Origin of the sequence: Tamlana sp. I1 (genome assembly GCF_015355625.1) — a bacterium.
Taxonomy (GTDB): Bacteria; Bacteroidota; Bacteroidia; order Flavobacteriales; family Flavobacteriaceae; genus Pseudotamlana.
On record NZ_JACLAF010000005.1, the window covers coordinates 115,344 to 230,686 of the forward strand.

Below are 115,343 nucleotides of genomic sequence, written 5' to 3' on the forward strand. Positions count from 1 at the left end.
AATAAAAATGTAAAAATTTAAGATTGAAAATCATAAATTCATAATGTCGTTGAGGTCTTTTTGATTTTGATTAGGGCAGACCGTTTTATCTGCTGTAATAATTCATATATCTGTAGAAATCGTATGTTTTTTCTGTGAACTTTATAAAAATAATTTTTAAGTTTATTTTACTCTTTATTTTTATGCCTGTTTATTGGCAATAATTCTTATTTTTGCTACTCGAATAAAAACAAACTTTAATGAAGACAATTCAATTTAGAGAAGCTATTTGCGAAGCCATGAGTGAAGAAATGCGCAGAGATGAGAGCGTTTACTTAATGGGCGAAGAGGTAGCAGAATATAATGGTGCGTATAAAGCATCAAAAGGCATGTTAGCTGAATTTGGTGCAAAACGTGTTATAGACACGCCAATTGCCGAACTTGGTTTTGCCGGAATCGCTATTGGTTCTACAATGACAGGAAATAGACCTATTGTAGAATATATGACTTTTAACTTCTCGTTAGTTGGGATTGATCAAATTATAAATAATGCAGCAAAAATCAGACAAATGTCTGGTGGACAATTCAAATGTCCTATTGTATTTCGTGGTCCTACAGCTTCTGCTGGTCAATTAGGAGCAACGCACTCACAAGCTTTTGAAAACTGGTTTGCTAATACGCCAGGTTTAAAAGTAGTTGTGCCATCTAATCCTTACGATGCAAAAGGGTTATTAAAGGCATCTATTCGCGATGACGATCCGGTTATTTTTATGGAGAGTGAGCAAATGTATGGTGATAAAGGAGAAGTGCCAGAAGGAGAATACATTATCCCAATTGGTGTTGCCGATATTAAACGTGAAGGTACCGATGTAACTATTGTTTCTTTCGGAAAAATCATCAAAGAAGCTTACAAAGCTGCCGACGAATTAGAAAAAGAAGGTATTTCTTGTGAAATTATCGACTTACGTACGGTACGCCCAATGGATAGAAAAGCGATTGTAGAATCGGTTAAGAAAACCAATAGATTAGTAATTTTAGAAGAAGCATGGCCTTTTGGAAGTGTTGCAACCGAAATTACATACTTAGTACAGTCTGAAGCATTTGATTACTTAGATGCACCAATTATTAAAATTAATACCGCAGATACTCCTGCGCCATATTCGCCAGTTTTACTAGAAGAATGGTTACCTAACAAAGATGAGGTTATCAAAGCAGTAAAAAAGGTGATGTATAAATAAACCGTATTTTTTTACGTTATATAAACTTCATCAGCATTTCATGTTGATGAAGTTTTTTTTTAAATATGAACTTAAAGTTTTTAGTAGCCCTTTTTCTATTTATATATTCTGCAGCTTTTGCACAAACAAAAGTGAGTGGCTATGTTTTTGATGAAGCTAATCAGCCTATTTCCTTTGCAAATGTTATTTTTAAAGGCTCTACTCAAGGCACCATTACCAATGAAGATGGTAAATTTTATTTAGAGTCCGATGAAACTTGGTCGGGATTAACCGTATCTTTTTTAGGTTATGAAACTTTAAATATTTCATTAGAAAAAAAAATAAACTACAATTTAAAATTTACCCTTAAAGAAGAAACCGCGCAATTAAATGAGGTTTTCATTGTTTCGGGGAAGCAGCCTAAAAAAAATAATCCTGCCATAGATTTATTGCGGAAAATTTGGGAGCATAAACGCAGTAATGGGCTAAAACAATTTAAGCAATACCAATATGATAAATATGAAAAGCTTGAATTTGACATCAATACCATTGATAGTGCACTTATAAAAAGCAAACTGTTTAAAGGGATGGAATTTGTTTTTGATGCGGTTGACACCTCTAAAGTCACCGGGAAAACCTATTTGCCCATTTTTATAAATGAAGCAGCTTCTAAAGTTTATGGCGACAATGTTATTAAGAAATACAAAGAAATTGTAGAAGGCAATAAAAATTCGGGATTTAGTGATAATGAAATCGTTATCGATTTTGTGAAAGATTTGTATTCCGATGTTAATGTTTACGACAATTTCTTGAAGCTTTTCGATAAAAGTTTTGTGAGTCCACTGTCAAGAACGGGCATTAACACCTATAATTATGTATTGGCCGATAGTACTTTTATAGATAATAAATGGTGTTACAATATTATTTATTATCCAAGACGTAAAAACGAACTCACTTTTAAAGGTGATTTTTGGGTTGCCGATACCACTTATGCGATTAAAGAAATTAATTTACAAGCTTCAAAAAGTGCCAATATAAACTGGATTAAAGAAATTTATATCGAGCAGGAATTTGAAGTGCTAAATGATTCTTTATTCCTTGTGAAACGCGATTATATGATGTCGGATTTCGCACCAAACAAAAAGGAAAAATCGCGAGGACTTTACGGAAAACGAACAACTCTTTACAATAATTATCAGTTTGATATTGAAAAGGAAAAGAAGTTTTACGAGAAACATGTAAATTTTCACGACGAGGCTGTTTTTAACCGCGATGATGCTTTTTGGGAAGCCAACCGTTTAGAGAAATTAAGTAAAGACGAAAAAGGGGTTTACACTATGCTAGACACCTTAAAAACCGTAAAAAAGTTTAAAAATCTCTATACCGCGGGAAGTGTTTTAGCTTCTGGTTATTATGAATTTGATAAATTACCTTTAGATTATGGACCTATTTTTTCAACATGGGGTTATAATACGGTTGAAGGTATTCGTGCACGTGTTGGCGGGCGTACCTATTTTGGCAGAAATGATATGTGGCGTATTGAAGGGTTTCTGGCCTACGGATTGCGTGATGATAAATTTAAATATGGGATCTCTGGAAAGTGGTTAATCGATAAGAAAAACCGCTTGATTATCTCTGGCGGTAACCGTAGAGACATCGAGCAAATTGGAGCAAGTTTAACAAACTCTACCGATGTTTTAGGTCGGAATTTTGCATCTTCAGGTCTTTTTACAACAGCTCCAAACGACAAGCTTACTAATATAAATTTAACCACTCTTGCATTAGAATTTGAGCCTGTAAAGAATTTAACCTTCAGATTGGGCGGAAGTTATCGTACCCTAGAATCGGCTTCTCCTACTTTTAGTTTAGATTATTACGACCCTAATTCACCAACGGGAGTTTCTTCAGAAATAAAACAATATGAAACCGAGGTTTTAGTGTCCTTTTTTCCGAATAGAAAAATGACAGGTTATGGGGTGGAGCGTTTAACGACTAACGATGATTATGCCCAGCTTTTTGCGCTTTTTAGTAAAGGTTTAAAGGGTAAATTAGGTGATAATTTTGATTATACGAAGATCCAATTAAGGTATGTGCAACCTTGGCAATTAGGTGGTTTTGGGCGCTTGCAAACTATGATTGAAGCGGGAAAAACTTTTGGAGTTGTGCCTTTAGGTCTATTAAGTGTTATTCCTGGGAACCAAAGTTACTTCTCTATTTATAATACTTTTTCTCAAATTGATTTTTATGAGTTTGTTACCGATACTTACACTTCGGTGCATCTAGAACATAATTTTAATGGCCGTGTTTTCTCGAGAATTCCAGTGATTAAAAAGTTTAATTTAAGAGCTATTGTGGGATTAAGAGGGGTTATTGGCGATGTGTCTCAAGAAAATAAAGACATTAATGCTTCAGGCTTAGTTTATCGAGCACCATCAAAAAATCCTTACTACGAATATAGTTTTGGAATTGGAAACATTTTCAAGGTGTTTAGGATAGATTTTAATTTCAGAGGGAATTATTTAAATGAAGTTGAAAATCCTAATGCTCGAAAATTTGGGGTTACAGGGGCTTTTGGTTTTCATTTTTAACAGTGTTAAGTGTCTGATAACCTATGTGTTGTCTGTTTTTGTAATTTTTTTATTAAAAATAGTTTGTTTAGCTTTTTAAGTTGATATAATTTTATCGCCCAAATGAAAAAGCCCTTTTTTAAATATTTTATTTTTCTATTTGCTCTCTTAATCGTTGGGCAGGGGCAATCTTTCACTGTTTTAAATCAGGATGCGCATAGTGCTCCTGCTACAGTTTCTCATTTAGATTTTCATAATTATTCAATTCATACTCAAGTTTCTTCAAGTCCATCTCCAGCTTCAAAAATGTTGGATATTAAGGTTGATGAAACCGAAATTGAAGAGTTTAGAAATGGTTTTCGTAAAAAAATAGAGTTTCAAAATAATGTTTTAGCATTTTTAGAAACCCTAGAATTATTTTCTTCAATTAGTGATAAAACTTCAGTAATAACTGAGTTTGTTACGCCCTTCATACCCAATAAGCGGTATATTTTATTCGAGGTTTTTAGAATTTAGAATGTCTACATCATCATTATGTCTTGAATTATATAAGGCATAATTCGACTTATTTGTATTCTTAGCATTTTGCTTCAAGAATACGAGGAACGGCGTGCGCATTTCCGAAAATATTACCAAACAATTTTTATAAATACAGAACCATGATTAAAAAGAGTCTTCTTTTGGCAGGCTTGGCTATGCTATTAATGCATACAAGTTGTCAATCTAAAAAAGAAAAGAAAGAGAAGGAAGTTGAGTTTTTAGTAACAAATCCCGTTAAAATAGACACCACAATTACCAAAGATTATGTGTGTCAAATCCATTCCATTAGAAATATTGAAGTACGCGCTTTAGAAAAAGGCTACTTAAAACAAATTCATGTTGATGAAGGCCAGTCCATTAAAAAAGGCCAAAAAATGTTCGACATCATGCCCAATGTCTATCAAGCCGATTTACAAAAAGCAAAAGCCGAAGCCGATGTGGCAGAAATAGAATACCAAAACACAAAAATGTTAGCCGATGAGGATGTTATTTCTCAAAACGAGTTAAATATGGTAAAAGCAAAGCTTGAAAAAGCAAAAGCTGAAGTGTCTTTAGCCCAAACCCACTTAAGTTTTACAAATATTAAAGCACCATTTGATGGTATAATGGGGCATTTACATGTTAGAGGCGGCAGTCTTTTAGATGAAGGTGAATTGCTTACAACCTTATCCGATAACAGTAAAATGTGGGTGTATTACAATGTTTCGGAGGCTGAATATTTAGATTTCATGACCAATACCGACCGAAATAAAGATCAAGAAGTGAGTTTGTTAATGGCTAATAACAGGGTTTTTCCTCATAAAGGTGTTGTTGAAACCATTGAGGGCGAATTTGATAATCAAACCGGAAACATTGCATTTAGAGCTGTTTTTCCTAATGAAGAAGGCATTCTACGTCATGGTGAAACAGGAAGTATTCTTATGAAAGTGCCTTTTAAAGACGCCATCATTATTCCGCAAAAAGCAACATTTGAAGTTTTAGACAAAAAATTTGTTTTCGTAATTGATGAAAACGGAGCTGTAAATCAGCGAGAAATAACGCTTCGTGGCGAACTGCCTCAGCTTTTTGTTGTTGATAAAGGTTTGTCTGTAAACGATAAGGTTTTATTAGAAGGCATTCGTATGGTTAAAAATGGCGAAAAAATTCATTATAAAGTTGAAAATGGGCATGACGTTATAAAGAATTTAGAAATGTATGCTGAGTAATAACCCCTTATAATTTTCAATTATGTTTAGTAAATTTATAAAAAGACCCGTGTTGGCTATTGTCATATCGGTAATCATCGTATTTACGGGGTTGTTAGCCATAAAACAATTGCCTATTTCTCAGTTCCCTCAAATCGCCCCAACCACGGTTAATATCTTTATCGCTTATCCGGGTGCGAGTGCCGATGTACTAGTTAAATCCACATTAATTCCTTTAGAAACCGCTATAAACGGTGTGCAAGACATGCGTTACATTGCTTCGGATGCAACCAGTGCTGGAGAAGGAACTTTACGTATAATTTTTGAACCAGGAACAGATCCCAATCAGGCCGTAGTCAGGGTGAAAACAAGGGTCGATCAAGTGATGCCGCTGTTACCAGATTTGGTTCAGCGTGAAGGTGTTGTGATCACTCCTGTACAACCCAGTATGTTAATGTATGTGAACTTATACAGTAAGAAAAAGGATAATGATGAGAAATTCCTTTACAATTACGCCTACACCAAAATAGTTCCAGAAATTCAACGAATTAAAGGGATTGCAAGTGCCAAAATATTAGGAAGTCGAAAGTACGCTATGCGTGTTTGGTTAAAACCAGATCGCATGCGAGCTTACAAAGTCTCGGCCGAAGAAGTTCTAGAAGCCATGGCCGAGCAAAGTATTATTGCTAGACCAGGGCGTTTAGGGCGAAGCTCAGGAAAAAGGGCTCAGTCTTTAGAATATGTGTTAACCTACGAAGGTCGCTATAACGAGCCTGAGCAGTATAAAAATATTATTATTAAAGCTTCTGAAGAAGGCGAAATTTTAAAACTTGGCGATATTGCCGATGTCGAATTAGGAAGTGAGTTTTTCGATATTTATTCCAATCTCGACGGACAACCATCGGCCTCAATCGTTTTAAAACAAACGTTTGGAAGTAATGGTAGCGATGTTATTGAAGCTGTAAAAGAAAAATTAAAAGAACTAAAAGAAGATTTACCTCCAGATGTAGATTATAAAATAAGTTATGATGTTTCTAACTTCTTAGATGCCTCTATCGAGCAAGTTATCGATACCTTACGCGATGCATTTATATTGGTAGCCATTGTGGTATTCTTGTTTTTGGGTGATTTCAGATCGACCCTTATTCCAATTATTGCTGTGCCTGTTTCGCTTATCGGGACCTTTTTTATCATGCAGATTTTCGGATTGTCTATAAACCTGATAACCCTTTTCGCCTTAGTATTGGCTATTGGTATCGTGGTTGATGATGCGATTGTCGTCGTTGAAGCCGTCCATGTTAAAATGGAAGAAGAACACCTCACGCCATATAAAGCCGCTTACGCAGTATTAGGCGAAATTGGAGGCGCAATTCTTGCTATAACCATGGTAATGGTTTCGGTATTTATTCCTATAGCGTTCATGTCTGGACCCGTTGGAGTTTTTTATCGTCAATTCTCGATAACTATGGCGGGGGCTATCGTGCTTTCTGCAGTAGTGGCGCTTACTTTAACGCCTGTACTTTGTGCGATGATGTTGAAGAACAATCATGGTAAAGCAAGAAAAAAATCGCCTGTTAATCGATTTATCGATTGGTTTAATTCGAAATTCGATAAGCTTACAGGGGTTTACGTTAAAATATTAAAAGTTATTGTAAACCGTCGTGTGGTAACTTTCGGATTGCTTATAGCATTCTGTGTTGGTATCTTTTTCACTAATAAAGTGCTTCCTGCAGGATTTATTCCAAATGAAGATCAAGGGATGATTTATGCCATTATTCAAACCCCTCCAGGGGCAACTTTGGAACGTACGAATGAAGTGGCTCATAAACTTCAAAAAATTTGTGAAGAAACTGAAGGTGTGCAATCTGTATCTTCATTAGCAGGTTATGAAATTATGACTGAAGGTCGTGGTTCTAACGCCGGAACTTGTTTGATTAACTTGAAACCTTGGTCGGAGCGTCATCATTCTGTTCATGAAATCATGGAAGAATTAGAGGAAGAAACCAAAGATTTGGGAGCTGTTATCGAATATTTCGAGCCACCTGCTGTTCCTGGTTTTGGGTCTTCGGGCGGTTTTGCAATGCGATTGCTTGATAAAACAAACTCAACCGATTATCATGAGTTTGAAAGATTGAACAATCAATTTATGGATGCTTTAAGAGCGCGTAAAGAATTAGCAGGTTTATTTACTTTTTATGCTGCTAATTTTCCGCAATACGAATTGAAAATCAACAATAAAGCGGCCATGCAAAAAGGGGTTTCTATTGGAAAAGCCATGGAAAACCTAAATATTTTAATTGGTAGTACTTACGAACAAGGTTTTATTAAATACGGTAGGTTTTTTAAAGTGTACACACAAGCTGCTCCAGAATACAGGGGCATGCCATCGGATTTAGAAAAACTTTTTGTTAAAAATGAAGCGGGTGAAATGGTGCCGTATTCGTCATTCATGGCCATGGAAAAAACATTAGGTCCTAATGAAATTACACGGTATAACTTGTACAATTCGGCGGCCATTCGAGGACTTCCTGCAGCTGGTTATACCAGTGGAGACGCGATTAAAGCCATTCAAGAAGTGGCAGAACAAACCCTGCCAAGAGGTTATGATATTGCTTGGGAAGGGCTGTCTTACGACGAAGCTTCAAGAGGTAATGAATCGTTGTATATTTTCATTGTGGTTTTAGTTTTTGTATACCTTGTTTTAGCAGCACAATATGAAAGTTTCTTATTGCCATTGGTGGTTATTTTATCACTACCCGTCGGGATTTTTGGCTCTTTTTTACTGCTGAAGTTTATGGGGCTTGCTAACGATGTTTACGCGCAAATTGGTGTCATCATGCTGGTTGGTTTACTCGGTAAAAATGCCGTGTTAATTGTAGAGTTCGCCGTTCAAAAACGTATTGAAGGCGCTACAATTCTAGACGCAGCTATTGAAGGTGCTAAAGTAAGATTCCGACCTATTTTAATGACTTCCTTTGCATTCGTAGCAGGGTTAATTCCCTTGGTAATTGCTACAGGAGCAGGCGCTATTGGAAACAGAACCATTGGTGGTTCGGCCATGGGAGGGATGCTTATCGGAACCCTTTTAGGGGTGCTTGTTATCCCCGGATTGTACTACATTTTTGCAAGATTAGCAGATGGACGTACACTTATTAAAGATGAAAAAGCAGAAACTGTTTCGGAAGAATTTATGCGTGTGAGTGAAGACAATTCGAGGGTTAAAACAGAGCTTTCTAAAATTAAAAAGCTTTTGAAAAAATTATCTAAAAAAACAGAAGATGAATAAGATAAAAGCAACTGTAAAACAGTTTAAAAATATAGGTCTGCTTAGTATTATTCTGCTAACCACCCTGTATTCTTGCGTACCAACTTTAGAGGTAATGCAAGAAAATAAGGAAGTACCAGAGCAGTTTAAAAACCAAGCTACCGACACCGTAAATACCGCGAAGGTTAAGTGGAATGATTATTTTACCGATGTGTATTTAAGTGCGTTAATTGAAGAAGCTCTTAAAAATAATCAGGAGTTAAATATTACTTTGCAAGAAGTTGAAATAGCAAGAAACGAAGTGCGTGCCAAAAAAGGGGAATATTTACCTTTTGTTGATGTACGTGGTGGTGCCGAAGTTGAAAAAGTGGGGCGTTATACTAGCCAAGGTGCTAGCGACGCTAATAATGATATTAGGCCTGGGGAAGAATTCCCTGAACCATTAGGAAATTATGGTATCGGACTAGAAGCCAGATGGGAATTAGACATTTGGAAGAAGTTACGCAACGCTAAAAAAGCTGCTTACAAACGTTATATTTCTTCAGTTGAAGGTAAAAACTTTTTGGTTACAAATCTTATTGCTGAAATCGCGAATTCTTATTATGAATTGTTAACGCTAGACAATCAATTAAGTATTGTTCAGGAGAATATAAAAATTCAAAGTAATGCTTTGGAAATTGTAAGACTTCAAAAAGTAGCAGCACGCGTTACTCAATTGGCGGTTACACGCTTTGAAGCCGAAGTATTGCATACCAAAAGTCTTCAATTTGATATTCAACAAAAGATTACTGAAACAGAGAATAAAATCAACTTTTTGGTAGGGCGTTATCCGCAGCCTATCGAACGCAGTTCAGAATCCTTTTACGATTTAATACCAGATCAACTTTTGGTTGGTGTTCCAGCACAATTGTTAGATAATCGTCCTGATATTAGAGAAGCAGAACTGGAATTGGAAGCTGCTAAATTGGATATAAAAGTTGCTAAAGCTCGGTTTTATCCATCAGTAGGAATTTCAGCAGGCGTTGGTTTTGATGCATTCAAGCCTTCATTATTATTAAAAACGCCAGAATCGATATTTTACTCTTTAGTAGGAGATATTGCAGGGCCATTAATTAACAGAAACGAAATAAAAGCTTTGTATTTTAACGCGAGTGCAAAACAAATTCAAGCCGTTTATAATTATGAGCGTACTGTTTTAAACGCCTATTTGGAAGTTGCAAACCAACTTTCTAATATTAGTAATTTGGAGCAAAGTTTTAATTTGAAATCTAAAAAAGTAGATGCTTTAACGCAGTCTATAAATATTTCAAACATACTTTTTAAATCGGCAAGAGCAGATTATATGGAAGTGTTATTAACCCAACGTGATGCTTTAGAATCTAAATTCGAATTGGTTGAAACCAAAAAAGAGCAAATGAATGCCATGGTTAACATGTACCGTGCTTTAGGTGGTGGTTGGAATTAAAACTTGCAAAAATTAGAGTTAGTCAATTAATTTTTCTATGAAGAATCCTCTTAAGTGTAATGCTTAAGAGGATTTTTTTGGTTCAAAGGTTGGTTTGGTAAATAGGTGCTGTACTTAATCGTAATTGGTTATTTTAATAATTAATAGGCTTTTAATTCTAAATACGTATATGGGTTTTTAGTTACTAATTTTAGGGTGTACGATTTTTATGAAAAAACCAAGCGAAGTCGTGAACATTTGCATTAAAATGTCTGTTATTTTTCCACCCAAACAACTTGTTTACCTAGTCTATTCACGAAAGCATAAAATATAACTTCTCGACTGCGAAATCGAAGACCCTATTAACTGCCTAAATCATTCATGCTATTGGAATTTATAAAAGATATCAATACAAGATTTTATAAAAAATGGATTTAGTTTAGATTTTTCGAAAACATTAATAAAACTTGCTCCTCCTTTCATTTTGAAGGGAGGAAAATTTCGATTTAATCGAAATTAGGAGGGTTAAAAACATAAGAGCTTTCATCTTCCTAACAATAGTGTTTAAAAACCTGAAGGGTCTCGAAAAAAAAAGTCTTGCAACTCAAATTGCAAGACTTTTATATAGGTTAAGTGTATTTTGGTTTACAATCCAAAAACACTTTTTACTTGGTCAACATAATCCAATTTTTCCCATGTAAATAATTCTACATCAAGGGTAATGGTTTCACCATGTGGTTGTGTAAATGTTTTAGAAACTGTTTCGTTTTTACGTCCCATGTGTCCGTAAGCTGCAGTTTCACTATAAATAGGAGCACGTAGCTTCAAACGTTCTTCAATAGCAAAAGGACGCATATCAAAAATTTCGGTTACTTTTTCAGCAATTTCACCATCGGTCATATTAAACGGGCATGTTCCGTAAGTATCAATAAAAATTCCCATAGGTTCAACCACACCAATCGCGTAACTTACTTGTACTAAAACTTCATCGGCAACACCTGCAGCAACAAGGTTTTTAGCAATATGTCTCGTCGCATAAGCAGCGCTTCTATCAACTTTACTTGGGTCTTTACCAGAGAATGCACCGCCACCGTGGGCACCTTTTCCGCCGTAAGTATCAACAATAATTTTTCGTCCAGTTAAACCAGTATCACCATGAGGACCTCCAATTACGAATTTCCCTGTTGGGTTAATATGGTATTTAATATCGTTGTTAAATAACTTTTGAAGGGATTCTGGAAGTTTGGCAATAACACGCGGAATTAATATCTCAACAATATCTTTTCTAATTTTTGCTAACATGGTTTCATCATCAGCAAAATCGTCATGCTGCGTTGAAACAACGATGGCATCAATACGTTGCGGGATATTATCATCGCTATATTCAATAGTAACCTGACTTTTAGAATCTGGTCTTAAATAGGTGATCTCTTTATTTTCGCGTCTTAAATCAGCTAATTCTCTTAAAATTAAGTGCGATAAATCTAAAGCTAAAGGCATGAAATTCTCAGTTTCATTGGTGGCATAGCCAAACATCATGCCTTGGTCGCCAGCACCTTGTTGTTCTTTGCTACCGCGATCTACACCTTGATTAATGTCTTCCGATTGCTCATGAATAGCCGATAAAACACCACATGAGTTACCATCGAACATGTATTCGCCTTTGGTGTAGCCAATTTTATTTATGGTATCTCTTGCAATTTTTTGAACATCTAAATAGGTTGTCGATTTTACTTCTCCAGCAAGCACAACTTGGCCTGTTGTTACAAGAGTTTCACAAGCTACTTTCGATTCGGTATCGAATGCTAAAAAGTTATCAATTAAAGCGTCGCTAATTTGATCTGCTACTTTGTCTGGATGCCCTTCAGAAACACTTTCTGAAGTGAATAAATAAGCCATAGTAATTTTAAATTATAGTAAGATTTGACGATAACGTCGAAGGAAGTTTGCACTGCCTTTAGCATTTTTGATTATGTTGAAAATTGTTCAGCATAAAGAGGTTGCAATCAGTCAAATCTTTCCTCTGTTGTTTTGTGCTGCAAAAGTAAAAAAATAAAAGAAAATGAACATCTATTTTTTATTTTTTAAGATATAATTGGTAATTAAGATTTTTTTGCGAATATTTGTCTCGTCTAAAATGAAAAATCAAATTATTTATATCATTTCTGTTGGTGTCAATGTGATAATCTCACAAGGCTAGGGAATGCTATAATTTAATCAAAATAAATTTTTAAAAGCTTTCCCGGAATGGAAGGCTTTTTTTATGCATTATTTTTCATTTTTGAACATCATAAAAAAACGGGTTTAAACAGTTGTTGTTCAGTGTGTTGAATTATTTTTGTTGGTTGTGAATTTAACTAGAAAAAATAAAGATTAACCCGTATAATAGACTAATAAATTATTTTCGAAACTTATTTTGAAGTTTTTTGAATAATTGTCATCAAAAAGTTTAAAACACTTAGAAAAATAATAAAAATTAAGATAAAGCATAAAATTATTAGCAGTCATATGAAAGAACTTAATAAACATAGTAAAAGGCTAACTCAGGATGAATCTCAGCCAGCATCTCAAGCCATGTTATATGCAGTAGGATTAACCGATGAAGATATGAGCAAAGCTCAAATTGGAATTGCTAGTACTGGTTACGATGGAAATCCTTGTAATATGCATTTAAATAATTTAGCTGCTGAAGTTAAAATTGAGTGTAATATAGCTGGTTTAGTAGGTTTAGGTTTTAATACAATTGGTGTTAGTGATGGTATTTCTATGGGGACTTCTGGAATGAATTATTCCTTAGCGTCTCGTGATATCATTGCCGATTCTATTGAAACGGTTATGAATGCTCAAAGTTACGATGCCTTGGTGTCTATCGTAGGTTGCGATAAAAATATGCCAGGTGCCGTAATTGCGATGTTACGTTTAAACCGTCCGTCTATCATGATGTATGGTGGTACCATTGCTTCTGGAAAATACAAAGGAAGAAAATTAAATATTGTTTCGGCTTTCGAGGCTTTAGGACAAAAAGTAGCGGGCGAAATTGAAGAAGAAGAATACAGAGAAATTATAAAACGTGCCATTCCAGGAGCAGGAGCTTGTGGTGGGATGTATACAGCAAATACCATGGCTTCGGCTATAGAATGTATGGGCTTTGCGTTACCTTATAACTCATCTATTCCTGCTGAAAATCCGAATAAATTATCGGAAAGTGAAAGAACCGCGAGAGCGATTAAAAATCTTTTAGAATTAGATTTAAAACCATTAGATATTATTTCTAAAAAATCGATTGAAAATGCCATTGCTTTGGTAAATGCTTTAGGAGGTTCTACAAATGCCGTACTACACTTTTTAGCCATTGCACATGCTGCAGATATCGATTTTACATTAGAAGATTTTCAACGTGTTAGTGACAATACGCCGTTAATAGCCGATTTAAAACCTAGTGGAAAATACCTTATGGAAGATGTTCATGGTATTGGAGGAACGCCTGCGGTTATGAAATATTTATTAGATAATGGCTATTTACATGGCGATTGTATGACGGTTACTGGTAAAACTTTAGCTGAAAACTTAAAAGATGTTGAGCCACTCGTTTTTGAAAACGATCAAGATGTTATTTTTCCAAAAGATAAAGCATTAAAATCTTCAGGAAACTTACAAATCCTTTACGGAAACTTAGCTGAAGAAGGAGCTGTTGCAAAAATATCTGGAAACGAAGGTTTATTATTTGAAGGAAAAGCTGTGGTTTATGATGGCGAACAAGCTGCAAACACAGGAATTTCTAATGGCGAAGTAGAGCGAGGTGATGTCGTCGTCATCCGTTATGTTGGTCCTAAAGGTGGCCCAGGGATGCCAGAAATGTTAAAACCAACCTCTTTAATTATGGGTGCTGGTTTAGGAAAATCTGTAGCTTTAATTACAGATGGTCGTTTTTCTGGAGGAACACACGGGTTTGTAGTAGGTCACATAACGCCAGAAGCACAAGAAGGTGGAGCTATTGGTCTTTTAAAAACAGGCGATAAAATTAGAATTAGTGCCGAAGATAATTCAATCAACGTATTACTTTCTGATGAAGAATTAGCCGAAAGAAAAGCGCAATGGGTGCAACCACCATTAAAACACAAAAAAGGAATATTATATAAATATGCAAAATCTGTAGCATCTGCTTCTAAAGGATGTGTTACCGATGCATAAATAGTGAATCTTTTCATTTCCGTGAAAACGGGAATCTCAATAAATGGGAATTATGAAAACACAAACATTAAAAACAAAAAAAGTGGCAAATAAAATAGAGCGAATTACTGGTTGCGAAGCCGTTGTTAGGTCTTTAATAGCTGAGGGTGTTGATATTCTTTATGGATATCCAGGAGGTGCTATTATGCCTGTTTATGATGAATTATTTAAATTTCAAGATCAAATTCATCATGTATTAACGCGTCATGAGCAAGGGGCAGCACATGCTGCTCAAGGTTATGCACGTATATCTGGAAAAGTTGGTGTAGCCATAGCGACTTCGGGTCCTGGTGCTACTAACCTTATTACAGGAATTGCCGATGCTCAAATAGATTCTACACCTTTAGTATGCATTACAGGGCAAGTAGCGTCACATTTGTTAGGTAGCGATGCCTTTCAAGAAACCGATATCGTTGGTATTTCTACGCCTGTAACCAAATGGAATTGTCAAGTCACTAAATCTGAAGATATTCCTGCAGCCATTGCCAAAGCGTTTTATATCGCTAGAAGCGGTCGCCCAGGACCTGTGTTAGTCGATATTACTAAAGATGCACAGTTTGGCGAATTAGATTTTAACTACGAAAAATGTAAAGGAGTAAGAAGTTATAATCCTATCCCAAAAACAAGTCAGGAAGCGGTTAACGCTGCCGCGGAATTAATTAACGCCGCTAAAAAACCAATGATTGTTTGGGGACAAGGTGTTATTTTAGGTCAGGCTGAAGCCGAATTAAAAACGGTTATCGAAAAAGCTGGAATTCCTTCTGCTTGGACAATTTTAGGTGCTTCTGCATTACCATCAACACACCCATTAAATATCGGTATGGTTGGTATGCACGGTAATTATGCGCCAAATAAATTAACTAACGAATGTGATGTGTTAATCGCCATCGGGATGCGTTTTGACGACCGTGTTACTGGCGATTTATCAACTTATGCAAAGCAAGCTAAAGTGGTTCATTTTGATATTGATCCTGCAGAGATTGATAAAAATGTAAAAACGGATGTAGCTGTTTTAGGAAATTCAAAAGAAAGCTTAGCCATGTTAGCTGAAGCTTTAAACGAGAATTCTCATGAAGCTTGGTTAAAAGAATTTAAAGACCTTTATACTATAGAATACGATGCCGTAATTAATGGAGATCTTAATCCAACGAAAGAAGGATTAACCATGGGCGAGGTTATCAAGCAAATTAATATTCAATCTAAAGGTAATGCAGCTATTGTTTCAGATGTGGGACAACATCAAATGATTGCTTGTCGTTATGCCGATTTTAATGTGTCTAAAAGTAATATTACTTCTGGCGGATTAGGCACCATGGGCTTTGCACTTCCAGCAGCGATTGGCGCTAAAATGGCAGCACCAGAACGTGAAGTTGTAGCTATAATTGGCGATGGAGGTTTTCAAATGAATATTCAAGAATTAGGAACTATTTTTCAGCAAAAAGTGCCTGTAAAAATTGTCATTTTAAACAACGAATTTTTAGGTATGGTACGTCAATGGCAACAGTTGTTTTTCGATAAGCGCTATGCGTCTACCGAAATGACAAATCCAGATTTTGTTACCATTGCAAAAGGCTATCATATTGAAGGAAAACGCGTTTCAAATCGTAAGGATATGGAAGCAGCTGTTAAGGAAATGATTGAGTCGAAAGAGTCGTATTTCTTAGAAGTTTGTGTAGAAAAAGAAGATAATGTATTTCCAATGATTCCTTCGGGGGCATCGGTTTCAGATGTACGATTAAGCTAAATAAAGAAAAGACATGAATGAAGATATAAAAACATTTACGATTTCTATTTACACCGAAAATAACATCGGTTTATTAAATCGTATTTCAGCAATTTTTCAACGCAGACATATTAATATTGAAAGTTTAACCACATCGCAGTCTGAAATCGATGGGGTAAATCGTTTTGTTATTGTTGTGAATATGACAGAAACAAACGCGATAAAAATTGTGAAGCAAATTGAAAAACAAGTTGAAACAATTAGAGCCTATTATCATACAGAAGAAGAGACTATCTTTACCGAATCTTGTATGTTTAAAATCAAGTCTGATTTGTTGTTCAATGAGCCTCAAATTCAAAACATCATAAAAGAAAGTAATACACGAATTGTAACGGTAAATAAAGAGTTTTTTGTACTTGAAAAATCAGGAAGAAGAAACGAAATAGAGTCTTTACGTCGCGATTTAAATGTTTTTGGTATCATGCAATTTGTGCGTTCAGGACGTATTGCAGTAACCAAAGATGAAATGAAAATAACCGAATTGCTTACAGCATTCAATAATCAATAATAACAATTAATTAAAAATGGGAAATTATTTTAACACACTATCGTTAAGAGATAAATTAGATCAATTATCGAAGTGTAGATTCATGGACACTTCAGAGTTTGCTGATGGGGTGAATGCATTAAAAGGAAAGAAAATAGTTATCGTAGGATGCGGTGCTCAAGGTTTAAACCAAGGGTTAAACATGAGAGATTCTGGATTAGATATTTCTTATGCTTTACGTGGTGCTGCAATTTCTGAAAAACGTCAGTCTTTCTTAAATGCTTCCGAAAACGGATTTACTGTAGGAACTTACGAAGAATTAATTCCAACAGCAGATTTAGTTTTAAACTTAACGCCAGATAAACAACATACAAATGTGGTTAAAGCGGTGATGCCTTTAATGAAAAAAGGGGCAACTTTAGCATATTCTCATGGTTTTAATATTGTTGAAGAAGGTATGCAAATTCGTGAAGATCTTACTGTAATCATGGTAGCACCTAAGTCGCCAGGATCAGAAGTTCGTGAAGAATATAAAAGAGGTTTTGGTGTACCAACATTAATTGCAGTACACGAAGAAAACGATCCAGAAGGAAAAGGTTGGGCTCAAGCTAAGGCTTACGCTGTTGCAACTGGTGGTGATAAAGCAGGTGTGTTAGCATCATCTTTTATTGCTGAAGTAAAATCGGATTTAATGGGTGAGCAAACCATTCTTTGTGGGTTGTTGCAAACAGGTTCTATCCTATGTTTTGATAAAATGGTTGAAGAAGGTATCGATCCAGGTTACGCTTCAAAATTAATTCAATACGGATGGGAAACAGTAACTGAAGGTCTTAAATATGGTGGTGTAACTAACATGATGGACCGTCTTTCTAACCCTGCAAAAATTAAAGCTTTTGAATTATCAGAAGAATTAAAAGAGATTATGCGTCCGTTATTCCAAAAACATATGGACGATATTATTGAAGGTCGTTTTTCTGCTGGAATGATGGCAGATTGGGCTAACGATGATAAAGATTTATTAGGATGGAGAGCAGCAACAGCTGAAACTGCATTTGAAAAAACGCCTGCTGGAGATGTTCAAATTACAGAGCAAGAGTACTACGATAACGGTGTATTAATGGTTGCTATGGTTAGAGCTGGTGTAGAATTAGCTTTTGAAGCGATGGTAGATTCAGGAATTATTGATGCTTCTGCTTACTACGAATCGTTACACGAAACACCATTAATTGCAAATACGATTGCAAGAAAGAAATTATACGAAATGAACCGTGTAATCTCTGATACAGCTGAGTACGGATGTTACTTATTCGATCATGCATGTAAGCCTTTATTAAAAGACTTCATGAAAACGGTTGACACAAGTGTAATCGGGAAGCCATATTCATTAGACAACGGAAAAGGTGTTGATAATGCCAAATTAATCGCGGTTAATAAAGCGTTAAGAGCACATCCAGTTGAAAAAGTAGGTGAGTTTTTAAGAGCATCTATGACGGCTATGAAGCCAATCGTATAATTAAGATCCTATGAGTGCGGAAAACAAAATATATTTTCCCAAAATAAGTGATATAAAGCAAGCTGCCGATACTATTAAAAAAGTATCGGCAGTTACTGCTTTAAGTCCTAGCCTAAGATATTCAAAACAATTTGATGCGAATATTCTTTTAAAGCGCGAAGACTTACAGCAAGTGCGCTCTTATAAAATTAGAGGGGCTTATAATAAAATAAGCTCGCTAACAAAAGAGCAGGCTAAAAACGGTGTGGTTTGTGCAAGTGCTGGAAATCATGCCCAGGGCGTAGCTTTGTCTTGTAAATTATTACAGATAAAAGGCACTATTTACATGCCGGCTCCTACACCAAACCAAAAGGTGGAGCAGGTTAAAATGTTTGGTGAAGATTTTATCGACATTCAACTTGTTGGCGATACTTTTGATGATGCCAATCATGCAGCCATGTTGGAATGTGAGCAATTAGGCAAAACATTTATACATCCGTTTAACGACCCAAAAGTTATTGAAGGTCAGGCCACCATTGCCTTAGAAATTCTAGAACAAACAGAAACGCCTATCGATTATGTGTTTATCGCAATTGGTGGTGGCGGATTAGCAGCTGGTTTGTCTACCGTTTTTAAAGCATTATCTCCAAACACAAAAATTATAGGTGTCGAGCCGGAAGGCGCACCATCTATGACGGTTTCTATTCAAAATAATAGAAATACCGAATTAGAACATATTGAAAAATTTATTGATGGCGCCGCAGTAAAACGTGTGGGCGATTTAACTTTTGCCATCTGTAAAGAAAATCTTGATGCCACTGTAACCGTGCCAGAAGGCAAAGTTTGCGAAACCATTTTAGAGCTTTATAATAAAGATGCCATTGTGGTAGAACCTGCAGGCGCATTAAGTATTTCGGCATTAGATTTTTATGCTGAAGACATTAAAGGTAAAAACGTGGTGTGTGTGGTAAGCGGTAGTAATAATGATATTACCCGAACCCCAGAAATTAAAGAACGCGCCTTATTATACGCCAATTTAAAGCATTATTTTATTATTAATTTTCCGCAGCGCGCAGGAGCTTTAAAAGAATTTGTTGTCGATATTTTAGGTGAAAATGATGATATCACCTATTTTCAGTACGCTAAAAAAACCAATCGTGAAAACGGTTCGGCAGTGGTTGGCGTGCAATTAAAATCGGCATCAGATTTAGAACCACTTATTACAAAAATGAAGCAGCGTAATTTTTATGGCGATTATTTAAATGATAAGCCCGATTTATTTCAGTTCCTTGTTTAGAATGGTTTTATTCCGGAATTTATAGTGTTCAAAATGCTTTTTAAAAGTCAATTTGAATATATAATTAATGGAAACTCAGCATTGTTAGTTTTGGATTGCTTTTTATGGCCTATCGAAAATTTATCGTAAAATTTGAAGTGAAAACACCGTAAAATTTCAGGTTGTTTGAGCTAAACTAATTTTTAAATTTGCTTCTAATTATTATGGCGAGTTTCTGAAATTTAGGTGTCGAGCGAAAAATTTAGATAAAGGTTCGTAAGCCTAGATTTTTTTGGTTCGTTTTTTCATCAATGGAAAAAATGAACAACATTAGTTAGAACGAGAATTCTCCGAAATCGTTTTCGTTTCAATCCTTCAAATTATCAAAGGTTTATCTGTTAGTTTTAGGTTATATTTCTTTACTTTGAGGTAAATTGTAATTAGTTTTATTTCTTAAAAATGTTATAAGATTTGGATGCAATTTCAAGAAGCTACTAACAACAAACAAAACACTATGAAAACTGCTTTTCAAGAAATACCCGAAGCATATAAAATAAAACAGCTTTTACATCAATCTACTTACCTTGTAAATGGCGAATTAAAAAGCTGGGAAGGTGAGACGGCTGAGGTTTACTCAACCATATCTTCCACTGCAGAATATAAACAAACGCTTTTAGGAACCATTCCGCAGTTAGGCGAAAAAGAAGCTTTAGAAGTGCTTGATTCAGCTACTTCTGCTTACGATAATGGTAAAGGTTTATGGCCTACTATGAAAGTGGCCGACCGTATTGCATGCATGGAAACTTTTGTGGAACAAATGAAAACCAAGCGTGAAGAAGTTGTAAAACTTTTAATGTGGGAAATTGGGAAGAATTTGCCAGATTCTGAAAAGGAATTTGATAGAACAGTCGATTATATTTACGATACGATTGAAGCCTACAAACAAATCGATAGAGACTCTGCTAAATTTGAAAAAAACTCTGGCGTTTACGCACATATTCGTCGTGGCCCATTAGGAGTTGTTTTATGTTTAGGACCTTATAATTACCCTTTAAACGAAACCTTTGCGCTGTTAATTCCAGCATTAATTATGGGGAACCCTGTAATTTTTAAGCCTGCAAAGCACGGTGTTTTATTAATATCGCCGCTTTTAGAAGCGTTTCAAAGCAGTTTTCCAGAAGGCGTTGTAAATGTTATTTACGGTCGCGGTCGTGTTTTGGCTACACCAATCATGAAATCTGGAAAGATTGATGTGTTGTCTTTAATAGGAAACAGTAAGTCTGCAAACGCGCTTCAAGGTCAGCACCCAAAAGGGAACAGACTGCGTATGGTTTTAGGTTTAGAAGCTAAAAATCCAGCCATTGTTTTACCAGATGCCGATTTAGATTTAGCGGTTGAAGAATGTATCGCAGGAACCCTGTCTTTTAACGGACAACGTTGTACAGCGCTTAAAGTATTGTATGTTCACGAATCGGTGGTTGAAGAATTTAACAGACGATTTGCGTATAAAGTCGATCAGCTTAAATTTGGAAACCCTTGGGAAGAAGGCGTTAAATTAACACCGCTTCCAGAGGTTGAAAAACCTGCGTTTATTCAAGAATTAATTGATGATGCTACAGCAAAAGGCGCAAAAGTAATTAATAAAAAAGGAGGTGAAACCAGCGAAAATTATATTTTTCCAGCCGTTTTATATCCTGTAACAAAAGATATGCGTGTCTTTACTGAAGAGCAATTTGGTCCTGTAGTTCCTGTAATTTCTTTTTCAGATATTGAAGAGCCTTTGGATGATATGGCCGAATCTGATTACGGACAACAAGTAAGTTTGTTTGGGAAAAACATTCATACTTTATCACCGTTAATTGATACTTTAGTAAACTTAGTATGTCGTGTGAATTTGAACAGTTCTTGCCAACGTGGTCCAGATGTGTATCCGTTTACAGGGCGTAAAGATTCTGCTTTTGGTACTTTAAGTGTGCATGATGCGCTGCGTTCTTTCTCAATAAGAACCTTTGTGGCTTCAAAAGACAACGAATATAATAATGCCATTTTAACTGAATTGTTAGAGAAGAAAACCTCTAACTTTATAAGTACCGATTATATCTTGTAGAAATGATTAACGATTTTATTTATTATGATAAATAAAATGATAGTTCGGGGCGTTTTCAACAGGAAACGGCATCGATAAGAATTAATGTAATCAGTATTTTTTTACATAGAAAACCGCTGAATAAAAAAATATAAACTAATTTTATAAAACCTTAAAATTTTATAAAATGAACCAGTTTAAATTTTTATTCAGCGTTTTTTGTTTAACCCTATTATTAAGTTGCGGTAACAAAGAAAAAAAGAAGTCAAATAGTGCTTTTGATACTAAAAGTGAAACGGTAGCCACAGATACTTCAATAAATACCGTTGAAATCACCGCCAGCGATGCCATGCAATTCAATACTAAAAAGATTGTTGTTCAGGCAGATAAAAAAGTAAAACTTACTTTAACGCACACCGGTAAAATGGCAAAAAATGTGATGGGCCACAACTTTGTATTGCTTAAAAAAGGAGTCGATTTAGTCGCATTTGGTAATAAAGCATCAACAGCTGTAGATTCAGAATACATTCCAGACGATGGTGACGACGTTATTGCGCACACTAAATTAATAGGCGGTGGCGAAAGCACAACTATAGAATTTGACGCTCCAGAACCTGGAACATACGATTTTTTATGCAGTTTTCCAGGGCATTTTGCCATCATGAAAGGCAAGTTTATTGTTGAATAAGGCCTGATTTATGTCTTTTTTGTTGATAAGCAATTGTTAACCATAAGTAATCATTTAATAGAATTAAAAATTTGTTGAAATATTAAGATATTATTGCTTGTAAATCGGAGATATTAATAATTTTTATAAAAATTAAATGATGAAAGTCAATTATATCCTGCAAAAGTTATAGTTTTACGGTATGAAGATTTTAAAAAATAAAATACGTTGTTCTACACCCGGTTTGTCTGCACGCAGTCGTCGCAGATTCTAATACAATAAATTAGCATAAAACCCAAAAACGTAATTTTAATTTTTTTTCATAGTGTCCAAAAATAATTTCATAGCATTTCAAAATAACGTTAATTTAGTAGAAGTTAACACTCATACTGTGCGCCGTACTTTTTTTCGTCGCCCGTAAGGGTGTGTTTCATTTTTTGAACTAGGTGTGTCCAGTTCAGCTATTAAAAAAAAGAGTAATAAATGACAAACAATATATACTAGGAAATGAAGGTTGTAATAGCCGATAAGTCACATGTGAAATTCGCAGAAATCATCTGCGAAACCATTGCATCTTCCGCCGCCATAAGGGGTACGGGGATTGCTAGACGTTCCCCAGAATATATTGCTACTAAAATGGAAAATGGAAATGCAGTCATCGCCTTAGATCAAGGTAATTTCGCAGGATTTTGTTATATAGAAAAGTGGGGGCACGGTAAGTTTGTGGCCAATTCAGGCCTGATTGTGCATCCCGATTATAGAGGGATCGGATTAGCTAAGCTTATCAAGCATAAGGTTTTTGAACACTCTAGAGCAAAATTTCCAGACGCCAAAATTTTTAGTATTACCACAGGGTCTGCGGTTATGAAAATGAATAGCGACTTAGGTTATAAACCTGTGGTTTTTTCCGAGTTAACCGACGATCAAACCTTTTGGGATGGTTGTCAAACTTGTAAAAACTATGACGTTTTAACGCGAACAAACCGCAAGATGTGTTTGTGTACGGGTATGTTATACGACCCCCATGCGAAAGACAAAGACATCAAGCCTATAAAAAATAGTGTGTTTGCCAGATTAAAACGAATTAAACGCGCTCTGTTTTTAAAATCTGAAAAGAATAACGATTCAGGGCAAACTAACAATGACACAAATTAAAATGAATACATTACTAGATATCGATGCTGAAATCGATCAGCTTATAGAACAAGCTGAAGCCTTTTGCGAGAAAGAAGGTGTCGAAATCAAATTGGTTTACAAACTTTCCAATAAATCATTAGAAATCATCTCCGAAAGATCTAAAGCACTGCCTACATTGTATTATGTAAGTGTAGAAATGCTTAAAAAACGTGCCGAAAACGGATGTTTTATCTTAAAGAAAGATGATGAAATTATTGGACACATCTTTGTTCATGAGCACCAAGTGAAAGAACATTTTGTATATGAGCGCTCATCATTATGGGTGGATAGCACGTATAGAAATTGCAATTTAGGCTTGTTGTTAATGGCTAGAATGACCGAGTTTTTTAGTGAAACTTTTCTCATTTCAATCGCGCAAACTCCTAAAGTACATCAGTATAATGAGTTGCTTGGTATGACCCATGTGACTTTATCAAAAATGTCGGCTCAACTTGTACAAGAGCTTGAGAAATTAGGGAAATTACGTGATGAATTGAATTATAGATATTATGTAAATGCCTGTTTTGCTTCAGAAATAGGTCAGTTAAAATAGAATAGAAAATTAGTTATATAAATAGAGTAAAATGAAAAAATTAGTAATAGCATACAGTGGTGGATTGGATACGTCATACTGTGCAGTAAGTTTATCAAAAGAATATGATGTGCACGCCGTAAGTGTAAACACCGGTGGTTTTACTAAAGAAGAAATTAGTCACATAGAAAGTAACGCCTACAAAATGGGTGTAACGACCTATAAAAATATTGATGCAGTAGCGACTTTTTATCAAAAAGTAGTGAAGTATTTAATTTTTGGAAATGTATTAAAAAATAACTCATACCCATTATCTGTAAGTGCTGAGCGTATCATTCAAGCGATTGAAATTATTGAATACGCTAAAAGTATCGATGCCGAATATATTGCTCATGGTAGTACAGGTGCAGGAAACGATCAAGTACGTTTTGATATGATTTTCCAAACTTTGGCACCAAATATCAAAATTATTACGCCAATTAGAGATGAGAAATTAACCAGACAACAAGAAATCGACTATTTGAAAGAAAATGGTATCGATATGAACTGGGAAAAAGCAAAATATTCTATCAATAAAGGGCTTTGGGGAACTAGTGTTGGTGGTGCTGAAACCTTAACTTCAGAAAAACCATTACCAAGCGAAGCTTATCCGTCTCAGTTAAAGCATACCGACGAAGAGAAAGTAAAATTAACTTTTGATAAAGGGGAGTTAACAGCTGTAAATGGCGTTGAAAACGATCCTGAAATTAATATTGAAGTATTAAATACTTTAGCATCGGTTTACGCAATTGGAAGAGATATTCACGTAGGTGATACGATAGTAGGTATTAAAGGACGTGTTGGTTTTGAAGCGGCTGCGGCATTAATTACTATTAAAGCTCACCATTTATTAGAAAAGCACACGCTTACAAAATGGCAGTTGCAACATAAAGAATATTTATCGAGTTTCTACGGTATGCATTTGCACGAAGGACAGTATTTAGATCCTGTAATGCGCAATATTGAAGCGTTTTTACAAAGCAGTCAAGATAAAGTAACAGGCGATGTGTTTGTAACTTTAAAACCGTATCACTTCTCTGTAGATGGTATTAAATCGAATCATGATTTAATGAGTGCGAAGTTTGGAAGTTACGGTGAAGAAAACAAAGCTTGGACGGCTGACGATGCAAAAGGTTTCATTAAAATATTAGGGAATCAGAATAAAATTTATCAACAAGTAAATTCAAAATAATGATTCAAGTTGGAATTGTAGGAGGCGCAGGTTATACGGCAGGAGAGTTAATTAGATTACTAATTAATCACCCCAATGCCGAAATTAACTTTGTCTTTAGTACAAGTAATGCAGGAAACCCAATCAGTAAAATACATCAAGATTTAGTAGGGTCGTTAGATTTAAAATTTACCGATACCGTTAATGCAAATGTCGATGTGTTGTTTTTATGTTTAGGTCACGGAAATTCAGTGAAGTTTTTAGAAGCCAATACTTTTTCTGAAAACACCAAAATCATTGATTTAGGAAACGATTTTAGACTGGAAGCCGATAAAGTTTTTAAAGGAAAAACGTTTGTTTATGGTTTACCTGAATTGCAAAGAGAAGCGATAAAAACTGCAAATTATGTTGCAAATCCAGGCTGTTTTGCAACGGCGATTCAGTTGGCATTATTGCCATTGGCTGAAGCGAATTTGCTAAATAACGACGTGCATGTAAATGCCGTAACTGGTGCAACAGGTGCGGGAACCTCATTATCTCCAACCTCGCATTACGCGTGGCGCGATAATAATTTTTCGTATTACAAACCGTTTACGCATCAGCATTTAGGGGAAATTAACCAATCGGTGAAACAATTACAAAATGGTTTTTCTTCGGAAATCCTTTTTATGCCAAACCGAGGGAATTTTTCTAGAGGGATTTTTGCAACGGTTTATACCGATTTTGAAGGCACGCTTGAAGAAGCAAATGCATTATACAAAGCCTTTTATAAAGATGCTGAATTCACTTTTGTTTCGGACGATTTTTTACATCTAAAACAAGTAGTGAATACCAATAAATGTTTAATCCATTTGCATAAACACAACGGAAAACTTTTAGTTACAAGCATGATTGATAACCTTTTAAAAGGGGCGTCTGGACAAGCGGTTCAAAACATGAACTTAATGTTTGGTTTAGAAGAAACCACAGGATTAGGATTAAAAGCAACGTATTTTTAAATCCCCTTCTAACCTCCCCAAAGGGGAGGAACTCCGTATGAGTTCCCCTCCTTTGGAGGAGTTAGGGGAGGAGCATAACAGTGGTGCGTTAGGGATAGTAGTGGAAAGCTTTTGGCGAGTATGCGCAGCGAGCCAAAACTTGTAACGGATAGCCCGACCCTTGGGTAACGCCCAAAAAGTAATAGTATTAATGTCCCTCTTTCGGAGGGGTTAGGGGAGGAAAAATTATGAAAATAGCCATTATTGGAACTGGAAATTTAGGCAGTTCGATTGCCAAAGGTTTAATTGGAAACAAGTCGTTTGAAACCCTGTATTTAAGCGATAAAAACACCACAAATGTAGATGCCTTTAGCAGTATTTCTAATGTTAATATAACGAATGACAACCTTTTAGCGGTAAAAGCATCTGAAATGGTTATTTTTGCACTTCAGCCTAAACATATTACACAGGTTTTGGAAAGTGTGGCATCTGTAATTACAGAAAATCATACCGTTATTTCAGTAGCAGCAGGGGTTGAAATTTCTAGAATTGAAAGCATTTTAGGAAGCGATAAAAATATTATTCGTGTGATGCCAAATACGGCGATTTCGATTGGAAAATCGATGACTTGTATTGCAGCGAATGAAAAAGGACAGGCTAGAGTGGCCTTGGCTCAAGATGTTTTTAATCAATTGGGAACAACTTTGGTTATTCCTGAAGACCAAATTCAAGCGGCAACGGTTATTTGTGCTAGTGGTATTGCCTTTTGGATGCGCTTGGTAAGAGCAACAACACAGGGTGCGATTCAACTAGGTTTCGAGGCGCACGAGGCTCATAAATTAGCTTTACAAACTTGCTTTGGCGCTGCAAGTTTACTAATAGAATCGGGAAAACATCCTGAGGAAGAAATAGATCGCGTAACCACACCAAGCGGTTGTACCATTGAAGGTTTAAATGAAATGGAACACCAAGGTTTAAGTTCGTCGCTTATTAAGGGGATTGTAGCCTCTTTTGAAAAAATTAACCAATTAAAAAACAATTAATTATGCCATTATTTAACGTTTATCCGCTATACGACGTAACGCCTGTTTCAGGAAAAGGTGTTTATGTTTATGATGACAAAGGTGCTGAGTATTTAGATTTATACGGTGGGCATGCCGTGATTTCTATAGGACACGCGCATCCTAAATATGTTGAAGCTATTTCGAATCAGGTGGCAGAATTGGGGTTTTATTCAAACGCCATTCAAAACCCGTTACAAGTACAATTGGCCGATAAAATTGAAGCCCTTTCGGGGTGTAAAGATTACGAATTGTTTTTGTGTAACTCTGGTGCCGAAGCCAACGAAAATGCTTTAAAATTAGCATCGTTTAAAACAGGGAAATCTAGAGTTATTGCGTTTAAAAATGGTTTTCACGGACGTACTTCGGCGGCTGTTGCAGCAACCGATAATCCAAGCATCGTGGCACCAATTAACGCGCAACAAGCGGTTACTTTTTTAGATTTAAATGATATTGCTGGCGTGCAAGCCGAATTGGAAAAAGGTGATGTTTGTGCCGTAATTCTTGAATTTATTCAAGGTGTTGGTGGTTTAGACCAAGGGACGGCCGAGTTTTTTGAACAAGTGGATGCCCTTTGTAAAGCGAATAATACGCTTTTTATTGCCGATGAGGTGCAATCGGGTTACGGACGTTCAGGTAAGTTTTTTGCTTTTCAACATTATAATGTAACACCAGACATTATATCGATAGCAAAAGGTATGGGCAACGGTTTTCCTATTGGTGGGATTTTAATTCACCCCAATATAGAAGCTAAATTTGGTTTGTTAGGAACCACGTTTGGTGGTAATCACTTAGCATGTGCTGCAGGTTTATCTGTTTTAGAGGTTATTGAAGACCAAAAACTTATAGACAATGTGAATGTGATGTCTGAGTACTTTATAAAAATCGCTAAAACCATTCCGCAGATAAAAGCTATTAAAGGAAGAGGTTTAATGCTTGGATTAGAATTTGACTTTGAAGTTGGCGACTTAAGAAAACGCTTGATTTACGAAAATCATATTTTTACTGGTGGTGCTTCAAATAAAAAATTAATAAGAATATTACCTCCGCTAACTGTTAGAAGAGAACATATAAACATGTTTTTTGAAGCCCTAATAGAAGTGTTGGCAGAGATAGAACCTGCAGAGGAACTGCAGGTGCAAAAAATTTAAAAAATATACAATGAACACATTATTAACTATAGAAACTAGAAATGCGGTATTGCTGAAAATGGCTGTGCTATTAGAAGAGGAACGAGAAGCTATAATTAATATTAATAAAGAAGATTTAGAAGCCTATAAAGGTGATGATATTTCAATGTTCGACCGTTTAAAAGTAGACGATTCGAAAGTTGATGAAATGATTAAATCGGTAACCCATTTGGCGTCTCAAGAAGATCCTGTTGGGGTAGAGCGTTTTGCGTTTAAACACGATAATGGGATGCAAGTTTATAACAAAACAGCATCTTTTGGAACCGTGTTAATTATTTACGAATCGCGTCCAGATGTAACCGTTGAGGCTGCAGGAATTGCTTTTAAATCTGGAAATAAAATTTTATTAAAAGGAGGTAAAGAATCTTTACGTTCTAACTTAAAAATTGTTGAATTATGGCACGAAGCTCTAAAAGCGAATGGTGCTTCTACCGATTGGGTAGAATATTTACAATTTAACAGAGAGGAAACTCAAGCCTTTTTAGAGAACCCAACCCAAAAAGTAGATTTAATGGTTCCAAGAGGTGGCGAGCGTTTAATCGCTTTTGTGAAAAAACACGCCAATTGCCCCGTTATTATTAGTGGTAGAGGAAATAATTTTGTTTATGTGCACCCTAAAGCCGATTTAGATATTGCTATGGATGTAATTATCAACGGAAAAACAGCAAAAATTTCTGCTTGTAATGCGGTAGATAAAGTTTTAATCGATAAAAATCTTCCAAATAAAGAAGCATTTATAAAACGTTTAATTTCAAAATTAAAGGAATTTAATGTTGAAATTTTAGGCGATGCTGAAACTTCTAAATTCGATGAAATTTCTCAGTTTGAGTCTGACGACATTTGGTATGAAGAATTCTTAGATTACAAAATTGTAGTTGGTGAGATTGATTCTGTTGAAGCTACTATTGCGATGATTAATAAGTATTCTGGTGGGCATTCATCATCAATAATTACTACCGATGAAGCTGTTGCTAAGACCTTTATGGAAAATGTAGATACTGCTGCAGTTTATCACAATGCATCTACACGTTTTACCGATGGTAGCCAGTTAGGTTTAGGTGGCGAGTTGGCTATTAGTACAGATAAATTACACCAACGTGGACCAATAGGTTTACAGCATTTGGTAACCAATAAATGGTATGTTCATGGGAATGGACAAATTAGATAAGTATGCTTAAAAAAAAACGCATTTTATTAAAAGTAGGGTCTAATACACTTACCAAAGAAACCGATAATATTTCTAGAGGTAAAATTGAAGATATCGCAAGTCAGATTGCCCAACTTCAAGACACTTGCGAGTTTATTATTGTGAGTTCTGGCGCTATTGCTGTGGCAAAACAATTTGTAAAACTGGAAAGTCAGCGTGAAGAATTGTTTGTAAAACAAGCCTTGGCTTCTATTGGTCAGCCACATTTAATTCGTATTTATCAGGAAATTTTCAGAGAGTATGGTTTGCTAAGTTCGCAGTGTTTACTGTCTTATTCAGATTTTGAAAAACAAGAGAGTAAAACCAATATTGTAAACACCATTAATGTTTTGGTGAACAATAATTACATCCCTATTATTAATGAAAATGATACCGTAGCCACCGATGAAATTAAATTTGGTGACAACGATAAATTAGGCGCATTAACCGCATCGCTTCTAGGGGTCGATTTATTTATAATTGCCACCAACACCAACGGCATTTATACCAAAGCGTCTATGAAAAATAACGCCCCAGAAACGATTGAAGAAGTTGAAGATTTTGAGGCCTTAAAAACAGAAGTAGTAAACTCCAAGTCGTCGCATGGTAGTGGGGGTATGGCTTCAAAAATTGAAGCAGCTTCATTAGCAAAAAATGCACAAATAGAAACTTGGATTGTAAACGGACTTGAAGATCATTTCATTTTAAATGCGATGGAAAATAAAGTGCCGTTTACTAAAATAAAATAAGGAATTTAATGAAGAATTATACATCCATAAACGATATTGATAACATCCAATCATGGATTTCTGAAGCTAAAGAAATTAAAGCAAATCCGTTAAAAGATGTTGCCTTAGGAAAACATAAAACTCTAGGCTTGTTGTTTTTTAATTCAAGCTTACGTACCCGTTTAAGCACCCAAAAGGCAGCTTTAAATTTAGGCATGGATCCTATTGTAATGAATGTTTCTGGCGACGCTTGGGGCATTGAGTTTGGCGATGGAACGGTAATGAATGGCAGTACTGCCGAACATATTAAAGAAGCTGCGGCTGTGGTTTCGCAATACTGCGATATTATTGCAGTTCGTGCATTTCCTACATTAACCGATAAAGAAAAAGACGAAAGCGAGCATGTTTTAAAAGCCTTTGTAAAATACGCTTCTGTGCCTATTGTTAATATGGAAAGTGCTACTGGGCACCCATTACAAGGGCTTACCGATGCATTAACGATTTCAGAGCACGCTAAAACCTCTAAGCCTAAAGTGGTTTTAAGTTGGGCACCTCATGTTAAAGCTTTACCACATGCTGTTGGAAATAGCTTTGTGCAGGCCATGCAAAAAATGGACGTCGATTTTGTAATTACAAATCCAGAAGGCTATAATTTAAGTCCGGAAATCACTAAAGATACCCCCATTTCTCACAATCAAGACGAGGCTTTAAAAGACGCCGATTTTGTGTATGTGAAAAACTGGAGCTCGTATGAAGATTATGGGAAAGTTTTAAATACCGACCCGAATTGGATGATTACTAAAGAAAAAATTGGAGATGCTAAGTTTATGCATTGTTTGCCAGTTAGACGAAATGTTATTGTGGAAGATGCTGTTTTAGATAGCGATAATTCTCTAGTTATCCAACAGGCCAATAACCGTACGTATGCTGCGCAATTGGTGCTTAAAAAAATATTAAAAAATTTATAAATGGCTTTAGCCTTTAGTTATTCGCCTATAAGTGCTAATAGCTAAAAGCTAACGCCTAACAACGATACAATGGAAAAGTTATCCATAGTTAAAATTGGCGGAAACGTTATAGAAAACAAAGAAGCTTTAACGGCTTTTTTAGAGCATTTTTCTCAATTAGAAGGCAAGAAAATTTTAGTGCATGGCGGCGGGAAGCGTGCCACTCACATCGCTTCAAAATTAGGAATTGAATCTAATATGATAAATGGCCGACGTGTTACCGATGCCGAAACTTTAGAAGTGATTACCATGGTTTATGGTGGTCTTGTAAATAAAAATATTGTAGCACAATTACAAGCCTTGCAAATTGATGCGCTTGGTTTAACAGGGGCGGATATTAATAGTATTGCTTCCGAAAAACGCCCTGTAAAAGACATCGATTACGGTTTTGTGGGCGATGTTAAAAAAGTAAATGCTGAGGGTATCAATAAATTGATTCAAGCCGATTTTACGCCTGTATTTTGTGCAATTACGCATGATGAAAACGGACAATTATTTAATACCAATGCCGATACGATTGCTTCTGAATTAGCCATCGGATTATCAAAACTGTTTCAAGTTGAATTGTATTATTGTTTTGAAAAAAATGGTGTTTTAAGGTCTGTTGAAGATGATGATTCGGTAATTGAAGACATCAATTCTAAAACCTATGCGAGTTTAAAAGCAGAGGGCATTATCGCTGATGGCATGCTTCCTAAATTGGAAAATTGCTACCATGCCTTAACCCAAGGCGTTTCAAAAGTAATCATAGGCAACCCGTCTGTAATCAGTAATAAAGATCAAAAATTCACAACCTTATGTCTGTAATAGATCAGTTAACACAAGATGCCATAGCTTTACTTAAAAAGCTTATCGAAACGCAGTCGTTTTCTTCCGAAGAAGAACCTACGGCAAAGCTTATCGAAGACTGGTTTACAAAACATAATGTCGATTTTAAACGCACCAAAAACAACATTTGGGCGCTAAACAAACATTTTGATGCCAGCAAGCCAACGCTGTTATTAAATTCGCATCACGATACGGTAAAACCTAATTCGGCATACACCAAAGACCCGTTTAAAGCCATTGTTGAAGACGGCAAATTATACGGTTTGGGCAGTAACGATGCTGGTGGGTGTTTGGTGTCGCTTTTGGCAACATTTGTACATTATTACAATCACGAAAATTTAAAATATAATTTAGTTATTGTCGCTTCCGCGGAAGAAGAAAGCAGTGGTCCAAATGGGCTAAATAGTATGCTTTCCATAATCCCGAAAGTAGATGTGGCCATTGTAGGCGAACCCACTTTAATGAATTTAGCCGTTGCCGAAAAAGGCTTAGTCGTTTTCGATGCTGTTGTTGAAGGAACGCCAAGTCACGCAGCACATCCAAACGATAATAACGCCATTTATAATACGATTGAAGTGTTGCAATGGTTTAAAGATTTTAAATTCGAAAAAGGCTCCGATGCTTTAGGCGATGTAAAATTAACCGTGACTCAAATTAATGCAGGATCGCAGCATAATGTGGTTCCTGGTCACGTCGATTTAGTGATTGATGTACGGGTTAACGATGCCTATACCAATGCAGAAATTGCCAAGATTTTACAAGAAAATGCGCCCGTTACAAAAATTACACCACGTAGTTTGCGTTTAAATTCGTCGTCCATTCCAATGAGTCACGATTTGGTAAAAGCGGGAATCGCTATGGGAAGAAGTACGTATGGGTCTCCAACATTATCCGATCAAGCAGTGTTAACCTGCTCGTCATTAAAATTAGGACCTGGGGATAGTACGCGCTCGCATTCAGCTGACGAATTTATTTATGTACATGAAATTGAAGAAGGTATTAAAATATATGTTGAATTACTTGGGAAGGTGATTTGAGAGGTGTAGAGTTGCGAAGTTAGGGAGTTGTGTAGTTATAATGTTACAAAGTAGCAAAGTTAGGGGGTTACAAAGTTACAAAGTAGGACGGGAGACAGGAGACGGAAGATTAATTTGTAGTTTCAATGATGGTTCTTAATTCTCGATTAAACAAATCAACAAATAAACGTTTCAACATAAAAAGGATTAGGACGGAAGACAGGAGACGGAAGATTAATTTGTAGTTACAATGATGGTTCTTAATTCTCGGTTAAACAAATCAACGAATAAACGTTTCAACATAAAAAGGAGTAGGACGGGAGACAGTAGACAGGAGACGGGAGAATCAAGAGACAAGATTCAGGAGTTAAGTTGATAGATTCTTGATGTTTTAATAAAAGTTTTTAATTGACGATTAAACGATTCAACGAATAAACGTTTCAACATAAAAAGGATTAGGACAGGAGACGGAAGATTAATTTGTGGTTTCAATGATGGTTCTTAATTCTCGATTAATCAATTCAACAAATACACAATTCAACGAACAAAAAGATAAACGAATAAACAACAATAAAAATGAAACTCTGGGACAAAGGCATATCAATCGATAAAAAAATTGAGCAATTTACAGTTGGGAACGATAGAGAAATAGATATTCATATAGCGAAATACGATGTTATTGCATCGCGTGCGCATGCGATTATGCTTCAAAAAATCGGGATTCTTTCAGAAGTAGAATTGGAGAAATTGCTTTCTGGACTTCAGGTTTTAGCCGATCAAATTGAAGCAGGAACGTTTGTTATCGATGCACAATTTGAAGATGTACATTCCAAAATCGAATATGAGCTTACAAAGTCTTTAGGCGATGTTGGGAAAAAAATTCACACCGCACGTTCTAGAAACGACCAAGTTTTAGTCGCACTTCATTTGTATTATAAAGAAGAATTATCGGTAGTAAAAGATAAGACCAAAACGCTTTTTAATACATTATTAAATCAAGCCGAAACTTATAAAGACAAGGTGCTTCCTGGTTATACGCATTTACAAGTGGCTATGCCATCCTCATTCGGATTATGGTTTTCTGCCTACGCAGAACTTATGATTGATGATGTGTTTTTGCTTGATGCAGCTATTAAAACTGTCGATCAAAATCCTTTAGGTTCTGCAGCGGGTTATGGAAGTTCGTTTCCAATAGATCGCGAATTAACCACTAACGAAATGGATTTTGCAACCCTAAAATACAATGTGGTGGCAGCCCAAATGGGACGTGGTAAAAACGAGCGTACTATTGCTGCGGCTTTAGGTGGTTTAAGTAACACCATGGCGCGTTTTGCAATGGATGTGTGCTTGTATATGAGTCAGAATTTCGGGTTTATCTCTTTTCCAGATGAGTTAACTACCGGTAGTAGCATCATGCCACATAAAAAGAATCCAGATGTATTTGAGTTAATTCGTGGAAAGTGTAACAAAATCCAAGCTTTACAAAGTGAAATGATTTTAATAACCAATAATTTGCCATCTGGTTACCATCGCGATTTTCAACTGTTAAAAGAAAATATGATTGCTGCCTTTGAAGAAATTAAGGATATTTTAGATATTTTCAACTATTCCATTCAGCAAATTATCGTGAAGGATATAGACATCAACGACGATAAATACAAATACTTATTTACGGTAGATAATATTAATACTTTGGTTGTAGAAGGCCAAACCTTTAGAGAAGCTTACCAAAAAATTGGTGGACAAGTTCAAGACGGTACATATGTTCCAGATACCTCAAAAAAGCACACCCATGCAGGGAGTATTCACAATTTGTGTTTAGATAAAATTCGAGGAAAGTTTCCTAGTTAAATAAAATGTAAGTGAATTCAAGAATGTAGAAAGTGTTAATTCTATTTTTTATTTGTACACTTAATGAAATAATACTAAAGCCGCTTTGTTTAAGCGGCTTTTTTATGGTTTTTGTTTTAGGTTGAATGTTTTTGCTTTAAAGCTGAAAATATAAGATTGAAAATGAGTTCTGCGTTAGCGATTGCAATGGAAATCCTTTTAGGAGGTACGAATAAAAGATTGTAATGGAAAGCGCGACCCCTAGGGTAACGCCCAAATAGAGTACAATATGAACTATCTGTTGTACTTTAAAGAATTTTATCAGAGTACTTAAAGATGTGTTCTCGATACAACGCTCCTAAGGTCGCGTCACTCGAACTGACACGTCGTTTTTGTCACTTCGAGTGATTCCGTTTGTTTCGGAATCGTATCGAGAAGCATTTTCATGATGAGATGAATTTTTGTCTTTCTAACTAAATGATTTTAAACAGGAAAAGGTTCTCGATACAACGCTCCTAAGGTCGCGTTACTCGAACTGACATGTTGTTTTTTGTCACTTCGAGTGATTCCGTTTTTCAGGAATCGTATCGAGAAGCATTTTCATGATGAGATGAATTTTTGTTTTAATAGCTAAATGAGTTTAAACAGGAAAAGGTTCTCGATACAACGCTCCCAAGGTCGCATCACTCGAACTGACATGTCGTTTTTTGTCACTTCGAGTGATTCCGTTTTTCAGGAATCGTATCGAGAAGTATTTTCAAGATGAGATGAATTTTTGTTTTATTGGCTGAATGAGTTTAACATGAATAAGTTCTCGATACAACGCTCCCAAGGTCGCATCACTCGAACTGACACGTCGTTTTTGTCACTTCGAGTGATTCCGTTTTTTTCGGAATTGTATCGAGAAGTATTTACATGATGAGATGAATTTTTGTCTTGCTAGCTAAATGAGTTTAAACAGGAAAAGGTTCTCGATACAACGCTCCTAAGGTCGCGTTACTCGAACTGACAGTAAACAAAACCAAAAAGCATTAAATTAAAAAAACGCATGTAAACATGCGTTTTTAAGGACTTTCTATATTTAGTTTAATGGTTTGTTGACTAACTCAAATAATTAAATAATAGTAGACTGCCCTAAATGTATATTTGTAAAGTTTAGATTGGTTTCGTCTGGGTTATGAATAAAATCTTCAATAAAATCGCCAACTTTAGTCGTGCTAATATTGTCGTATTTATTGTTTAAATCTGGTGTTGTAATATGAAGCTTTAACGATTTGTCAACCCCTTCACGTACACGATTGGCTTCTTCATCTAATCCGAAGTGGTCTAACAACATCGCTGCCGATAAAATAGAAGCTATAGGGTTTGCAATGCCTTTATTTGCGGCTTTGGTATACGCACCGTGAATAGGCTCGAACATAACGTGTTCGTCGCCAATAGAAGCCGAAGCTAATAATCCAATAGAACCAACAATAACACTGGCTTCTTCCGAAAGGATATCACCAAACATATTTTCGGTTAAAATCACATCAAACTGCCTTGGGTTGATGATTAAATCCATTGCAGCATTATCAATATATGTGTAATGTACTTTTACATCGGGATATTGCTGAGCAATTTCTTTAACCACGCGGCGCCAAAGTCTAGAGCTTTCTAAAACATTCGCTTTATCAACTAAAGTCAGTTTACGTTTTCTAGATTGTGCAGCTTTAAAAGCAGCATGTGCGATGCGCTCTATTTCGAAACGGTGGTATTCACAAACATCGGATGCAGTGTTGCCATCCTCGCTAAGGTGTCTTTCTCCAAAATAAATACCGCCTGTTAATTCTCTATAAATAACCAGGTTGGTGTCTTTAATTTGTTTTGCTTTTAATGACGATTTATTCGACAAATCATCATAAGCAATTACGGGTCTGATGTTGGTGTGTAAACCAAGGGCTTTACGAATACCTAAAAGTCCTTGTTCTGGACGAATTTTTGCATCCGGATCCTCGTCGTATTTGGTATTGCCAATGGCGCCAAATAATACGGCGTCTGCCTTTTTACAAATTTCGATGGTTTCTTCGGGTAACGGAGAACCAGTTTTTTCTATGGCAATAGCACCTACTAAGGCTTTTTCGAAAGTAAATATGTGGTCGAATTCCATAGCAATAGCCTTCAAAACCTTAACGGCTTGAGCTGTAACTTCTGGTCCGATTCCATCGCCGGATAAAACGCCAATATTTAATTTCATCGATTTATATTTTTTTATTCCCGAGAAGTCGGAAATCTCTTTTAATTATGCCGAAATAATGTCTTTATAAATTCTGCTGCTTTCGATTATTTTATGGATGTCATCATCGTCAACTTCCTTCTTTTTATCAGCGAAATCTAAGAAATTGGTATAGATTTCGTCTAATTGAAGTTTGGTTAATTCGTAGCCCACTTTTTTAGCTCTGTAGGCTAAAGCAGCTCTTCCACTACGTGCCGTTAATACAATAGCCGATTCGGTAACTCCAACATCTTTAGGGTCCATGATTTCGTAAGTTTCACGATTTTTAATCATCCCATCTTGATGAATTCCAGAACTGTGAGCAAAGGCATTTGCCCCAACAATCGCTTTGTTTGGTTGGGTGTAAATCCCCATACTGTCTGAAACCAATTGGCTAATGCCGTAAAGCATTTCGGTTTTAATGCCGGTATCAAGGTTTAAGTAAGGGTGTTGTTTAAGAATCATAACCACTTCTTCTAAAGCGGTATTTCCTGCACGTTCACCAATACCATTTATAGTACATTCAATTTGTCGGGCGCCATTAATAACACCTTCAATAGAGTTTGCTGTTGCCAAACCTAAATCGTTATGGCAGTGGCATGATAAAATAGCTTTATCAATTCCGGTTACGTTTTCCTTTAAATATTTAATTTTCGCACCGTATTCACTTGGTAAACAGTATCCCGTTGTATCTGGAATGTTTAAAACGGTTGCACCTGCTTTAATTACGGCTTCGCAAACACGTGCTAAATATTCGTTATCGGTACGGCCTGCATCTTCAGCGTAAAATTCTACATCTTCAACAAAAGTTTTAGCATAAGAAACGGCTTTTACAGCACGTTCGATAATGGCGTCTTGTGTCGAGTTGAATTTGAATTTAATATGCGATTCAGAGGTTCCAATTCCTGTATGAATTCGTGCTTTTTTAGCACCCTTTAAAGCATCGCCTGCAACTTTTATATCGTTTTCTACAGAACGTGTTAAACCACAAACCGTAGCATTTTTTACAAGTTTAGAAATTTCTACAACCGATTTAAAATCTCCAGGACTAGATACCGGGAAACCAGCTTCAATAACGTCAACGCCTAAAAAATCAAGCTGTTCAGCTATAATTAATTTTTGTTCAGTATTAAGCTTACAGCCAGGGACTTGCTCGCCGTCTCTAAGGGTTGTATCAAAAATTTGGACTTTGTTATCAGACATTGTATTAATTTAGATTTTCGTATTGTTTTACGAATGTATATTTTGGTTTTGAAAAAAATGAGTTCTACATTTGTTTTTTACGATGTTAAACACAGGGATAATCTATTTAAAAAACTGATAAACAACAGTTTACGTATGTTTTTATAACTATGACAAGAGAGCAAAAAGATAATTTGTTTGTTTTAATTAAGTCACTTTCTAAATCTGAAAAAAGACAATTTAAACTTTATGTAGGAAGATTAGGGGTGAACGAAGATTCAAAATTTTTGATGCTTTTCAATATTTTGGACAAATTAACGGTTTATGATGAAGCCGTTATTTTGAAAAAAGGGATTGTTAAAAAGCAACAATTGTCTAATTTAAAAGCGCATTTGTACAAACAGATTTTAATTAGTTTACGATTAAACCCGTCGCATCAAGATATTCGTATTCAAATTCGAGAGCAGTTAGATTTTGCAACCATTTTATACCACAAAGGACTTTATAAACAAAGTTTAAAAATATTAGATAAAGCTAAAAATTTAGCCATTTCTAATGAAGAAAAAAATGCAGCCTACGAAATTGTCGAACTCGAAAAAGTTATAGAATCACAATACATAACACGCAGTCTTAATAATAGGGCCGATCAATTATCTATTGAAGCTAAAGAATTAAGCCGCCAGAATGTTTTGGCAAGCAAACTGTCTAACCTTTCGCTTCAGTTATATGGTCAGTTTTTAAAAACAGGCTATGTTAAAAACAAAGCTGAAACCACAAGGATTACCGAATACTTTAATGCCCGTTTGCCAAAATTCGACATTCACGAATTGGGTTTCAGAGAAAAATTATGGCTGTATAAAGCCAGATTATGGTACAGCTTTTTAACTCAAGATTTTTTAGCTTGTTATAAATATTCTAAGAAATGGGTAGAATTATTCTACCAAAATAAAGACATGATTCTTTTAAATCCCGTGTTTTTCCTTAGGGGAAATCATTATTTATTAGAGTCGCTTTATTATTTAAGACAGTATGATAAATTCAAATTTGCCTTATCTCGATTTGAAGCTATTATTCAAGAAAAATGGTTTCCTTTAGATGATAATATCGATGGATTGTCTTTCCTTTTTATTTATAATAATAAATTCAATTTACATTTTATTGAAGGTAGTTTCGATGAAGGTTTGCCTTTAGTTGATGAGGTTTTAGAACGTTTAAAAAAGTATAAGGACCGTATAGACGAGCATCATATCATGGTGTTTTACTATAAAATTGCCAGCATGTATTTTGGCGCCGGCGATAACCGAAAATGTATTTATTATTTAGAGAAAATTATAAGTAATAAATCGCTTCAAATGCGTGAAGATTTGCTGTGTTTTTCAAGAATTTTAAACTTGGTTGCGCATTACGAGGCTGGCTTAGATTATAATTTAGATGTTTTAATTAGAAGCACTTATAAGTTCCTAATTAAAATGGAAGATTTATATGAAGTCCAAAAGGAGTTTATTAAATTTTTACGTGGTTTAGGCGATATTTATCCGCATGAAGTACGCAACGAATTTATAAAGTTGCATAGAAAATTAAAGGAATATGAAAACGACCCGTACCAAAGTCGCGCCTTTTTATATTTAGATATTATTTCTTGGTTAGAGTCTAAAATCGAAAATAAACCTATCGGTATCATCATTCGAAATAAGTTTAACGAGATGAAAGAGAATTCATAATAAAAGCCTAAAAAGTAAAATAACGGCCCAAAAATTTGGATATTAACTTTTTCTACACGAATATTTGCATTCACAAAGTTCAAAAACTTACTGAAATGTTATCAAGAAAGGCAGAGGGATTAGACCCAATGAAGCCTTAGCAACCCTTTACCCGTAAAGAAGGTGCTAAATTCTACCCTTTATCGGATAGATAACGACATGAAATTACCGTCTGTAGTTTCTAAATTCTTTTTAACATTTTTCTATTAGGTTTGGGTACGCGGATATAACGCGCATTTAGCTTTTGGTTTACAAAGAAAATCAGAAAATTATATGTTCTGTGTCCTTTGAAATTTTCATTCTCGCGAATATGCGGGAATCAATATTAACTAAAAAATTAGAAAAATGAGTACACAAAAATTAGCAACAAACGCCTTACATGCAGGACACGATTATGCAGCCAACGGCGGAACCAGAGCGGTTCCAATTTATCAAACATCATCCTATGTTTTTAACGATTCGGATCATGCGGCAAACTTATTTGCATTAAAAGAACTTGGGTTTATTTACACCCGATTAAACAATCCAACAAATCAAATTTTACAAGACCGTTTGGCAGCTGTAGAAGGCGGTATTGGTGCTGTGGTTTTTGCATCTGGAACATCGGCAATTTCAACAGGATTACTAACCTTATTAAAGGCGGGCGACCATATTGTGGCATCTAGTAGCCTTTATGGTGGGACATACAATTTATTAAGCGTAACTTTGCCGCGTTTAGGCATTACTACCACGTTTGTAGATGGGTCTGAACCAGATAATTTTGCAGCAGCTGTTCAAGAGAATACAAGAGCATTTTTTGTTGAATCTTTAGGGAATCCGAAATTAGATGTTTTAGATATTGAAGCAATTGCGGTACATTCAAAAGCAGCAGGAGTGCCTTTTATTGTTGATAATACTGTGGCAACACCAGCCTTGTTAAATCCGATTAAACACGGCGCGAATATCGTAATTCATTCGCTAACCAAATATATTGGCGGTCAAGGAACCTCGTTAGGAGGTGCTATTATTGATGGTGGAAATTTTGATTGGGCAAACGGGAAATTCCCTGAGTTTACAGAGCCTTCAGCTGGATATCATGGACTTGTATATCACGAGGCTTTAGGAGCTGCAGCTTATACTTTCAAATTAATTTTGGAAGGTTTAAGAGATTTTGGTGGCGCTTTAAGTCCGTTTAACGCGTTTCAAATCTTACAAGGTTTAGAAACTTTGCCAGTTCGTATTAAGCAACACAGTGAAAATGCTTTGGAATTAGCAAAATGGCTGGAAGCACGTGAAGATATTGCTTGGGTAAATTATCCAGGTTTAGAAAGTAATAAATATAAGGCTTTAGCCGATAAATATTTGCCGAAAGGACAGAGTGGTATTATCACTTTCGGACATAAAGGTGGTTTTGAAGCAGCCAAAAAAATTGCCGATAACACGAAGTTATTTTCATTATTGGCGAATATTGGAGATACAAAATCTTTAATTATTCATCCCGCAAGTACAACACACCAACAGCTGGATGAAACCGAACAAGCATCGGCAGGAGTTTCGGCAGATTTAATTAGATTGTCTGTTGGTATTGAAGATATCGAAGATTTAAAAGTCGATTTAATTGAAGCTTTTAATAGCATTTAAAAAAAATACGTGGTTCTCACGAAAGTGCGAATCTCAACTAAAAAAAAATAAATCATTGGAGCAACCATTACAACATATCATTATTAAAGACTTCGTTACTGAAAGTCAGGTGGTAAATGCCGAAATAAATTTAAGCTATCAAGTTTTTGGTAAGCCTATTGGCGAGGCACCTATAGTTTTGGTAAACCATGCCCTAACAGGAAACAGCCATGTGGCTGGAAAAGGTGGCTGGTGGAGTGATTTAATTGGAGATGATAAAGTTATCGACACTAAATTATACACCGTTTTAGCCTTTAATATTCCAGGTAATGGTTTTGATGGTTTTGTGATTGATAATTACAAAGATTTTGTAGCTAGAGATATTGCAAAGTTATTTTTAACAGGATTGGAGCGCTTAAAAACAGGAAAGTTGTTTGCTGTTATTGGTGGGTCGCTAGGTGGCGGAATTTCTTGGGAAATGGCTGTTATTAAGCCCGATTTAACCGAGCATTTGGTTGTTGTGGCTACCGATTGGAAATCGACCGACTGGCTTATTGCCAACTGTCAAATACAGGAGCAGTTTCTGTTAAATTCGAAACATCCTGTACACGATGCTAGAATGCATGCCATGTTGTGTTACCGCACACCAGAATCGTTTAAAGAGCGTTTTCACCGTTCGAAAAATGACGATTTAGAGATTTTTAATGTAGAAAGTTGGTTGCTGCATCACGGCGAAAAACTGCAAGAACGTTTTCAGTTGTCGGCTTATAAATTAATGAATCAGTTGCTAAAAACCATTGATGTAACTAAAGGAAGAACCGATAATTTCAACGTGTTGGATAATATTCAAGCCAACATTCATATTATTGGTGTGGATTCCGATTTATTTTTTACTGCTGAAGAAAATAGAGAAACACAAAAACAATTGGCCTTAACACATCCTAATGTGACTTATAACGAGATAAATTCGGTACACGGTCACGATGCGTTTTTAATGGAATACGACCAATTGGAAAAAATTATAGAAGGCATTTTTGTGCCAAATTCTAAAAGAAAAAGAATGAAAATATTAAAATTTGGAGGGAAGTCTTTAGCTAACGGAAAAGGGTTAAATACCGTGCTTTCCATCATTGAAAATAAAGTTAAAAGTGGCGATCGTATTAGTGTTGTAGTATCAGCAAGAGGTAAAGCAACCGACGAATTGGAGGCTATTTTAAATAAAGCTGTAAAAGGCGAGTCTTATACGGCGGCTTTAGATGCTTTTAAGGCTTACCAAAGTGAACCTTCTAAAAGCGTGGATTTTTCTGAAGCGTTTTCAACCTTAGACAAGCTTTTTGAAGGTGTTAGTCTGTTGGGCGATTTCTCCAAAAAAACAAAAGATAATATTTTGGCCCAAGGCGAATTATTATCGGTTAAATTAATTAGCACAATTTTAAACGAACGCGGAATTAATGCGAACGCAACAGATTCTCGCGAATTAATTAAAACCGATGAAGCCTTTGGAAATGCGCAACCTTTAGCGAAGCTATCAAAGGAAAATACTCAAGCTTATTTTAAAAAGCATAAAGATGCGGTGAACATCATTACAGGTTTTATTGCCTCGAATTTAAAAAATGAAACCACAACTTTAGGTAGAAATGGGAGTAATTATACAGCCGCTTTAATCGCTAATTTTCTTGATGCCGAAGAGCTTCAAAACTATACCCATGTTAACGGGATTTATACGGCAGATCCAGATTTAGTAGCCGATGCTCAAAAAATTAGAGAATTGTCTTTTAGTGAAGCCAACGAATTAGCAAATTTTGGGACTTCGGTTTTACATGCTAAAACCATTATTCCTTTAGTTGAAAAAAACATCAGTCTTCGTATTTTAAATACATTCAACGCCGATGATGAAGGTACGCTAATTACAGCACGACCAAGTACTAAAGAAGTAACTTCCTTATCGGTTTTAGATAATGTGGCGCTTTTAAATTTTGAAGGTCGAGGTTTACTAGGGAAAATTGGTGTAGATGCAAGAATATTTAAGGCTTTAAGTAATTATGGTATTAGTGTAAGCATTGTATCTCAAGGCTCGTCGGAGCGCGGTATTGGCTTAATTATTAACGCCGACCAAGCCACGCAAGCTGTTATTGCTTTAGAGCGTGAGTTTGAAAGTGATTTCTATTCGCAAGACGTTAATAAAATTGATGTGGTTGATGATGTGTCTGTCATTTCAATTGTTGGTATTGAATTGAGTTCTTTCCATAAACCATTTAATGCGCTTATAAAAAACCAAATCACCCCGTTGTTATTTAACAATACGGTTACGGGGAAAAACGTGAGTTTGGTGGTTAAAAAAGACCAGTTACATAAAGCGGTTAATGTAATTCATGGAGAGGTTTTCGGTATTTCAAAAAAGATAAACATCGTTGTTTTTGGTCATGGTGGTGTAGGCGGAGCCTTAATCAATCAGATTTTAAAATCTAAAGACGATATTGAAAAACGCAAAGGCATCAACTTAAATATGTTTGCTATTGCCAATTCTAAAAAGTTACTTTTAAATAAAAATGGGGTTGATGCAAACTGGGAAGAAGCTATAAAAACAACCATGACTTCAAGTTCTATTGAAGATATTATTGCTTTTGCAAAAGCACATCATTTAGAAAATTTAATCGCTGTTGATAATACAGCAAGTCCTAAGTTTTACGAAAATTATGTGCCACTTATTGAAGCCGGTTTCGATTTGGTGTCTTCAAATAAAGTCGCCAATACCGTATCGCACGATTTTTATAAAGCATTACGCGTAAAGTTAAAAGAAAACAATAAGCAATATTTATATGAAACTACGGTTGGTGCAGGTTTACCGTTAATTGATACGATTAAATTACTGCATGAATCGGGCGAGAACATTACCAGAATTCGCGGTGTGTTTTCTGGAACATTAAGTTATTTATTCAATAATTTTTCTGTTGAAGACAAACCGTTTAGCGAAATTATTCAGGAAACAATTGATAAAGGCTTTACAGAACCAGATCCGCGTGAAGATTTTTCAGGAAATGATGTGGCTAGAAAATTACTGATTTTAGCCAGAGAATTAGATTTACAAAATGAATTTGAAGATGTATCAGTTCAGAATTTAATTCCAGAGGCTTATCAAAACATTACTGTGGATGAATTTTTAGCGCAGTTAGATGTTTTAGACGACCAATATCAGGAAATTAAAAATAATCAGAAACCAGATCATGTATTGCGTTATGTAGGTGATTTGTCTGGCGATTTATCGCAAGATAAAGGCAAGTTAGAAGTAAAATTAGTGTCTATTCCTGAGGATAGTACTTTGGGCCACGTTAAAGGATCGGATGCTATTTTTGAAATTTTCACTGAAAGTTATGGGGAACAGCCTATCGTTATTCAAGGCGCAGGTGCAGGCGCCGAAGTAACTGCAAGAGGTGTGTTTGGTGATATTTTAAGGTTATCTAAGCACATAAATTAAAAGATTTTTTCATTCTCGCGAAGGCGGGAATCTATAAAGGTCTTGTTAGAAACCTAGAAGTTCAACGAGTAAAAAAAACAGTAAGATTGGCTTAAAAACCAACTTGGCAGATAAGTGCATTAGGGATTGAAGCGGCATCCTTTTTTTGCTGCCGCCAATGGCAAAAAAAGATATAGAAGAAAGCCCGACCTATATCCTGAACTAAATTCAGGTTATAGGGAATGCCAAAATAAGAATGATTAAAAAGAATAAAAGTGAGCAATAAGAAATTTGAAACATTAGCAATTAGAACACAGGTAGAAACGTCTCAGTTTTCGGAACATTCGGTGCCGTTGTATTTAACATCGGGCTTCGTTTTTGATGATGCCGAGGAAATGAGAGCCTCGTTTGCCGAAGAAAAACAACGCGATTTATACAGCCGTTACAGCAACCCAAACGTTAATGAGTTTGTAGATAAAGTGTGTTTAATGGAGGGTGCAGAAGCTGGTTTTGCCTTTGCAAGTGGTATGGCTGCGGTGTTTTCAACATTTGCCACACTTCTAGATGCGGGCGATCATGTAATATCTTGTAGTTCGGTTTTTGGAGCGACACATGGTTTGTTTACTAAATATTTTCCGAAGTGGAATATTGAGTGTTCATATTTTAATGTGAATGAAGTCGATAAGATTGAGAGCTTAATTCAGCCAAACACCAAATTTATTTATGCTGAAACACCTACTAATCCGGGGGTTGATGTTTTAGATTTAGATTTACTAAGCGCGATATGTAAAAAACACAATTTACTTTTAGTGATTGATAACTGTTTTGCGACGCCTTATTTGCAAAATCCAATAAAACATGGCGCCGATTTAGTAATTCATTCAGCCACAAAATTAATGGACGGCCAGGGGCGTGTACTTGGTGGTGTTACGGTTGGGAAAAAGGAGTTGATTCGTGAAATTTATTTGTTTTCAAGACTTACAGGACCTGCTATGAGCGCATTTAACGCTTGGGTGTTATCAAAATCTTTAGAAACTTTAGCGGTTAGAACCGATAGACATTGTGAGAGCGCTTTTAAATTAGCGACTTATTTGGAGGCGCACCCTAAAGTGAAATGGGTTAAGTATCCTTTCTTGAAATCGCATCCGCAATACGAGGTGGCTAAAAAACAGATGAAATTGGGCGGAAATATTATCGCTTTTGAAGTTGAAGGCGGTATTGAAGGTGGAAGAGCCTTTTTTGATGCCATAAAAATGTGTTCGTTATCGGCTAATTTAGGGGATACAAGAACCATTGTAACACATCCTGCAAGTACCACACACGCCAAAGTAGAGCCAGAAGTTAAGGCTGCTGCTGGGATTACAGATGGAATGGTGCGAATTTCGGTAGGTTTAGAGCATGTAGATGATATTATTGCCGATTTAGAACAAGCCTTAGCTTAGTAATTTAACAAAAGACTTTAATTGGTTAACCAATTATTCCGTAATTTTGCGGCGCTTTTATTCTAACTATAAAAGCGCTTTATTATGAAGAAAAAATCTTTTATACTAGTAGTATTTGTTTTGTTTTTTGGATTGTTTAGTTGCAGTTCAAACGAAGATATTCATGAGGATAATCAGGATGAAAAACCTGTAGTTCCAGACGAGGAAGAAGATGAAGTTCCAGATGTTGATGATGAGCCAGACGATGCGATTTTTCCTGATTTTGATTTATCTACTTGGAATTTAAGTATCCCAGAAGATAAAGGTGATGGCACTGCACTTACCATTACGGTTGCAGAGTTAAACAATAATTATCAAAACAGTAAATATTTTTATCCGAGTACCGATGGCGGGATGGTTTTTAAATGTCCTATTGATGGCGCTAAAACATCATTAAACACTTCATATACACGTGTTGAATTTCGTGAAATGTTAAGAGGAACAAACACGAGTATAAAAACCCAAGGGGTTAATAAAAACAATTGGGTTTTTGGTACAGCACCCGAAGCAGATAAAAAAGCTGCCTTTGGTTACGATGGCGAAATGCGTGCTACCTTAGCTGTAAATCATGTAACTACTACAGGAGATAATGGTCAAGTAGGGCGTGTAATTGTAGGGCAGATTCATGCTAATGATGATGAGCCTGTTCGTATTTATTATAGAAAATTACCAAATAACACATTGGGTTCTATCTATTTTGCTCACGAACCTACCGATGGCAATGGTAGCGAACAGTGGCACGAAATGATTGGGTCTAGAAGTAATAGTGCATCAAACCCGTCTAATGGGATTGCGCTTAACGAAAAGTTTAGCTACATCATTCATGTTGAAGGCGATGCTTTAACGGTAACCATTTCTAGAGAAGGGAAAGCCGATGTGGTTAAAACGGTAAATATGCAAAGTAGCGGATTTAACGTTAGCGGCCAATACATGTATTTTAAAGCTGGCGTATACAATCAAAATAATTCTGGTAATGCAGATGATTATGTACAAGCTACTTTTTATGCTTTAGAAAAATCGCATACTACTTATTAGTTCAAAATTCTATTATAGGTTTGGTATTTTATTCATAAATAATGACCTGTTTATAATTTATTAAAACATCATGAGGATATTTTCCATGATGTTTTTTTATTTATAAGATGTTTAAAATATCTATCTTAGCACCATGCTATCTAAGAAAACCAAATACGGATTAAAGGCCCTTACGTTTATTGCGAGAAGCGAGGGTGATACGCCTTTACAGGTTGGCGAAATCGCTAAAAGTGAGCAAATTCCGCAGAAATTTTTAGAAAGTATTCTATTAACACTTAGAAAATCTGGCATTTTAGGCTCGAAAAAAGGCAAACACGGTGGTTATTATTTAAGACAAGATCCTTCGGAAATTAAAATGACCGAGGTAATGCGTGTTTTGGAAGGGCCAATTGCTATGGTACCTTGTGTGAGTTTAAACTACTACGAAAAGTGCGACGATTGTGTTGATGAAAACTTATGCAGTGTGAATAAATTGATGCTTCAGGTTCGTGATAGTACACTTAATGTCTTCAGAAATACCACTTTAGCAGATTTGTCGCATACCGATTTATAAGAATTTCTTAAAATAAATCCAGATTTAATCGTTTTTTTCAACTTTCATCTTCAAAATAATTCAATATCCTAAAAAATTAGAGATTATTCTTTTTTATGTTATAAAATGTATTACTTTTGTAATCCCTACTAAATTGATAGGATTAATATAATACAACGACAAATGATTGCGCAAATGTTAGTAAAAGATAAAGAAAAGTCTACATACAAAGAAGACAGTGCAAGTGAAAAACCAATTAGAAGCATAGTAAAATCGCTTAGTTGGAGAACTATTGGAACTTTAGACACGATTTTAATTTCGTGGTTAGTAACAGGAGAGTTAACTTTGGCTTTTTCGATAGGTTCTATCGAATTAGTTACAAAAATGGTGTTGTACTTTTTCCACGAGAGAGTTTGGAATTCTATTAAGTGGGGAAAATAAATAGAGATTAATATGTTTACAGAAAATCAAATACAAGAATTAAACGAAGCTTATAAAGATGCTGCGCCTAGCGACATCATTAAAAAAGCCTTCGAACTTAATAATGAAGCGGTAGTTACTACAAATTTCAGACCTTACGAAGCTGCTATTTTACACGCTGTAAATGCAGTGCAGTCTGAAATTCCTGTAGTTTGGTGCGATACTGGTTATAATACGCCACAAACCTATAAGCATGCCGAGCAAGTTATTAAAGATTTGGCTTTAAATGTATTTTTATACGTGCCAAAACAAACGGCGGCACATCGCGATGTGGTTATGGGTATTCCAAGTGTTGATGCTCCAGAACACGCTTTGTTTACAGAGCAAGTAAAACTTGAGCCTTTTACAAGAGCCATGGCAGAGCACAAGCCAAAAGTATGGTTTACAAACTTGCGTCAAGGACAAACCGCATTTAGAAATAGCATTGGCATTTTTAGTTTAAGCAAAGATGGCGTTTTAAAAGTGAGTCCGTTTTACTTTTGGTCTGATGAAAAATTAGACGGCTATTTAAAAGAAAACAACTTGCCAAACGAATTTAAGTATTTCGATCCAACAAAAGCATTAGAAAATAGAGAGTGTGGTTTACACGCTTAATTTAGTTTACAGTTGCGGTTAACAGTAAGCAGTCACAGTTAACAGTTACAGTGACGATATTAAAAACAATAACAAATAACAAACTCTTAACCCGCCCGAGTAAGAGTTCCCCCTTCGGGGGTTAGGGGGCTTTTTATTATGAAGAAAGATACATCAAATATCAATTCACTAGAAAACGAAGCGATATACATTATGAGAGAGGTAGCTGCACAGTTTGAAAAGCCTGTGTTGTTATTTTCTGGAGGAAAAGATTCAATTACTTTGGTAAGATTAGCTGTAAAAGCATTTTATCCTGCAAAAGTACCTTTTCCATTAATGCATATCGATACAGGGCATAACTTTCCAGAAACCATCGAATTTAGAGATCGTTTATGTGAAGAATTAGGCTTAGAATTGATAGTAAGAAATGTTCAAGATTCTATTGATGAAGGTAAAGTAAAAGAAGAATCTGGTCGTTATGCGAGTAGAAACATGTTGCAAACAACCACACTTCTTGATGCTATTGAAGAATTTAAATTTGATGCTTGTATAGGTGGTGCGCGTCGTGATGAAGAAAAAGCACGTGCTAAAGAACGTATTTTTTCTGTTCGTGATGATTTCGGACAATGGGATGAAAAGAACCAACGTCCTGAATTATTCGATATGTTAAATGGTGATATCGAGCATGGTCAAAATGTTCGTGTATTCCCAATTTCAAACTGGACAGAGTTAGATGTTTGGTCGTATATCGAAAAGGAAAACATTGAAATTCCTTCAATCTATTTCGCTCACAAACGTAAAGTATTCTTAAGAGACGGTATGATTTGGTCTGCTGAAGATGAAGTGGTTTACAGAGATGACCATGAAGAAGTGATTGAAGAAATGGTACGTTTTAGAACTGTGGGTGATATGAGTTGTACAGCCGCTGTTTTATCAGAAGCATCAACCATTACCAAAGTTGTTGAGGAAATTAGAGATTCAACAATTTCAGAACGTGGTGCTCGTATCGATGATAAAAGATCGGAAGCAGCCATGGAGAAACGTAAACAACAGGGGTATTTTTAGAAATTTGCCTTTGCAAATTTCGCTCTAAGCTTTTGGCAATTGGCCTTTAGCAAAATTAAAAAGAATTTATAATAGGTTATGGTAGCTAGCCAAAAGCTAAAAACCAATAACCAACAGCCAAAATAAAATGGAAGTATTAAAAATTGCAACAGCAGGAAGTGTAGATGATGGGAAAAGTACCTTAATCGGACGTATTCTTTACGATACAAAATCATTAACAACAGATAAGTTAGAAGCTATTGAAAAAACAAGTAAACAACGTGGATACGATTACTTAGATTTTTCATTAGCTACAGATGGTTTAGTTGCAGAAAGAGAGCAAGGTATTACCATTGATGTAGCTCATATTTATTTTTCAACTAAAAAGAAAAGTTATATCATCGCCGATACACCGGGTCACGTAGAATATACACGTAACATGGTAACTGGTGCTTCAACATCGCAAGCGTCTATCATCTTAATCGATGCTAGAAAAGGGGTGATCGAGCAAACAAACCGTCACTTTTTTATCAATAACTTATTACGTATTAAAGACGTGGTAGTAGCGATAAACAAGATGGATTTAGTTGATTATTCGGAAGAAACTTATAATAAAATTAAAGCAGATTTTTCAGAATTAATGAGCAAGCGTGATTATCAAGATCAAAAAATCACGTTCATTCCTGTAAGTGCTTTAAAAGGAGATAATGTTGTAAACAAAACCGATAAAATGCCTTGGTATAAAGGAGAGGCTTTATTGGAGCATTTAGAGCAATTAGATAAAAAAGATATTTACAACGTTGGTACGCCGCGTTTCCCAGTGCAGTATGTAATCCGTCCTAAAACTGAAGATTTTCACGATTTTAGAGGCTATGCTGGAAAAGTTTACGGAGGGAATTTAAGCGTTGGAGATGATATTGTGGTACTTCCATCACAAACGAAATCGAAGATTAAAGATATTTATTTCTACGATGAAAAGTACGAAACAGCTTCAAGACGTTCTTCGGTAACCATTACTTTAGAGAACGATATTAATGTAAGTCGTGGCGATATGATTGTAAAAGCAGACGATCTTCCAGTTATCGACAAGCAATTTACAGCTAACGTATGTTGGATGGATGCGACTAACTTAACAGCTGGAGGTAAGTATATTGTGCAACACGGTGTTAATAAAGTATTGGCTAAAGTAGATAAGATTAACCATAAAATTCACCCAGATTATTCAGGGATTGAAGAAGGTGCAACCTCTTTAGGCGTAAACGATATTGCATCGGTAAGCTTTAAATTAAACAAACCAATTTTTTACGATCAGTTTAAAAACCACCGTACTAATGGGTCTTTCATTTTAATCGACCCACAGACTAATAATACGGTAGGCGCTGGATTTATCCAGTAAAGAAAAGCTTCCTAGCTCCCGAAAGGGAATTAGCTAGGTAGGTAAAACCAAACAGACCAAACAACTTATAAAGTTTAAATATTTTATAAGTATTGAAAAATAAAACCATTAACAATATTCTTACTCTGCCCGAGTAAGAATCCCTCCCTAAGCCTGCATTGAGCGCAGTCGAAATGGGGAGGTTAGGAGGGGCTATTGTATGCAAACATTTAGATCAGAAATAGAGAACCCAATTGTAGAGAAGGATATCATTGAATTAGCTAGAAAAATCGAGCTTTTCAACAATGGTAAAATTGATGAGGAAAAATTTAGAAGTCTTCGTTTGGCTCGTGGTGTTTACGGTCAGCGTCAAGAAGGCGTACAAATGATTCGTATTAAGATTCCTTACGGAAAACTTAAAAGTAATCAGTTACGTAGAATTTCTGAGGTTTCTGATGAATATTCTCGTGGTCGTTTACACATCACAACCCGTCAAGATATTCAAATTCACTATGTGGATTTAAATAGAACTCCTGAGCTTTGGGCAGAATTAGAAAAAGATGAAGTTACGGTTCGTGAAGCTTGTGGTAACGTGGTAAGAAACGTAACAGCTTCAGAAACGGCTGGAATCGATGTTAACGAACCTTTCGATGTATCGCCTTACGCTGATGCTATTTTTAAATTCTTTTTACGTAACCCAATCTGTCAAGAAATGGGACGTAAATTTAAAGTGTCTTTCTCGTCTACAGACGAAGATACTGGGCTGTCTTACTTACACGATATCGGGTATATCGCTAAAGTGAAAGATGGTGTTCGCGGATTTAAAGTTATGGTAGCTGGTGGACTTGGGTCACAACCACGTCATGCCGATGTATTGTATGATTTTGTTGAAACCGATAAAATCATTCCAATCATGGAAGGAGTTTTAAGAGTTTTCGATCGTTTTGGTGAGCGTAAAAGTCGTGCTAAAGCCCGTATGAAATTCTTAGTGAAAGATATCGGTTTAGAGGCTTTCAGAGCATTGATTGATGAAGAACAAAAAGCGATTGAGTTTAAATCGGTAGCTATTGATGCTGATGCTTATGTACCTTCAAAACCAGTTTCGGTTGAAGCGCCTCAAGTTGACATAAAAGACCAAGCGGCATTCGATTTATGGAAATCTACAAACTTAATTCCGCAAAAACAGGAAGGGTATGTAGCGATTGGTATTAAAGTGTTATTAGGTGATTTTTATACCGATAAAGCACGTTTATTAGCTGATTTAATTGATAAGTACGCTGCTGGTGAAGTACGTTTAACATTACGTCAAAACATCGTTATTCCTTTTGTTAAGGAAGATTTAGTACCGTTTTTCTACACCGAATTAGAAAAATTAGGATTCGTAGAAGCGGGATATAATAAAGCGGTAGATATTACAGCTTGTCCTGGAACAGATACTTGTAATTTAGGAATTGCGAGTAGTACAGGAATTGCCGATGAATTAGAACGCGTTATCAAAGCAGAATACCCACAATATCTTAAAAACGATGATGTTGTTATCAAGATTAGTGGTTGTATGAATGCTTGTGGTCAACACAATATGGCCAATATTGGTTTCCAAGGGATGTCGGTTCGTACGCCAGATAAATTAGTTGCCCCTGCTTTACAAGTGTTACTTGGTGGTGGTAATTTAGGAGATGGTAATGCTACTTTTGCAGATAAAGTGGTGAAAGTACCAAGTAAAAGAGGTCCTGAAGCTTTAAGAAGAATCTTAAACGATTTTGAAGCCAATGCTAACGGTAAGAAGTTTGTTGAGTATTACAAGGAAACTGGAGATCGTTATTTCTACGATTTATTAAATGATTTACAAGATGTGTCTAATTTAACTCCAGAAGATTTTATCGATTGGGGAACACAAGAAGAATACGTTAAGGAAATTGGAGTTGGAGAATGTGCCGGTGTAGTTATCGATTTAATTGCGACTTTATTCTTAGAAAGTGAAGAAAAAATTGATAATGCTAAAGAATCATTCGATAATAAGGTGTATTCAGGTGCTATTTATTACGCTTATCAATCGCTAGTTAATTCCGCGAAAGCGTTATTATTAGCCGATAATGCGAAAACAAATACACATGCAGGAATCATTAAAGATTTTGATGAATTGTTTGTAGCTAGCGGAAAAATTAATTTAGGTGTTTCTTTCTCTGATTTGATATATCAAATCAATAAATTTGCACCCACTGAAGAATTTGCAACGAAATACATTGAGAATGCAAATGAGTTTTTACAAAAAGTAAGAGCGTTCAGAAATTCAGAAACGGTTGCTGTATAATTATATAGCAGGATAAAAAATAAGAATGAGTTTAAAAACCCCAAAATTAACAGTTGTAGGCGCAGGTCCAGGCGATGAAGATTTAATTACCCTTAAAGCTATTAAGGCGATTGAATCGGCAGACGTGATTTTATACGATGCGCTTATAAACGAGTCTTTACTTAAGTACGCGTCGGAAGGAATAGAGTGTATTTTTGTAGGGAAACGTAAGGGGTGTTATGCGTTTCAGCAAGAGCAAATTAACGATTTAATTGTTGCTAAAGCTAAAGAAAAAGGACATGTAGTACGCTTAAAAGGTGGTGATCCATTCATTTTTGGTCGCGGTGCCGAAGAGATTGATTATGTGAGACAATTTGGTCTAGAAACCTTTGTGGTTCCTGGAATATCATCATCAATTGCTGCGCCAGCCTATCAAGGAATTCCACTAACAAAACGTGGGGCTTCCGAAAGTTTTTGGGTGATTACAGGCACCACTAAAAAGCATCAAATTTCTAGCGATGTCGCACTTGCAGCGAAATCGTCGGCAACGGTAGTGATTTTAATGGGAATGAGTAAGTTGGATGATATTGTAAAAATATTTTCAGCAGAAAATAAACAAGATGTTGCCATCGCCATCATTCAAAACGGGACAAGACCCGATGAAAATGTGGGCATTGGAACCATTGGAACCATTCAAAAAATAGTAGCAGAAAAGCAATTAACCTCGCCTGCCATTATTGTTATTGGCGATGTGGTTAAAGAACGGGTTCAATTATCTTCTGTCGTAGCAGAAGTCAATCAAAATCTGTAATTATGCTAGCCGACAACGATAAAATAACGAGTTCTAACTCAGGTTTCCCTACGGGGGAAGAAGGGGAACGAAATAATTTATATCCTATTTTCTTAAAAGCAAAAAGCCTAAGTGTGCTTATTGTAGGAGGAGGGTATGTTGCAGAAGAGAAGCTAACGTTTCTTTTAAAATCGAGTCCCGATGCTAATGTGACTCTGGTTTCTAAAATGTTTAGAGAGGAAACCATTGCCTTAGCAAAAAAGGGAAACGTTACGTTAATTGAAGACAAATACAAAAAAAAGTATTTAAAAGGCAAACATATTGTGGTGGCAACAACCAATAAGCCTAAAGTTAATATTAAAGTACATAAGCATTGTAGAAAGGCAAGCATTTTAGTAAATGTAGCCGATAATCCACCGTATTGCGATTTTTACATGGGTGGTATTGTTACCAAAGGCAACGTAAAAGTGGCCATTTCTACAAACGGAAAATCGCCAACAACAGCAAAGCGTTTACGTCAGTTTTTCGAGGATGTTATTCCTGAAAATGTAGACGATTTGGTGAAGAATTTAAACGAATATAGAAAAACAATAAAAGGTGATTTCGAACAAAAAGTTGAAAAGCTTAACGAATTCACAAAAGGATTAATTGAGAAATAAAGTAAAAGTAGCATACAATGATTAAAACAGATATACTTATCATAGGAGCAGGACCAACTGGATTATTTACAGTTTTTGAAGCAGGTTTGTTAAAGCTTAAATGCCATTTAATTGATGCATTACCACAAGCTGGTGGACAATGTTCGGAGATTTATCCTAAAAAGCCTATTTATGATATTCCTGGTTTTCCAGAAATTTTAGCTGGCGATTTAACTAAAAACTTGTTAGAACAAGGTAAGCAATTCGAACCTGGGTTTACTTTAGGTGAGCGTGCTGAAACTATAGAAAAACAAGAAGATGGTTCTTTTATTGTAACTACAAATAAAGGTACAAAACACCACGCGCCTGTAGTCGCTATCGCAGGAGGTTTAGGGTCTTTCGAGCCTAGAAAACCAGCCATCGATGGTATTGCAGATTACGAAGATAATGGTGTAGAGTACATTATTAAAGATCCTGAATTTTACAGAGGTAAAAAAGTGGTGATTTCTGGAGGTGGTGATTCTGCCCTAGATTGGAGTATCTTTTTAACCGATGTGGCTTCAGAAGTAACTTTAATTCACAGAAGAAATGAATTTAGAGGCGCTTTAGATTCTGTTGAAAAAGTAGGGGAATTAACCAAACTAGGTAAAATCAACTTAATTACACCAGCAGAGGTTACAGGATTACATGGCGATGGTAAAATTGAAGCGGTAACTGTTGTAAAAGATGGTGAAGCAACACAGATTGAAACCGATCACTTTATTCCTTTATTCGGATTATCTCCAAAATTAGGTCCTATAGGAGACTGGGGATTAGAAATCGAGAAAAATGCGATAAAAGTTGACAATTCCTTAAACTACCAAACAAATATTCCAGGTATATTTGCCATTGGAGATGTAAATACATATCCAGAAAAATTAAAACTGATTCTTTGTGGTTTCCACGAGGCAACATTAATGTGTCAAGCAGCCTATAGAATTATCAATCCAGGGAAAAAGTATGTGTTAAAATACACAACAGTAAGTGGTATTGATGGTTTCGATGGTTCTCGTAAAGAAGCTCCAAAAGCAGTTGTTCAAGCTATTAATTAGATAAAACAATCTAACCTGTGACAAAAAGTTATAATGTTTGCTTAAAGGATACCGTAAAAACATTTACGAAGCGCTTATTTTATGCCTTGTTTGATGAAGAACAAGCTAAAGATCGCGAAGCTTATTTAAAAAAAACATTTCTAAAAATTCTTTCTAAATTGTCTGTTGAAGACGGCGAAGAAAAATGGAAAGCCTTTAAATCGGAACTTCCAGAAATTAGAAGAGTTTTAGATTTAGACGCTATAGCTTTTGAGTGTAACGACCCAGCGTCTCACAGTTTAGAGGAAATTTACATGGCCTACCCAGGGTTTCATGCCATTTCAATTTATAGGTTAAGTCATGCACTTTATAATTTAAATGTGCCTATTTTACCAAGAATGATGAGTGAGTACATTCATGGTATTACAGGAATTGATATTCATCCTGGAGCTACTATTGATGAGTCTTTTTACATCGATCACGGTACAGGAATTGTAATTGGTGAAACATCTATTATAAAAAAGAATGTCAAGATTTATCAAGGGGTAACGCTTGGAGGGCTTCAAGTTTCTAAAGACTTGGCGTCAACCAAAAGACACCCAACTATTGAAGAAAATGTAACTATTTATGCCAATGCAACCATTTTAGGTGGCGATATTGTTATTGGCGCTAATAGTATAATAGGAGCCAACGTTTGGATTACCCAATCTGTTCCAGAAAACTCGTTGGTTACTTATCAAACCGAAATAAAAATCAGACCACGAAAAAATGGCATACGAGCATAGTATCATTGGCCAAATAGGAAATACACCATTAGTAGAAGCAACGCACCTAATTTCTAAAAAAGGGGTGCGTTTGTTTTTAAAATTAGAAGGCAATAACCCTGGCGGAAGTGTAAAAGACCGTGCCGCTTTTAACATGATTAATGAAGCCTTAAAACGTGGTGACATTAAAAAAGGAGGCACTCTGGTTGAAGCTACTAGTGGAAATACCGGTATTGCTTTAGCTTTTATTGCTAGGCTGTTAGGCTTAAATATGGTACTTATCATGCCTGAGAACTCTACCGAAGAGCGTGTTAAAACCATGCGTGCTTATGGTGCTGAGGTTATTTTAACGCCTGCCGATATTGGTATTGAAGGTTCTCGTGATTTGGCTTTTAAACTTCGTGATGAAAAAGGCTATGTCCTTTTAAATCAGTTTGAAAATCTTGACAATTGGAAAGCGCATTATAAAACGACTGGTCCTGAAATTTGGGAGGCTACCAATCATAAAATCACACATTTTGTCTCTGCTATGGGAACAACCGGAACGATAACGGGGGTGTCTACATTCTTAAAAGAGCAAAATAAAAACATTACCATTGTTGGCGCTCAGCCTGCCGATGGTGCAAAAATTCCAGGGATTAGAAAATGGTCACCAGAATACGTGCCTAAATTTTTTGAACCTAAAAAAGTTGACATTGTTGTCGATGTCTCGGAAGAAGATGCCAAACAAACAACCATTAATTTAGCAAAAGAAGAAGGAATATTTGCTGGAATGAGTAGTGGAGGAGCTGTTTTTTGTGCCTTAAAAATTGCCGAAACTATCGAAGAAGGTATTATTGTGGCCATTATCTGCGATAGAGGCGATCGCTATTTATCATCTACTTTATTTGAATAGCACTTAAAGATTTTTAGTTTTTTTATCCATAGCGGTCTGAGCTGGAAATTAAGTAGGAAAACAAAAATATAGTTAGTACTTTTGTGCGCTAGTTCATTAACGTATTAATGTTATCAAGAAAGGTAGAGGGATTAGACCCAGAGAAACCTTGGCAACCCTTTATCTTGTAAAGAAGGTGCTACGTTCTACTGCTTGTGCTGAGTTTATTTCAGGAATCAATCAGACAGATAACGAATAGTATTTATTTACTTTTCTTGATGATATTATAGACTTTAAATAATATCAAACAAATGTCAGACATACAACAGGCTTTAAAAGAGCGCATTTTGGTTTTAGATGGTGCTATGGGTACCATGTTACAAGCCTATAAATTCACCGAAGAAGATTTTCGTGGTGAGCGTTTTAAAGATTACCCAACGCCTTTGCAGGGTAATAACGATTTGCTTTCTATCACGCAGCCTGAAGCTATAAAAACCATTCACGCCAAATATTTTGAAGCTGGAGCCGATATTGTTGAAACCAATACCTTTTCGGGAACCACGATTGCTATGGCCGATTATCAAATGGAAGATTTGGTTTACGAACTCAACTACGAGTCAGCTAAAATAGCCAAGGAAGTTGCCGATAAATTCACCGCTAAAGAACCACACAAACCACGTTTTGTAGCAGGTTCAATCGGGCCAACAAACCGTACAGCAAGTATGTCGCCAGATGTTAACGATCCTGGATATAGAGCGGTTACTTTTGATGAATTACGCATCGCGTACAAACAACAAGTGGAAGCTTTAATGGATGGTGGTGCCGATTTGCTATTAGTTGAAACCGTTTTTGATACTTTAAACGCCAAAGCAGCCTTGTTTGCAATTGAAGAAGTAAAGGACGAGCGCAATATCGATATTCCTATCATGTTAAGTGGTACGATTACCGATGCTTCTGGACGAACACTTTCAGGGCAAACGGCCGAAGCTTTTTTAATTTCAGTATCTCATATTCCTTTATTGTCTGTCGGATTTAATTGTGCTTTAGGTGCTAATTTATTACAACCACATTTAGAAGCGATTGCTAATAAAACCGATTTTGCTATTTCAGCACACCCTAACGCTGGTTTACCAAATGCTTTTGGGGAATACGATGAAACACCAGAGGAAATGGGCGAGCAAATTGAAGAATATCTAAAGAAAAATTTAATAAATATTATTGGTGGCTGTTGCGGAACATCACCAGAACATATTAGCGTTATTGCAAAATTAGCTGCTAAATATAAGCCACGCCGTCATGCTGAACTTGTTTCAGCATCTCATTAAGCAGAGAAGAAATGATATTAGAAGTAGCCATATTAAACATAAAGGAAGGACTTTCAGCTGAGTTTGAAATCAATTTCAAAAAAGCAGAAAAAATCATTTCATCAATGAAAGGCTATGTCTCACACCAATTAAAAAAATGTGTAGAGCAAGACGATAAATATATTTTATTAGTAAACTGGGAAACAATAGAAGATCATGAAATCGGATTTAGACAATCTGAGGAATATCTAGAATGGAAAGCATTATTACACCATTTTTACGAACCGTTTCCAACAGTAGAACATTATAAGTTGGTTGAAGAATTGTAGTTGCTGGTTATTGGTTATTGGTTTTTGGTTGATGGTTGAATAGTATGGGAGTGAAAAGTAATAAGAACTAATAATGTATTAATCAAAATGAATAATGAAGTGATTTATGTTTTTTGCGTTTTTACGTAAGGAATAATTTTTTTAACAAATGGAAAAGTTTAAATCAGTTCAAGAAATAAATAAGAAATGAATTCATATACTGAACTAGATGTTTGGAAGTATTCGAGAGAATTGGTTAAGTTAATTTATGTGTTAACAAAATCATTTCCAAACGAAGAATTATATGGTTTAACAAACCAAATAAGAAGATCTGTTGTATCTGTGCCTTCAAATATTGCAGAAGGCATAGGAAGACAATCAAATAAAGAGACCATTCACTTTTTATATATAGCTAAAGGCTCATTGCAAGAAGTAGAAACACAATTATATTTGTCTTTTGATTTGGAATATATTTCAGAAGCAGAATTAAAAAATATCTTGGGAACTGTAATTTCAAGTAAAAAGCTGTTAAACGGTTTTATTAATTATTACAAAAAACTATGATTGACGAAGCGAACCAAAAACCAAAAACCAAAAACCAAAAACGATATATGAAGCTTTCAGGACTGGAACCCCTCGTTCTGAACGAAAATAGCAATTTTATAAATGTAGGAGAACGTACTAATGTAGCGGGGTCCCGTAAATTTCTTCGATTAATTAAAGAAGAAAAGTACGATGAAGCTTTGGATATTGCACGTCATCAAGTAGATGGAGGTGCGCAAATTATTGATATTAATTTCGATGACGGATTAATTGACGGTAAGGAGGCCATGATTCGTTTCTTGAATTTAATTGCTGCCGAGCCCGATATTTGTCGTGTGCCTATCATGATTGATAGTTCGAAATGGGAAATTATCGAAGCTGGTCTTCAAGTGGTGCAAGGAAAATGCGTGGTTAACTCCATTTCATTAAAGGAAGGAAAAGAAAAATTCGTTCAAGAAGCCAAATTAATAAAACGTTATGGTGCCGCTGTAATTGTTATGGCTTTTGATGAGGTTGGTCAAGCCGATAATTACGAGCGTCGTATTGAAATTGCAAAACGTTCGTATGATATTTTAGTTAATGAAGTAGGTTTCCCTTCTGAAGATATTATTTTCGATTTAAACATATTTCCTGTAGCAACAGGAATGGAAGAACACCGCAGAAACGCTATCGATTTTATTGAAGCCACACGTTGGGTTCGTGAGAACTTACCAAATGTAAGTGTGAGTGGTGGGGTGAGTAACGTATCGTTTTCGTTTAGAGGAAATGATGGTGTTCGTGAGGCGATGCACTCGGTGTTTTTATACTACGCCATTCAGGCTGGTATGAATATGGGGATTGTAAACCCAGCACTTTTAGAGGTTTATGATGATATTCCTAAGGATTTATTAGAGCATGTTGAAGATGTGATTCTAGACCGTCGTGACGATGCTACCGAGCGTTTATTAGATTTTGCTGAAACCGTAAAAGGATCAAAAACAGAAAAAGGAGTCGATTTAACTTGGCGTGAAAACCCATTGCAAGATAGAATCACTCATGCTTTAGTAAAAGGTATCGATGCTTTTATTATTGAAGATATTGAACAAGCCAGACAAGAAGCTGAAAAACCCATCGATGTTATTGAAGGTCATTTAATGATCGGGATGAATGTTGTTGGTGATTTATTTGGAGCAGGAAAAATGTTCTTGCCTCAGGTAGTGAAATCGGCACGTGTGATGAAAAAAGCCGTGGCTTATTTAAATCCGTTTATTGAAGCTGAAAAAACAGACAAACAAGAACCTGTTGGTAAAATATTAATGGCCACAGTAAAAGGTGATGTACATGATATTGGTAAAAATATCGTGAGTGTTGTTTTGGCTTGTAATAACTACGAGATTGTAGATATGGGGGTTATGGTGCCACCAGAAAAAATTATTGAAACTGCTATAAGCGAACGTGTAGATGCTATCGGGTTATCAGGATTAATTACACCATCGCTTGATGAAATGGTGTACTTAGCTAAGGAAATGCAGCGTCAAAATTTCAAATTGCCTTTACTTATTGGTGGGGCAACGACATCAAAAGCACATACGGCTGTAAAAATTGATACGCAGTATAACAATGCTGTAGTACATGTAAATGATGCATCGAGAGCGGTAACCGTTGTTGGTGATTTACTGAACAAGAAAACATCGCACGAATACGTGGCGAAAATGAAGGCCGATTATGATGATTTTAGAACCAAGTTTTTAAAGCGAGGTAAAGAAAAATCATATATCTCTATAGAAGAAGCCCGCAAAAGAAAATATAAAATTGATTGGGAAACCTCTGAAATTGTAAAACCTAACGAATTAGGGATTCAGATGTTGAAACAAATTAGTTTAAAGGACTTAGAGCCTTTTATAGATTGGAGTCCGTTTTTTAGAAGCTGGGATTTACACGGAAAATTTCCAGATATTTTGACCGATGAATTGGTTGGTGAGCAAGCGACTATTATGTATGCTGAAGCTCAGGAAATGATTAAAGAAATCATAGCCAAACAATCCTTAAAAGCAAAAGCTGTTTTTGGCTTGTTTGAAGCCAATTCGATAAATGATGATGATATTTCTATTCAGAAAAAAGGTGAGGAAATCGCTGTTTTTAGAACGTTGCGTCAGCAATTAAAGAAACGCGAAGGGATTCCTAATCATGCTTTAGCCGATTTTATTGCACCTAAAGAATCTGGTAAAAAGGATTACATGGGTGCATTTTGTGTGGGTATTTTTGGAGCACAAGAATTAGCTGATAGCTATAGAGCTAAAGACGACGATTATAACGGTATTATGGCTCAAGCTATTGCTGATCGTTTTGCTGAAGCTTTCGCGGAATATTTACACAAGCAAATACGAACGAAACATTGGGGTTATGCTGCTAATGAAGATTTAAGTAACGACGATTTAATTAAAGAAACTTACAAAGGTATTCGTCCGGCGCCAGGTTACCCAGCATGTCCAGATCATTTAGAGAAGGAAACCATTTGGGAATTGTTAGATGTTGAAAAAATAATAGGTGTTACCCTTACCGAAAGTTTAGCCATGTGGCCAGCAGCAGCTGTTTCTGGTTACTATTTTGGAAATCCAGAAGCTAAATATTTTGGTTTAGGTAAAATTACCGACGACCAAGTCACCGATTATTGCGAACGTAAAGGGATTACTAAGGAGAAAGCTAGAAAGTGGTTGCACGCTAATATTGCAGAGTAGAAGCCCCATCTAACCTCCCCGAAGGGGAAGAACACTCGAGTGAAAAGAAAAAAGTATAAAATAATAACATATATCCCGTAACAGTTTCCCTCTTCTGGAGCGATTAGTTGAGGCTTATGATGTTGACCATTGTAATGGTTTTGTTATAAGATAAGTTTTTTAGACCTTTCAGGTTTTAAAAACCTGAAAGGTCTTATACAGGAGAGACGCGCGTTGGGGGTGACAATGGAAAACCAAGAAAAAGTATAATTGCTAATTAAAAGTCTCTTTTTGTTAAAGAAAAGGCTTTTAACTTAACAATTAATTTTTATTAAACTAACGAATTGGATAGAATGAAATAAGAATATTGCAGTAAAAATAGAATCATGAAAAAACTTAGAACAGAGATCATTTTCTTTATTCAGCTTTTGATGCTTACCCTTACTGCTTTAACGGTAGCTTATTTCACATAATAGATTAACATCATAGAACTTTGTTCTGTGATTTGGGTTAAAAGTGGTTGAGAAACGGCGTTAATTTAAAAAGAGACTGTCAGGTTGAGCTTGTCGAAACCTTTAATATTTATACGATATTAGATATTTCGAAAGGCTTAATATGACATAGACCTTTCAGGTTTTTAAAACCTGAAAGGTCTATTGCAGGAGTAGCTCGCGTTAGGGATTGCAGTGGAAAGCCCACAGCGAGGTACGAGCGCGGACTTGCAACGTAAAGCCCGACCTCCCGATAGCTATCGGGATTGGTAACGCCCAAATTTTAGAAAACACCTAACCTCCCATTTCGACTGCGCGCAATGCAGGCTTAGGGAGGAAAACTAGAAAGAAAAGAAAAAAGTATAAAATAATAACACATATCCCGTAACAGTTTCCCTCCTTTGGAGGGATTAAGGGAGGCCTCTTATGAAAGTAACAGATCACATTAAAAAAGCAAACGGTAAAACATTATTTTCTTTTGAAGTTATTCCGCCTCAAAAAGGAAAAAACATTCAAGATTTATACAATAATATCGATCCGTTAATGGAGTTTAATCCGCCATTTATAGACGTCACGACTTCTAGAGAAGAATATGTGTATGTCGATAGAGGTAATGGTTTATTGGACAAGCGCATCACGCGTATGCGTCCGGGAACCGTGGGTATTTGTGCGTCTATCATGCATAAATATAAGGTGGATGCCATTCCGCACTTGCTTTGTGGTGGATTTACTAAAGAAGAAACCGAATATGTGTTGGTGGATTGCCATTATTTAGGGATTGATAATGTGGTGGCTTTACGTGGTGATGCAAGAAAAGACGAATCGTATTTCGTGCCAACCGAGGGCGGAAACGCTTTTGCTAGCGAATTGGTTCAGCAAATTTCAAATTTGAATAAAGGACAGTATCTCCATGACGATATTAAAGTAGAACACAATTACGATTTTTGTGTGGGTGTTGCTGGATATCCTGAAAAACACATGGAATCTCCGTCCTTAAATACCGATTTAAAACGCTTAAAAGCTAAGGTGGATGCGGGAGCTGATTATGTGGTGACCCAAATGTTTTTTGATAATAAAAAGTACTTTGAGTTTGTAGATAAAGCACGTGAAATTGGTATTACGGTGCCTATTATTCCGGGAATCAAACCGATTGCTGTAAAACGTCATTTACAAATATTACCTCAAGTTTTTAAAATTGACTTGCCAGAAACGTTAATTGAAGCCGTAGAAGGGTGTAAGGATAATAAAGCCGTGCGCCAGGTGGGCATAGAATTTGCCATTCAGCAGTCTAAAGAATTAAGAGATGCAGGTGTGCCATTTTTACATTATTATTCTATGGGAAAAAGTGATAATGTACACGCTATAGCTAAGGCATTGTTTTAAAATTAACTTACATTTGCGGTTTACAAAACCCATTGATGAAGTTTTATTTTACCTGCTTTTTTTGCTTAGTTTTTATTGTTGGTTTTTCACAAGAAAAAACAAAAACATCAACACTTGATATTAGTTATTTTCGAGGGAATATTGCCGAACACAATTCAGACATCGCGCATTTAATTCAAGGGCATCCTGAAGGCTTTATTTTAAGTTGGAACAGGAAAACTTTTGGGTTTAACGACTGGGAACAACGCTACAATTATCCGGATTACGGGGTGACTTACGCTTACCAAAACATGAAGAATGATGTTTTAGGAAACGTGGCTTCGCTGTATGCTCATTACAATTTTTACTTTTTTAAGCGCAACTTAATGTTTCGTTTGGGGCAGGGTTTAGGCTATACCGAAAATCCATACGATAAAGAACAAAACTACCGCAATATCGCCTACGGTACACATTTAATGAGTAGTACTTTTGTAATGTTAAATTATAAAAAGGAACGCATTTTTGATAGGTTTGGTTTGCAGGCAGGGTTTTCCTTAATACACTACTCTAACGCGAATGTGAAAGCGCCCAATGCGAGTACTAATTCTATTACGCTTAATTTAGGTTTGGTTTATAATATTGATGAACAACCTTTGGAATACCAACATACGTTAGCCGAAAACGACGGCAAATTCACAGAACCCATAAAATTCAATTTGGTTTTTAGAACGGGTATTAATGAAAGTGATGTTGTAGGTAGCGGACAGTTTCCGTTTTATGTGTTTTCAGGTTATGCTGATAAACGTATTACCAGAAAAAGTGCTTTGCAATTAGGAACCGATGTGTTCTTTTCAAATTTCTTAAAAGAATTAATTTACTATAAATCTGTTTCATTCCCTGAAGAAAATGTTTCGGGAGATGAAGATTATAAACGGGTTGGAATTTTTGCTGGCCACGAGCTGTTTATAAACAAAACGTCTATTGTCACTCAGTTTGGGTATTATGTGTATTACCCTTACGATTTTGAAGGTCAGACTTATTTAAGATTGGGATTAAAGCGTTATTTTGGTAAAAAATGGTTTGCTGCAGTAACTTTAAAATCGCACGGAGCCAAGGCTGAAGCGGTAGAATTTGGAGGAGGAATTAGGTTATGAGAAAAATAGTTTACATCGTATTTTTAATGATAGCTTTTGCTTGCGATAGCGAATCTGCCAACGATTGTTTTCAAACGGCAGGCACCATTATTCAAAAAGAAATTCAAGTTGATGTTTTTGATAAAATTTTTGTAAATCGAGATATCGAGCTTGTAATAAAGGAAGGTCCCGAACAAAAAGTACTTATTGAAACAGGTAAAAATTTAATGCCAGATGTTACTGCTGAAGTTTTGGAAGGGAAATTAACTTTAACCGATAACAACACTTGTAATTATGTACGCGATTACGGCATTACTAAAGTTTATATTACGTCGCCTAACCTTACTGAAGTTAGAAGTTCTACGCAGTTTGACATCCGTTCCGATGGCGTTTTAACCTATCCAACGATTGCCTTTTTGTCTGAAGATTATGGTGTGCCAGGCTCTTATACAAACGCCAATTTTTATCTAACTATCGATAACGATAATTTGCGTTTTGTATTTAATAACCTGTCTAATGCTTATGTAACTGGACAAACAAATGCTTTGAATGTGTTATTAGCTTCGGGAACCTCGCGTTTTGAAGGTCGCGAACTCGTAGCCCAAAAAATAAACGTTAATAACCGAAGTGCTAACGACATTATAATAAACCCGCAACAGGAAATTAAAGGTAAAATCTCTGGTACGGGCAATGTTATTTCTGTTAATAAACCTGCAATTGTTGAGGTTGAAGAAGTTTATAAAGGGCGATTAATTTTTGAGTAGGTTTATAGTGAAGACAGACTGTAAATTTAGACATAAAAAAACTTTACTTCGTAGACCAATACCAATTATGATTTAAAAGGGGGCCTAAATAATTTGGAATATATTGGGTTCATATGAAATACAAAATCAAAGCATAGCTGCGCTACGGTTTTATTTTTTATTGAAATATGAGTTTAATAGAAACAAATTATAGGGTTCATTTTAGGTTATAATTGGTATAGTTCAAATAACAGAAGTAAAGGCTTTTATGGTTTATAATATTGGGGATTCCGTGAAGTTAGTTTCAAATCTTAATACAATATCATCTTTGGCTTTGATAGTTCCCATTAACCTTTTTGGAGGTGTTAGGTTAAAGCTAGATAGTTTTAATTTTGTGTTTCCTGCAAGGGTTACATTTCCTTTTTTTATGTCCACATTAAAATCTAACGGTATCGTTTTACTGGTTCCTGCAATGACCAAATTGCCTATGGCCTGGACAGCAAATTGACCATTTCCTTTAGGGGTTACATTGGTCACTTCGCTTAAGGTAAATAAAATGTATTTGTATTGATCTGATTTTAGCGTCTCCGTTGCTGTTTCAGTTATTCCTAGTTTTACTCCCTTTAAACTTTCGGCTGATACAGTAAGTGATAAGTGGGTAATGTCACTAGACTCTAAATCATTAAAACGAATAGAACCATTTTTAGTTTTAGCATCTACTTTCCAACCATGCAGATTAGAACTTCCAAATACTGTAAGATGCGATTCTTGATTTTCAAGCTGTAACATTTGTGCTTGAGAGAAATTCATAGTAAAACCTACTACAACGATTAAGCTTACTAGTCTATTTATAATATTTTGCGTATTCATGAGTTAATGGGTTTAGATTATGATGCAAATATCTAAACTTTGAAATTATCATATTATGATTTTTATCATGTTTTAGTTGTTATATTCGTAATTTAAGATAAATTTTTCTCTTATTTTTGAGAATTACATAATTTAAAGTCTTTTTTAATTTAAGCACTGTGTGTTAATGGTTTATAAGATAAGCTATTTGTATTGTTTTTGAAATGACAACAAGTGGAAATAAAATGAATGTAAAATCAGTTTGCCATGACAAGTATTGGAGCGTAAAATATAAACAAAATTGTTTATATTTGTACTGTGAATAAGTTTATAGAGAAATACAAAGGCATTCACCCTGGTTTTATACTTGAAAGGGAGTTGCAAAAACGTATGATTCGTCAGCGTCCATTTGCCTTATCCATAAATGAACACCCACAAACACTTAATGCTATAATAAAAGGAAAAAGAAGTCTAAATATTCCTCTAGCGTTAAAAATTGAAGAAAAGTTAGGTATAGAGGAAGGCACTTTCTCTATACTCCAAACTTTTTATGATATTGTTTCAACAAAGAAAAAAATCAGCTCTAATACCCCTAACTTATCCGTTTTAAGAAAGGCGCTATTTTGGGATACCGATATTTCAAAAATAGATTGGAACAGGCAATTTAAGGCTGTTATTCATAGAGTTTTTGAACGTGGTAACGACACTGAAAAAAATGAAATTCGCCGTTTTTATGGTGTGAAGAAAGTGGAAGCTGTACTATCTGCTAAAACAAGAGCACCCTATTCAGTTTCTCATTTAAAAACTTAATATTTGTAGATGCTTCATTATAATACCGTAAATGATTTACTAAAAAAGGTCTTGACTCTATTAATGTCTGCTAAGGAATTTGAATCGTTTAGATTAGTTGGAGGAACAGCTTTAAGTTTGCAAATAGGACATCGAGAATCTATTGATATAGATTTATTTAGTGACCTCCCATATGGGACAATTGATTTTGATGTTATACAAAGTTTTTTGGAATATAATTTTGCTTACGTAGACCACTTGAAAGTTGTTCCCGTGGCTTTGGGGAAATCCTATTTCATAGGAACAGATTCCGAAAACACCATAAAACTAGATGTATTTTATACTGACCCATTTATCCAATTGCCACTTATTGAAGATGGTGTTCGAATGGCTACTCTGGAAGAAATTTCAGCCATGAAACTAGATGTCATCCAAAGAGGTGGCAGAAAAAAAGATTTTTGGGATTTGCATGAGTTATTCAATTTTTATAGTTTAAATATCATGTTGGATTTGCACAAACAGCGTTATCCCCACACCCATGAACATAAATTAATTCTAAAGAATTTGATTGAATTCGAAAATGCTGATGATGACTTTGACCCCATTTGTTTTTTAGGAAAGCACTGGGAGTTTATAAAAGAGGATATTACGGATATACTAAATATTTATATTAAAAATAAAACCTAAGTAAGTCCGTTTAGTCTCTTTTTTGAATAAAAAAACATCTTCTAGATGTCTGATATTGTTAATATATGCTATAACCAAAAAAGAAACCCGCAACTAAAATGTTTAGCTGCGGGTTTATTATGTAGGATTGCTCTATGCTACAAAATGATGTAAAATCAGTTTGAGATGATTAATTTTCGAATAAATCAACCGATTGTTTTGCGATTTCTAGTTCTTCATTAGTTGGAATCACTAAAATTTTAGCTTTTGATGTAGGCAAGTTAATCTCACGAATCTCACCAGATCGTTTCGCGTTTTCTTCTTTGTTTAATTCTAATCCGAAGAAATCCATATCTTCACATACCATTTCTCGAACCAAATCAGAATTTTCACCAATTCCAGCCGTGAAAACGATAGCATCTAATCCGTTTAATACCGCAGCGTAGCTACCAATGTATTTTTTAATGCGGTAAGTGTTCATGGCTAATGCTAATTGACAATCTGTATTGCCCTTTTCAGCTTCAGCTTGAATATCTCTTAAATCGCTATATCCTGTTAAACCAAGCATACCACTTTTCTTTTGTAAAAGGGTGTTGATCTCATCTAAAGAATAATTCAGCTTTTTAGCTAAATAGAAGATGATGGATTGATCGATATCACCAGAACGCGTTCCCATAATTAACCCGTTAACAGGGGAGAAGCCTAATGAGTGATCGATACATTTTCCGTCTTTTACAGCCGACATGCTACAACCATTACCTAAGTGAATGGTAATGACATTTGAAGCTTTTTTGCCTAAATATTCGGTAGCTTTTTCTGAAACATATTTATGACTGGTGCCATGGAATCCGTATAAACGAATGCTATGTTCGTCTGAATAGGCTTTAGGAATCGCATATAAATACGCTTTCTCAGGAATAGATTGGTGGAAAGCCGTATCGAAAACCGCCACTTGCTTTGCGTTAGGGAAAATAGCTTCAGCGACTTCAATACCCTCTAAATTTGCAGGGTTGTGAAGCGGTGCTAATGAAATTAAAGCTTTTATTTTTTCTTTAACTTCTGTGGTAATTTCAGTGGTGTCACTAAAATATTTTCCGCCGTGTACCACACGATGTCCTACTACAGCAATATCGTCGGTCGATTTAATAATGCCCGTTTCGGCATCTAATAATTGTTTTGCTACTAACTCTAATCCTACTTTGTGATTAGGGATAGCAGTGACAAGATCTACAGAATCTTTGTCGGTTTTATATTTAAAAATGGCATCATCTAAACCAATACGTTCAATAATTCCTGAACATAAAATGGTTTCTTCTGGCATTGAAATTAATTGATACTTTAGGGATGAACTCCCAGAATTTAAAACTAATACTTGCATTGTTATATATCTTGAGCTTGAATAGCTGTTATTATTACTGTACTGTAAATATCGTCGGCAGTACAACCTCTACTTAAATCGTTAACCGGTTTGTTTAAACCTTGTAACATTGGGCCAATGGCTAAAGCGCCGGTTTCTCTTTGTACGGCTTTGTAGGTGTTATTTCCTGTGTTTAAATCAGGGAAAATTAACACACTTGCTTGTCCGGCAACTTCAGAATCTGGTAATTTACTTTTACCAATACGCATGTCTACAGCTGCATCATACTGGATTGGGCCTTCAATTTTTAAGTTTGGAGCCTTTTCTTTTGCGATTTCGGTAGCGGTTCTCACTTTATCAACTTCTTCTCCTTTACCTGAAGATCCAGAAGAATAAGATAATAAGGCTACTTTAGGTTCTACACCAAAGTTTTGAGCCGTTTCAGCCGAAGAAATTGCAATTTCTGCTAACTGTTCAGCATTTGGGTTTGGGTTGATGGCACAATCACCAAAAATAGATACACGATCTTCTAAACACATAAAGAATACAGAAGACACAATATTTACACCTGGTTTTGTTTTAATAAATTGTAACGCAGGTCTTAAAGTGTGTTGTGTGGTGTGAACTGCACCAGAAACCATACCGTCGGCATGACCTTTATAAATCATCATGGTTGCGAAATATGAAACATCGCACATGGTATCTTTAGCCATTTGAAGGTTTACATTTTTATGTTTTCTTAGTTCGTAAAACGTGTTGGCGTAATCTTCATAATGTTCCGATTGTTGCGGTGTAACCACATTAACATCCTTTAAATCTAAAGGAATATCGTTTCTAGTAATAATTTCTTGAATTTTATCTTTTTCACCAATTAAAGTTAAATCTACCACATGGGCATCAATTAATCGGGCTGCTGCTTTTAAAACACGCTCGTCGTAACCTTCTGGTAAAACAATGTGTTTTTTGTTTTTTAAAGCACGTTGCAATAAATTATATTGAAACATTCTTGGTGTGAAAATTTCAGATTTAAAGGTGATTAAATCATTTGCCAATTTATTGGTATCCACGTGTTTTTCAAAAGTAGCAATAGCCGTTTCTATTTTTTCAACATTATCGGCGTAAATTTTAGTTCTAATTTTACCAATTTTGTTGGTGATAGAGAAAGTACCTTCTTTAGCGCTAATAATTGGCACCACGCTTGAAAGTCCTTCTACTAACCGTAAAATAGTGTCTTCTGGAATTAAACCTCCAGTAAGTACAATGCCTGATACTTTAGGGTAGTTTTTGGAAATGTGCGCTTGCATACCCCCTAAAAGAATGTCGGCTCTATCGCCAGATGTAATAATTAAACAGTCGTCTTTTATATGGTTTAAGAAATTACGCAATTGCATGGTACCAAGAATGGCACTATCCACTTGATTGTTTAGCATATCTTTACCAAGAAGTACTTCGCCATCCACTTGTTTAATGATTTCCTTGATGGTCGGGTTGGCTAAACTTGGAATTTTAGGGATTACAGTAATATCGGTATTTCCTCCAATTCTGTCTTTTAAAAGTGCTTTTAAGTCCTTAACATTTTCTGGAGCGACTTTATTAGCCATGATTGACAGTACGTCTACTTCTTCTTTAAAAGTATCGTAGGCCAATTGCATATTGTCTGCAATTTCAGAAATAATTAAATTATCGCCACGCGACACAAGAATGACTGGCAAACTTAAGTTTTTGGCGATAAGCGTATTGATGTCTAGTTCTATGCTTGAATTTTCATGTGAAAAATCGGTGCCTTCAACTAAAATAAAATCAAAGCGTTCTTCTAGATATTTATATTTTCTAATAACTTCATCAATCACTTCTCCCGATTTTCCTTTGTTGTATAAATCAAGGACTTCACTTCGTTTAAAAGCGTATGTTTTTTTGTAGTTAATATCAATTTCAAAATAAGAAACCACTGTGTTGATGTGGTTGTCTGTTTCACCTTCTTCAGTGTCTTCAATTATAGGTCTGAAGTATCCTACTTTTGCTGTCTTTCCTAGTAACATGCGCATTAAACCTAATACGATAACAGATTTTCCGCTGTTAGGTTCAATAGTTGCTACATAAATACCTTTACTCATGTTGTTTGTTTTCTAATTTAACAATGGTTAATTAATTCTAATTTTATTTAAAATGAATGAATTATAGATTGCTAAAGGATTAATTCCTTTGGCAAAATTAGTAGGTAGTTGTTTAGCTAAAGATGATATTTGTCATAATCGAATTTTAAGATAGTTAATTTGTGGTTAAATTCCTAAAAAGCGATTCTAAGCTAGCGTTTTTCTGATTGAGTTGTAGTATTTTCAATTGATTATCGTGTGCGAAATCAAAAACATGAGAACGCATATCTTCTGTAGTTTTAAAAGTGATTTCATATACAAATCCATGCGTATTTTTTACACTTTCAACTTTAGGAAGTTTTAGTAAAAAGGCGTTTTCAATACGGTAATCGAATTCAACAATAACCACTTGTTCGGCATCATTTCTAAGGTCGTTTAAGTTTTTATCGGCCACAATTTCACCTTTGTTAATAATAATAACACGGTCGCACATGGCTTCAACCTCTTGCATGATATGCGTTGAAAGAAAAACAGTTTTGGTTTTTCCAACGGATTTAATCAGGTTTCTAATATCAATTAATTGGTTGGGATCTAGTCCGGTAGTAGGTTCGTCTAGAATTAAAACATCGGGATCGTGTAGTAGGGCATTAGCTAAACCAACACGCTGGCGATATCCTTTAGATAGTTGTCCGATTTTTTTGTGAGCTTCAGGCGTTAATCCTGTAAGTTCGATAACCTCATTGACGCGCTGTTTATCAATTTTATAAACCTGCGCGTTAAACATTAAATATTCCTTAATATATTGTTCTAAATATAGGGGATTATGTTCCGGAAGATAGCCCACACTTAGTTGCACGGCCTTTGGGTTTTTGTTTACATCAAACCCATTAACCAAGGCTTGGCCATCATTAAGTTTTAAATAGGTGGTTAAAATCTTCATTAATGTAGACTTTCCAGCACCGTTTGGGCCTAAAAAACCAACTATTTCGGGCTTTCCTACATGAAATGAAATGTTGTTAAGGGCTTTTTGGTTTCCGTAAAGTTTTGAAACACCGAGGACTTCAATGGACATAATTAAAATTATTTATTCAAAAATAAATGAATATCTAAAGTAATGGAAGTTTTACTGTAAAATCTTTAAAACTTTTAATAAAAGCGTAAAAAATAAAATATTGTGTTTTGATTTCTCGAAATAATAATTACTTTAGCGCCGTAATTATGACAACAACAGTATATTATACATATTTTAACAACTATTTCTTTTTTAGCAAAAGAAACGAGGCGTTGTATGTATAATTTATAAATATAAATTAATGATATGAGTCTCGATGAAAATCGAGACTTTTTTTTGTTTAAGCGTTACAAAAATAAATGCTACGGCATTAGAACTTAATAAAAGTTGAAAATTTGATTAAAACAGTAGCCATACAAGGAGTAAAAGGGTCTTTTCATCATATTGTTGCACAACAATTTTTTGAAAACCCTGTGGATTCTATCGAGTGTATGACATTCGACAGAGTGGTGGATTCTTTAATGACCAAAGAATGCGATGCAGGTATTATGGCTTTAGAAAACTCAATTGCGGGGTCTATAATTCCTAATTATGCCTTAATTGATAAATATGGTTTACATATTGTAGGCGAACATTATTTAGATATTCAGCATAATTTAATGGCTTTACCAAACCAAACGATTGAAGATATTAAGGAAGTGTATTCGCATCCAATGGCTTTATTACAGTGTAAAAAGTTTTTTAGACAATATCCTCATATTAAACTGGTTGAAGATAAAGATACGGCCGAGGTGGCACAGCGTATCAGCGAAAATCAACTAAAAGGGATTGGCGCCATTGCGAGTGTAACGGCTGCCGAAATTTTTAATTTAGACATTCTGGCGCACAGCATTCAAACCATAAAACATAACGAAACCCGTTTTGTTATTGTTAAGCGTAAAAATTCGGTGTTTCCAGAAAATGAAATCAATAAAGCTTCAGTAAAATTTGAAGCAAACCATAAACGCGGAAGTCTAGCTGCTATTTTAAATGTGATGAGCGATTGTAGGCTGAATTTAACAAAAATTCAATCTTTACCCATTGTGGAAACACCTTGGAAATATGCCTTTTTTGTTGATGTTACTTTTGAAAGTTACAACGATTTCAAAAAAGCAAAAACCATCATTGAAATTATGGGCGATGCTTTTAAAGTGTTAGGCGAATATAAAAATGCGAAGTTATGATTGAGGTAGCGAATCGATTACAGACGGTTGAAGAATACTACTTTTCAAAAAAATTAAGAGAAGTAGGAGGGCTTATTGCAAGCGGAAAACCTATTATAAGTTTAGGGATTGGAAGTCCAGATATGCAGCCGCCAACTGCGGTGCTAGAAGCAATATCGGAGAGTTTTACAAACCCAAACGCACACAAATACCAAAGCTACCAAGGTTTGCCTGAGCTTAGAGAAGCGGTTTCTGGGTTTTATAACGAACATTTTTCGGTAAATCTAGATCCAGCTTCAGAAATTCTGCCTTTAATGGGGAGCAAGGAAGGGATTATGCACATTTCGATGGCTTATTTAAATGAAGGCGACGAAGTTTTAATTCCAAATCCAGGTTATCCAACCTACCAATCGGTTACCAATTTGGTTGGTGCAAAAGGCGTGTTGTATAATTTGGATGCCGCTAATAATTGGCAACCAGATTTTGAAGCTTTAGAAAAATTAGATTTAAGTAAAGTAAAGCTTATGTGGGTTAATTATCCGCATATGCCAACGGGAGCACAGCCTTCAGAATCGTTGTTTAAAGATTTAGTCGATTTTGCAACCCGTCATAATATTTTAATTGTAAACGATAATCCGTACAGTTTTATATTAAACGATGCGCCAAAAAGTTTATTAAGTGTTCCTGGTGCTAAAGCGGTTTGTTTGGAGCTTAATTCGCTAAGCAAAACCTTTAATATGGCAGGCTGGCGCGTAGGTATGGTTGTTGGTTCGGCGGAACATATTAATAACATTTTAAAAGTGAAAAGCAATATGGATTCGGGTATGTTTTACGGCATACAAAAGGGTGCTATTGAAGCTTTAAAGTGTTCAAATTCATGGTATTCAGAATTAAACAAGGTGTACGAAGAGCGCCGAAAACTAGTGTGGAAACTAGCCGATGCCTTGAATTGTACTTACGATAAAAATGCCACCGGATTATTCATTTGGGCGAAGTTGCCAGAAGGTTTAACTTCGGAAGCTTTTATCGATGAGGTTTTGTATGAGAAACATATTTTTATCACTCCAGGAACCGTTTTCGGAACCCAAGGAGAAGGCTATATTAGGTTTTCGCTATGTGCAACAAATGAAGCCATAGAAGAATGTATAGCGCGAGTAAAATAAGTTTACAGTCGCAGTTACAGTTTGTAGTTGCTGTAAATTATAAAAAGATTAAAAACAGATAACTCTTAGTCCCGAGAAAGAGTTCCCTTCAGGGGTTATGGGGCAGTTAGGATGAAAAATATATATGCAATAGGTGTTGGTTTAATAGGCGGAAGTCTTGCTAAGGATATTAAAAAGTATAATCCAGATGCGGTTATTCACGGTATTAGTAGAAAAGATGAAACCTTAAACAAAGCACTAGAGCTTAATATAATTGATAAAAAAGCAACTTTAGACGATTTGGAATTTGCCGATTTGGTTATTGTGTCTATTCCAGTAGATGCTACGGTAAAGTTGTTGCCAACCATTTTAGATAAAATATCGGATAATGGTTTGGTAGTCGATGCGGGTTCAACAAAAGTTGATATTTGTAAGGCTGTTGAAAATCATCCGAAGCGAAGAAATTTTCTTGCCATGCACCCTATTGCAGGAACGGAACATTCGGGGCCAACAGCAGCGATTGAAGGCTTGTTTATAGGGAAAACAAATATTGTTTGCGAGGTAGAAAAAACCACGTTTAAGCTTCAAGAGAAAGCCTTGAAATTGTTTTCAGATATTGGGATGCGCATGCGTTACATGAATCCGGAAGCACATGATAAACACATCGCTTATGTGTCACATTTATCGCATATTAGCTCGTTTATGCTGGGTAAAACAGTGATTGAAAAAGAAAAAAACGAACGCGATATTTTCGATATGGCGGGTAGTGGATTTGCTTCTACCGTACGTTTGGCAAAAAGTTCACCAGAAATGTGGACACCCATTTTTAAGCAGAATAAAACCAATGTTATCGAAACATTAGAAGAGTATATTAACAATCTCACACATTTTAAAACGCTGATGCAAAATGATGATTTTGATGCGATTTTTAGTGAGATGGAAAGTACCAATTATATAAAAGATATTTTAAAAGGAATTAGTTAAGAGTGAAATTATGGAAAACAACAAAGAAATGAGAGCCTGGTTAGATGATTTAAATTTAGATCATCCATTGGTAATTGCAGGACCGTGTAGTGCAGAAACTGAAGAACAAGTTTTAAAAATAGCACATGAGCTAAAAGATACAGATGTAACTTATTTTAGAGCAGGAATCTGGAAACCAAGAACCCGTCCAGGGATGTTTGAAGGTGTAGGCGCTTTAGGTTTAAAATGGTTACAAAAAGTTAAAGCTGAAACAGGTATGAAAATCTGTACGGAAGTTGCCAACGCAGCTCACGTAAAATTAGCTTTAGAGCACGATGTCGATTTATTATGGATTGGTGCGCGTTCTACAGTAAGCCCATTTATCATGCAAGAAATTGCAGATGCGCTTGAAGGGACCGATAAACCGGTTTTAATTAAAAATCCTGTAAACCCAGATTTAGCTTTATGGTTAGGTGGTATTGAAAGAATTTATGCTGCTGGTGTAAAAAATATTGGAGCGATTCACAGAGGATTTTCAACTTACGAAAAAACCAAATACAGAAACAATCCAGAATGGCAATTGGCAATCGAATTTCAAAACAAATTCCCAGATATTCCATTAATTAACGATCCTTCTCACATTACAGGGAAAAGAGATATGATTTTTGATGTATCTCAAGCGGCATTAGATTTGAATTTTGATGGTTTAATGATTGAAACACATTACGATCCTGAAAATGCATGGAGTGATGCGGCACAGCAAGTAACCCCTTCAACTTTAGTTCAAATTATGAAAGATTTGAAAATTAAAAAGGAAACTAATGCTGAAGCAGATTACAATAATGCTTTAGATACTTTAAGAGCGCAAATAGACGTAGTTGATAATCAAATTATTGAATTATTAGGAAAACGTATGAAAGCTGCCGATGGTATTGGACAATTGAAAAAAGATAAAAACGTTGCTGTACTTCAATCGAAACGTTGGAACGAAATTTTAGGAAAAATGGTTCTTGAAGGTGAGCAATATGGTTTAAGTGAAGAATTTATTTTAAAGATGTTTAAAGCGATTCACCAAGAGTCTATTAATCATCAAGAAAAAATTATTAACGGATAATTTTTCGTTATTATATTTTAAAAAGCTCCCTATTCGGGAGCTTTTTTTGTTGTTTAAAATGGACAGTCCTTTAAAATAGGATGTTTATATTTGTAAGAATCACATACTAAAATTTCTATTTTGTTCAATTTAATCCATGAATAATGAATAAAGTTTTTGCCTCCCTTTTAGTTTTTTCTCTTTTCACACTATCTGTTTTTGCTCAAGAAGAAAACGAATTTACTTCCGAAAAGAAAAATCAAATCAATTTTGTTTTTGGTTACACTCATATTCCTAGTGCTTTTGAAGATGGCGACAGGGAAGACCCTGTATTTGTGCCCACTATTGGTTTGGATTACTTTAGAACTTTAAATGAAAAATGGGTGCTAGGTATGATATTAGATTTAGAGCTTGCTAACTATATCGTAGAATTTAATAGAGAAGATTTAGAGCGCGACAAGGCTTTGTTGGTTGGTGTTTTGGCAGGTTATAAAGTCATAGAAGAATTAACAATTATGGCAGGTCCTGGATTGGAGTTTGAAGATCATAAAAATTTATTCGTTATGCGTATTGGCGCCGAATATGAAATTGAATTGGGTAATTCGTGGTTGCTTTTACCATCAATCGATTTCGATTTTAAACAAGAATACACCAGTTACGGACTTAATGTTGGTATTGGAAAAAAGTTTTAATCTCATTTCTTTTCAGAAGAAAAAAACAACATATTTAATTTAAAATAGTTCATTATGACATTAGGTGCATTTTCCATCAGTTTAAATGTAAAAGACATTAAGGTTTCTCAGCAATTTTACGAAGCCCTAGGTTTTTCGGTGTTTGCAGGCGATTTAGATAAAAATTATCTCATCATGAAAAACGGTCAGTCTTTAATTGGGTTGTTTCAGGGCATGTTCGATACCAATATTTTAACCTTCAATCCAGGTTGGAATCAAGAAGCTGAAACTCTAGAAAATTTTGATGATATTAGAGCAATTCAAAAACAATTAAAAGCGCAAGGCGTGCAATTATCTACAGAAGTAGATGAAAACACTAAAGGCCCTGGAAATATCATTATTATAGATCCCGATGGTAACCCTATTTTATTAGATCAGCACGTGTAGTTTTTTGAGTTGAGATGCTATCAACTTTATAATGATTCATTTTTATGAAGATTCTTTTAACAGGCGCAACAGGATATATTGGCAAACGCTTGCTTCCTGTGTTAGTTGCTCAGGGACATCATGTTGTTTGCTGTGTTAGGGATAAGAAAAGATTTAATCCTCCAAAATCGTTAGCTTTAAAATTAAGCATCATTACCTTAGATCTTCTAAAGGAAGCAACCTTAAATAATATTCCAAAAGATATTGATGCGGCTTATTATTTAGTGCATTCTATGTCGGCAGCTAAAAATTACGAAGCTTTAGAAAAAGAATCGGCTATAAACTTCACAAAAACCTTAGATAAAACATCTGTAAATCATGTTGTTTATTTAAGCGGTATAATTAACGATGATGATTTATCAGAACATTTAAGTTCAAGAAAAGCAGTAGAATTTGAGCTTCAAAAAGGGAAATGGCATTTAACTACTTTTCGCGCAGGTATTATTATTGGATCTGGAAGTGCTTCCTTTGAAATTATTAGAGATTTAGTTGAAAAACTTCCAGTTATGATTACGCCTAAATGGCTTAATACCAAATGCCAGCCTATAGGGATTACCGATGTTATTTCGTTTTTAAGTAAAACCCTTACTGTGCCTGAAACCTACGATAAGAATTTTGATATTGGCGGACCAGATGTTTTATCATACAAGAACATGCTCTTACAATTTGCAGAAATTCGTGGTTTGAAAAGACGAATTTGGATTGTACCTGTTATGACGCCTCGATTATCTTCATATTGGTTGTATTTTGTAACCTCAACGTCTTACCGCCTTGCTGTGGCTTTGGTTAATAGTATGAAAGTGGAAGTGATTTGTAGAAATCAGAATATTAATTCCATTTTAAATATTCAGCCAATATCTTATAAACAAGCACTTAATAAAGCCTTTAAAAAGATAGAATCTAACGAGATTGTTTCCAGTTGGAAAGACGCTTTAAGTAGTGGGGTGATGACTATTAATGTGTCCGATTTTATTCAAGTCCCTACGCATGGTTGTTTTTTAGATCATCGTGAAAAAATAATGACTAACCGAGAAGTTACCATTAATAGAATTTGGCGTATTGGAGGTGAAACAGGTTGGTATTATGGCGATAATTTATGGAAACTACGTGGTTTTATAGATAAGCTTTATGGAGGGGTTGGACTTCGTCGTGGACGCACCCATACCGATGCCCTTTACTCAGGAGATCCTCTAGATTTTTGGCGTGTTTTGTATGCGAATAAAGCCGAAGGACGCTTGCTTTTATTTGCCGAAATGAAACTTCCAGGCGATGCGTGGTTGGAGTTTAAAGTGGAGGGTAACAAACTTGTGCAAACAGCAACCTTTAGGCCTGTTGGATTGTCTGGTCGTTTGTATTGGTATAGTGTTTTGCCTTTTCACGGTTTTATTTTTAAAAACATGCTTAACAAACTAACAGCTTAATTTCAGGCTCAATTTATATGAAATATAACATTTTTTGGTTTAGACGTGATTTACGATTAACAGATAATATAGGTTTATTAGAAGCATTGAAGCATCAAGAAAAGCTGCTGCCTATTTTTATTTTTGATGAAGCTATTTTAAATGAATCACCTACAAACGATGCTCGTGTTACCTTTATTTACGAGCGCTTAAAGAGCATTAATTCTGAATTAAAAAAGCATAATTCGTCTTTACTTTGTTTAAAAGGAAATGTATTAAATATTTGGAAACAACTTACTGAAACGTATGCTATTGAAGCAGTTTATACAAATACAGATTACGAGCCTTATGCCAGAGAACGCGATGCTGAAATTAAAGCGTTTTTGAAAACCAAAAGTATAGCCTTTCATAGCTATAAAGATCAAGTAGTTTTTGAAGCTAACGATATTTTAAAACATGATGGTACGCCTTACACAGTATACACGCCTTATAAAAACAAATGGCTTGAACAATTTTCGGGAAATGAAGTGTCTTCGGAGTTGTCTTTTGAAAGCTTTCATGAGCATCAATTTGAGTTTCCTACTTTAGAAAGTATAGGTTTTAAATCCTCTAAAATTCAAGTGAAGCCCTTTAGTTTGAAAGAGGTTGCTAACTACAGTAAGTTTCGTGATTATCCGTCGCAGGATGTGGGCAGCTATTTAGGGCCGCATTTACGCTTTGGAACGATTAGTATTCGCGAGATTATTTCAGAATTAAAACCTGGAGATGCTACTTTTTTAAGTGAATTAATTTGGCGTGAATTTTTTATGCAGATTTTGTATCATTTTCCTAAAGTGGTACATCGTAACTTTAGAAGTAAGTACGATGGTATTGCATGGCGGAATAATGAAACTGAGTTTAAATTGTGGTGCGAAGGTAAAACAGGGTATCCCTTAGTTGATGCAGGTATGAGGCAATTAAACGAAACGGGTTATATGCATAACCGCGTGCGTATGGTTACCGCGAGTTTCTTGTGCAAACACTTACTAGTAAATTGGCAATGGGGTGAAGCTTATTTTGCTGAAAAATTGTTAGATTATGAATTGGCATCCAACAACGGAAACTGGCAATGGGCAGCAGGAACAGGTTGCGATGCGGCGCCCTATTTCCGAATATTCAATCCGATTACACAGCTTGAGAAATTTGATAAAAACCTAGACTACGTAAAACAATGGCTTCCTGACTACGACACAAAAGATTACCCAGAACCGATGATAGACCATAAAACTGCTAGGTTACGGGCTTTGGAGGTTTATAAAAAGGGGATTGGTAGTTGATAATTAACAATTAACAATTAACAATGTACAATGTGCAATGTGCAATGAAAAGTTAAAAAGAGCATGAATTTGGTGCGTAATTTTGTAATAAATTGTTTTTGAAGGGGGCTGTGAAGTAATATGAACTGGCTTTATTTAGTCCGTTTCATTTTAGGTGGGTTTTGTCGGGTGTCAAAAACATCGGCAATTTTTATAAATCCTTTTTTTTCGTCAACAGAGTAAATCAATTTATAATTTTTGAAAACCAAATAACGATAATGAACTTTTCTTTCCTTAAGTAATTCCTCCTCCTGCCCAATGAATGATGCTTTAATCAATTTTTCCGATTCTTCAATAATACCAGTAACAATTTTGGTGGCAACTTTTAAGCTTGCCTTTTTTTCATAATATTCAAAGATTTCGTCAAGTTGAGTTTCAGAAAAGCTAGACCAAATAATTTTAAAATTCATTATTTATATTTAGCTAAAAGCTCAGAACTCGTTTTAAACCGATTGTTCTTGAAATCCGATTCCGATTGGTCAATTCGTTTATTTAATTCCTCAATTGTCATTGGATTAAAAACCTTTTCTTCAGAAGTGATTTTTTCCTTTTTCAAGATGCTCTCAAGCTTGGAAATTACTTCCTCGCTTTGAAGTTTTAAGAATTCTTGAACAAATTGTATTTTTCGAGCTTCTATATTCATTTCGGTTTTCATTTTATCAAAGATACTAAATTATCAAATTCATGCTATGACTTTCTTGGATTAACGAATTTTTCAGCCTGTTGTAAAAGTTTGAATTAACAATTAACAATGTACAATGTGCAATAAAAAGTTAAAAAGTTAAAAAGAATCCTAATATATACTGAAACCTAAAATAGAATTTTTATTTTCCAATAACCAATAACCAATAACCAATAACCAATAACCAATAACCAATAACCAATAACCAATAACCAACTACCATCAATTAACCTTCGATTGAAAATATTGAAAGCCTTCAATGTTTAAAAAGATGAGTAGCAGACCGTAAATGCTGTCTTCAATCGGGATTGTGAAAATGCGTATGCTTAAGTTTTCTGCATTATTGTACCATACAATAGCTGCGTCTAAAAAAGATCCTGTTAGTAAGCCATTACTTAAAAAGAAAAAAGGTAAAATTAGAAAATAGCTGAGGTAATGAAAACTTAAATCGATTTGCTTCCATGACAAATAAATTAAATAGAAAGTAGTAAAGCCACAGGCTGTAACCGTGTACCATTTGTTGTAATTAAATAGTGCGAGTAGGCTAAATGTTAGAATACATAGTAGGGTTATATAACGCTGTGATTTTTCTAAATAAGATTTTTTAATTAGGTATTTTAATGCAAAAAAGGTGAAGACACAGGCGAAGGGAATGCATATAAAAAACAATACTTCTTCAATAGGTAAGTTTCCAAGATAAATTCCTGAAAGGTAATCAGGATTAAAACCCCAAACCCCCATTTTGGTAAAGAAGTAATCCCAAATCAAAAAAAACAGGGCAACAATAATATTTGCTTTAAAAAACGATTTCCATTGTTTGTAAAACGCATGTTTCGGATAAAAACTGGCTAAAAACGGAATAGTTATGCAAGCCAAATCGATAAGCAAATAGGTGTATGGCTTCATTACTTTTTATACTGTTTGTGGTATTTTTTTGGGACAAGCAACATTCCAAAACACTCGCCATCTTCTTTGTCTAAATGTTTGTGGTGAACTTTATGCGCTTTTCTTAACGCTATTAAATATTTGTTTTTTACATTTTTAAACCACTTAAAGCGCTGATGAATTAATACATCATGAACGAGAAAGTAAGCAATGCCGTAAAACAAAATACCTAAGCCAATAAAGAATAAAATATTAAGTTCTGGGTTTACTCCGAAATAGAATAAGGCTATACTAGGAATTGCGAAAATAACAAAAAACGCATCATTTTTCTCGAACACATGTGGGTATTTAGGCTCGTGATGATCGGCGTGTAAGTACCATAAAAATCCATGCATTACATATTTATGTGTTAACCATGTAATGGCTTCCATGACTAAAAAAGTTGCTATGGTAACTGCTATGTAAATTACGATATGCATTACTTATTGGTGTGTTTATAGATGTTTTGTTTCATTTTATTTTTATAATCTTCAGGAAGATTTGAGGCTTCAATATGAGCTTCAATAAACTGCTTATCTTCCAAAATTTCATTATTGTAATTTAAAAAACTTGGCGCATTAGTTTGCGTTAGTAGCCTAATATAGCGCCCTTCAATAGAATTAGGGTGTTTTAAAATAAAATCTTCAAGTAACGCTTTGCCTTCTTTAAAATACTTTAATTTTTTATGTGGCCAACTCGTAAATTCAGCTTGTCTCATGATTGTAGAAGCTAAATAAGGTTCTTTTTCAATACAATTTATAATTTCAATTTCATGTAAAAGTTCGGTTAATTGCGCTTCTGTTTTTACATTATGATAAGCCATTCGAATAGCATTCATGCCGTCGCAATTAATAAAAGGTTTTCCTAATATGACCATTGTAACTAATACGATTTTATATAACATTTAATTTATATCGGATATAGGCTTTGGTTAAAATAACAAGTTTTAAAGGATTCGAAATTCGAATGCGCTCATATAATAAACGCTTAGAATCCAATCGCTCTAATTTATGCAATAATTTTAAATAATACTTATAAGCCAAATAAACACCTAGTCGGCTTTCTATTGGTAATTGTACAATGCCTTTGTAGGCTTCGTTAAAATCCTGTTGAATGTCTTTAATAATATCTTCCTTTGCTACGTTACTTATTCCGTTTGTGTTTACATTTGGGAAATACGAACGCCCTAAAATTTCGGTATCATCTTTAATATCTCTTAAAAAGTTTACTTTTTGAAATGCTGATCCTAAAAACTGTGCAGACGTTTTTAAGTGATTAAATTGTGCTTCATCATTATTAACAAACACACGTAAACACATAAGTCCTACCACATCGGCAGACCCATAAATATAGTTTTTATAGGCTTCTTCCGTGTTGTAATCGGTCACGTTCAAATCGTATTCCATGCGTTTTAGAAAGTCTTCAACAAATTGTTGTAAATCATATTTTAAAACCACTTCCTGAAAAGCATTCAAAATAGGATTTAAACTTATTTTTCGTTCTAATGCTTTATGATAATCGGCAACAAATTCATGAAATAACTCCTCTTGATTATAAGCGTCAAACGAATCGACAATTTCATCTGCATAGCGTACAAATCCATATATGGCATATATTGCTGGACGAATAGAAGGTGAAAAAAGTTTAATGCCCCAGGAAAACGATGTGCTGTATTCTTGAGTTACTATTTTGCTACATTTTAAACTAGATGTGTCGAATAATGCTTTCATGTTATGCGTATTTTAAAATTAAATCGCTTACAATTTTCCCTGAAATTAAGGAAGGTGGCACGCCTGGACCTGGCACGGTTAATTGTCCGCAGAAATATAAATTATCAACTTTTTTACTTTTTAATTTTGGTCGTAACACATGGGTTTGTGTTAAGGTGTTTGCTAAACCATAGGCATTACCTTTATATGAGTTATAGTCATCTTTAAAATTATTAACGCAATATGATTCTTTAAATAGAATATGTTGTTTAACGTTTACGTCCACTGTTTTTTCCAGTCGATTAATTAATTTTTCAAAATACCGTTCACGTATTTCTGGTGTATCTTCTAAATCGGGTGCGATGGGTACTAAAAAAATCCCAGCTTCTTTTCCTTCAGGTGCTGCAACAGCATCTGTTTTACTTGGGAAACTGGCGTAAAACAAAGGTTTTTCGGGCCAGGTTTTAGTGTCGTAAATGGTTTCGGCATGGGTTTCAAAATCGGTGTCGAAAAACAAGGTGTGATGCGATACTTTTTCAATTTTTTTATTGAAGCCAACAAAGAATAATAAGGCTGAAGGCGCAAATGTTTTTTTATTCCAGTAGGCGTCAGAATATTGTCTGAAGCTTTCTGGAAGCAAGGTTTCTGTATGATGGTAATCGGCGCCACTTAACAGGATGTCACAATCGAAATCTTTAGTTTCAGTAGAAACTTTTTTTACTTGTTTATTTTCTAAATGTATTTTGGTAACTGCCCGATTGGTTTCAATTTTCACACCTAAACTCAAGGCTAAATCCTCAATTGCTTTAACCACTTCATACATGCCGCCCTGCGGATGCCAAGTGCCGAGTTTAAAATCAGCATAATTCATAAAATTGTAAAAAGACGGCGTGTTGCTAGGTTTTGCGCCCAAAAACAAAACAGGAAATTCTAATACTTTCTGAAGGTTTTTGTTTTTAACATAACGTGCCACTTGTTTTTTAATCGTGGTTAAAAAGCCATTTATTTTGGTAATGGTTTTTAAGTTCACAATTTCCATTAGGTTTTCCCCTGGGTTATACACCAAGTCTTTAATGGCGATGTTGTAATGCGATTCGGCATTATCCATAAATCCTTGTAATGCTTTGCTACTATTGGGTTCTATGCTTTCAAAAGTTGCTTTAATTTTTTCAAATTCATTTTCAATGCTAATCGATTCATTGGTGTCAAAATATATTTTATAGGCTGGATTTAGTTTGTCCAACGTATAAAAGTCGGAAGTTTTTGTGTTGAAATCATTAAAAAACGATTCAAAAACATCGGGCATCCAGTAAAATGTTGGACCAATATCGAAAACAAAACCATCTTTTTTTAATTGTCTGGCTCGCCCACCAATGCTGTCGTTTTTTTCTAAAATGGTCACATCAAAACCGGCTTTAGCTAAATAGCAACTCGCTGATAAAGACGAAAACCCCGAACCTATAATAACAACTTTTTTGTTTTGCATAATTTTCTTTGAGCTTGACTTAATAAACCGGCAACAAGTTAATTTACAATTTGTTGCCGGCTACACTACTAACCAACTAAGCTAACATTTTTTTTATTAATTTGGTAATAGTACACGGTCTATAACGTGCGCTACACCATTAGAAGCCATGACATCGGCCGCTAAGATATTGGCTTGCTCTCCTGTGGTATCTTCAATAACATAAGTATTTCCAGAAGCAATAACCTTAATATTATTTCCTGTAAAAGCGGTTTCTACCGAGGTTTCAGATAAATCAGTAGAATATATTGCAGAAGGAATGGCGTGATACAAAACAATGTTTCTTAATAAATCGATTTCTGCTTCTGTGTCAAAATCATCTAGACTATTATATTCATTTCCTAAAGCTTCAAGTAAAGCAACGAAAGCATCGTTTGTAGGTGCAAATACCGTGAAAGGCCCTGAGCTATTTAAAGTGTCAACTAAACCTGTTTTGATTACTGCCGCTTCAAGAATTGATAAATTGTCGTTTTCAACTACTAGTTCAACTAGAGTTTTAGCATTTAACATATCTAAAATTTCTTGTGGAAGTAATACTTTATTAATCACATGAACAACTCCGTTAGTAGCTAATATATCTGCTGTAGAAACCATAGCAGAGGCGTCTGTAGCGTCTTCAATGTAAACACCATTAGGTGTTAAATCGACCATTAGCTTTCCGCCTTGAACGGTTGATATTTCTTGGTTGTCGTTAAGCTGATTGGAAAATACGGCAGCCCCAGAAACAACATGATATTTTAATATGATAGCTAACATTTTTCTGCCTTCAGTGGTATCGAAATCATCTAAACTGTCATATCCGTCTAATTGCGATAAAAGGCTATTAAAAGCATCGTTTGTAGGTGCAAAAACTGTGAAAGGTCCTGTGCTGCTTAGTGTGCCTATTAAATCGCTATCTGTTTCTTTATCTGCTACAGTTAAAGCAGCAACTAAACTGCTTAAGCTATCGGCACCCTGTGCTGTTTCAACGATATTTTTTGTTGGTAATGGGTTAATAGGGGTAGAATTATCATCGTCATTACTACAAGATACTATGAGAAGAAGTATGCTAAATATCGATACTAAAAATTTTACTTGTGTTTTCATGTCTATTTTTTTACTGTTAAACTTATACAAAACTATAAATATTATTTTATTTGTCCAACTTATTTTTAATATAATTAGACAAAATAATTTTAATCTGTTAATTTTATTCTTTAAATAAAGGATATTTTTGTTTAACTTTGCTGTATAAATACTTAGACATGAGTAACTATTCAATGGCTCACATTGTGGCTTTAACAGGCATAAAATCGCATACTTTAAGAAAATGGGAGAGTCGTTACGACTTTTTAAAACCCAAACGCACCGAAACAAACATTCGTTATTATACCGATGAGCAACTAAAAAAATTGTTGAACATTTGTATTCTTACACGCAACGGTATAAGAATTTCTCAGATAAATAAATTAACTGATGAGGATATTCGTGTCAAGGTAACTGAGATTTTATTAGAAGGCACTTCGGAAGATGAAATAAGCGCTTTAATATTAAGTACCCTCTCTCTTAATGAAGATGAATTTGATAAAGTAATTAATGCTCAAATTTTAAAAACAGGCTTAATTTCAACCATTACGGGGCTTATTTATCCTTTTTTAGCTCAAGTTGGTGTGCTTTGGGGGGTTAATAAAGTGATGCCAGCTCAGGAACATTTTATTTCGAATTTGATTAGACAAAAAATATTTTCTGCTATAGAGCTTTTGCCTAAACCATTGCCAAATGCACCCAAAGCCGTAATGTTTTTACCTGAAAACGAAGACCATGAAATTGGCTTGTTGTTAGCGTCGTTTATTGCACAAAAACTAGGTTGGCGAGTGTATTATCTTGGGCAAAATGTGCCTAACGAAAATATTAAAATGGTGACTGAAATTACAAATCCAGATTTGTTGGTTACCATGTTTATAACTCAAGATTCAAAAACAATTGAAAGCAGGTTAGCAAGTCTTATTCAAGATGTAAATTTACCCATAGCGCTTTCTGGTTATATTGAAAAGCCAGAAAATTTAAAATCTTTATCTGCTCAAGTTCATTATTTAAGTAAACCCGAGGAGTTTATTCCTTTGTTAAATGGGTTAAGCGCATAATTTACAGGTTTTTTTAATGGTTCTATTTCCGTTTTTCAATCATAGAACGCATACGCTGTTTGTCTAACAAACTCGAGCAGTTTTTTTCAAAATCGGATAGTGTTGCTTCTATTTCTTTTTGAATAACCATGCGGTTTTCCAGAGATATGTTTGGGTTTTTTTCTAAAAATTGTAAAACTTGAATTAATTCATAAATTACAGAAGAATCATTTTTAGAATAATAGCGTATGGGCTGAATTAGTAAACGCATCAATTCATCGGCACATACATTATTTCTATAGATGGTTAAATTTTTGTCTTTTATAACTTCCGAAGTGGCATCGGCATATTCTAAGGATGTATGTAATAGTCGTCCTAGTTTTATTAAAGCATCAATAGCTGTTCCAGGATCGTTAATTCCTGGCGACATGGCTTTAACCGCAATTTCCATTAATTTAATCATACCGCCAATGCCTTTTTCTCCTTCATGTCTGTCGGTAGAAATATATAATGAAAAGAGGAGGTTTTTTACGGTGTCGTCGCTTAATTTGTTTTTAGATTTAATAATGGGGTCGCCTTCCCAAACATGTTCATTCATATAGGGAATAACAGCAATCTCTAAAGTGGGTTGGTCTGCATCGTTATCAAATAGAGCTGTATCAAACGCTCTGAAATAGCCTGTTTTTTCATTGTTAATGGTGTGCCAATCTTCGTGCTTAATAGATTTTATAAGTTTTTTAGTTTCTTTTTGATGCTCTAATTCCTGGCGGATATATTGGTTACTTTTTTTGTGAATTTTATCAATAATATTATGAATTTGAACCGCTGTAGAGATGTTGTGAATAAAGTAAACAAACAATGCGGTGCAAAAAACACCAAATAATGCAGCGAGCATGGCAGATAATCCCAGGGAATTTGTGTCTACGCCATTTGCGCCTAAGGCAATTAAAATTAGAATGCAATAAAGCAGGGTTCCAATATAAATGCCTAGAATTATTTGGTGTTTTTTGTTAGAAATTAAACTGGGTAAAAGTCTTGGCGAAAAATTGCTAGACGCTTGGTTTAAAACGACCATGACCATCGTGAAACTAAAAACAGTAAGCGATAAAATTCCACCAATTAAGGTTGATAAAATAGATCGTGCTGTTTCATAATCGTTAATAAAAAGGAAGGGAATGCTTTTTTTTAGGGAGCTAATAAGCTCTAAATTTTCTAAACGGATTGAAGCATAGGTTAATATAATAAATAGAAAACTGATTAAAACAGGATAAAAAGCAATGCTCTGTAAAATTTTATTATAGCTGCTTTTAATGAGTTTTAAAATGGTTTTCATAAATATTTATAACATTTCCAATTGAAACTACAAGGTAGCAAACACTTTCTGTTTTACCTATACCAATTACTTATTCCTCTTAAAAAGGTAGCGTGTTATAAAAATTCCTTGTCCGTCATCTCTACCAGAATCACTTTCAACAGCGCTTGTAACAAAAGCCAATTCCCAGCCTTCAGCAACCATGTCGTTAATTTTAGATGCGATTACAGCATCATTAGCAGCGATGTTTTGAAAACGAATGCCCGCAATGTTATAAAAGTTTAAAAGTTTTGTTTCGTCGTAATCTTTAACGCGAATGTCGCTACGATTTGATTTATTACGCTTGTTGTTGTCTTCAGTTTGAGTACTGGTATATTCTTTAAAGTCCTTGTCTTCATTAGCACTAATTATTCTAGAACGCCCTAATCCGCTAGGAACAATAGATTCTACACTAGTAACTACTTTGTACTCTACTTGCGCGGTTGTTTCGGTAAAAGAGAATAAAGCAATCGTTAACGCAAATAATAATTTTTTCATGTTGTAATCGTATTTTTAAAGTTATGAGTCGAATATAATATTTTTCTTAAATTGAAAAGTTGTTAATTTGTATAATAATTATTTTTAATGACAGGACAAGTATATAAATCTACAGGAAGCTGGTACACGGTAAAAAATGAATTAGGACATGTTTACGAATGTCGTATAAAAGGTAAATTCCGTTTAAAAGGCATAAAAAGTACAAACCCTATTGCGGTTGGTGATTTGGTAGATTTTGAACTTGAAACCGATAATAATCAAGAGTCTGGAGTTATTTATAACATCCATGACCGACGTAATTATATTGTTAGAAAATCGGTAAACCTCTCCAAACAAACCCATATTATTGCGGCAAATTTGGATCAGGTTTTTTTAATGATTACTATAAATAACCCGCCAACTTTAACCAGTTTTATAGACCGCTTTTTAGTAACTGCCGAAGCCTATTCGGTAAAAACCGTTTTATTATTTAATAAAATTGATGTTTACGATGAAGATACGCTAAATGAAGTACGCTATTTAGCACATGTGTACCGAAAAATAGGGTATGAGTGCATTGGTGTTTCCGCGGTTACCGGAAAAAATATTGATAAGGTTAAAGCACTCATGAAGGATAAAGTGAGTATGTTTTCTGGACATTCTGGTGTTGGAAAATCAACGCTTGTAAACAGTATCGAGCCTGGATTAAACATAAAAACAAAAGCCATTTCTACCCAACACATGCAGGGGCAGCATACCACAACATTTGCAGAAATGTTCGATTTAAGTTTTGGAGCCAAAATTATAGATACTCCAGGCATTAAAGGTTTTGGCGTGGTTGATATGGATAAAGAAGAAATTGGCGACTATTTTCCTGAAATATTCAAACTAAAACAAGATTGTAAATTTAATAATTGTCTTCATGTTAAAGAACCCCATTGTGCGGTGAAAAAAGCTTTAGAAGATGAAGAGATAGAATACACCCGTTACCGCAGTTATTTGCAAATTATTGAAGGGGAAGATGAACATTACAGAACCGATATTTGGGATAATCAATAGTCAATCTTTCAACAATCAATTCAAAGTTGCAGTGTTCAGTTTAATTAATATAAAAACTTCAAAAAATAATTAGCTCCCGTTAAGAATTTAAAAAATGAAAATTGTTATACAACGCGTTTCAAAAGCCAGTGTCACTATTGAAGGTGAAAAAGTAGCAAACATCAATCAAGGATTTTTAATTCTATTAGGCATTGTTGCCGATGATACTTTAGATGACATTAAATGGCTAACAAACAAAATTGTAAATCTTCGTGTTTTTGAAGATGATGACGGCGTGATGAACACATCTATAAAAGATGCTAATGGCGATGTTATTGCGGTAAGTCAATTTACTTTACACGCTTCAACCAAAAAAGGAAACCGCCCGAGTTATATTAAAGCTGCAAAACCAGATATAGCCATTCCTATGTATGAAACTTTTGTAAAACAACTCACAATCGATTTAGGCAAAACCGTGCAAACAGGGCAGTTTGGTGCCGATATGAAAGTTGAATTGATAAACGATGGTCCTGTAACAATAATTATCGATTCTAAAAACAAAGAATAATGGCTTCTATTTTTGGTCACGGCGTTGTTGGGTATGGCATCACTAAATTAATAGACAACAACGATTTGAAATGGTTGCTTTTGGCTGCTGTTTTTTCAACCATACTTCCCGATTTAGATGTGCTGGCTTTTCATTTTGGTATTCCTTACGAGCATGCTTTAGGGCATCGTGGCTTTACACATTCCATACTATTTGCATTTATTTGGTCACTTTTTTTAATGTTGACTTTAGGGCGGAAAAATAAAACCATTTGGATTTTTGTTATTTTTTTATCCACACTATCTCACGGCCTTTTAGATGCGATGACCACAGGTGGTAAAGGCGTTGGTTTCTTTATTCCTTTTGATAATAGTCGTTATTTCTTCCCTTGTCGTCCTATTAAAGTTTCCCCTATTGGTGTAGAGCGTTTTTTCTCAGAATGGGGTTTAAAAGTGCTTTTCAGCGAATTTAAGTACATAGTTGTTCCTGTTTTTCTTATATTGGCAGCACGAAAATTATTAAGAAACCATCTCTCAAAAAAGTAGCATTAATTTTTTTCAATAATAAGCTGTAATAAACTAACCATTTATTACTTAAGCTAACACACTAACACCCAAATATGAACTTTAAATTTTGTGTGAATATTTATGTTCTATTCACAACAATGTTAGTTTTTGGACAAGAAAACTTGCATCAAGTTAATACAATTCCACCTGAGCTTCTCGAAAAGTCTAATGCTGTAATTCGTTTAAACGAGGTGACTTACAATATGGAGTCGGTTCAAAAAATGCACGTTCAAGGCAAGCGTATCATAACCATTTTAAATGCACATGGCGACAAGCATATTGATGCGTTTATGCATTATGATGGCAACATCAAAATCAAGGATTTAAAAGTTTTGGTATACGATGCTCATGGCAACCTAATCGACAAAATAAAAGAAAGCGATTTTAAGGATGTGAGCGCTGTAAGTGGAGGTACTTTGTATTCCGATTCTCGGGTTAAATATTTGTCGCATACTGCTATTAATTACCCGTACACTATTGAGTTTATTTATGATTTTACCGATGAAAATACCGCATTTATTAGGTCGTTTGTTCCTGTAAACGATTTTTTAGTAAGTGTTGAAAAAAGCAGTTATACGGTAAATTATCCTCGCGATATAACCATTAAAACTAAAGAGAAGAATTTTGATGATTTTAATTTAGAAAAGGAGGAAGTCGAAGGGATAATTCATTTTGAAGTTAAAAATATTAAGGCTTTTAAAGATGAAGCTTACAGTCCTGAATTTTTCGATATGGCTCCAATGGTTTTAGTTACTTCAACCGAATTTCAATTGGAAGGCGTACAAACAAAAGTTGAAACTTGGAACGACTTTGGGAACTGGATGTACCACGATTTAATTAAAGACACACACGATTTGTCTGAAGCTACAAAAGCTAAAATTAAGGCTTTGGTAAAAGATGAGCCTAACGATTACTCGAAAGCAAAAAAAATATACGAATACGTTCAAAATAAAACCCGTTACATAGGGGTGCAAGTTGGTATTGGTGGCTGGAAACCTTTTAATGCCTCAGAAGTTGATGCTTTGGGCTATGGCGATTGTAAAGGTTTAACCAATTATACTTTGGCGCTGTTACAAGCTGCGGGAATTAAATCTAATTATACAGTGGTTTATGCAAAAGCTTCGCAACGTAGTTTTGAAAACGATTTTGTTTCCATGCAGGGCAACCATGTTATACTTAATATTCCTATGGAAAATGAAGATGTTTGGTTAGAATGTACCAGTCAAAAACTTCCCTTCGGATTTATTGGCGATTTTACAGACGATAGAGATGTGTTGGTCATTTCCCCCGAAGGTGCCGAAATAAAACACACCAAGAAATATACGGTTGAAGACAATTTACAAACCATAAAAGCCAACTATGTGGTTTCAAATGAAGGTGCTATAGATGTAAATATTCATGTTGTTTCTGAAGGGATTCAATACGATGATAAATATATGTTAGAAACCGAAACCGAACGCGATTTAGACAAAGCTTATAAAGAACGTTGGGGGTATATTAATCGAATTTCAATTGATGAGATGCATATTGAAAACAATAAAACCGATGTGCAGTTTATTGAAAACATTCATTTTCAGGCAGGAAATTATGCTAAAAAAATAGGCGATAGAATGTTACTAACTCTAAATACAGTAAACAGAAATACGCATATTCCAGACAGATACAGAAATCGAATCTGGCCACTAAAAGTAAAAAGAGGTTTTAAAGATGTAGATGAAATAGAAATAAAATGGCCTGCAGAGTATAAAATTGAAGCCATGCCTAAAGCCATAACCATAGAAAACAAATTTGGAAGTTATAAAACAGCCATTGAGACCATAGATGAAAACACATTAATTTATAAACGTGAATTTATAATTAAAGATGGCGCCTTTCCAAAGGAAGATTATGATGCATTTAGAAATTTTCACAAGGAAGTTTCAAAACAAGATAATGCCAAAGTAGCACTAATTAAAACCAATCTATAATGAGAATTTCAGTAATTTTATTAACCCTATTAGTATCAATAACAACCTTTGCACAGGATTACGATTTTGGTAAAGTTTCAAAAGAAGAATTAGAAGAAACGGTAAATCCCATAGATTCTTCAGCATCTGCCGCTTATTTGTATAAATTTAGAAAAACGTATTTTCAGTATGTAAAAGAAAAAGGTTTCCAAGTTGTTACCGAAGTTCACGAGCGTATTAAAATTTACAACCAAGAAGGCTTTGAGTATGCTACAAAAACAGTTAATCTATATAAAAATGGAAACGATAAAGAAGATTTAAAAAATATTAAAGCCTATACTTACAATTTGGTTGATGGTGAAGTAGAAAAGGAAAAACTTGATAAAAAAGCTATTTTTAAACTCGAACAATCAAAATACAGAGATCAAGAAAAATTCACTCTACCTAATATTAAAAATGGCTGTATTGTAGAATATAAATATAGAGTTGATTCTCCTTATATTTCGAATATAGACGATTATATCTTTCAAGAAGAAATACCAATTAAAAAGCTGGAAGCCGAATTTGAAGCTCCAGAATATTTTGTATACAAGCAAAATGTTAGAGGTTACTTGCCTATAACACCTATAAAAGAAACTAGAAATGATAAAATTACTTTTACCAATATGGTTAGAAGTTCAGGAGGTATGTCGGCAACTACAAGCTCATTTCAATCTCAAGATGTTAATTTTGTAAAAAATAGGTCGTCATATAATCTTTCTAATATTCCAGCATTAAAAGAGGAGGCTTATGTGAATAATATTAATAATTACCGTTCTTCAGTAAAATATGAGCTTTCTTATACGAAGTATCCAGATTCCCCTATGGATTATTATTCGACAACTTGGGAGGCTGTGGTTAAAAATATTTATGAAAACCCAAGTTTTGGAAGTGAATTGGATAAAAAAGGCTATTATGAAGACGATATTGATGCTTTAATTGGTTCTATTTCAGATCCTGTACAACGTGCTTACTTGATTTTTAATTTTGTAAAAACTAGGATGAAATGGAATAGTTACCACAGTTATTACACCAACGAAGGAGTAAAAAGAGCCTATAAAGATCAGGTAGGTAACGTTGCCGAAATTAATTTAATGCTAACCTCTATGCTGCGTCATGCAGGATTAAGAGCCTATCCTGTATTGGTGAGTACTAGAAATAATGGTGTGCCTTTATTTCCAACCCGAGAAGGTTATAATTACGTGGTAAGTTGTGTGCGTTTTCCAGAGGGCGATATGTTGTTAGATGCTACAAATAAATATGCAATGCCTAATGTCTTGCCAGAGAAAGCATTAAATTGGCAAGGGCGAATTATTTCAGAGCATGGCGGCTCGGAGTTGATAGATTTATACCCTAAAAAGAAATCGTTGAACAGTGTTTTTATGATGGTTAATTTACATGAAGACGGAAATCTTGAAGGCGCATACAGAAGTATAAAAACCAACCATAATGCGTTAGCGTTTAGAGATAAGTATATTGATTATAATAAGGAAGAATATTTAGAAAAGTTAGAAAATAAATATGATGGCATGGAGGTTTCAGAGTATGAAGTTAAAGATCCATTAGATTTATCAAAACCCATCACCGAGTCTTATAAATTTGTAAAAGAAAGTCAAGCCGACATCATCGGAGACAAAATGTATTTTTCGCCGCTATTCTTCTTAAGAGCCAGCGAAAATCCATTTAAATTAGAAGAGCGAGCCTACCCAGTCGATTTTAGCTATCCACAAGTTACTAAATTCCGCATTCAAATCGATTTGCCAGAAGGTTATAAAGTTGAAAGTATTCCTGAGTCAGGGGCGTTTAAAATGCCTGATAATTTAGGGGTTTTTAAGTATAATTTATCAGTTCAGGATAATAAAGTGCAGCTCATGGTAAATTCAGATATAAACGAATCTATTATAACGCCTGCTTATTATGCCGCGTTAAAAGCGTATTTTAGCCAACTCGTAGAAAAACAAGGAGAACAAATCGTTTTAAGTAGAATTTAATGGATATAAAAAACGCACAACTAGCAGTAGACGAATGGATAAACGAACACGGTGTTCGTTATTTTAATGAGTTAACCAATATGGCTCAGCTTACCGAAGAGGTAGGGGAGGTAGCCAGAATTATTGCCAGACGCTACGGTGAGCAAAGTGAAAAAGAAAGTGATAAGGATAAAGATTTAGGTGAAGAATTAGCCGATGTCTTATTTGTTGTTTTATGTTTGGCTAATCAAACGGGAGTCGATTTACAAAAAGCATTCGATACCAGAATGTACAAGAAAGGAAAACGAGATCACGATAGGCATCATAATAACGAAAAATTAAAGTAAATTTGCCACTTCTTTAAAAAGAAATTTATGCACTTTACACTTCAAAAATCTAAAATAGCAAAACAATCATCCATTCAAATCACCGGTTCTAAAAGTGAATCGAACCGATTGTTATTGCTTCAAGCTTTATATCCAGAGTTTAAACTGGAAAATGTTTCAAATTCAGACGATAGTAACATAATGACCAGCGCTTTAAGTTCATCAGAAGAACTAGTTGATATCCATCACGCTGGAACAGCCATGCGTTTCTTAACGGCTTATTTTTCAATTCAAGAAGGTCGAGAAACCCTATTAACAGGTTCTAAAAGAATGACAGAGCGTCCTATTAAAATATTGGTAGAAGCTTTAAAAATTTTAGGCGCTGAAATTAGTTATGTACAAGATGAAGGTTTTCCGCCTATAAAAATCACAGGAAAAAAACTCCTAAAAAATAAAGTATCCTTAAACGCCAATGTGAGTAGTCAGTACATTTCTGCACTATTATTAATTGGGTCTAAGTTAGAAAACGGGGTGGAATTAACCTTAGAAGGCGAAATTACTTCAATCCCTTATATTAAAATGACTCTAGCCTTATTAGACGAAATAGGCGTAGAATCATCGTTTGAAGGGAATATTATTTCAGTAAAACCTAACACCAAAACTTTAACGCCAAAAACTTTAACGGTCGAGTCCGATTGGTCCTCTGCATCATACTATTTCAGTATTGTAGCATTAAGTGATATTGGAACAGAAGTAACCATTTCATCGTATAAGGAAAATTCATTACAAGGTGATTCGGCCTTAATCGAGATCTATAAAAATTTCGGTGTTTCGGCAACTTTTAATGGAAACGCTTTAACCATAAAAAAAGAACGAGAAGACGATGGTCGTTTGCATTTAGATTTGCGAAACGCACCAGATATCGCTCAAACCATTGCCGTATCTTGTTTTGCTTTAGGCATGCCATGTTATTTAACAGGTTTGCATACCTTAAAAATTAAAGAAACCGATCGCTTGGTGGCCTTAAAAACCGAAATCGAAAAGTTAGGAGGCGAAGTTAGAATTACCGACGATTCCTTGCATTTAAAGGGTTCATGCGAAATAAACAGTATGGTTTCTATAGCCACTTATAACGATCATAGAATGGCCATGGCCTTTGCGCCTTTGGCTTTAAATGTGCCTATTATTATTGAAGACGCCATGGTGGTTTCAAAGTCTTATCCAACATTTTGGGACGATTTAAAAACCCTAGGTTTCGAAATAACAAAATAATAATCACGTATTTACTTGACAACGCCTAGTCGCAGATTGTATATTTGCGGTTCTCATATAAAATAACAAAGAACGCTTATGAAATTATCAAACTTTGGTTTTGATTTACCTGATGAATTATTAGCAGAATATCCAGCAGAAAATAGAGATGAATCTCGTTTAATGGTTTTAAATAGAAAAGAGCAAACCATTGAACATAAAATGTTTAAAGATTTAATCGACTATTTTAATGAAGACGATGTTTTAATTTTAAATAACACTAAAGTTTTTCCAGCCAGATTATATGGTAACAAAGAAAAAACGGGTGCTAGAATTGAAGTTTTCTTATTAAGAGAGCTAAACGAAGAACAACGCCTTTGGGATGTTTTGGTAGATCCTGCACGTAAAATTAGAATTGGAAACAAACTTTATTTTGGCGACGACGATACTCTAGTTGCAGAGGTTATCGATAATACCACTTCAAGAGGTCGAACTTTACGTTTTTTATATGACGGGTCGTACAGAGAATTCCGTTTAAAATTAAACGAACTTGGCGAAACACCACTTCCTAAATACATTAAAAGAGAAGTACAACCAGAAGATGAAGAGCGTTACCAAACCATTTTTGCTAAAAATGAAGGTGCTGTAGCGGCTCCAACTGCGGGACTTCACTTTTCAAAACACCTATTAAAGCGTTTAGAAATTAAAGGTGTTAATTTCGCAGAAGTTACTTTACACGTTGGTTTAGGAACTTTTAATCCAGTTGAGGTTGAAGATTTATCGAAACACAAAATGGACAGCGAAGAGCTTAAAATCGATGAGAAAGCTGTTAGTATCGTAAATAAAGGTATCGATGAAAAACGTCGTGTTTGTGCCGTTGGTACTACCGCGATGCGAGCTATCGAAAGTGCTGTTTCTTCAAACGGTAGATTAAACGAGATTGATGGATGGACTAATAAATTTATTTTCCCTCCTTACGATTTTAGTATCGCCAACAGTATGATTACAAACTTTCATACGCCAAAATCGACATTGTTAATGATGGTGTCGGCTTTTGCAGGTCACGATTTTATGAAACGTGCTTACGATGAAGCTGTAAAAGAAGGATACAAATTCTATAGTTATGGTGATGCGATGTTAATCATCTAATAACAAAATATTTTAAACATTAAGCCTCTTTTTTAAGGGGCTTTTTTTGTGCCTATTAATTTCTGTTTTAATGATTTGGGCATTACCCAAGGGGCGGGCTTTATTCACTGTTTTCTATATTAAATTAAAGAGCTCCAGCAAGGCCTCAATCCCTGCCCGCCGGCAGGCAGGCCTAATGCGAAACACTGCTTCAATTTATATGCATTTGTAATCTTCGAGAAACACACCCCTTAGTCCCCTCTTTCTAGAGGGGAAACTCATGCATAACAGTTTCCCTCCTAAAAAGGAGGGATTAAGGGAGGTGTTTTTTGGTTTTCATCTAAAGAATAAGAGATGATGTTTTTTTGCAGTTTTAATTGATTAGGTTTTTGTGAATTCATGTTATGTTTTTAATAATGAGCAAACTTTTCGCAAACACACCCCTTAGTCCCCTCTTTCTAGAGGGGAAACTCAGGCACAACAGTTTTCCTCCTAATAAGGAGGGATTAAGGAAGGTGTTCAATACTTTCCATCCATATACAATCAAGTAGGTTTTAATTTTCACTATTTTTGCAGCACTATGGCAACAGGAAAAAAAGACATACGCGCATTAACTAAGGAGCAACTTCGAGAATTCTTTGTAAAAGAAGGCGATAAAGCCTTTCGTGGCAATCAAGTTTACGAGTGGCTTTGGCAAAAAGCAGCACATACTTTTGAGGATATGACCAATATTTCAAAAGAAACGCGAGACATGCTAAAAGCTAATTTTGTAATCAATCATATAAAAGTTGATAATCTACAACGTAGTAGTGATGGCACCGTAAAAAATGCGGTACGCTTGCATGATGGTTTAATCGTGGAGTCGGTTTTAATTCCAACAGCAACCCGAACAACGGCCTGTGTTTCTAGTCAAGTGGGTTGTAGTTTAGACTGTAAGTTCTGTGCCACCGCACGTTTAAAACGCATGCGAAATCTTAATCCCGATGAAATTTACGATCAGGTTGTAGCGATTGATAACGAAAGCCGTTTGTATCATAACCGCCCTTTAAGTAACATCGTTTTTATGGGTATGGGTGAGCCGCTCATGAATTACAATAACGTCATTAAAGCTATCGATAAAATAACTTCCGATGAAGGTTTAGGAATGTCGCCAAAACGTATCACGGTTTCTACTTCAGGCGTGCCAAAAATGATTAAAAAAATGGCCGATGATGGCGTTAAATTTAATTTAGCCGTATCCCTGCATTCGGCAATCGATGAGGTAAGAACCGCCATCATGCCTTTTAATGAAACCTTTCCATTACAAGATTTACGCGAAGCTTTAGAGTATTGGTATTTAAAAACAAAACGTAAAATAAGCTACGAATATGTGGTTTGGAACGGGATAAACGACACCCAAAAAGACATCGATGCCTTCGTGAAATTTTGTAAATACGTGCCTTGTAAAGTCAATATTATAGAATACAATCCTATTGACGATGGTGAGTTTCAGCAAGCCACGAATCAGGCATTAGAAAATTATATTCATACCCTTGAAAAAAATAGAATTGTCGTAAATGTACGTCGCAGTCGTGGTAAGGATATCGACGCTGCATGCGGCCAATTAGCAAATAAATCTTAAACTAATTTCAGTTTTGTTAAGCGAATCGAAGGTCTGTTCGAGTAATTTTCAGTAGAAAATGGCATCGAGAACGCGTTTTAAAGCATAAAAATTTTACTCAAAAAGCACAATAGTCATAAAATATTTATTTTCTATAACTTATATTTGAATCATCATAACTCCGACATTTGAAAATAGTAGAGCAAATTAAACAACCTATAGCCTTTGAAATGGATCTTTTCGAACAAAAGTTCCTATTGTCAATGTCTAGTAAAGTGGCTTTACTTAACCGAATTACCACTTATATTGTAAACCGAAAAGGGAAGCAAATGCGCCCCATGTTCGTGTTTTTAGTGGCTAAAATGGTTTCAAACGGCGAAGTTAGCGAGCGTACTTATCGAGGCGCATCGGTTATAGAGCTTATTCACACCGCAACTTTAGTACACGATGATGTAGTAGACGATAGTAATCGTCGTCGCGGATTCTTCTCTGTAAATGCCCTTTGGAAAAATAAAATAGCCGTTTTAATTGGCGATTTTTTACTTTCAAAAGGTTTGTTGTTATCCATCGATAATAATGATTTTGATTTATTAAAAATCATATCCATCGCCGTTAGAGAAATGAGCGAAGGCGAGTTACTTCAAATTGAAAAAGCCCGAAAACTAGATATCACCGAAGACGTTTATTACGAAATTATTCGCCAAAAAACAGCCACTTTAATAGCGGCTTGTTGTAGTTTGGGTGCCGCTTCAGTAAAACCAGAATCGGTTCACGTAGAAACCATGCGTAAATTTGGTGAGCTTATAGGTATGGCTTTTCAAATTAAAGATGATTTGTTCGATTATGGCGATGCGCAAATAGGCAAACCAACAGGCATTGATATTAAGGAGCAAAAAATGACTTTACCCTTAATTTATGTCTTAAATCACGCTTCGAAATCAGATAAAAAATGGTTGATAAATTCCATAAAAAACCATAACAAAGACAGTAAGCGCGTTAAAGAAGTCATCACTTTTGTAAAAGATCAAGGTGGTTTAGATTATGCCGTTACCAAAATGAAAGCATTCCAAGAAGAAGCACTTCAACTTTTAAGTACTTACCCAAATTCTAAATTCAAAGATTCCTTAGAACTTATGGTCAATTATGTAATTGACAGGAAGAAGTAGGGGTGTTTGTTGTTTAGATACAACCATACAACTTAAAACTAACCAAAATGACTGAATGTAAAAATTGTAAAACAGAAAGAATAGAATCTGAAGAATTTTGTGATTTGTGTAACTATCCTATTAAAGGAACTGAAAAAGAGCAAGCAGCCTTTATCGCAAAGCAAATTATGCAAAAAAGTGATGTGTTACAATCTATTGAACGCCTAAAAAAATCAAGAAACATTCTTTTTTTATTAGGAGCATTTAATATAATAGTGCCTTTCTTGCCAATATTTAAAATATCAACCACTTTTGAATATGTATTTAGTATTTCACTTGGACTCATATTAGTAGGTTTTGGTTTTTTAACGTTTAAGAAACCAAAAATTGCCCTTTTTATACCGCTTAGTCTATTTATTATCTATTATGTTATTTTGTTCTTAATTAATCCTATTTATCTTTTTTCAGGAATGATATGGAAGATGATAATTATTATGGGATTAGGCTACGGATATTTAAGCGTAAAGAAATCTGATAAAATTTTAAAGGAAAATACATATTTAGCTTCTGTTTTAGGATTTGTGAAAATAGAAAATCAATAAAATAACCTATAGAAGAACGGTACGCAATGTATGCTGATTTAAGCTTGGAATTACTCTAGCAATCAACTCATTCCCCTCCATTAACAAAAGCTAAAGCTTCAGCCATTTCGGTTTTATCAAAATAATGTTCCATTCGGCCTTCATCAGCATTTTTGAAAAATAAATTATCAACAGGCACTAAAGCTTTCAGTAAGTTAGAATCGGCTACAATGGCAAGATGGCCAATGTGTTTGTAGTTTTTTAAAGCAAAAACACTGTCTTCCATAAAAGCTTTAATACTTGTGTGGCTAAGTTTCATTTCGTCTAGTTTTACTAAAATATGAACTTGTTTAGAGCCGTCATCGACTTTTTCTTTGAAGAATTTCTGGCATAACTTTTCGTCGGTTTCAGTAAAACCATCAATCACTTCTATGGCAAGCACATTTTTTCCTGAAGTTATAATTTGTTCAATCATAATGTTTTTTCTTAAAGATAAGATTTTTCAAAAAAAAGACATCCATCAACTTTTAATTATTGTTGCTGCTGTTGTTGGTGATTTGATGTTCGTGGTCTTTCAAGACTTTGTCTGTAGCTATTTTGGTTTTTCGTATAGGTTGCATCGTTATTCGAAAAAGGGTCGGTGTTTTTAGTTGTATTTATTTCTACTTTTACTATTAAATCTTCTTCAACATTGCCTTTGTAAATGCCTTTTACAGGCGTGCAATCTTTGTAATTTCGCCCAACCGAGAGGCGTACATGAAATTCATTAGCAATAAGGTTATTAGTAGGGTCTAATCCAATCCAGCCATAGAACGGGATATAAACTTCTACCCATGCATGTGTAGCACCTTCTCCTCTTGAGGCAGATTCATTAGGGCAAATATAGCCACTTACGTAACGCGCAGGAATGCCTAACATTCTAACAAGTTGAAGTAATAAAATTGTAAAATCTTGACAAACACCTGCTTTTAATTCCCAAACATCATTAAGGTTAGAATCTACATTAGTGATGCCTTTAATGTATTTAAAATGGTTAAAAACATAATCGGAAAGGGCTACAGTGGCTTTAAATGGTGTTAAATTAAAGAGGGCTTTGTTTTTTATGAGTTCTAAAATTTCAGCAGATCCATTAAACGGTTTGTGTTTTAAATAATCTATAAACAACGGATTTGTATGAAGTTGTTTTAAAGCTTCCCATTGTTCTAGAGCTGGCATCGTATCTTCTGGATTTGATTTTTGAGATGTTCTGACTTCAATTTCAGAAATAATAGAGAGTTGCCTATGTGGTTCAATTATCATAATGGTAGCAACGGTATTCCCAAATGAATCTTTACGAGATTCAATCTTAGGATTATTCGTGATACTTAAAGTATGTGATGAAATACTTTGAAATTCATCTTGAACAGGATGTAGCATCATTTGGTTAGCAGCATCGAAAACCAAATCACTATAATTGTACTGAGTTGTATGTTTGATATAAAATTTTGGCATGTTCTTGATTAATTAATTTATGAAAAATATATTTTATTTAAGCTTAATGAAATGTCACTAATGTCTTTTTTTATTTCATTTATAAAGTGGTCAAGGCCTTGTTTGTTAATACTTTCAATAGAAGTGTATTTAATTATGCTCTCTAATTTCCCTAAAGAAAATTCAATATTTTGTTTGTCTAATTGCCCGCCTTCTATCAATTTTAAAACACTAATATTTAATTTGTTTACACAATAATATAGGGACCGTGGAAATAATTTTTCTTGAAAAACCATAGAAATAACATGGTCTTCTTTAAATGTTGATTTATATTTTTTTACGTAAAGTTGATAACCACCAATAGAAAATAATAGGTTTTTCCAATAAAAACTCTGTTCAAGTTGATCTGTTGTTTTTGCAATTTCAGTCAGTTTAATAGTTGTAAAATCTGAAACTAAAATCATCCGTTCAAGATACTTTCCGATATTAAGAAAATAGTAGGGTGCGCCACGTTCTTGGGTAACATCTATAGTCCCATAATACATTAAATGAAAGTTTTTTAAGCTATCAAGAAATTCAATAGGGTCTTCGCTTTGTAGTTTTTCACGTAGCCCTTTTTTGGTTAAAAAGAGGTAGTAATTATTAACGCAAATCCATAATTCTCTAGAAATATGTTCTTGTACACCTCGAGCATTTTCTCTGGCTCTGCTAACAATATTTAGAATAGAGTTTGAATTATCGGTGTTAAAAATCATAAAATCAAGACATTCTACGGTGTTTTCGGTAAAAAATGTATTGTTATAATCGGCATAATTTTTTATAATGGGTGTCCAAGGAAACAGTTCTGATGAGTCTTGATTGGCATAAAAGTTTACTTTAAGCAAGCTTAATATGCCATTGCCGCGTTCCATATAGCGTTCTAACCAAATTAAATTATTTGCAACTCTACTAAGCATATTTTATTTTTTAATTATTGAATTACCCATGTGTCTTTACTGCCACCTCCTTGAGAACTGTTTACCACTAGCGAACCTTTCTTTAAAGCAACTCTTGTAAGTCCTCCAGGAGTAATGTCTATACCACTTGGTCCCGAAAGGGCAAAAGGTCTTAAATCAATACAGCGTGGTGATAGTATGCCGTTTATACAACAAGGTGCTGTGGATAGTTTTAAAATAGGCTGAGCGATAAAACCTTCGGGTTTTTTCTGTACGTTTTCTAAATAATCAGCAATTTCTACTTCAGAAGCTTCATGCCCCATAAGCATACCATAGCCGCCACTACCATCCGTTTTTTTAATTACCATTTCCTTTATGTTTTCAACCACATATTTAAACTTTTCAGGTTTTGCAAGCTGATAGGTTTTTATGTTTTTTAGAATAGGTTCTTCATTAAGATAATAACGAATCATATCAGGAACATAAATATAAATGGCCTTATCGTCGGCAATGCCAGTTCCCGGAGCGTTTACAATATTAACGTTACCTTTTCTGTAGGCCGCCATAATACCTGCAACGCCCAATGTGCTGGCGGCATTAAATTCTAGAGGGTCTAGGAAATCATCATCAACACGTCTGTAAATCACATCAACGCATTTTAATCCGCTTGTGGTTTTCATATAAACCATATGATCTTGAACCACTAAATCGCTACCTTCCACAAGTTCTATCCCCATTAATCGTGCTAATGTGGTGTGTTCGTAGTACGCCGAGTTATAAATCCCGGGGGTTAAAAGCACAATATTAGGATCGCTTTTATTCGATAATTCTCTAAGCTTTTGGTACAATACATTGGGGTAATTAGATACGGGTCTAATATTGTTTTTAGGTAAAATTCCTGGGAAAATACGTTTCGATATTTCTCTGTTTTCTAACATATAACTTACGCCTGATGGGGTTCGTAAATTATCTTCAAGTACATAAAATTCACCATCGCTATTTCTTATTAAATCTACGCCAGCAATGTGTACATAAATATCATGCGGCACATGAACGCCTTGCATTTCGCGAAGATAATAAGGGCAAGAATAAATTAAATCGGCAGGAATTATACCATCTTTAATTATAAATTGGTCGTGATAAATGTCCTTAATAAAAAGATTAAGTGCTTTTAGGCGTTGTTTAATGCCATTATCGATGTGTTCCCACTCGGCAGCTGTAATAATTCTTGGTACAATATCAAACGGAAAAATTTTCTCTACGCCTTCTTTATCATTGTATACGGTAAAAGTGACGCCCTGACTCATAAACAATTGTTTAGAAAGTTCTTCTTTTTTATATAAAACATCAGAAGACGTGTTTCGTAAATAATCATTAATGATTTCATATTGTGATCGGATGGCCGATGCTCCACTATACATTTCATCCCAAGTATTTGGAAGTAGTTGGTATGAAGAAAATAACTGTTTATTATCCATTGGCTTCACTTTTTTTAAAGATAGTTAATTTATGATAAATTCAGTAAAATAAGTTTAATTCAGATGATAAATCATTAAATTTAAATAAACGTTATTAATTTTATTATAAAATATCAGTTTTTATTATTTTTTTTAAGAATATTATATCTTCGTGAGTTGTTGATGTTTAATTGTTGTCAGGATAGTTTCACATGAATCTTATATGAATGAAAAGTGATTATTCTTATTTTTACAAAAATGATTTCTTTAATATTGCAATTCTAATTCACAACACAATATTTTGATATCTCCTTCTTCCATAGATCAAATTTTTGAAACTGCTCGCGTCGAGGAAGTTATTGGCGATTTCGTGCAATTAAAAAAGGCAGGAAGTAATTTTAAAGGCTTAAGCCCCTTTAGCGACGAGCGTTCGCCAAGTTTTATGGTGTCGCCAGTAAAACAAATTTGGAAAGATTTCTCAACCGGAAAAGGCGGTACTGCGGTGTCCTTTTTAATGGAACACGAGCATTTTACCTATCCTGAAGCTTTACGCTATTTAGCGAAAAAGTATAATATTGAAATTGAAGAAACTGTTCAATCCGACGAGCAAAAGGAAAAGGCAAACGAAAAAGAAAGTTTGTATTTGGTAAGCGAGTTTGCGAGCACGTATTTCCAAAATGTAATGCACAAAACCGATCAAGGGAAAGCCATCGGGTTAGGCTACTTTAAAGAGCGTGGTTTTACTGAAGAAACCATTAAAAAATTCGATTTAGGCTATTCGCTTAACGAGTGGCAAGCGTTTACAGATGAAGCTTTAAAACAAGGTTATAATATAGATTATTTAGCAAAAACAGGGCTTACCATTGTAAAGGAAGATAAACGTTTCGACCGTTTTAAGGGGCGTGTTATGTTTCCTATTAAAAGTATGAGTGGGCGTGTTTTGGGTTTTGGCGGACGCATTCTTATTGCCGATAAAAAAGCGGCTAAATATGTAAATTCGCCAGAGAGTGAGATTTACTATAAAAGTAAAGTGCTGTACGGTATTCACTTGGCGAAACAAAGCATTGCCAAAGAGGATAATTGTTATTTGGTTGAAGGTTACACCGATGTGATTCAGTTTCATCAAACAGGAATCCATAATGTGGTGTCATCTTCTGGTACGGCTTTAACTTCAGAGCAAATCAGATTAATAAACCGATTAACAAAAAACATTACCGTGCTTTTTGATGGTGATGCGGCAGGGATGCGTGCTTCCCTTCGTGGTATCGATTTAATTCTAGAGCAGGGTATGAATGTTAGGGTATGCACCTTTCCAGAAGGCGAAGATCCCGATAGTTTTGCAAAACAGAATACGCTTGAAGAATTAGCAACGTATTTAAATGAAAACGCTAAAGATTTTATTCAGTTTAAAGCTTCGGTTTTATTTGAAGAATCTAAAAACGATCCCATAAAAAAGGCCGATACAGTTAGGGATATTGTACAAAGTATTTCTAAAATTCCAGACCGTATTAAAACCGAAATCTATATCCAGGAATGTGCAAGAATTATGGATATAAGTGAGGAAGTACTGTTTAGTACTTTAGCGCAAATGACCAAAAAAGAAGGTCAGGAAGAAAGTAAAAAAGCAAAAACCGAGCAGAAAGCTTTTGAAGTTATTAGGCATGAAGAACCGCCCGAAGAAATTGATGTTCAGTATCTTTTGGAACGAAAAATTATTGAACTCCTATTACTTTACGGTGATAAAACCGAAGATTTTGAAGATTTGGTGCTAAAAGAAAACGAAAAAGGGGAGTTGGGTTTAGAGCCTGTTATTCAACAAGCTAGAGTTTTTGAAAAAATATTTTTAGATCTGCAAGATGATGAAATGGAGTTTGGTAATTCCCATTTTAAAACCTTGTATTACACCATTATAGACAGGCTTAATCAAGATGCCGATTTTGACCTTAAAACTTTTGTGAATTCGGTCGATCAAAATATGGCAAGAGAAATCACTACCATATTAATGGAAGATGAACGTTATAGCCTGGATAACTGGAAAAGAATGAATATTTTTCCAAAGGAAAAAGACACCACAATAGCGCAATTAGTAAGCGAAACCATATTGAGTTTACGCTGTTTTTTAATTGACCAAAAGGTGAAAGGTTTTCAGCAGGAAACTTTACAAAACAAAATAGACACGAATAGAAATATACTTGAAGAAGTAAAAGACTATTCGGGTCTAAAAATGTTGTTGTCTAGAAAACTTAGCCGAGTTTTATAACTGCTCGGTAAGTTTTGCTTGATTAACTAAATCAACCAAGTTAGTTACTTTTAATTTACGCATTAAACGTGCTTTGTAAGTACTAACTGTTTTTTCGTTAATATCTAATTCCTTAGATATTTCTTTGTTTTTCTTACCAATAGTTAGAAGTTTTAATACTTCTGACTCTCTAGTAGAAAGTTTTTTGTAAAAAGTTCCACCTTTATTTACGCGTGAACCAAATGCTAATTGTTGCGTTAAGTCGTTGCTTAAATAAATCCCTCCATCAGCAACTTTTAAAATCGCTTCATTGATAGTAATCACATTAACCGATTTGTTTAAATAACCTGCAGCGCCAGCTTTAATGGCGTTTATGGCATAAACTTCTTCGGGTTGTGCACTAAAAATAATTGTTTTAATGTCTGGGTAGTCATTTTTTAAATAACGTAAAACCGTTAATCCGTTTAATTTCGGAAAATCTGTTTCTGTTAAAATAATGTCTACGGGATTCTTCTTTACGAAGTCTAAGATGGCTTCGCCATCGTCTACGCTACCTACAATTTTAATGTTAGGTGAAGCTGAGAAAAGAACTTCCAGTCCCTTTCTAGTAATTGGGTGATTGTCTGCTATTAATAAATTTATCATAATATGAAGCTTTTTTAAATAATCAATTAGGGGCTGATTACATTGAGAGATTAAGCCTACTGCAAAAGTAATGATTTTTTACATATTCTGCAATTCTTATGATAAATTTATAGGTATTTTACAAATTGGTATAGGAATCATTTTGTGTTTGTTGCTATTATTTAAACGTTTGTAAATGTTAAACACCTCTAATTCCCTGCCAGAAAACGTATTAGATGTCTTACCTGCTTCATCCATTTTCATGGCCCATTCCAGTTCTGGATACGAAGCACCTATTTGATCTTCATCACTTCTGGCATCTCCAAACAAGCCATCACTTGGTGTGGCGTTTAAAATAGACTCCGGAACGTCTAAATGTCTGGCTAATTCAAATACTTCAGATTTTAATAAATCGGCAATCGGACTCAAATCTACGCCGCCATCGCCATACTTTGTGTAAAAACCAACACCAAAATCTTCTACTTTATTTCCTGTGCCTGCAACCAGAAGTTTGTAAAGTCCGGCGTAATAATACAATGTTGTCATACGTAAACGGGCACGTGTATTGGCTAAAGCCATGTCTACCGTGGCTTGGTCGGCATCAAAAAGCACTTCGGTTTTAAATTCTTCAAACACTGGTGTTAAATTAGTTCGGGTATCTTTTACATTAGAAAACCGCTTTTTAAGTTGTGCAATATGTTCTTGAGCTCTAGAAACATGACTTTCGGCTTGGTGAATAGGCATTTCAATACACAAAACATCAAGGCCAGTTTTGGCACATAACGTTGAGGTTACCGCAGAATCTATGCCTCCAGAAATTCCAACAACAAAGCCATTAACACCTGCTTTAGTCGCATAATCTTTAAGCCAATTTACAATGTGATCAATTACTTTTTCTGTTTGCATTTTAAATGAATTTAAATCTAAGAATAGTACCTTTGCAAACAAAAATAACCCATACGCTTAATTTATAAAAATTTATGTCGTTTAAGTTTTTAATGAGATTGTTGATTTTACTTGTTTTTATGACGAATATGTCGTGCAAAACTGAAGATAAATTGGCAAACGATATTGCAAAGATTAATACCGATGTTAAAATTGAACGGTTTGATAGGTTATTTGCTGAAGTTCAACCTGATAGTTTGCCAAAATTGAAAAAGGCTTATCCTTTTTTGTTTTCTTCTAACTATCCAGACGATTTTTGGTTGCATAAAAAAACAGATTCTATACAGATTGAATTATTTAATGAAGTAGATAAAACATTTTCAACTTTTGATGCTATTGAGTTTGAAATTGAAAGTTTGTTCAATCATCTAAAATATTATTTTCCTCAATTTAAAGCGCCAAGAGTGATTACCGTAACAAACGATGTAGATTACAGAAACAAAGTTATTGTTACCGACACCATTGCAATTATTGCTTTAGATTCTTATTTAGGTAACACACACAAGTTTTATGGTAGCATTCCAGCATATATAAGAGAAGGCTTAAAAAAAGAACAAATTGTGGTTGATTTAGCTGAAGCTTATTCTGAGAAATATATTTTTCAGTCCAAGCGGAAAACCTTATTGGATGAAATGATTTATTTTGGAAAGCAACTTTATTTTAAAGATGCAGTTATTCCGTTTAAAACCGAAGCCGAACGTATTGGTTATAGTGAAGACCAATTAAATTGGGCACAGGCGAACGAAAGTTACATCTGGCGCTATTTTGTAGAGCGTGAATTACTATATAGTACAGATTCAAAAATTCCGGGAAGGTTTATAAACCCAGCACCGTTTTCTAAATTTTATTTGGAAGAAATAGACGCCGATTCTCCAGGGCGTTTAGGACAATATATAGGATGGCAAATAATTCGTTCTTATATGGAACATAATGATGTGTCTTTAGCAGAAATGCTGACAAAATCTTCGGAAGATATTTTTAATAATTCAAAGTTTAAACCACGTAAATAATGGCCAATACACATAAATCTAGAATTGAACTTAATGTAGAACTTGATGAAAATCGTGTTCCAGAAAAACTGCATTGGACGGCGGAAGATGGCGGAATAACTAACGAAGAAGCTAAAGCCATGATGCTTGCCGTTTGGGATGCTAAAACTAAAGAAACGCTACGTATCGATTTATGGACAAAAGATATGCCTGTAGATGAAATGAAAGTGTTTTTTCATCAAACCTTAGTGGCGATGAGCGATACGTTTCATAGAGCAACTCAAGATGATAAAATGAGTGCAACCATGAAGGATTTTTGCGATTATTTTGCTGAAAAATTAGAGTTGAAAAAAGACTAGCTAGTCTTTAATGTTTGGCGTCTTGCAGCTCTTTTTCTAAATGATCTAAATAAAGAATGCCATTTAAATGATCTATTTCATGCTGAAAAATAACTGCTGTAAATTTTTCAACGGTTTCTTCTTCATGTTTGTTTTCCATAGTATCATAGGCAATCTTAATTGAAAGTGATCTGCAATTTAAAGTGTCGCTTCTATTAGGAATAGACAAACAGCCTTCTCTTACATTTTGTTTTGTTTCAGAATAATACGTGATTTTTGGGTTCAAATAGACTTCAAAAGGAAAATTTTCCTTGTCAAATCGCTGTACCCAAATAATGTTTTTTAAAATCCCCACTTGTGGTGCTGCAATGCCAACTCCCATAGAAATACTATCTCGAACCGTTGCGTAAAGTCGGCTTACAAAATGTTTTAAAACAGGGTCGTTTGGGTTTGCTTTTACAGGGCTGCTTTTTGTGCGTAGCAATAATGAGTCTTGCGTGTTGGTTATTTTGTAAACACGCATCGGACTTAAACTATCTCCGCTCATAATCAATTTGGTTTCAGCTTCAGAAAATGTTTTTTTTGAAAGTGAACAACTTGTTGTTAAAAGGATAAGGAGCGTGAAATAGAATGCGTTCTTCATTAAAGTAAAATATTATTGAATGTCTTTGGGCTGTGCTTCTTGGGTATCCGATGGGTCTAACATCGTATAGTTTATTTTAAATCGCGATGCAGAACCTGTATTTTCAGGAGTGTTAACATCCGATTTTAATGCCGTGATATTTGTGAATTTTTTTATGGTTTTTAAATATTGATTCGTGTTTTTAATTAAAGCCGCATTATAAATGCCTGCTAAGGAATCTAAGGTTGTAGTGCCGTACCATTTAACGACTTCAGCTTTTATATCTAAAGAATCGTTTTCTAGATTATTTCCTGAAACTTTAGTTTTTACAAACGCATCAAAGGCTTTCTCGTCTTTTGTGTAATCCGAATTTGTTTCTGTATTAAACTGTTCGCCAAACTTAGAATAAGCAATAGCTTCGCGCTGCAAATCGGGATCTACAAAATGTTGAAGTTCAATTTTAATACCCTCTTTTTTGCTTTCAATGTCTAACAGCTTATCTAATTTTCGCAATTGCTTTTCCGAAGGAATGGTGTCGGTGTAGTTAAACTTTAATTCTTGAAGTTCTTTCGGGTCGCCTCCAACTAATCCGGCCAAGAAATTTACAGGGCTTGCGGCGGTTTTGATTATGGCATTTTTAAAGGTGGTCCAGATAATTTTACCAACATTAATTTTAGGGTCGTTTAAATCGCCACGTACAGGAATATCGAGGTTAACATCGCCATTTTTGTCTTTTAGTAAAAACAAGGCGAATTTTAAAGGCAAGCTAAATAAACCCCCTTTTGTGTTTTCAATTGAAACATTTTTAACCATGAGGTGGTTTTCACTTTCAATATTTCCATCAGTTATTTTCGATTTTGAGAGGTAATAGAAATCACCATCAACAATATTATGCCCGATGTAATAATTGGAGTATATATTGATATCAGATAACAAGAATTTTTCAATGGATAGATCTAAATTCATATTCGTATAATCCGAAGGGTTTATTTCAAGGCTCGCCTTTAGTGTCCCTCTGTTATTAAGCAGCATTTGCGATTGGATATCAATCCATTCTGAATTGCTGTTAATACTATCGGTATCAATGGTTATTTTGTTAAGATGATAATTAAAGCGTTCGCCTGTTAAATTGTCGCTGTAATCCATAATCCCATCATTAACTCTTAAATTATTTATGGCATAATAGAGTTTCGAGTTTGTGCTGTCTGCTTCTTGAGTTGTGTTCGTTTCTTTGGTAGTAGGGTCGCCGTTATTGTTCAGTTTAAATAAGGTAAACATGTTATTGGTGATGGAATCCATTTCGAAATACACATAAGGTTGCGTAAAGGTTAAGGCTTCAATTTGGTAAGAACTATTGGCGTAATTGATGTTTTTAAGTTGGCAATTTATGTTTTTTGATGCCAGAACTTTTTTGCTGTTTTGGTCTTTCATTTCAAAATCACTTACAATAACTTCTCCCGAAACAATAGAATTTACAGGTTCGTTGGTGTTTCCGGTAATTTTTATTTTGGAATTTAAAACCCCATTTAAACTTGTAATTTCAAGATGCTCTAAGGCATATTTGTAAAACGGATTTAAGAGTAAGTCGTTAATATTAATTGTTGCATCAAATTCGCCATCAACAGGGTGTATGTTTAATGACGACTCTAAAGAACCTCCATTTTTAAAGTTGAATTTTAAATCGGCATTACTTTTTTCCTCCTGATCCCAACCTATATTAGGAATGAAAAAGGAAAAGTTTTCAATGTCTGTAACATGATTAACATTTCTATTGTCGAAATAAAAATTAGCATCTTTTAGTTCAATATTAGAAATACTGTATTTGAAAGTGTCTGTTTCAGGCGCTGTAATACTGTCTTCGGTGGCATGGAAAGCAATTAAATCATCAAAATTAAAAGTAGAGTCCTGTAAAATTGTATTTACTTTCAGCCCTTTAATGTAAAATTGTTCGATAACCTTTTCATTAAAAAGAAAACGGTAGGGTTCTAGGTTTATAATTAAGGTGTCGAATGTGGTAAATTTGTCTGTTTCATTTTGTTCAAACATTTTAAAATCACAAACCTTAATGGTGCTAGAAAAATAATTATAATATAAATTATTGATGTCTATTTTACGTCCCAATAATGCCTTGCTATTCTTTACAGCATAATTTTTTATAAGTGTAGGTAAAAAGGAAAGCACTAAAAATAGTATGATGGTCGTGCTTAATAAAATGAGTTTCTTTTTATTCATTACTTTGGCGATAACCTAGTGTTAGTATTAATGATTTTGAATGTAAAAGAATGCGATACAGACTTTTATAAGTCAATACGATTGATTTTCTTTAAGAGATATAAGATACAAAAAAACGTTAATAGTTAATCTAACATTTTAGTTATTAAAATATTACCATTCGTTAATTCTATTGGAATCTAATTTCACGAAAATAAAAATTAAAAACGTGAACGATAAAAGGCCAGAGCCACCAAAGCTAAACATTGGAAGCGGAATTCCAATAGTTGGTATTAAGCCCATAACCATACCAATATTTATTAAAAAGTGAATAAATATGATGGCTGCTACGCTATAGCCGTAAATTCTACTAAATTGCGATTTTTGTAATTCGGCTAAATGAAGAATACGCAATAGGAGTAGAACAAAGGCAATTACTACCATAGAACTTCCTAAAAAGCCCCATTCTTCGCCAACAGTACTAAAAATATAATCGGTGTGCTGTTCTGGTACAAACTTTCCTGTAGTTCGTGTGCCTTGCATAAACCCTTTTCCTGTAAGCCCTCCAGAACCAATTGCTTTTTCAGATTCGTTAAGGTTGTAAGCAAAGGTTTTCTTCATTTTATGAAGTTTAATAGGGTCTTTTTCAAGACGTAACCACAGACTTATTCTATCCTTTTGGTGAGGTTGTAGTATGTTATTATAAAATAGTTTGATACTAAAGGAAACTGCAATTGCAGCAATTAAGACTAAAACGGTATAATGAATCCTAGTTTTTTTCTTACTTAAAAAATGAAA

The 115,343-nt window shown here is 35.0% G+C and carries 99 protein-coding genes and 2 riboswitches (1 of these 101 only partly in view); of the genes, 73 read left to right on the forward strand and 26 right to left on the reverse strand.

Annotated features, from left to right (window positions below; genetic code table 11):
* The first annotated feature begins 239 nt into the window (after positions 1-239).
* The 6 genes from H6X70_RS05745 (at position 240) to H6X70_RS05770 (ending at position 10,217) form a co-directional block, all read left to right on the forward strand.
* Complete coding sequence (locus tag H6X70_RS05745) at positions 240-1,217, forward strand: pyruvate dehydrogenase complex E1 component subunit beta (protein ID WP_194766713.1); 978 nt, start codon at positions 240-242, stop codon at positions 1,215-1,217.
* A gap of 65 nt (positions 1,218-1,282) precedes the next feature.
* Entirely contained in the window at positions 1,283-3,784 is a 2,502-nt protein-coding gene (locus H6X70_RS05750; protein ID WP_194766714.1) for a DUF5686 and carboxypeptidase-like regulatory domain-containing protein, read from the forward strand.
* A 102-nt stretch (positions 3,785-3,886) separates the two neighbouring features.
* On the forward strand, positions 3,887-4,279 hold the full coding sequence (locus tag H6X70_RS05755; protein ID WP_194766715.1) for a hypothetical protein: 393 nt from the start codon (positions 3,887-3,889) through the stop codon (positions 4,277-4,279).
* 146 nt (positions 4,280-4,425) lie between these two features.
* On the forward strand, positions 4,426-5,508 hold the full coding sequence (locus H6X70_RS05760; RefSeq protein WP_410529837.1) for an efflux RND transporter periplasmic adaptor subunit: 1,083 nt from the start codon (positions 4,426-4,428) through the stop codon (positions 5,506-5,508).
* Positions 5,509-5,530: 22 nt separating this feature from the next.
* Positions 5,531-8,773: an efflux RND transporter permease subunit gene (locus H6X70_RS05765; protein WP_194766717.1), complete on the forward strand. Its 3,243-nt coding sequence runs from the start codon at positions 5,531-5,533 to the stop codon at positions 8,771-8,773.
* Positions 8,766-10,217, forward strand: a complete 1,452-nt coding sequence (locus tag H6X70_RS05770) for a TolC family protein (RefSeq protein ID WP_194766718.1) — start codon at positions 8,766-8,768, stop codon at positions 10,215-10,217. The genes H6X70_RS05765 and H6X70_RS05770 overlap by 8 nt, the downstream gene beginning before the upstream one ends.
* A 624-nt stretch (positions 10,218-10,841) precedes the next feature.
* On the opposite strand, the gene metK is transcribed toward H6X70_RS05770, so the two are convergent.
* Entirely contained in the window at positions 10,842-12,095 is a 1,254-nt protein-coding gene (gene metK, locus H6X70_RS05775; protein ID WP_194766719.1) for a methionine adenosyltransferase, read from the reverse strand.
* 609 nt (positions 12,096-12,704) lie between these two features.
* On the opposite strand from metK, the gene ilvD reads away from it, so the two are divergent.
* The 19 genes from ilvD (at position 12,705) to argH (ending at position 34,979) form a co-directional block, all read left to right on the forward strand.
* The gene (ilvD, locus tag H6X70_RS05780) at positions 12,705-14,387 is read left to right on the forward strand and encodes a dihydroxy-acid dehydratase (protein ID WP_194766720.1); all 1,683 of its coding nucleotides are present in this window, start codon (positions 12,705-12,707) and stop codon (positions 14,385-14,387) included.
* Between the two features lie 52 nt (positions 14,388-14,439).
* A complete protein-coding gene (ilvB, locus tag H6X70_RS05785) occupies positions 14,440-16,170 on the forward strand; it encodes a biosynthetic-type acetolactate synthase large subunit (protein ID WP_194766721.1) in 1,731 nt (576 codons plus the stop codon).
* A 13-nt stretch (positions 16,171-16,183) separates the two neighbouring features.
* Positions 16,184-16,717, forward strand: coding sequence for an acetolactate synthase small subunit (gene ilvN / locus H6X70_RS05790; protein WP_194766722.1), 534 nt, complete (start codon positions 16,184-16,186; stop codon positions 16,715-16,717).
* Between the two features lie 16 nt (positions 16,718-16,733).
* The gene (gene ilvC, locus H6X70_RS05795) at positions 16,734-18,209 is read left to right on the forward strand and encodes a ketol-acid reductoisomerase (RefSeq protein ID WP_194766723.1); all 1,476 of its coding nucleotides are present in this window, start codon (positions 16,734-16,736) and stop codon (positions 18,207-18,209) included.
* A 10-nt stretch (positions 18,210-18,219) separates the two neighbouring features.
* Positions 18,220-19,485 carry a threonine ammonia-lyase IlvA gene (ilvA, locus tag H6X70_RS05800; RefSeq protein ID WP_194766724.1) on the forward strand — a complete coding sequence of 422 codons (1,266 nt, stop codon included), beginning with the start codon at positions 18,220-18,222 and terminating at the stop codon, positions 19,483-19,485.
* Positions 19,486-19,978: 493 nt separating this feature from the next.
* Complete coding sequence (locus H6X70_RS05805) at positions 19,979-21,571, forward strand: NADP-dependent glyceraldehyde-3-phosphate dehydrogenase (RefSeq protein WP_194766725.1); 1,593 nt, start codon at positions 19,979-19,981, stop codon at positions 21,569-21,571.
* A gap of 166 nt (positions 21,572-21,737) precedes the next feature.
* A complete protein-coding gene (azu, locus tag H6X70_RS05810; protein ID WP_194766726.1) occupies positions 21,738-22,238 on the forward strand; it encodes an azurin in 501 nt (166 codons plus the stop codon).
* 486 nt (positions 22,239-22,724) lie between these two features.
* Positions 22,725-23,372, forward strand: coding sequence for a GNAT family N-acetyltransferase (locus tag H6X70_RS05815; RefSeq protein WP_194766727.1), 648 nt, complete (start codon positions 22,725-22,727; stop codon positions 23,370-23,372).
* A gap of 1 nt (position 23,373) precedes the next feature.
* Complete coding sequence (locus H6X70_RS05820) at positions 23,374-23,946, forward strand: GNAT family N-acetyltransferase (RefSeq protein ID WP_194766728.1); 573 nt, start codon at positions 23,374-23,376, stop codon at positions 23,944-23,946.
* A 31-nt stretch (positions 23,947-23,977) separates the two neighbouring features.
* Positions 23,978-25,156 carry an argininosuccinate synthase gene (locus tag H6X70_RS05825; protein WP_194766729.1) on the forward strand — a complete coding sequence of 393 codons (1,179 nt, stop codon included), beginning with the start codon at positions 23,978-23,980 and terminating at the stop codon, positions 25,154-25,156.
* Positions 25,156-26,133: an N-acetyl-gamma-glutamyl-phosphate reductase gene (gene argC / locus H6X70_RS05830; protein WP_194766730.1), complete on the forward strand. Its 978-nt coding sequence runs from the start codon at positions 25,156-25,158 to the stop codon at positions 26,131-26,133. Before H6X70_RS05825 ends, argC begins: the two co-directional genes overlap by 1 nt.
* Positions 26,134-26,360: 227 nt before the next feature.
* On the forward strand, positions 26,361-27,155 hold the full coding sequence (gene proC, locus H6X70_RS05835; RefSeq protein WP_194766731.1) for a pyrroline-5-carboxylate reductase: 795 nt from the start codon (positions 26,361-26,363) through the stop codon (positions 27,153-27,155).
* Between the two features lie 2 nt (positions 27,156-27,157).
* Positions 27,158-28,324, forward strand: a complete 1,167-nt coding sequence (locus tag H6X70_RS05840) for an aspartate aminotransferase family protein (protein WP_194766732.1) — start codon at positions 27,158-27,160, stop codon at positions 28,322-28,324.
* Between the two features lie 10 nt (positions 28,325-28,334).
* A complete protein-coding gene (locus H6X70_RS05845; RefSeq protein WP_194766733.1) occupies positions 28,335-29,531 on the forward strand; it encodes a glutamate-5-semialdehyde dehydrogenase in 1,197 nt (398 codons plus the stop codon).
* A 2-nt stretch (positions 29,532-29,533) separates the two neighbouring features.
* Positions 29,534-30,298, forward strand: coding sequence for a glutamate 5-kinase (gene proB, locus H6X70_RS05850; protein ID WP_194766734.1), 765 nt, complete (start codon positions 29,534-29,536; stop codon positions 30,296-30,298).
* 8 nt (positions 30,299-30,306) lie between these two features.
* A complete protein-coding gene (locus H6X70_RS05855; protein ID WP_194766735.1) occupies positions 30,307-31,245 on the forward strand; it encodes an N-acetylornithine carbamoyltransferase in 939 nt (312 codons plus the stop codon).
* A 69-nt stretch (positions 31,246-31,314) separates the two neighbouring features.
* A complete protein-coding gene (gene argB, locus H6X70_RS05860; protein WP_194766736.1) occupies positions 31,315-32,091 on the forward strand; it encodes an acetylglutamate kinase in 777 nt (258 codons plus the stop codon).
* Complete coding sequence (locus H6X70_RS05865; protein WP_194766737.1) at positions 32,082-33,149, forward strand: M20 family metallo-hydrolase; 1,068 nt, start codon at positions 32,082-32,084, stop codon at positions 33,147-33,149. The genes argB and H6X70_RS05865 overlap by 10 nt, the downstream gene beginning before the upstream one ends.
* A gap of 555 nt (positions 33,150-33,704) precedes the next feature.
* Positions 33,705-34,979 carry an argininosuccinate lyase gene (gene argH, locus H6X70_RS05870; RefSeq protein WP_194766738.1) on the forward strand — a complete coding sequence of 425 codons (1,275 nt, stop codon included), beginning with the start codon at positions 33,705-33,707 and terminating at the stop codon, positions 34,977-34,979.
* Between the two features lie 1,093 nt (positions 34,980-36,072).
* Here argH and leuB read toward each other — a convergent pair.
* Entirely contained in the window at positions 36,073-37,191 is a 1,119-nt protein-coding gene (gene leuB / locus H6X70_RS05875) for a 3-isopropylmalate dehydrogenase (protein ID WP_194766739.1), read from the reverse strand.
* Between the two features lie 45 nt (positions 37,192-37,236).
* Positions 37,237-38,412 carry a 2-isopropylmalate synthase gene (locus H6X70_RS05880; protein WP_194766740.1) on the reverse strand — a complete coding sequence of 392 codons (1,176 nt, stop codon included), beginning with the start codon at positions 38,410-38,412 and terminating at the stop codon, positions 37,237-37,239.
* 149 nt (positions 38,413-38,561) lie between these two features.
* Here H6X70_RS05880 and H6X70_RS05885 point away from each other — a divergent pair, with 149 nt between their 5' ends.
* The 23 genes from H6X70_RS05885 (at position 38,562) to H6X70_RS05995 (ending at position 66,751) form a co-directional block, all read left to right on the forward strand.
* Positions 38,562-40,112, forward strand: a complete 1,551-nt coding sequence (locus H6X70_RS05885) for a hypothetical protein (protein ID WP_194766741.1) — start codon at positions 38,562-38,564, stop codon at positions 40,110-40,112.
* Between the two features lie 95 nt (positions 40,113-40,207).
* Positions 40,208-40,309: riboswitch (SAM riboswitch) on the forward strand.
* Positions 40,310-40,496: 187 nt separating this feature from the next.
* The gene (locus H6X70_RS05890; protein WP_194766742.1) at positions 40,497-41,771 is read left to right on the forward strand and encodes an O-acetylhomoserine aminocarboxypropyltransferase/cysteine synthase family protein; all 1,275 of its coding nucleotides are present in this window, start codon (positions 40,497-40,499) and stop codon (positions 41,769-41,771) included.
* 55 nt (positions 41,772-41,826) lie between these two features.
* Entirely contained in the window at positions 41,827-45,225 is a 3,399-nt protein-coding gene (gene thrA, locus H6X70_RS05895) for a bifunctional aspartate kinase/homoserine dehydrogenase I (RefSeq protein ID WP_194766743.1), read from the forward strand.
* Positions 45,226-45,479: 254 nt separating this feature from the next.
* Positions 45,480-46,646, forward strand: a complete 1,167-nt coding sequence (locus tag H6X70_RS05900) for a trans-sulfuration enzyme family protein (protein ID WP_410529826.1) — start codon at positions 45,480-45,482, stop codon at positions 46,644-46,646.
* An 84-nt stretch (positions 46,647-46,730) separates the two neighbouring features.
* Complete coding sequence (locus H6X70_RS05905; protein WP_194766744.1) at positions 46,731-47,720, forward strand: polysaccharide lyase family 7 protein; 990 nt, start codon at positions 46,731-46,733, stop codon at positions 47,718-47,720.
* 133 nt (positions 47,721-47,853) lie between these two features.
* Complete coding sequence (locus H6X70_RS05910) at positions 47,854-48,273, forward strand: RrF2 family transcriptional regulator (RefSeq protein ID WP_194766745.1); 420 nt, start codon at positions 47,854-47,856, stop codon at positions 48,271-48,273.
* 162 nt (positions 48,274-48,435) lie between these two features.
* Positions 48,436-48,693, forward strand: a complete 258-nt coding sequence (locus H6X70_RS05915; RefSeq protein ID WP_194766746.1) for a DUF2061 domain-containing protein — start codon at positions 48,436-48,438, stop codon at positions 48,691-48,693.
* A 12-nt stretch (positions 48,694-48,705) separates the two neighbouring features.
* A complete protein-coding gene (locus H6X70_RS05920; RefSeq protein ID WP_194766747.1) occupies positions 48,706-49,326 on the forward strand; it encodes a phosphoadenosine phosphosulfate reductase family protein in 621 nt (206 codons plus the stop codon).
* Between the two features lie 138 nt (positions 49,327-49,464).
* A complete protein-coding gene (gene cysD, locus H6X70_RS05925; RefSeq protein WP_194766748.1) occupies positions 49,465-50,370 on the forward strand; it encodes a sulfate adenylyltransferase subunit CysD in 906 nt (301 codons plus the stop codon).
* A gap of 127 nt (positions 50,371-50,497) precedes the next feature.
* Complete coding sequence (locus H6X70_RS05930; protein WP_194766749.1) at positions 50,498-51,745, forward strand: sulfate adenylyltransferase subunit 1; 1,248 nt, start codon at positions 50,498-50,500, stop codon at positions 51,743-51,745.
* A 199-nt stretch (positions 51,746-51,944) separates the two neighbouring features.
* Positions 51,945-54,035: a HEPN domain-containing protein gene (locus tag H6X70_RS05935; protein ID WP_194766750.1), complete on the forward strand. Its 2,091-nt coding sequence runs from the start codon at positions 51,945-51,947 to the stop codon at positions 54,033-54,035.
* Positions 54,036-54,060: 25 nt separating this feature from the next.
* Positions 54,061-54,825, forward strand: a complete 765-nt coding sequence (cobA, locus tag H6X70_RS05940; protein ID WP_194766751.1) for a uroporphyrinogen-III C-methyltransferase — start codon at positions 54,061-54,063, stop codon at positions 54,823-54,825.
* A 2-nt stretch (positions 54,826-54,827) separates the two neighbouring features.
* Positions 54,828-55,463 (forward strand): bifunctional precorrin-2 dehydrogenase/sirohydrochlorin ferrochelatase, encoded by a 636-nt coding sequence (locus tag H6X70_RS05945; RefSeq protein ID WP_194766752.1) that lies wholly within the window; start codon positions 54,828-54,830, stop codon positions 55,461-55,463.
* 17 nt (positions 55,464-55,480) lie between these two features.
* Positions 55,481-56,533: an NAD(P)/FAD-dependent oxidoreductase gene (locus tag H6X70_RS05950; protein WP_194766753.1), complete on the forward strand. Its 1,053-nt coding sequence runs from the start codon at positions 55,481-55,483 to the stop codon at positions 56,531-56,533.
* 17 nt (positions 56,534-56,550) lie between these two features.
* A complete protein-coding gene (gene epsC, locus H6X70_RS05955; protein WP_194766754.1) occupies positions 56,551-57,297 on the forward strand; it encodes a serine O-acetyltransferase EpsC in 747 nt (248 codons plus the stop codon).
* On the forward strand, positions 57,281-58,171 hold the full coding sequence (cysM, locus tag H6X70_RS05960) for a cysteine synthase CysM (protein WP_194766755.1): 891 nt from the start codon (positions 57,281-57,283) through the stop codon (positions 58,169-58,171). Before epsC ends, cysM begins: the two co-directional genes overlap by 17 nt.
* Before the next feature lie 107 nt (positions 58,172-58,278).
* A riboswitch (SAM riboswitch) is annotated at positions 58,279-58,405 on the forward strand.
* A gap of 56 nt (positions 58,406-58,461) precedes the next feature.
* Positions 58,462-59,475, forward strand: a complete 1,014-nt coding sequence (locus H6X70_RS05965) for a homocysteine S-methyltransferase family protein (RefSeq protein WP_194766756.1) — start codon at positions 58,462-58,464, stop codon at positions 59,473-59,475.
* An 11-nt stretch (positions 59,476-59,486) separates the two neighbouring features.
* On the forward strand, positions 59,487-59,783 hold the full coding sequence (locus H6X70_RS05970; protein WP_194766757.1) for an antibiotic biosynthesis monooxygenase family protein: 297 nt from the start codon (positions 59,487-59,489) through the stop codon (positions 59,781-59,783).
* A gap of 186 nt (positions 59,784-59,969) precedes the next feature.
* The gene (locus tag H6X70_RS05975; protein ID WP_194766758.1) at positions 59,970-60,326 is read left to right on the forward strand and encodes a four helix bundle protein; all 357 of its coding nucleotides are present in this window, start codon (positions 59,970-59,972) and stop codon (positions 60,324-60,326) included.
* Positions 60,323-63,022: a methionine synthase gene (metH, locus tag H6X70_RS05980; protein WP_194766759.1), complete on the forward strand. Its 2,700-nt coding sequence runs from the start codon at positions 60,323-60,325 to the stop codon at positions 63,020-63,022. Before H6X70_RS05975 ends, metH begins: the two co-directional genes overlap by 4 nt.
* 896 nt (positions 63,023-63,918) lie before the next feature.
* On the forward strand, positions 63,919-64,875 hold the full coding sequence (metF, locus tag H6X70_RS05985) for a methylenetetrahydrofolate reductase [NAD(P)H] (RefSeq protein ID WP_194766760.1): 957 nt from the start codon (positions 63,919-63,921) through the stop codon (positions 64,873-64,875).
* A gap of 35 nt (positions 64,876-64,910) precedes the next feature.
* On the forward strand, positions 64,911-66,008 hold the full coding sequence (locus H6X70_RS05990) for an acyloxyacyl hydrolase (RefSeq protein ID WP_194766761.1): 1,098 nt from the start codon (positions 64,911-64,913) through the stop codon (positions 66,006-66,008).
* Positions 66,005-66,751: a head GIN domain-containing protein gene (locus H6X70_RS05995; RefSeq protein WP_194766762.1), complete on the forward strand. Its 747-nt coding sequence runs from the start codon at positions 66,005-66,007 to the stop codon at positions 66,749-66,751. The genes H6X70_RS05990 and H6X70_RS05995 overlap by 4 nt, the downstream gene beginning before the upstream one ends.
* Before the next feature lie 252 nt (positions 66,752-67,003).
* On the opposite strand, the gene H6X70_RS06000 is transcribed toward H6X70_RS05995, so the two are convergent.
* Positions 67,004-67,600, reverse strand: a complete 597-nt coding sequence (locus tag H6X70_RS06000) for a YceI family protein (protein ID WP_194766763.1) — start codon at positions 67,598-67,600, stop codon at positions 67,004-67,006.
* A 297-nt stretch (positions 67,601-67,897) separates the two neighbouring features.
* Here H6X70_RS06000 and H6X70_RS06005 point away from each other — a divergent pair, with 297 nt between their 5' ends.
* Together H6X70_RS06005 and H6X70_RS06010 are read left to right on the forward strand one after the other, a co-directional pair.
* Positions 67,898-68,389 carry a transcriptional regulator gene (locus tag H6X70_RS06005; protein ID WP_194766764.1) on the forward strand — a complete coding sequence of 164 codons (492 nt, stop codon included), beginning with the start codon at positions 67,898-67,900 and terminating at the stop codon, positions 68,387-68,389.
* A 9-nt stretch (positions 68,390-68,398) separates the two neighbouring features.
* On the forward strand, positions 68,399-69,055 hold the full coding sequence (locus tag H6X70_RS06010) for a nucleotidyl transferase AbiEii/AbiGii toxin family protein (protein WP_194766765.1): 657 nt from the start codon (positions 68,399-68,401) through the stop codon (positions 69,053-69,055).
* Positions 69,056-69,224: 169 nt separating this feature from the next.
* Here H6X70_RS06010 and H6X70_RS06015 read toward each other — a convergent pair whose 3' ends face one another.
* From H6X70_RS06015 to gldA, 3 genes are all read right to left on the reverse strand, one after another.
* Complete coding sequence (locus H6X70_RS06015; RefSeq protein WP_194766766.1) at positions 69,225-70,412, reverse strand: acetate/propionate family kinase; 1,188 nt, start codon at positions 70,410-70,412, stop codon at positions 69,225-69,227.
* Positions 70,413-70,414: 2 nt separating this feature from the next.
* Positions 70,415-72,505: a phosphate acetyltransferase gene (gene pta / locus H6X70_RS06020; RefSeq protein WP_194766767.1), complete on the reverse strand. Its 2,091-nt coding sequence runs from the start codon at positions 72,503-72,505 to the stop codon at positions 70,415-70,417.
* 154 nt (positions 72,506-72,659) lie between these two features.
* Positions 72,660-73,556, reverse strand: a complete 897-nt coding sequence (gene gldA, locus H6X70_RS06025) for a gliding motility-associated ABC transporter ATP-binding subunit GldA (protein ID WP_194766768.1) — start codon at positions 73,554-73,556, stop codon at positions 72,660-72,662.
* A gap of 335 nt (positions 73,557-73,891) precedes the next feature.
* Between gldA and H6X70_RS06030 the strand changes: the two genes are divergently transcribed.
* From H6X70_RS06030 to H6X70_RS06065, 8 genes are all read left to right on the forward strand, one after another.
* The gene (locus H6X70_RS06030; RefSeq protein ID WP_194766769.1) at positions 73,892-74,719 is read left to right on the forward strand and encodes a prephenate dehydratase; all 828 of its coding nucleotides are present in this window, start codon (positions 73,892-73,894) and stop codon (positions 74,717-74,719) included.
* Positions 74,716-75,861: a pyridoxal phosphate-dependent aminotransferase gene (locus tag H6X70_RS06035; protein ID WP_194766770.1), complete on the forward strand. Its 1,146-nt coding sequence runs from the start codon at positions 74,716-74,718 to the stop codon at positions 75,859-75,861. Before H6X70_RS06030 ends, H6X70_RS06035 begins: the two co-directional genes overlap by 4 nt.
* Positions 75,862-75,972: 111 nt before the next feature.
* Positions 75,973-76,824, forward strand: a complete 852-nt coding sequence (locus tag H6X70_RS06040; protein WP_194766771.1) for a prephenate dehydrogenase — start codon at positions 75,973-75,975, stop codon at positions 76,822-76,824.
* Positions 76,825-76,834: 10 nt separating this feature from the next.
* On the forward strand, positions 76,835-77,917 hold the full coding sequence (locus H6X70_RS06045; protein WP_194766772.1) for a bifunctional 3-deoxy-7-phosphoheptulonate synthase/chorismate mutase type II: 1,083 nt from the start codon (positions 76,835-76,837) through the stop codon (positions 77,915-77,917).
* A 143-nt stretch (positions 77,918-78,060) separates the two neighbouring features.
* Positions 78,061-78,588 carry a hypothetical protein gene (locus H6X70_RS06050; RefSeq protein WP_194766773.1) on the forward strand — a complete coding sequence of 176 codons (528 nt, stop codon included), beginning with the start codon at positions 78,061-78,063 and terminating at the stop codon, positions 78,586-78,588.
* Positions 78,589-78,642: 54 nt separating this feature from the next.
* On the forward strand, positions 78,643-79,014 hold the full coding sequence (locus tag H6X70_RS06055) for a VOC family protein (RefSeq protein ID WP_194766774.1): 372 nt from the start codon (positions 78,643-78,645) through the stop codon (positions 79,012-79,014).
* 44 nt (positions 79,015-79,058) lie between these two features.
* Positions 79,059-80,474 carry an SDR family oxidoreductase gene (locus H6X70_RS06060; protein WP_194766775.1) on the forward strand — a complete coding sequence of 472 codons (1,416 nt, stop codon included), beginning with the start codon at positions 79,059-79,061 and terminating at the stop codon, positions 80,472-80,474.
* Between the two features lie 17 nt (positions 80,475-80,491).
* On the forward strand, positions 80,492-81,769 hold the full coding sequence (locus tag H6X70_RS06065; protein ID WP_194766776.1) for a cryptochrome/photolyase family protein: 1,278 nt from the start codon (positions 80,492-80,494) through the stop codon (positions 81,767-81,769).
* 131 nt (positions 81,770-81,900) lie between these two features.
* Here the strand turns inward: H6X70_RS06065 and H6X70_RS06070 are convergent, their stop codons facing one another.
* The 8 genes from H6X70_RS06070 to H6X70_RS06105 all read right to left on the reverse strand — a co-directional run bounded on the left by H6X70_RS06070 (position 81,901) and on the right by H6X70_RS06105 (position 87,734).
* Positions 81,901-82,218, reverse strand: a complete 318-nt coding sequence (locus H6X70_RS06070) for a type II toxin-antitoxin system RelE/ParE family toxin (RefSeq protein ID WP_194766777.1) — start codon at positions 82,216-82,218, stop codon at positions 81,901-81,903.
* A complete protein-coding gene (locus tag H6X70_RS06075; RefSeq protein WP_194766778.1) occupies positions 82,218-82,451 on the reverse strand; it encodes a hypothetical protein in 234 nt (77 codons plus the stop codon). The genes H6X70_RS06070 and H6X70_RS06075 overlap by 1 nt, the downstream gene beginning before the upstream one ends.
* A 261-nt stretch (positions 82,452-82,712) precedes the next feature.
* The gene (locus H6X70_RS06080; protein ID WP_194766779.1) at positions 82,713-83,396 is read right to left on the reverse strand and encodes a lycopene cyclase domain-containing protein; all 684 of its coding nucleotides are present in this window, start codon (positions 83,394-83,396) and stop codon (positions 82,713-82,715) included.
* Complete coding sequence (locus tag H6X70_RS06085) at positions 83,396-83,854, reverse strand: sterol desaturase family protein (protein ID WP_194766780.1); 459 nt, start codon at positions 83,852-83,854, stop codon at positions 83,396-83,398. Before H6X70_RS06085 ends, H6X70_RS06080 begins: the two co-directional genes overlap by 1 nt.
* The gene (locus tag H6X70_RS06090; RefSeq protein ID WP_194766781.1) at positions 83,854-84,318 is read right to left on the reverse strand and encodes a hypothetical protein; all 465 of its coding nucleotides are present in this window, start codon (positions 84,316-84,318) and stop codon (positions 83,854-83,856) included. The genes H6X70_RS06085 and H6X70_RS06090 overlap by 1 nt, the downstream gene beginning before the upstream one ends.
* Complete coding sequence (locus tag H6X70_RS06095) at positions 84,308-85,144, reverse strand: phytoene/squalene synthase family protein (protein WP_194766782.1); 837 nt, start codon at positions 85,142-85,144, stop codon at positions 84,308-84,310. Before H6X70_RS06095 ends, H6X70_RS06090 begins: the two co-directional genes overlap by 11 nt.
* 1 nt (position 85,145) lies before the next feature.
* Entirely contained in the window at positions 85,146-86,609 is a 1,464-nt protein-coding gene (locus H6X70_RS06100) for a phytoene desaturase family protein (RefSeq protein WP_194766783.1), read from the reverse strand.
* Positions 86,610-86,705: 96 nt separating this feature from the next.
* Entirely contained in the window at positions 86,706-87,734 is a 1,029-nt protein-coding gene (locus H6X70_RS06105) for a fasciclin domain-containing protein (protein WP_194766784.1), read from the reverse strand.
* A gap of 158 nt (positions 87,735-87,892) precedes the next feature.
* On the opposite strand from H6X70_RS06105, the gene H6X70_RS06110 reads away from it, so the two are divergent.
* Complete coding sequence (locus H6X70_RS06110) at positions 87,893-88,771, forward strand: MerR family transcriptional regulator (protein ID WP_194766785.1); 879 nt, start codon at positions 87,893-87,895, stop codon at positions 88,769-88,771.
* Between the two features lie 22 nt (positions 88,772-88,793).
* Here the strand turns inward: H6X70_RS06110 and H6X70_RS06115 are convergent, their stop codons facing one another.
* Together H6X70_RS06115 and H6X70_RS06120 are read right to left on the reverse strand one after the other, a co-directional pair.
* Complete coding sequence (locus tag H6X70_RS06115; protein WP_194766786.1) at positions 88,794-90,083, reverse strand: DUF2254 domain-containing protein; 1,290 nt, start codon at positions 90,081-90,083, stop codon at positions 88,794-88,796.
* A gap of 66 nt (positions 90,084-90,149) precedes the next feature.
* Positions 90,150-90,599, reverse strand: a complete 450-nt coding sequence (locus H6X70_RS06120) for a hypothetical protein (protein ID WP_194766787.1) — start codon at positions 90,597-90,599, stop codon at positions 90,150-90,152.
* A gap of 87 nt (positions 90,600-90,686) precedes the next feature.
* On the opposite strand from H6X70_RS06120, the gene rsgA reads away from it, so the two are divergent.
* The 11 genes from rsgA (at position 90,687) to H6X70_RS06175 (ending at position 102,736) form a co-directional block, all read left to right on the forward strand.
* Entirely contained in the window at positions 90,687-91,637 is a 951-nt protein-coding gene (rsgA, locus tag H6X70_RS06125; RefSeq protein WP_194766788.1) for a ribosome small subunit-dependent GTPase A, read from the forward strand.
* Between the two features lie 94 nt (positions 91,638-91,731).
* Positions 91,732-92,184 carry a D-aminoacyl-tRNA deacylase gene (dtd, locus tag H6X70_RS06130; protein WP_194766789.1) on the forward strand — a complete coding sequence of 151 codons (453 nt, stop codon included), beginning with the start codon at positions 91,732-91,734 and terminating at the stop codon, positions 92,182-92,184.
* On the forward strand, positions 92,184-92,708 hold the full coding sequence (locus H6X70_RS06135) for a metal-dependent hydrolase (protein ID WP_194766790.1): 525 nt from the start codon (positions 92,184-92,186) through the stop codon (positions 92,706-92,708). The genes dtd and H6X70_RS06135 overlap by 1 nt, the downstream gene beginning before the upstream one ends.
* Before the next feature lie 74 nt (positions 92,709-92,782).
* A complete protein-coding gene (locus tag H6X70_RS06140) occupies positions 92,783-94,696 on the forward strand; it encodes a DUF3857 domain-containing transglutaminase family protein (RefSeq protein ID WP_194766791.1) in 1,914 nt (637 codons plus the stop codon).
* Positions 94,696-96,705, forward strand: a complete 2,010-nt coding sequence (locus H6X70_RS06145; RefSeq protein WP_194766792.1) for a DUF3857 domain-containing protein — start codon at positions 94,696-94,698, stop codon at positions 96,703-96,705. The genes H6X70_RS06140 and H6X70_RS06145 overlap by 1 nt, the downstream gene beginning before the upstream one ends.
* The gene (locus H6X70_RS06150) at positions 96,705-97,031 is read left to right on the forward strand and encodes a nucleotide pyrophosphohydrolase (protein ID WP_194766793.1); all 327 of its coding nucleotides are present in this window, start codon (positions 96,705-96,707) and stop codon (positions 97,029-97,031) included. Before H6X70_RS06145 ends, H6X70_RS06150 begins: the two co-directional genes overlap by 1 nt.
* 27 nt (positions 97,032-97,058) lie before the next feature.
* Positions 97,059-98,282, forward strand: coding sequence for a 3-phosphoshikimate 1-carboxyvinyltransferase (locus H6X70_RS06155; RefSeq protein ID WP_194766794.1), 1,224 nt, complete (start codon positions 97,059-97,061; stop codon positions 98,280-98,282).
* A gap of 78 nt (positions 98,283-98,360) precedes the next feature.
* Positions 98,361-99,410, forward strand: a complete 1,050-nt coding sequence (gene queA, locus H6X70_RS06160) for a tRNA preQ1(34) S-adenosylmethionine ribosyltransferase-isomerase QueA (RefSeq protein ID WP_194766795.1) — start codon at positions 98,361-98,363, stop codon at positions 99,408-99,410.
* Between the two features lie 559 nt (positions 99,411-99,969).
* The gene (gene rlmN, locus H6X70_RS06165; protein WP_194766796.1) at positions 99,970-101,010 is read left to right on the forward strand and encodes a 23S rRNA (adenine(2503)-C(2))-methyltransferase RlmN; all 1,041 of its coding nucleotides are present in this window, start codon (positions 99,970-99,972) and stop codon (positions 101,008-101,010) included.
* A 167-nt stretch (positions 101,011-101,177) separates the two neighbouring features.
* Complete coding sequence (locus tag H6X70_RS06170; protein WP_194766797.1) at positions 101,178-102,155, forward strand: polyprenyl synthetase family protein; 978 nt, start codon at positions 101,178-101,180, stop codon at positions 102,153-102,155.
* Between the two features lie 47 nt (positions 102,156-102,202).
* Positions 102,203-102,736, forward strand: coding sequence for a hypothetical protein (locus H6X70_RS06175; protein ID WP_194766798.1), 534 nt, complete (start codon positions 102,203-102,205; stop codon positions 102,734-102,736).
* Positions 102,737-102,803: 67 nt separating this feature from the next.
* Here the strand turns inward: H6X70_RS06175 and H6X70_RS06180 are convergent, their stop codons facing one another.
* The 4 genes from H6X70_RS06180 to H6X70_RS06195 are packed head-to-tail and all read right to left on the reverse strand — an operon-like array spanning position 102,804 to position 106,598.
* Complete coding sequence (locus H6X70_RS06180) at positions 102,804-103,190, reverse strand: STAS/SEC14 domain-containing protein (RefSeq protein ID WP_194766799.1); 387 nt, start codon at positions 103,188-103,190, stop codon at positions 102,804-102,806.
* Positions 103,191-103,246: 56 nt separating this feature from the next.
* Positions 103,247-104,206, reverse strand: a complete 960-nt coding sequence (locus tag H6X70_RS06185; protein ID WP_194766800.1) for a transglutaminase domain-containing protein — start codon at positions 104,204-104,206, stop codon at positions 103,247-103,249.
* A 17-nt stretch (positions 104,207-104,223) separates the two neighbouring features.
* Positions 104,224-105,141, reverse strand: coding sequence for an alpha-E domain-containing protein (locus tag H6X70_RS06190; RefSeq protein ID WP_194766801.1), 918 nt, complete (start codon positions 105,139-105,141; stop codon positions 104,224-104,226).
* A 14-nt stretch (positions 105,142-105,155) separates the two neighbouring features.
* Positions 105,156-106,598: a circularly permuted type 2 ATP-grasp protein gene (locus H6X70_RS06195; RefSeq protein ID WP_194766802.1), complete on the reverse strand. Its 1,443-nt coding sequence runs from the start codon at positions 106,596-106,598 to the stop codon at positions 105,156-105,158.
* 280 nt (positions 106,599-106,878) lie between these two features.
* On the opposite strand from H6X70_RS06195, the gene dnaG reads away from it, so the two are divergent.
* Positions 106,879-108,837 (forward strand): DNA primase, encoded by a 1,959-nt coding sequence (gene dnaG / locus H6X70_RS06200; protein WP_194766803.1) that lies wholly within the window; start codon positions 106,879-106,881, stop codon positions 108,835-108,837.
* On the opposite strand, the gene H6X70_RS06205 is transcribed toward dnaG, so the two are convergent.
* Both H6X70_RS06205 and nadE read right to left on the reverse strand, forming a co-directional pair.
* Positions 108,832-109,461 (reverse strand): response regulator transcription factor, encoded by a 630-nt coding sequence (locus H6X70_RS06205; protein WP_194766804.1) that lies wholly within the window; start codon positions 109,459-109,461, stop codon positions 108,832-108,834. The two genes, dnaG and H6X70_RS06205, sit on opposite strands and share 6 nt — an antisense overlap.
* 96 nt (positions 109,462-109,557) lie before the next feature.
* A complete protein-coding gene (gene nadE, locus H6X70_RS06210) occupies positions 109,558-110,346 on the reverse strand; it encodes an NAD(+) synthase (protein WP_194766805.1) in 789 nt (262 codons plus the stop codon).
* Between the two features lie 92 nt (positions 110,347-110,438).
* On the opposite strand from nadE, the gene gldB reads away from it, so the two are divergent.
* Both gldB and gldC read left to right on the forward strand, forming a co-directional pair.
* Positions 110,439-111,395: a gliding motility lipoprotein GldB gene (gene gldB / locus H6X70_RS06215; RefSeq protein WP_194766837.1), complete on the forward strand. Its 957-nt coding sequence runs from the start codon at positions 110,439-110,441 to the stop codon at positions 111,393-111,395.
* Positions 111,395-111,733: a gliding motility protein GldC gene (gldC, locus tag H6X70_RS06220; RefSeq protein ID WP_194766806.1), complete on the forward strand. Its 339-nt coding sequence runs from the start codon at positions 111,395-111,397 to the stop codon at positions 111,731-111,733. The genes gldB and gldC overlap by 1 nt, the downstream gene beginning before the upstream one ends.
* 7 nt (positions 111,734-111,740) lie before the next feature.
* Here the strand turns inward: gldC and def are convergent, their stop codons facing one another.
* From def to rodA, 3 genes are all read right to left on the reverse strand, one after another.
* Positions 111,741-112,355 (reverse strand): peptide deformylase, encoded by a 615-nt coding sequence (gene def, locus H6X70_RS06225; protein ID WP_194766807.1) that lies wholly within the window; start codon positions 112,353-112,355, stop codon positions 111,741-111,743.
* A gap of 12 nt (positions 112,356-112,367) precedes the next feature.
* Positions 112,368-114,566, reverse strand: coding sequence for a DUF748 domain-containing protein (locus tag H6X70_RS06230; protein ID WP_194766808.1), 2,199 nt, complete (start codon positions 114,564-114,566; stop codon positions 112,368-112,370).
* Between the two features lie 153 nt (positions 114,567-114,719).
* A protein-coding gene (gene rodA / locus H6X70_RS06235) for a rod shape-determining protein RodA (RefSeq protein ID WP_194766809.1) crosses the window boundary here: on the reverse strand, positions 114,720-115,343 show its 3' portion. It continues 654 nt past the right edge of the window; 624 of the gene's 1,278 nt are visible here — the last part of the coding sequence; its start codon lies off the right edge, out of view; it ends in the stop codon at positions 114,720-114,722.

Bases quoted from the DNA above. Each gene is read 5' to 3' on its own strand.
- H6X70_RS05745 (WP_194766713.1), top strand. From the start codon at position 240: ATGAAGACAATTCAATTTAGAGAAGCTATTTGCGAAGCCATGAGTGAA.
- H6X70_RS05750 (WP_194766714.1), top strand. From the start codon at position 1,283: ATGAACTTAAAGTTTTTAGTAGCCCTTTTTCTATTTATATATTCTGCA.
- H6X70_RS05755 (WP_194766715.1), top strand. From the start codon at position 3,887: ATGAAAAAGCCCTTTTTTAAATATTTTATTTTTCTATTTGCTCTCTTA.
- H6X70_RS05765 (WP_194766717.1), top strand. From the start codon at position 5,531: ATGTTTAGTAAATTTATAAAAAGACCCGTGTTGGCTATTGTCATATCG.
- H6X70_RS05770 (WP_194766718.1), top strand. From the start codon at position 8,766: ATGAATAAGATAAAAGCAACTGTAAAACAGTTTAAAAATATAGGTCTG.
- metK (WP_194766719.1), bottom strand. From the start codon at position 12,095: ATGGCTTATTTATTCACTTCAGAAAGTGTTTCTGAAGGGCATCCAGAC.
- ilvD (WP_194766720.1), top strand. From the start codon at position 12,705: ATGAAAGAACTTAATAAACATAGTAAAAGGCTAACTCAGGATGAATCT.
- ilvB (WP_194766721.1), top strand. From the start codon at position 14,440: ATGAAAACACAAACATTAAAAACAAAAAAAGTGGCAAATAAAATAGAG.
- ilvN (WP_194766722.1), top strand. From the start codon at position 16,184: ATGAATGAAGATATAAAAACATTTACGATTTCTATTTACACCGAAAAT.
- ilvC (WP_194766723.1), top strand. From the start codon at position 16,734: ATGGGAAATTATTTTAACACACTATCGTTAAGAGATAAATTAGATCAA.
- ilvA (WP_194766724.1), top strand. From the start codon at position 18,220: ATGAGTGCGGAAAACAAAATATATTTTCCCAAAATAAGTGATATAAAG.
- H6X70_RS05805 (WP_194766725.1), top strand. From the start codon at position 19,979: ATGAAAACTGCTTTTCAAGAAATACCCGAAGCATATAAAATAAAACAG.
- azu (WP_194766726.1), top strand. From the start codon at position 21,738: ATGAACCAGTTTAAATTTTTATTCAGCGTTTTTTGTTTAACCCTATTA.
- H6X70_RS05815 (WP_194766727.1), top strand. From the start codon at position 22,725: ATGAAGGTTGTAATAGCCGATAAGTCACATGTGAAATTCGCAGAAATC.
- H6X70_RS05820 (WP_194766728.1), top strand. From the start codon at position 23,374: ATGAATACATTACTAGATATCGATGCTGAAATCGATCAGCTTATAGAA.
- H6X70_RS05825 (WP_194766729.1), top strand. From the start codon at position 23,978: ATGAAAAAATTAGTAATAGCATACAGTGGTGGATTGGATACGTCATAC.
- argC (WP_194766730.1), top strand. From the start codon at position 25,156: ATGATTCAAGTTGGAATTGTAGGAGGCGCAGGTTATACGGCAGGAGAG.
- proC (WP_194766731.1), top strand. From the start codon at position 26,361: ATGAAAATAGCCATTATTGGAACTGGAAATTTAGGCAGTTCGATTGCC.
- H6X70_RS05840 (WP_194766732.1), top strand. From the start codon at position 27,158: ATGCCATTATTTAACGTTTATCCGCTATACGACGTAACGCCTGTTTCA.
- H6X70_RS05845 (WP_194766733.1), top strand. From the start codon at position 28,335: ATGAACACATTATTAACTATAGAAACTAGAAATGCGGTATTGCTGAAA.
- proB (WP_194766734.1), top strand. From the start codon at position 29,534: ATGCTTAAAAAAAAACGCATTTTATTAAAAGTAGGGTCTAATACACTT.
- H6X70_RS05855 (WP_194766735.1), top strand. From the start codon at position 30,307: ATGAAGAATTATACATCCATAAACGATATTGATAACATCCAATCATGG.
- argB (WP_194766736.1), top strand. From the start codon at position 31,315: ATGGAAAAGTTATCCATAGTTAAAATTGGCGGAAACGTTATAGAAAAC.
- H6X70_RS05865 (WP_194766737.1), top strand. From the start codon at position 32,082: ATGTCTGTAATAGATCAGTTAACACAAGATGCCATAGCTTTACTTAAA.
- argH (WP_194766738.1), top strand. From the start codon at position 33,705: ATGAAACTCTGGGACAAAGGCATATCAATCGATAAAAAAATTGAGCAA.
- leuB (WP_194766739.1), bottom strand. From the start codon at position 37,191: ATGAAATTAAATATTGGCGTTTTATCCGGCGATGGAATCGGACCAGAA.
- H6X70_RS05880 (WP_194766740.1), bottom strand. From the start codon at position 38,412: ATGTCTGATAACAAAGTCCAAATTTTTGATACAACCCTTAGAGACGGC.
- H6X70_RS05885 (WP_194766741.1), top strand. From the start codon at position 38,562: ATGACAAGAGAGCAAAAAGATAATTTGTTTGTTTTAATTAAGTCACTT.
- H6X70_RS05890 (WP_194766742.1), top strand. From the start codon at position 40,497: ATGAGTACACAAAAATTAGCAACAAACGCCTTACATGCAGGACACGAT.
- H6X70_RS05905 (WP_194766744.1), top strand. From the start codon at position 46,731: ATGAAGAAAAAATCTTTTATACTAGTAGTATTTGTTTTGTTTTTTGGA.
- H6X70_RS05910 (WP_194766745.1), top strand. From the start codon at position 47,854: ATGCTATCTAAGAAAACCAAATACGGATTAAAGGCCCTTACGTTTATT.
- H6X70_RS05915 (WP_194766746.1), top strand. From the start codon at position 48,436: ATGATTGCGCAAATGTTAGTAAAAGATAAAGAAAAGTCTACATACAAA.
- H6X70_RS05920 (WP_194766747.1), top strand. From the start codon at position 48,706: ATGTTTACAGAAAATCAAATACAAGAATTAAACGAAGCTTATAAAGAT.
- cysD (WP_194766748.1), top strand. From the start codon at position 49,465: ATGAAGAAAGATACATCAAATATCAATTCACTAGAAAACGAAGCGATA.
- H6X70_RS05930 (WP_194766749.1), top strand. From the start codon at position 50,498: ATGGAAGTATTAAAAATTGCAACAGCAGGAAGTGTAGATGATGGGAAA.
- H6X70_RS05935 (WP_194766750.1), top strand. From the start codon at position 51,945: ATGCAAACATTTAGATCAGAAATAGAGAACCCAATTGTAGAGAAGGAT.
- cobA (WP_194766751.1), top strand. From the start codon at position 54,061: ATGAGTTTAAAAACCCCAAAATTAACAGTTGTAGGCGCAGGTCCAGGC.
- H6X70_RS05945 (WP_194766752.1), top strand. From the start codon at position 54,828: ATGCTAGCCGACAACGATAAAATAACGAGTTCTAACTCAGGTTTCCCT.
- H6X70_RS05950 (WP_194766753.1), top strand. From the start codon at position 55,481: ATGATTAAAACAGATATACTTATCATAGGAGCAGGACCAACTGGATTA.
- cysM (WP_194766755.1), top strand. From the start codon at position 57,281: ATGGCATACGAGCATAGTATCATTGGCCAAATAGGAAATACACCATTA.
- H6X70_RS05965 (WP_194766756.1), top strand. From the start codon at position 58,462: ATGTCAGACATACAACAGGCTTTAAAAGAGCGCATTTTGGTTTTAGAT.
- H6X70_RS05970 (WP_194766757.1), top strand. From the start codon at position 59,487: ATGATATTAGAAGTAGCCATATTAAACATAAAGGAAGGACTTTCAGCT.
- H6X70_RS05975 (WP_194766758.1), top strand. From the start codon at position 59,970: ATGAATTCATATACTGAACTAGATGTTTGGAAGTATTCGAGAGAATTG.
- metH (WP_194766759.1), top strand. From the start codon at position 60,323: ATGATTGACGAAGCGAACCAAAAACCAAAAACCAAAAACCAAAAACGA.
- metF (WP_194766760.1), top strand. From the start codon at position 63,919: ATGAAAGTAACAGATCACATTAAAAAAGCAAACGGTAAAACATTATTT.
- H6X70_RS05990 (WP_194766761.1), top strand. From the start codon at position 64,911: ATGAAGTTTTATTTTACCTGCTTTTTTTGCTTAGTTTTTATTGTTGGT.
- H6X70_RS05995 (WP_194766762.1), top strand. From the start codon at position 66,005: ATGAGAAAAATAGTTTACATCGTATTTTTAATGATAGCTTTTGCTTGC.
- H6X70_RS06000 (WP_194766763.1), bottom strand. From the start codon at position 67,600: ATGAATACGCAAAATATTATAAATAGACTAGTAAGCTTAATCGTTGTA.
- H6X70_RS06010 (WP_194766765.1), top strand. From the start codon at position 68,399: ATGCTTCATTATAATACCGTAAATGATTTACTAAAAAAGGTCTTGACT.
- H6X70_RS06015 (WP_194766766.1), bottom strand. From the start codon at position 70,412: ATGCAAGTATTAGTTTTAAATTCTGGGAGTTCATCCCTAAAGTATCAA.
- pta (WP_194766767.1), bottom strand. From the start codon at position 72,505: ATGAGTAAAGGTATTTATGTAGCAACTATTGAACCTAACAGCGGAAAA.
- gldA (WP_194766768.1), bottom strand. From the start codon at position 73,556: ATGTCCATTGAAGTCCTCGGTGTTTCAAAACTTTACGGAAACCAAAAA.
- H6X70_RS06035 (WP_194766770.1), top strand. From the start codon at position 74,716: ATGATTGAGGTAGCGAATCGATTACAGACGGTTGAAGAATACTACTTT.
- H6X70_RS06040 (WP_194766771.1), top strand. From the start codon at position 75,973: ATGAAAAATATATATGCAATAGGTGTTGGTTTAATAGGCGGAAGTCTT.
- H6X70_RS06045 (WP_194766772.1), top strand. From the start codon at position 76,835: ATGGAAAACAACAAAGAAATGAGAGCCTGGTTAGATGATTTAAATTTA.
- H6X70_RS06050 (WP_194766773.1), top strand. From the start codon at position 78,061: ATGAATAAAGTTTTTGCCTCCCTTTTAGTTTTTTCTCTTTTCACACTA.
- H6X70_RS06055 (WP_194766774.1), top strand. From the start codon at position 78,643: ATGACATTAGGTGCATTTTCCATCAGTTTAAATGTAAAAGACATTAAG.
- H6X70_RS06060 (WP_194766775.1), top strand. From the start codon at position 79,059: ATGAAGATTCTTTTAACAGGCGCAACAGGATATATTGGCAAACGCTTG.
- H6X70_RS06065 (WP_194766776.1), top strand. From the start codon at position 80,492: ATGAAATATAACATTTTTTGGTTTAGACGTGATTTACGATTAACAGAT.
- H6X70_RS06070 (WP_194766777.1), bottom strand. From the start codon at position 82,218: ATGAATTTTAAAATTATTTGGTCTAGCTTTTCTGAAACTCAACTTGAC.
- H6X70_RS06075 (WP_194766778.1), bottom strand. From the start codon at position 82,451: ATGAATATAGAAGCTCGAAAAATACAATTTGTTCAAGAATTCTTAAAA.
- H6X70_RS06080 (WP_194766779.1), bottom strand. From the start codon at position 83,396: ATGAAGCCATACACCTATTTGCTTATCGATTTGGCTTGCATAACTATT.
- H6X70_RS06085 (WP_194766780.1), bottom strand. From the start codon at position 83,854: ATGCATATCGTAATTTACATAGCAGTTACCATAGCAACTTTTTTAGTC.
- H6X70_RS06090 (WP_194766781.1), bottom strand. From the start codon at position 84,318: ATGTTATATAAAATCGTATTAGTTACAATGGTCATATTAGGAAAACCT.
- H6X70_RS06095 (WP_194766782.1), bottom strand. From the start codon at position 85,144: ATGAAAGCATTATTCGACACATCTAGTTTAAAATGTAGCAAAATAGTA.
- H6X70_RS06100 (WP_194766783.1), bottom strand. From the start codon at position 86,609: ATGCAAAACAAAAAAGTTGTTATTATAGGTTCGGGGTTTTCGTCTTTA.
- H6X70_RS06105 (WP_194766784.1), bottom strand. From the start codon at position 87,734: ATGAAAACACAAGTAAAATTTTTAGTATCGATATTTAGCATACTTCTT.
- H6X70_RS06110 (WP_194766785.1), top strand. From the start codon at position 87,893: ATGAGTAACTATTCAATGGCTCACATTGTGGCTTTAACAGGCATAAAA.
- H6X70_RS06115 (WP_194766786.1), bottom strand. From the start codon at position 90,083: ATGAAAACCATTTTAAAACTCATTAAAAGCAGCTATAATAAAATTTTA.
- H6X70_RS06120 (WP_194766787.1), bottom strand. From the start codon at position 90,599: ATGAAAAAATTATTATTTGCGTTAACGATTGCTTTATTCTCTTTTACC.
- rsgA (WP_194766788.1), top strand. From the start codon at position 90,687: ATGACAGGACAAGTATATAAATCTACAGGAAGCTGGTACACGGTAAAA.
- dtd (WP_194766789.1), top strand. From the start codon at position 91,732: ATGAAAATTGTTATACAACGCGTTTCAAAAGCCAGTGTCACTATTGAA.
- H6X70_RS06135 (WP_194766790.1), top strand. From the start codon at position 92,184: ATGGCTTCTATTTTTGGTCACGGCGTTGTTGGGTATGGCATCACTAAA.
- H6X70_RS06140 (WP_194766791.1), top strand. From the start codon at position 92,783: ATGAACTTTAAATTTTGTGTGAATATTTATGTTCTATTCACAACAATG.
- H6X70_RS06145 (WP_194766792.1), top strand. From the start codon at position 94,696: ATGAGAATTTCAGTAATTTTATTAACCCTATTAGTATCAATAACAACC.
- H6X70_RS06150 (WP_194766793.1), top strand. From the start codon at position 96,705: ATGGATATAAAAAACGCACAACTAGCAGTAGACGAATGGATAAACGAA.
- H6X70_RS06155 (WP_194766794.1), top strand. From the start codon at position 97,059: ATGCACTTTACACTTCAAAAATCTAAAATAGCAAAACAATCATCCATT.
- queA (WP_194766795.1), top strand. From the start codon at position 98,361: ATGAAATTATCAAACTTTGGTTTTGATTTACCTGATGAATTATTAGCA.
- rlmN (WP_194766796.1), top strand. From the start codon at position 99,970: ATGGCAACAGGAAAAAAAGACATACGCGCATTAACTAAGGAGCAACTT.
- H6X70_RS06175 (WP_194766798.1), top strand. From the start codon at position 102,203: ATGACTGAATGTAAAAATTGTAAAACAGAAAGAATAGAATCTGAAGAA.
- H6X70_RS06180 (WP_194766799.1), bottom strand. From the start codon at position 103,190: ATGATTGAACAAATTATAACTTCAGGAAAAAATGTGCTTGCCATAGAA.
- H6X70_RS06185 (WP_194766800.1), bottom strand. From the start codon at position 104,206: ATGCCAAAATTTTATATCAAACATACAACTCAGTACAATTATAGTGAT.
- H6X70_RS06190 (WP_194766801.1), bottom strand. From the start codon at position 105,141: ATGCTTAGTAGAGTTGCAAATAATTTAATTTGGTTAGAACGCTATATG.
- H6X70_RS06195 (WP_194766802.1), bottom strand. From the start codon at position 106,598: ATGGATAATAAACAGTTATTTTCTTCATACCAACTACTTCCAAATACT.
- H6X70_RS06205 (WP_194766804.1), bottom strand. From the start codon at position 109,461: ATGATAAATTTATTAATAGCAGACAATCACCCAATTACTAGAAAGGGA.
- nadE (WP_194766805.1), bottom strand. From the start codon at position 110,346: ATGCAAACAGAAAAAGTAATTGATCACATTGTAAATTGGCTTAAAGAT.
- gldB (WP_194766837.1), top strand. From the start codon at position 110,439: ATGAGATTGTTGATTTTACTTGTTTTTATGACGAATATGTCGTGCAAA.
- gldC (WP_194766806.1), top strand. From the start codon at position 111,395: ATGGCCAATACACATAAATCTAGAATTGAACTTAATGTAGAACTTGAT.
- def (WP_194766807.1), bottom strand. From the start codon at position 112,355: ATGAAGAACGCATTCTATTTCACGCTCCTTATCCTTTTAACAACAAGT.
- H6X70_RS06230 (WP_194766808.1), bottom strand. From the start codon at position 114,566: ATGAATAAAAAGAAACTCATTTTATTAAGCACGACCATCATACTATTT.